The sequence below is a fragment of the Streptomyces olindensis genome (assembly GCF_040645895.1).
Taxonomy (GTDB): Bacteria; Actinomycetota; Actinomycetes; order Streptomycetales; family Streptomycetaceae; genus Streptomyces; species Streptomyces olindensis.
This window is the reverse complement of the sequence record NZ_JBEYZD010000015.1, coordinates 57,672-152,671: the sequence shown is the minus strand read 5'-3', so window position 1 is coordinate 152,671 and position 95,000 is coordinate 57,672. Positions and strand designations below refer to the sequence as shown.

General features: G+C 71.3%; 76 protein-coding genes, 1 tRNA gene and 6 pseudogenes (1 of these 83 only partly in view). 54 read left to right on the top strand and 29 right to left on the bottom strand.

Annotation, left to right across the window (positions count from 1 at the left end; translation table 11 throughout):
• Nucleotides 1-94, top strand: a pseudogene (locus tag ABZ948_RS12600) (M23 family metallopeptidase); the annotation flags it as partial.
• Between the two features lie 154 nt (nt 95-248).
• Here the strand turns inward: ABZ948_RS12600 and ABZ948_RS12595 are convergent.
• Together ABZ948_RS12595 and ABZ948_RS12590 are read right to left on the bottom strand one after the other, a co-directional pair.
• Nucleotides 249-1,850, bottom strand: a pseudogene (locus tag ABZ948_RS12595) (FG-GAP-like repeat-containing protein); the annotation flags it as partial.
• A 1,630-nt stretch (nt 1,851-3,480) separates the two neighbouring features.
• A pseudogene (locus tag ABZ948_RS12590) lies at nt 3,481-4,013 on the bottom strand (lipase family protein); the annotation flags it as partial.
• 182 nt (nt 4,014-4,195) lie between these two features.
• On the opposite strand from ABZ948_RS12590, the gene ABZ948_RS12585 reads away from it, so the two are divergent.
• The gene (locus tag ABZ948_RS12585) at nt 4,196-4,633 is read left to right on the top strand and encodes an NfeD family protein (protein WP_359758899.1); all 438 of its coding nucleotides are present in this window, start codon (nt 4,196-4,198) and stop codon (nt 4,631-4,633) included.
• Between the two features lie 29 nt (nt 4,634-4,662).
• A complete protein-coding gene (locus ABZ948_RS12580) occupies nt 4,663-5,754 on the top strand; it encodes an SPFH domain-containing protein (RefSeq protein ID WP_359758898.1) in 1,092 nt (363 codons plus the stop codon).
• Between the two features lie 102 nt (nt 5,755-5,856).
• Here the strand turns inward: ABZ948_RS12580 and ABZ948_RS12575 are convergent, their stop codons facing one another.
• Entirely contained in the window at nt 5,857-6,915 is a 1,059-nt protein-coding gene (locus ABZ948_RS12575) for a PucR family transcriptional regulator (RefSeq protein ID WP_359758897.1), read from the bottom strand.
• 250 nt (nt 6,916-7,165) lie between these two features.
• Between ABZ948_RS12575 and ABZ948_RS12570 the strand changes: the two genes are divergently transcribed.
• The 4 genes from ABZ948_RS12570 (at nt 7,166) to ABZ948_RS12555 (ending at nt 17,112) form a co-directional block, all read left to right on the top strand.
• Complete coding sequence (locus ABZ948_RS12570) at nt 7,166-7,627, top strand: hypothetical protein (RefSeq protein ID WP_359758896.1); 462 nt, start codon at nt 7,166-7,168, stop codon at nt 7,625-7,627.
• 72 nt (nt 7,628-7,699) lie between these two features.
• On the top strand, nt 7,700-9,736 hold the full coding sequence (locus tag ABZ948_RS12565) for a flotillin family protein (protein ID WP_359758895.1): 2,037 nt from the start codon (nt 7,700-7,702) through the stop codon (nt 9,734-9,736).
• Nucleotides 9,737-9,818: 82 nt separating this feature from the next.
• On the top strand, nt 9,819-14,732 hold the full coding sequence (locus tag ABZ948_RS12560) for a DNA repair ATPase (RefSeq protein WP_359758894.1): 4,914 nt from the start codon (nt 9,819-9,821) through the stop codon (nt 14,730-14,732).
• A gap of 262 nt (nt 14,733-14,994) precedes the next feature.
• Nucleotides 14,995-17,112 (top strand): SpoIIE family protein phosphatase, encoded by a 2,118-nt coding sequence (locus tag ABZ948_RS12555; protein WP_359758893.1) that lies wholly within the window; start codon nt 14,995-14,997, stop codon nt 17,110-17,112.
• A 73-nt stretch (nt 17,113-17,185) separates the two neighbouring features.
• On the opposite strand, the gene ABZ948_RS12550 is transcribed toward ABZ948_RS12555, so the two are convergent.
• The gene (locus ABZ948_RS12550) at nt 17,186-18,937 is read right to left on the bottom strand and encodes a SpoIIE family protein phosphatase (protein WP_359758892.1); all 1,752 of its coding nucleotides are present in this window, start codon (nt 18,935-18,937) and stop codon (nt 17,186-17,188) included.
• Between the two features lie 182 nt (nt 18,938-19,119).
• Between ABZ948_RS12550 and ABZ948_RS12545 the strand changes: the two genes are divergently transcribed.
• Entirely contained in the window at nt 19,120-19,701 is a 582-nt protein-coding gene (locus tag ABZ948_RS12545; RefSeq protein ID WP_359758891.1) for an ATP-binding protein, read from the top strand.
• A 16-nt stretch (nt 19,702-19,717) separates the two neighbouring features.
• Here the strand turns inward: ABZ948_RS12545 and ABZ948_RS12540 are convergent, their stop codons facing one another.
• Entirely contained in the window at nt 19,718-20,563 is an 846-nt protein-coding gene (locus tag ABZ948_RS12540; RefSeq protein WP_359758890.1) for a DUF4394 domain-containing protein, read from the bottom strand.
• A gap of 376 nt (nt 20,564-20,939) precedes the next feature.
• On the opposite strand from ABZ948_RS12540, the gene ABZ948_RS12535 reads away from it, so the two are divergent.
• Nucleotides 20,940-22,289, top strand: a complete 1,350-nt coding sequence (locus ABZ948_RS12535; protein WP_359758889.1) for a PucR family transcriptional regulator — start codon at nt 20,940-20,942, stop codon at nt 22,287-22,289.
• 167 nt (nt 22,290-22,456) lie between these two features.
• Here the strand turns inward: ABZ948_RS12535 and ABZ948_RS12530 are convergent, their stop codons facing one another.
• Complete coding sequence (locus ABZ948_RS12530; RefSeq protein ID WP_359758888.1) at nt 22,457-23,089, bottom strand: TetR/AcrR family transcriptional regulator; 633 nt, start codon at nt 23,087-23,089, stop codon at nt 22,457-22,459.
• Between the two features lie 99 nt (nt 23,090-23,188).
• Here ABZ948_RS12530 and ABZ948_RS12525 point away from each other — a divergent pair, with 99 nt between their 5' ends.
• On the top strand, nt 23,189-24,586 hold the full coding sequence (locus ABZ948_RS12525) for an MFS transporter (RefSeq protein WP_359758887.1): 1,398 nt from the start codon (nt 23,189-23,191) through the stop codon (nt 24,584-24,586).
• Nucleotides 24,583-25,803: an FAD-dependent monooxygenase gene (locus tag ABZ948_RS12520; RefSeq protein ID WP_359758886.1), complete on the top strand. Its 1,221-nt coding sequence runs from the start codon at nt 24,583-24,585 to the stop codon at nt 25,801-25,803. The genes ABZ948_RS12525 and ABZ948_RS12520 overlap by 4 nt, the downstream gene beginning before the upstream one ends.
• Nucleotides 25,804-25,950: 147 nt before the next feature.
• Here ABZ948_RS12520 and ABZ948_RS12515 read toward each other — a convergent pair whose 3' ends face one another.
• Nucleotides 25,951-26,241 carry an ArsR/SmtB family transcription factor gene (locus ABZ948_RS12515; protein WP_359758885.1) on the bottom strand — a complete coding sequence of 97 codons (291 nt, stop codon included), beginning with the start codon at nt 26,239-26,241 and terminating at the stop codon, nt 25,951-25,953.
• Between the two features lie 72 nt (nt 26,242-26,313).
• Here ABZ948_RS12515 and ABZ948_RS12510 point away from each other — a divergent pair, with 72 nt between their 5' ends.
• From ABZ948_RS12510 to ABZ948_RS12490, 5 genes are all read left to right on the top strand, one after another.
• Nucleotides 26,314-26,649 carry a putative quinol monooxygenase gene (locus ABZ948_RS12510; RefSeq protein WP_359758884.1) on the top strand — a complete coding sequence of 112 codons (336 nt, stop codon included), beginning with the start codon at nt 26,314-26,316 and terminating at the stop codon, nt 26,647-26,649.
• A 483-nt stretch (nt 26,650-27,132) separates the two neighbouring features.
• Nucleotides 27,133-28,350, top strand: coding sequence for a Shedu anti-phage system protein SduA domain-containing protein (locus ABZ948_RS12505; protein WP_359758883.1), 1,218 nt, complete (start codon nt 27,133-27,135; stop codon nt 28,348-28,350).
• Nucleotides 28,347-28,670 (top strand): hypothetical protein, encoded by a 324-nt coding sequence (locus tag ABZ948_RS12500; RefSeq protein ID WP_260827881.1) that lies wholly within the window; start codon nt 28,347-28,349, stop codon nt 28,668-28,670. Before ABZ948_RS12505 ends, ABZ948_RS12500 begins: the two co-directional genes overlap by 4 nt.
• 1,197 nt (nt 28,671-29,867) lie before the next feature.
• Entirely contained in the window at nt 29,868-30,254 is a 387-nt protein-coding gene (locus tag ABZ948_RS12495) for a type II toxin-antitoxin system RelE/ParE family toxin (RefSeq protein ID WP_359758901.1), read from the top strand.
• A 9-nt stretch (nt 30,255-30,263) separates the two neighbouring features.
• Nucleotides 30,264-30,614 (top strand): helix-turn-helix domain-containing protein, encoded by a 351-nt coding sequence (locus tag ABZ948_RS12490; RefSeq protein ID WP_359758882.1) that lies wholly within the window; start codon nt 30,264-30,266, stop codon nt 30,612-30,614.
• 634 nt (nt 30,615-31,248) lie between these two features.
• Here the strand turns inward: ABZ948_RS12490 and ABZ948_RS12485 are convergent.
• Nucleotides 31,249-32,235, bottom strand: coding sequence for a DUF4238 domain-containing protein (locus ABZ948_RS12485; RefSeq protein ID WP_359758881.1), 987 nt, complete (start codon nt 32,233-32,235; stop codon nt 31,249-31,251).
• 296 nt (nt 32,236-32,531) lie between these two features.
• Here ABZ948_RS12485 and ABZ948_RS12480 point away from each other — a divergent pair, with 296 nt between their 5' ends.
• Both ABZ948_RS12480 and ABZ948_RS12475 read left to right on the top strand, forming a co-directional pair.
• The gene (locus tag ABZ948_RS12480; RefSeq protein WP_359758880.1) at nt 32,532-33,308 is read left to right on the top strand and encodes a hypothetical protein; all 777 of its coding nucleotides are present in this window, start codon (nt 32,532-32,534) and stop codon (nt 33,306-33,308) included.
• A gap of 7 nt (nt 33,309-33,315) precedes the next feature.
• Nucleotides 33,316-34,098, top strand: a complete 783-nt coding sequence (locus ABZ948_RS12475; RefSeq protein ID WP_359758879.1) for a hypothetical protein — start codon at nt 33,316-33,318, stop codon at nt 34,096-34,098.
• A 99-nt stretch (nt 34,099-34,197) separates the two neighbouring features.
• Here ABZ948_RS12475 and ABZ948_RS12470 read toward each other — a convergent pair whose 3' ends face one another.
• The 3 genes and pseudogenes from ABZ948_RS12470 to ABZ948_RS12460 all read right to left on the bottom strand — a co-directional run.
• Nucleotides 34,198-34,710 (bottom strand): DUF6879 family protein, encoded by a 513-nt coding sequence (locus tag ABZ948_RS12470; protein WP_359758878.1) that lies wholly within the window; start codon nt 34,708-34,710, stop codon nt 34,198-34,200.
• The gene (locus ABZ948_RS12465; protein WP_359758877.1) at nt 34,688-34,918 is read right to left on the bottom strand and encodes a hypothetical protein; all 231 of its coding nucleotides are present in this window, start codon (nt 34,916-34,918) and stop codon (nt 34,688-34,690) included. Before ABZ948_RS12465 ends, ABZ948_RS12470 begins: the two co-directional genes overlap by 23 nt.
• A 250-nt stretch (nt 34,919-35,168) precedes the next feature.
• A pseudogene (locus ABZ948_RS12460) lies at nt 35,169-36,642 on the bottom strand (relaxase/mobilization nuclease domain-containing protein); the annotation flags it as partial.
• Here ABZ948_RS12460 and ABZ948_RS12455 point away from each other — a divergent pair.
• The 3 genes and pseudogenes from ABZ948_RS12455 to ABZ948_RS12445 form a co-directional block, all read left to right on the top strand.
• Nucleotides 36,643-37,572: pseudogene (locus ABZ948_RS12455) on the top strand (tyrosine-type recombinase/integrase); the annotation flags it as partial.
• A gap of 213 nt (nt 37,573-37,785) precedes the next feature.
• Entirely contained in the window at nt 37,786-38,436 is a 651-nt protein-coding gene (locus ABZ948_RS12450; protein ID WP_359758876.1) for a hypothetical protein, read from the top strand.
• A 31-nt stretch (nt 38,437-38,467) separates the two neighbouring features.
• Nucleotides 38,468-39,619, top strand: coding sequence for a helix-turn-helix domain-containing protein (locus ABZ948_RS12445; RefSeq protein WP_359758875.1), 1,152 nt, complete (start codon nt 38,468-38,470; stop codon nt 39,617-39,619).
• A 402-nt stretch (nt 39,620-40,021) separates the two neighbouring features.
• Here ABZ948_RS12445 and ABZ948_RS12440 read toward each other — a convergent pair.
• Nucleotides 40,022-40,095: transfer RNA gene (locus ABZ948_RS12440), tRNA-Gly, on the bottom strand.
• Nucleotides 40,096-40,612: 517 nt separating this feature from the next.
• Here ABZ948_RS12440 and dcd point away from each other — a divergent pair.
• Nucleotides 40,613-41,188, top strand: a complete 576-nt coding sequence (dcd, locus tag ABZ948_RS12435) for a dCTP deaminase (RefSeq protein ID WP_359758874.1) — start codon at nt 40,613-40,615, stop codon at nt 41,186-41,188.
• Between the two features lie 11 nt (nt 41,189-41,199).
• Nucleotides 41,200-41,697, top strand: coding sequence for a phosphoribosyltransferase (locus tag ABZ948_RS12430; protein ID WP_359758873.1), 498 nt, complete (start codon nt 41,200-41,202; stop codon nt 41,695-41,697).
• 96 nt (nt 41,698-41,793) lie between these two features.
• Here the strand turns inward: ABZ948_RS12430 and ABZ948_RS12425 are convergent, their stop codons facing one another.
• The 9 genes from ABZ948_RS12425 to ABZ948_RS12385 all read right to left on the bottom strand — a co-directional run bounded on the left by ABZ948_RS12425 (nt 41,794) and on the right by ABZ948_RS12385 (nt 51,856).
• Entirely contained in the window at nt 41,794-42,852 is a 1,059-nt protein-coding gene (locus ABZ948_RS12425; RefSeq protein ID WP_359758872.1) for a Yip1 family protein, read from the bottom strand.
• Nucleotides 42,853-43,012: 160 nt separating this feature from the next.
• A complete protein-coding gene (locus ABZ948_RS12420) occupies nt 43,013-44,365 on the bottom strand; it encodes an FG-GAP and VCBS repeat-containing protein (RefSeq protein ID WP_359758871.1) in 1,353 nt (450 codons plus the stop codon).
• Between the two features lie 17 nt (nt 44,366-44,382).
• Nucleotides 44,383-45,831, bottom strand: coding sequence for an FG-GAP repeat domain-containing protein (locus tag ABZ948_RS12415; protein ID WP_359758870.1), 1,449 nt, complete (start codon nt 45,829-45,831; stop codon nt 44,383-44,385).
• Between the two features lie 190 nt (nt 45,832-46,021).
• Nucleotides 46,022-47,425, bottom strand: a complete 1,404-nt coding sequence (locus ABZ948_RS12410) for an FG-GAP-like repeat-containing protein (RefSeq protein WP_359758869.1) — start codon at nt 47,423-47,425, stop codon at nt 46,022-46,024.
• Nucleotides 47,426-47,711: 286 nt separating this feature from the next.
• Nucleotides 47,712-48,299 (bottom strand): dihydrofolate reductase family protein, encoded by a 588-nt coding sequence (locus tag ABZ948_RS12405; protein WP_359758868.1) that lies wholly within the window; start codon nt 48,297-48,299, stop codon nt 47,712-47,714.
• 26 nt (nt 48,300-48,325) lie between these two features.
• Complete coding sequence (locus tag ABZ948_RS12400) at nt 48,326-48,907, bottom strand: dihydrofolate reductase family protein (RefSeq protein WP_359758867.1); 582 nt, start codon at nt 48,905-48,907, stop codon at nt 48,326-48,328.
• A gap of 101 nt (nt 48,908-49,008) precedes the next feature.
• On the bottom strand, nt 49,009-50,298 hold the full coding sequence (locus tag ABZ948_RS12395) for a glycosyltransferase family 2 protein (protein WP_359758866.1): 1,290 nt from the start codon (nt 50,296-50,298) through the stop codon (nt 49,009-49,011).
• Between the two features lie 41 nt (nt 50,299-50,339).
• A complete protein-coding gene (locus ABZ948_RS12390; RefSeq protein WP_359758865.1) occupies nt 50,340-50,513 on the bottom strand; it encodes a hypothetical protein in 174 nt (57 codons plus the stop codon).
• Nucleotides 50,514-50,539: 26 nt separating this feature from the next.
• Nucleotides 50,540-51,856 (bottom strand): nucleotide sugar dehydrogenase, encoded by a 1,317-nt coding sequence (locus ABZ948_RS12385; RefSeq protein WP_359758864.1) that lies wholly within the window; start codon nt 51,854-51,856, stop codon nt 50,540-50,542.
• Nucleotides 51,857-52,384: 528 nt separating this feature from the next.
• Between ABZ948_RS12385 and ABZ948_RS12380 the strand changes: the two genes are divergently transcribed.
• Nucleotides 52,385-53,725, top strand: a complete 1,341-nt coding sequence (locus ABZ948_RS12380; protein ID WP_359758863.1) for a hypothetical protein — start codon at nt 52,385-52,387, stop codon at nt 53,723-53,725.
• Between the two features lie 243 nt (nt 53,726-53,968).
• Here ABZ948_RS12380 and ABZ948_RS12375 read toward each other — a convergent pair.
• Both ABZ948_RS12375 and ABZ948_RS12370 read right to left on the bottom strand, forming a co-directional pair.
• Nucleotides 53,969-54,334: pseudogene (locus ABZ948_RS12375) on the bottom strand (UTRA domain-containing protein); the annotation flags it as partial.
• A gap of 175 nt (nt 54,335-54,509) precedes the next feature.
• Nucleotides 54,510-56,834: a (Fe-S)-binding protein gene (locus ABZ948_RS12370; RefSeq protein WP_359758862.1), complete on the bottom strand. Its 2,325-nt coding sequence runs from the start codon at nt 56,832-56,834 to the stop codon at nt 54,510-54,512.
• 242 nt (nt 56,835-57,076) lie between these two features.
• Here ABZ948_RS12370 and ABZ948_RS12365 point away from each other — a divergent pair, with 242 nt between their 5' ends.
• From ABZ948_RS12365 to ABZ948_RS12340, 6 genes are all read left to right on the top strand, one after another.
• Entirely contained in the window at nt 57,077-58,087 is a 1,011-nt protein-coding gene (locus tag ABZ948_RS12365) for an MraY family glycosyltransferase (protein ID WP_359758861.1), read from the top strand.
• Nucleotides 58,088-58,181: 94 nt separating this feature from the next.
• Nucleotides 58,182-60,041 carry a molecular chaperone DnaK gene (gene dnaK, locus ABZ948_RS12360; RefSeq protein WP_359758860.1) on the top strand — a complete coding sequence of 620 codons (1,860 nt, stop codon included), beginning with the start codon at nt 58,182-58,184 and terminating at the stop codon, nt 60,039-60,041.
• Nucleotides 60,038-60,694, top strand: coding sequence for a nucleotide exchange factor GrpE (gene grpE, locus ABZ948_RS12355; RefSeq protein WP_359758859.1), 657 nt, complete (start codon nt 60,038-60,040; stop codon nt 60,692-60,694). Before dnaK ends, grpE begins: the two co-directional genes overlap by 4 nt.
• Nucleotides 60,695-60,727: 33 nt before the next feature.
• Nucleotides 60,728-61,915, top strand: a complete 1,188-nt coding sequence (gene dnaJ / locus ABZ948_RS12350) for a molecular chaperone DnaJ (protein WP_359758858.1) — start codon at nt 60,728-60,730, stop codon at nt 61,913-61,915.
• Nucleotides 61,916-61,920: 5 nt separating this feature from the next.
• A complete protein-coding gene (locus tag ABZ948_RS12345; protein WP_031116078.1) occupies nt 61,921-62,373 on the top strand; it encodes a heat shock protein transcriptional repressor HspR in 453 nt (150 codons plus the stop codon).
• A 282-nt stretch (nt 62,374-62,655) separates the two neighbouring features.
• Nucleotides 62,656-63,765, top strand: a complete 1,110-nt coding sequence (locus ABZ948_RS12340) for a sugar ABC transporter substrate-binding protein (protein WP_389623654.1) — start codon at nt 62,656-62,658, stop codon at nt 63,763-63,765.
• Here ABZ948_RS12340 and ABZ948_RS12335 read toward each other — a convergent pair.
• Nucleotides 63,758-64,963: a DUF418 domain-containing protein gene (locus ABZ948_RS12335; RefSeq protein WP_359758856.1), complete on the bottom strand. Its 1,206-nt coding sequence runs from the start codon at nt 64,961-64,963 to the stop codon at nt 63,758-63,760. The genes ABZ948_RS12340 and ABZ948_RS12335 overlap by 8 nt on opposite strands.
• 235 nt (nt 64,964-65,198) lie before the next feature.
• Here ABZ948_RS12335 and ABZ948_RS12330 point away from each other — a divergent pair, with 235 nt between their 5' ends.
• Nucleotides 65,199-66,236, top strand: coding sequence for a helix-turn-helix transcriptional regulator (locus tag ABZ948_RS12330; RefSeq protein ID WP_359758855.1), 1,038 nt, complete (start codon nt 65,199-65,201; stop codon nt 66,234-66,236).
• On the opposite strand, the gene ABZ948_RS12325 is transcribed toward ABZ948_RS12330, so the two are convergent.
• Nucleotides 66,199-67,188 carry a helix-turn-helix transcriptional regulator gene (locus ABZ948_RS12325; RefSeq protein ID WP_359758854.1) on the bottom strand — a complete coding sequence of 330 codons (990 nt, stop codon included), beginning with the start codon at nt 67,186-67,188 and terminating at the stop codon, nt 66,199-66,201. The genes ABZ948_RS12330 and ABZ948_RS12325 overlap by 38 nt on opposite strands.
• Nucleotides 67,185-68,147, bottom strand: coding sequence for a helix-turn-helix transcriptional regulator (locus tag ABZ948_RS12320; protein ID WP_359758853.1), 963 nt, complete (start codon nt 68,145-68,147; stop codon nt 67,185-67,187). Before ABZ948_RS12320 ends, ABZ948_RS12325 begins: the two co-directional genes overlap by 4 nt.
• A 367-nt stretch (nt 68,148-68,514) precedes the next feature.
• On the opposite strand from ABZ948_RS12320, the gene ABZ948_RS12315 reads away from it, so the two are divergent.
• Nucleotides 68,515-68,850 carry a Rieske (2Fe-2S) protein gene (locus ABZ948_RS12315; protein ID WP_037765134.1) on the top strand — a complete coding sequence of 112 codons (336 nt, stop codon included), beginning with the start codon at nt 68,515-68,517 and terminating at the stop codon, nt 68,848-68,850.
• Between the two features lie 167 nt (nt 68,851-69,017).
• On the opposite strand, the gene ABZ948_RS12310 is transcribed toward ABZ948_RS12315, so the two are convergent.
• Nucleotides 69,018-69,434, bottom strand: a complete 417-nt coding sequence (locus tag ABZ948_RS12310; protein ID WP_359758852.1) for a pyridoxamine 5'-phosphate oxidase family protein — start codon at nt 69,432-69,434, stop codon at nt 69,018-69,020.
• Between the two features lie 103 nt (nt 69,435-69,537).
• Here ABZ948_RS12310 and clpB point away from each other — a divergent pair, with 103 nt between their 5' ends.
• Complete coding sequence (gene clpB, locus ABZ948_RS12305; protein WP_359758851.1) at nt 69,538-72,135, top strand: ATP-dependent chaperone ClpB; 2,598 nt, start codon at nt 69,538-69,540, stop codon at nt 72,133-72,135.
• A 19-nt stretch (nt 72,136-72,154) separates the two neighbouring features.
• On the opposite strand, the gene ABZ948_RS12300 is transcribed toward clpB, so the two are convergent.
• Nucleotides 72,155-72,406: a hypothetical protein gene (locus ABZ948_RS12300; RefSeq protein ID WP_359758850.1), complete on the bottom strand. Its 252-nt coding sequence runs from the start codon at nt 72,404-72,406 to the stop codon at nt 72,155-72,157.
• A gap of 243 nt (nt 72,407-72,649) precedes the next feature.
• Here ABZ948_RS12300 and ABZ948_RS12295 point away from each other — a divergent pair, with 243 nt between their 5' ends.
• Nucleotides 72,650-73,177, top strand: coding sequence for a YbjN domain-containing protein (locus ABZ948_RS12295; protein ID WP_037765125.1), 528 nt, complete (start codon nt 72,650-72,652; stop codon nt 73,175-73,177).
• A 73-nt stretch (nt 73,178-73,250) separates the two neighbouring features.
• Here the strand turns inward: ABZ948_RS12295 and ABZ948_RS12290 are convergent, their stop codons facing one another.
• On the bottom strand, nt 73,251-74,450 hold the full coding sequence (locus tag ABZ948_RS12290) for a pyridoxal phosphate-dependent aminotransferase (protein WP_359758849.1): 1,200 nt from the start codon (nt 74,448-74,450) through the stop codon (nt 73,251-73,253).
• A gap of 128 nt (nt 74,451-74,578) precedes the next feature.
• Here ABZ948_RS12290 and ABZ948_RS12285 point away from each other — a divergent pair, with 128 nt between their 5' ends.
• From ABZ948_RS12285 to ABZ948_RS12190, 20 genes are all read left to right on the top strand, one after another.
• Complete coding sequence (locus tag ABZ948_RS12285; protein ID WP_359758848.1) at nt 74,579-74,833, top strand: hypothetical protein; 255 nt, start codon at nt 74,579-74,581, stop codon at nt 74,831-74,833.
• 595 nt (nt 74,834-75,428) lie between these two features.
• Nucleotides 75,429-75,956, top strand: coding sequence for a DUF2617 family protein (locus ABZ948_RS12280; protein ID WP_359758847.1), 528 nt, complete (start codon nt 75,429-75,431; stop codon nt 75,954-75,956).
• 146 nt (nt 75,957-76,102) lie between these two features.
• The gene (locus ABZ948_RS12275; protein WP_359758846.1) at nt 76,103-77,758 is read left to right on the top strand and encodes a polyamine aminopropyltransferase; all 1,656 of its coding nucleotides are present in this window, start codon (nt 76,103-76,105) and stop codon (nt 77,756-77,758) included.
• Between the two features lie 114 nt (nt 77,759-77,872).
• Nucleotides 77,873-78,829 (top strand): SRPBCC domain-containing protein, encoded by a 957-nt coding sequence (locus tag ABZ948_RS12270; RefSeq protein ID WP_359758845.1) that lies wholly within the window; start codon nt 77,873-77,875, stop codon nt 78,827-78,829.
• Between the two features lie 40 nt (nt 78,830-78,869).
• Nucleotides 78,870-79,658 (top strand): aldose epimerase family protein, encoded by a 789-nt coding sequence (locus ABZ948_RS12265; protein WP_359758844.1) that lies wholly within the window; start codon nt 78,870-78,872, stop codon nt 79,656-79,658.
• A gap of 10 nt (nt 79,659-79,668) precedes the next feature.
• Nucleotides 79,669-80,217, top strand: coding sequence for an orotate phosphoribosyltransferase (gene pyrE / locus ABZ948_RS12260; RefSeq protein WP_359758843.1), 549 nt, complete (start codon nt 79,669-79,671; stop codon nt 80,215-80,217).
• Nucleotides 80,218-80,363: 146 nt separating this feature from the next.
• On the top strand, nt 80,364-81,386 hold the full coding sequence (gene fbaA, locus ABZ948_RS12255; protein WP_359758842.1) for a class II fructose-bisphosphate aldolase: 1,023 nt from the start codon (nt 80,364-80,366) through the stop codon (nt 81,384-81,386).
• A 75-nt stretch (nt 81,387-81,461) separates the two neighbouring features.
• A complete protein-coding gene (locus ABZ948_RS12250; RefSeq protein ID WP_359758841.1) occupies nt 81,462-82,928 on the top strand; it encodes an MFS transporter in 1,467 nt (488 codons plus the stop codon).
• A gap of 220 nt (nt 82,929-83,148) precedes the next feature.
• The gene (locus ABZ948_RS12245) at nt 83,149-83,562 is read left to right on the top strand and encodes a DUF3151 domain-containing protein (protein ID WP_359758840.1); all 414 of its coding nucleotides are present in this window, start codon (nt 83,149-83,151) and stop codon (nt 83,560-83,562) included.
• Nucleotides 83,563-83,717: 155 nt separating this feature from the next.
• Nucleotides 83,718-84,548, top strand: a complete 831-nt coding sequence (locus ABZ948_RS12240; RefSeq protein ID WP_359758839.1) for a tryptophan 2,3-dioxygenase family protein — start codon at nt 83,718-83,720, stop codon at nt 84,546-84,548.
• Entirely contained in the window at nt 84,541-85,734 is a 1,194-nt protein-coding gene (kynU, locus tag ABZ948_RS12235) for a kynureninase (RefSeq protein ID WP_359758838.1), read from the top strand. The genes ABZ948_RS12240 and kynU overlap by 8 nt, the downstream gene beginning before the upstream one ends.
• 185 nt (nt 85,735-85,919) lie before the next feature.
• Complete coding sequence (locus ABZ948_RS12230; protein WP_359758837.1) at nt 85,920-86,786, top strand: alpha/beta hydrolase; 867 nt, start codon at nt 85,920-85,922, stop codon at nt 86,784-86,786.
• 187 nt (nt 86,787-86,973) lie between these two features.
• Entirely contained in the window at nt 86,974-87,954 is a 981-nt protein-coding gene (locus ABZ948_RS12225; protein WP_359758836.1) for an alpha/beta hydrolase, read from the top strand.
• A complete protein-coding gene (locus tag ABZ948_RS12220; protein WP_359758835.1) occupies nt 87,947-89,155 on the top strand; it encodes an acyltransferase family protein in 1,209 nt (402 codons plus the stop codon). The genes ABZ948_RS12225 and ABZ948_RS12220 overlap by 8 nt, the downstream gene beginning before the upstream one ends.
• A complete protein-coding gene (locus ABZ948_RS12215) occupies nt 89,148-90,536 on the top strand; it encodes a sensor histidine kinase (protein WP_359758834.1) in 1,389 nt (462 codons plus the stop codon). Before ABZ948_RS12220 ends, ABZ948_RS12215 begins: the two co-directional genes overlap by 8 nt.
• Nucleotides 90,533-91,216: a response regulator gene (locus tag ABZ948_RS12210; protein WP_359758833.1), complete on the top strand. Its 684-nt coding sequence runs from the start codon at nt 90,533-90,535 to the stop codon at nt 91,214-91,216. Before ABZ948_RS12215 ends, ABZ948_RS12210 begins: the two co-directional genes overlap by 4 nt.
• Before the next feature lie 93 nt (nt 91,217-91,309).
• Nucleotides 91,310-92,650, top strand: a complete 1,341-nt coding sequence (locus ABZ948_RS12205; RefSeq protein WP_359758832.1) for a sensor histidine kinase — start codon at nt 91,310-91,312, stop codon at nt 92,648-92,650.
• Nucleotides 92,647-93,312 carry a response regulator gene (locus ABZ948_RS12200; protein WP_359758831.1) on the top strand — a complete coding sequence of 222 codons (666 nt, stop codon included), beginning with the start codon at nt 92,647-92,649 and terminating at the stop codon, nt 93,310-93,312. The genes ABZ948_RS12205 and ABZ948_RS12200 overlap by 4 nt, the downstream gene beginning before the upstream one ends.
• 53 nt (nt 93,313-93,365) lie before the next feature.
• A complete protein-coding gene (locus ABZ948_RS12195; protein WP_359758830.1) occupies nt 93,366-94,586 on the top strand; it encodes a cytochrome P450 in 1,221 nt (406 codons plus the stop codon).
• A gap of 85 nt (nt 94,587-94,671) precedes the next feature.
• Nucleotides 94,672-95,000 carry the 5' portion of a Uma2 family endonuclease gene (locus ABZ948_RS12190; protein WP_359758829.1) on the top strand. It continues 265 nt past the right edge of the window, so only the first 329 of its 594 coding nucleotides appear in the window; the start codon lies at nt 94,672-94,674; the stop codon falls past the right edge of the window.

The window sequence follows — 95,000 nt, the reverse complement described above, 5'->3', positions numbered from 1 at the left end:
CGGCTACAAGGCCGGCGGCGCCGTCTGGTCCTCCGGCAGCCACACCGGCATCGACTTTCACGCCGCCAGCGGCACCTCCGTCCACTCGGTCGGCACCCCTGCCAGCCGGTCGCGATCTTCGTACGGCCGCCGAACGACCCCTTGCCGTCACCGTTGTTGCGGTACAGGTTGCCGCTGGTGTCGCGCGAGACGAGGTCCGTCCTGCCGTCGCCCGTGATGTCACCGGCCGCGACGACCGCGCTGTAGGAGGCGCCCCAGTTCGAGAACACCTTCACGCGGGCCTTGAACGTGCCGGTGCCGGTGCCGTTGTACCGGTACAGGTTGTTCGACTTGTCCTGGACGAGCAGATCGCCGATGCCGTCGCCGTTCAGGTCACCGGCCCCGACGATCTTCCTGTGCGTCTTCCAGCCGTCGTACAGCTTCACCCGCGCCGACAGCTTGCCCGTGCCGGTCCCCTTGTACAGGTAGACCGTGCCGGTCGAGGCGTTGCGGGCGACCAGGTCCGGGCGGCCGTCGCCGCTCACGTCACCCGGCGAGGTCAGCACGTCGTACTGGTTCCAGCCGGAGGCGGCGAGGGTGGTGTACGGCGTCGAGGGCGTCGGCGCCGTACCGCAGGCCGGGCGATGGGCCCGCAGGGCGCCGCTGCTCAGCCGGACCAGGACGTCGTTGCAGCGGTCGCCGCCGAGGTCGCCGAACGGCACGACCTTCGCGGTCGTCGGCCAGCCGGTGCCCGAGACCTTGGCGCCCAGCGTGCCCGTGCCACTGCCGCGATGGACGGTGAGGGTGCCGGAGGAGTTGAGGGTGAGGACGTCGCCGACGCCGTCCTTGCCCGCGTAGTCGCGCGGGGCCGCCGCTCCGGCCGTCACGTTCACGGTGCCGGAGAGGGTGAGGGCGGCGCCCTGGCCGTCGGCGGGCCGGGCGGTGAGCGTCCAGGTGTAGGTGCCGTTGGCGACGAGGCGGCCCGCGCCGTCCTTGCCGTCCCAGGCGGCCGTGAGGAGGCCCCGGGCGGAGGGGCCGGACAGGGTGCGCACGGTGGCGCCGGACGCCTTGTTCCTGACGGTCACCTGCCAGGCTGCGGCCGGCTTGGACAGCCACCAGGTGCCGGACCAGCTCGCGGGCCCGGGCGTGACCTCGGCGTCGATCGCCGTCAGCGCGGACGCCGGGACGCCGGGCGGCACGACGTGGACGCGCTGCTCGCGGTCGGCGTAGGCGACACCGCCGCCGAAGCGGTCCACGGTCCAGTTGAGGCCCGCCCTGAAGGTGTCCTGGCCGATGTCGGTCCAGTCGGCGAGCTTGCGGCTCGGCAGCTCCGTGTGGTCGCCGCCGGCCGGCAGTCCGCCGTGCAGGTCGATGAGGTTCAGCCCGCTGCTCGACTGGGTGCCGCCGACGCGCACGACGAGGTAGCCGTCGCCGAGGAGGACCCGGCCCGCCGGCGCGGTGGCGGTGCGCTTGGCCGTGCGGTCGTAGACGCCCGAGCCCTGCACGGTGCCCGAGGAGTCCGCACAGGTCCAGTACACCCAGCGGCCCGTGGCCTGGAGGCTGGACGGGGTGCAGCCGTTGCGGGTGGTGAAGGACTCCACGGCGGTGCCGGAGGGCAGCCGGGTGGCCGTGACCTTGCCTCCCGTCGCCTCGGCGCTCCACAGGGTGTTGCCCCAGACGGCCGCGGCGACCCGGTCGCGCCTCTGCAGGACCTTGCCCGCCGCGCCCTCGGTGAACTCGCCGATGTACTGGGTGCCGGACGAGGCGCCGTCGACGACCGCGTACCGCCCGGAGAGGTCCTTGAGCTGAGGGCTGTCGTCGCCCGTGTCGAGGGTCGGGCCCCAGCCGGTGGCGCCGCCTGCGCGCAGCATGGTCAGACCCGACTCGGTGGCCTCCTGGCGGCCGTGGCGGCCCGTGCCGTCGGCGAACATGCGGATGCAGTGCGTGGAGCCGGCGATGCAGTCGCCGTCACGCCCGCTGACCAGCCCGTCCACGGTGGTCCTGGCGGCGCCCGGGGTGCCGCTCGTGGTGAGCCAGGTGCTGCGATAGGCACCGAGGATCGTGTTCGGCTCGTACAGCGTGCTGTTGCCGGCCGTGGTGAGGACGCCGTTGCCCAGCGACAGGCCGTAGACCTGCGCGGGCATCGGCCGCACATCGGTCACGCGGCTCCGGGTGACCGAACCGTCGGCGGCCCGGGCGACCCGGTACACGCCCCAGTCGAGATCGCCCTGCTCGACGTAGGCCGCGGCACCCGCCACGAGGACGGAACCGTCCGGCGCCTGCACGATCCCGTGGGCGGCCGGGTCCATGACCTTGGCCATGTCGGTGTCCGTGCCGTCGGACGTGAACGCGAACAGCGGCTGGCCCCGGTACTTGTTGTCGCCGGGCGCCACCGGCTCGACGCCGAGCAGCCCGTCGCCGACGATCCCATACGCGGCTTGGTAGCTCAGGGAGCCCGTCTCGAAGGTCCGGGGCGCGGCGGACAGGTCGTCGCGGTCGTACAGGTCCGCCTTGCCGCGCCCGGTCCGCAGCCGCAGCACGGAGTCGGCGCCGAGCCGGAAACCGGTCGTGTCGTAGCCGTCCGGCGTGCCGTCGCGGTCGGGCAGCGGGCTGAAGGCGCCGGTGGCGAGGTCGACGACGCCCCAGCGGCCCCATCCCTCGTCGCTCGCGCCGGTGCGGTACTTGAGGATGACGGACCGCGCGTCGCCGTCCTCGACCTCGATGTCGCCCGCGCCCTCCGGCAGCCCGGTCACGGACGTCTCCGTGACCTCGCCGCCGTCCCTAACGCGCCACAGCTGGTACGCGCCTGTCCCGTTGTGGCTGGTGAGGACCGTGTCGCCGAAGGTGCCCTGGTAGGTGTGGTACTCCGGCACGGGCACGACCGCCGTGCCGCCGCCCCTGAGGAGGGTGACCCGCGCGTCCTCCTCGGAGTACAGGGCCACGGTGTCGGAACCACGGCCGTAGTAGCCGGTCTTGAAGGACGCGGCCGACCGGAAGTAGCCGCTGTCGATGTCGTACTCGACCGGAACCTCCAGCCGCTGCTCCAGCGCGGTGGTGGCGCCGGACGCGTAGTCCGTCCACAGCAGCCGGTCGTCGCCCTCCTGGGCCCAGAGGAAGCCGCTGGTCCCCGCGTTGAGGATCTGCGTGGCCCTGGGGACGGCGCGCGGGGCGGCGGGCGAGACGAACTCCCCTTCCACGGCGGCCGACTGCGCAGCGGCCGCCGCCGGGGCCGGTACGGCGGCGGTGAGGCCGAGAGCCAGCGCCGCGGCCAGGACGGCCGCGGTACGGGCCGCCGGCGTGCCGCGCCGTGTCGGGTGTGAAGCAAGGGCAGGTCTGGGTCTGTGCCGGCCGAGTCGGGCCACCGATCCTCCTGAAAGGCAAGAAGAAGGCATGGCGGGACACACGGCAACGCCCTGGCATTTCCCCCGGCCCCCCGGCCGCTCCCCCCACGCGCGTGGGGGGAGCGTAACAGCATGCCCATGACCAACCGCGGCGAGCCCGGGCCACACGGACGGGACCGGCCTGAGCGTCCCGATGCGCTGCTCGTTCGGCGGCGATGATCTCGGCGACGGACTTGCCGCTGGTCGTCCACGCGCTGCTCCGCGCGAAGCCGTACCGCATGATGGCGTCGCCGACGCACATGGTCGACACGTCGGCGAGCGCCTCGCGCCCGGCGTCGTTGAGGTTCGCCTCCGCGACGTCCCGCATGCCGGGGTAGGCCTGGACGAAGCCGTTGATCGCCCAGCCCAGCCCAGCCCAGCCCAGGGCAGCGGCCGCCGCGCTCGCGCCGCCGCCCTCGCTCTACCCGTACAGGCCGACGCGGGAGCCGGAGGCGAGGGACGTGCCGGGCAGCGCGCGCGCCGCCCGGACGGCGTCCAGCACCGCGTGCCCCTCCCCGAGGCCACCGCCACCAGCGGGCGGGGCCCGTCGCCCTCCCACTTCGCCGACGGCTCGATGCAGGCGCCGGTCACCGCGACGGACCGGCCGCCGGAGTCGGTGGACTTGTACATCAGCCGGGTGGCGCTGCCCGGCAGGCGTAGTTACCGCTGGTAACACCATCGGGAATCACGCCCTGGTAACCGTTCGCCCGAGCAAGCGCAGTACCCGCCCGCCCGGCAGCCGCCCGACGATCAAGAACCGTGGATGCCGTGTCTGTTCTGTCCGGCGTGTCCGGGCGGTAGCTTGGTGGAGAAGGCCCCAGAGGGAGGGCGATTCCATGCCGTGGTTCGTATGGCTGCTCGCCGCCGCGGCACTGGGTGCCGCGGAGTTCTTCACCCTGACACTGGTCTTCGGCCTGCTGGCGGGCGCCGCGCTGGTCGCCGCCGTGGTCGCCGGTGTGGGCATCGGCCTCCTCGGCCAGCTCCTCGCCCTGGTCGCGGCAGCGGCGGCGGGGCTCGTCCTCATCCGTCCCGTGGCGCTGCGGCACATGACCCAGCAGCCCCTCGTACGCGAGGGCAGTGACGCGCTGATCGGCAAGCGGGCCGAGGTCATGCAGGAGGTCACCGCGACCCGTGGCCTGATCAAACTGTCCGGGGAGGAGTGGTCCGCCCGCGCCCTGGACGAGAGCCATGTGATCCCGGCGGGAGCGTTGGTGGACGTCATGGAGATCGAGGGGGCCACGGCCATCGTCTATCCCCGCGAACTCCTCCCGTGAACGGCTGAACACAGAGCAATGGAGGCACTGTGGATCCAGTTGTCATCCCCCTTCTTGTGGCGGCCCTTGTCGTCGTCTTCCTCGTGGCCTCCAGCGTGCGGATCGTCCCGCAGGCCCGCCGCTACAACGTCGAGCGGTTCGGCCGCTACCGCCGGACGCTGCAACCCGGCCTGAACCTGGTCGTGCCGGTGGCCGACCGCATCAACACCAAACTCGACGTGCGCGAGCAGGTCTATTCATCCGATCCCAGGCCGGTGATCACCGAGGACAACCTCGTGGTGAACATCGACACCGTGCTCTACTACCAGATCACCGACCCACGGGCGGCGGCCTACGAGGTCGCCGACTACCTCCAGGCGATCGACCAGCTCACCGTGACCACGCTCCGGAACGTCATCGGCAGCATGGACCTGGAGGAGACGCTCACCTCGCGCGAGGAGATCAACTCCCGGCTGCGCGCCGTCCTCGACGACGCCACCGGCAAGTGGGGCATCCGGGTCAACCGCGTCGAGATCAAGGCCATCGATCCACCGGCCACCATCAAGGAGGCCATGGAGAAGCAGATGCGGGCCGAACGTGACAAGCGCGCGGCCATCCTGCACGCCGAGGGGGAGCGGCAAGCCAAGATCCTCACCGCGGAAGGCACGAAGCAGAAGGACATCCTGGAGGCACAGGGAACGCAACAGGCCATGATCCTTCGAGCCGACGGCGAGGCCAAGGCGGTGGAGCTCGTCTTCCAGGCCGTCCATCGCAACAACGCCGACCCGAAGATCCTGGCCTACAAGTACCTCGAGACGCTGCCGCACCTGGCGAGCAGTGACAACAACACCTTCTGGGTGATCCCGGGGGAGCTGACCGAGGCGGTCCGGACCGTCACCCGTGCGTTCGGTGACCAGCCGGCGGCGCGACCCGAGGAAGCGGCCGGCGCCGGTGCCGGCCGGTCGTCGGACGACGGCCGCACTCCGGAGCTCGACGCGGGCTGGACGGCCTCGCTCGACGCCGCCGCGGCTGCCGACGAGGCCGGGAAACAGGCCGCCGCCGCGGTGAGCGACGCCAAGGCGGAGGCGGAGGCCGCCAAGTCACCCCAGACGCCGCGCCGGGGGCAGACGTCCGGCGGATGAGTGAACGGTGCGACGCGGATACGGTTCCCGCTCACCTCCGCGACCTCGCCACCCAACTTGCCCATCACCACGGGCCGTCACCGACGTCCTGACCCGCACCGTCTAGAGCTCCTGGGCGGGCCAGTCCAGCAGCCGTGCGCCGATCACCGCGGTCTGCAGCATGTAGCGGTGGTCCGGGGCGGCCGGGTTGGCGCCGGTCAGCTTGTGGATGCGTTCCAGCCGGTAGGTCAGGGCCCGCACGCTGAGGGTGAGACGGCGGGCCGCCTCGGCGGCCACGCAGCCGGAGTCGAAGTAGGCGGTGAGGGTGTCCAGGAGCGGCCGGGCGCCGCCGCGGGCCGTGGTGAGCGGGCCGAGGGTGGCGAGGACGAGTTCGGCCATGGCCTGCCGGTCGCGGGTCAGGACCGGGTAGACGAGCAGGTCCGCGGCGCGCAGGACCGGGTCCTCCAGTTCCAGGCGCTCGGCGAGTTCCAGGGCGTTGAGCGCCTCCTCGTAGGAGTGGACGACGCCGCCGGGGCCGGGCTGGGGGCGGCCGATGGCGACCCGGCCGCCGTCGGTGGCGGCGTGGGCCTGCTTCGCGAAGTGGGCGAGGACCTCGTCCTGGTGGCCGGGGGCGATGCACAGCAGCCGGCCGTCCTTGGTGGTGAGCAGGATGCTGCGGTCGCCGAAGCGGGAGATGAGGGCGTGCTCCACCTGCCGGGGCACGGGATCGCCCTCCTCGTAGGCGGTCGGGCCCTCGGCGACGGCCACGGCATGGGCGTGCGAGAGACGCAGACCGAAACGCTCGGCCCGTTCGGCGAGGCGCCCGAGATCGCTGCGGCCGTAGAGGAGGTCGTCGATGAACTCCCGGCGAGCGGCCTCCTCCTGCCGTACGGCCTGGCGCTGGGCCCGCTCGAAGCCCTCGGCGAAGGCGTCCGTCACCTGCTGTACGGCCGACAGGACGCTCTCCGCCGACGTGGGACCGGCCGGCCAGGCCGCGCGTGCGGCGGTCAGATGGGCGCTGACCAGGGTCCGCAGTCCGTGGCCCGCGTCGGCCGCCTGTTCCCCGAGGGCCCGGCGCGAGGCGAGTTCCTCCCGGGTGAGGCGCCGGCCGGTGGCCGCGACCTCGGCCAGTATCTCGGCGTAGCCCGCCAGATACTCCTCCGGAATCTCCAACTCCGCCATGCCACCCCCGAGTTCTTGACGCGCCGCTGACGGGTTCCTAGCGGCCGACCGGCATGCAGACCCTAGACAACACTGCCGGAAACCGGCAATGCGCGGGCGTGCGCCCGCGATGCAGTATGGGTCGCGGGGAGCACTACGGGGGGTTCCGGTGCCGGACACCGGCAGGTGTCCGGCACCGGAAACCCTGCGTGAGCGATGCACCGCCGACCACGGTCGACGGGCAGTGCGGACGGGACGGGAGGGGGAGGGCATGCGGACGTTTCTCTCGGCGGCCACCGGCCCGCCCACGATCCTCCTGACCACCGCCCTCGTCGTGGTGCTGTGCTTCTGGCTCCTCGTCGCCGCGGGCTTCACCTCGCCCGGCAGTTTCGACGCGGACGCGAACCTCCGTGCCTGGGGCATGGGCGGCGTCCCCGTGGCGGTGGCCGTCTCCACGCTGACGGCCGTGGCCTGGTTCCTCGGTGTCGGAGGCGTCCTCCTGCTGGCCGCGTGCGCGCCGCCGGGTCCCGCCACCGGGCTGCTGCGCATGGTCTGGCCCGTCGCGGCCCTGCCCGTCGCCTGGCGGCTGACCCGCCTGTTCGTACGCCCGCTGCACCGGCTCTTCCCCGACGAACCCGACCGGCCCGGCCGCGACCGGGCACCGGACCCCGCCGATCACGCGGATCACGCGGATCACGCCGATCACGCGGATCACGCCGGTCACGCCACCTGAGAGCGGTGCCCCGTCGGCCCTCGCCGCCGGCCCCTCACGCTTCGCTTCCTTCACGCCTCAAGGACGTTTGCCATGAATGTCATCCTCCTGGGCGTCGGCGTGCTCGTCGCCGTCACCCTGCTCGCCGTACTGGTCGTCTCCCGGCTGTTCCGCAAGGTGGAGCAGGGCAAGGCGCTGATCGTCTCCAAGCTGCGGAAGGTCGACGTGACCTTCACCGGGCAGGTCGTGCTGCCCGTGCTGCACAAGGCCGAGGTGATGGACATCTCGGTGAAGGCCATCGAGATCACCCGGACCGGCAAGGACGGTCTGATCTGCCGGGACAACATCCGCGCCGACATCCGGATCACGTTCTTCGTGAAGGTCAACAAGACCGTCGACGACGTCATCAAGGTCGCGCAGGCCGTCGGCACCGCGCGGGCGAGCGACCGGGACACGCTGCAGGAGCTGTTCCACGCGAAGTTCTCCGAGGCGCTGAAGACCGTCGGAAAGCAACTGGACTTCACCGACCTCTACACCAAGCGCGAGGAGCTGCGGTACCGGATCATCGAGGTCATCGGCGTCGACCTGAACGGCTACCACCTGGAGGACGCCGCGATCGACTACCTGGAGCAGACCCCGGTCGCCCAGCTCGATCCGGCCAACGTCCTCGACGCCCAGGGCATCCGCAAGATCACCGAGTTGACGGCCGTGGAGCACGTGCGCACCAACGAGGCGCAGCGCACCGAGGAGAAGGAGATCACCCGGCAGAACGTCGACGCCCGCGAGGCCATCCTGGAGCTGGAGCGCCGGCAGGCGGACGCCGAGATCAAGCAGCAGCGCGAGATCGCGACCGTAAGGGCCCGGGAGGAGGCCGAGACGGCGCGGGTGGTGGAGGAGGAGCGGCTGCGGGCCCAGGGCGCCTTCCTGGCCACCGAGGAGAAGCTCGGCGTGCAGCGCGAGAACCAGGCCCGTGAGGTCGCCGTCGCCGCGAAGAACCGCGAGCGGGTCATCGCCGTCGAGAGCGAGCGCATCGAGAAGGACCGGCTCCTCGAAGTCATCGGCCGGGAAAGGGAGACCCAGCTGACCCGGATCGCCGCCGAGAAGGAGATCGAGGCGGAGCGGCGGGACATCGCCGAGGTCATCCGCGAGCGCGTCGCCGTGGACCGTACGGTCGCCGAGCAGGAGGAGTCCATCAAGAAGCTGCGGGCCGTGGAGGAGGCGGAGCGGCAGCGGCAGGCCGTGATCATCGCCGCCGAAGCCGAGGCGCAGGAGAAGCTGGTCAAGGACATCAAGGCCGCCGAGGCCGCCGAACAGGCCGCCGCGCACCGCGCCTCCGAGGAACTGACGCTGGCCGAGGCCCGGTTGAAGACGGCCGATCTCGACGCGCGGGCCAAGGTCCGCCTCGCCGAGGGCATCCAGGCCGAGGCGGCGGCCGGAGGACTCGCGGCCGTCCAGGTCCGGGACAGGGAAGCCGACGTCGTCGAGAAGGCCGGCCGCGCGGAGGCCGTCGCCACCGAGGCCCGGCTCCGCGCCGAGGCGGAAGGCGCCCAGGCCCTGGCCCTGGCGGAGGCCGCGGCCATCGGCGAGAAGCTCAAGGCCGAGGCCGAGGGCCTGACTCGGAAGGCCGCCGCCCTGGCCGCCCTCGACGACGCCTCCCGGGGGCACGAGGAGTACCGGCTGCGCGTCCAGGCCGACAAGGAGATCCGCCTCGCCGGGCTCGACGTGCAGCGGCAGGTCGCCGAGGCGCAGGCGACGGTGCTCGCCACCGGCCTGGAGGGCGCCGACATCAGCATCGTCGGCGGCGAGTCGGTCTTCTTCGACCGGCTGATGTCCTCGATCGCCCTCGGCAAGGGCGTCGACGGCTTCGTCCGGCATTCCGAGACCGCACAGGCCCTGGCCCGGCCCTGGCTGGACGGCACCTCCAGCTTCACCGACGACCTGGGCCGCGTCCTCGGCTCGGTCTCCACGGCGGACGTGCAGAACCTGACCGTCTCGGCGCTGCTGCTGAAGCTGATGAAGACCGGCGGGCCCGACGCGGGGCAGCTCCAGCAACTGCTCGACCGCGCCGGCGAGCTGGGCCTGGCGGACAAGCCGCTCACCGCCCTCAACGGCAGCGCCGCCCACGCCTGACCCGCCCTTCCGGTTCCGGAGCCGCCGCACAGGGGACGGCGGCTCCGGACCGGCCCGTGACCGACTTCCTGAGAGGCACGCCATGACGATCGGCCCGGACGCCGGCACGTACGAGGTGCTGCGCGACCGCCTCACCGCGCAGGCCGCCGAACTCGCCCGCCGCGCCGAGGCGCTCAACGCCCGCCGGGGCGAGGAATTCGGCTCGACGCGGCTCGAACGCGCCGGCACCGGGCGACTGCGCACCGAGCACGCCGCGGTGCCCCGGGACGTCGTGGCCGTGGGCGACGTGCTGCTCTCCGGCTGCACCGCCGTCCCGGGCCGTGCGGCCGACACGCGCGTCGGCGACGTCCTGGCCCTGTACGACCGCGACCTGAACCGGCTGCCCGACGACGCCGTGCCGGGCCTGCTCGACGACCCCGCCTTCGTCCGCGAGTTCGGCGCCCTGCACCGCTATTACCGCCAGGCCCGCCTGCTCCGGCTCCGACGCACCGAAGGCAGGCTGCTCGCCGAGTTCCAGACCGGCGAGAAGGCGGACGACACCCGGGTGGCGCGCTGGGCCCTGTCCGACGACGGACGTACCGCCGCGTTCCTCGACGCCCTGGGCGAGCGCGACCACGTCCTGCCGCCGTCCCACGACATCGACTGGCTCGACAGCACCCGTGAGGACCACGTCCTCGGACGGCACCCGCACGTCTCCATCGGCGGCGAGGTCTTCGTCTCCACGGTCGGCGGCATCCTCACCGTCAAGACGGAGGACGACACCGAGGCGGCCGAGGGTATCCACACCGAACCCGTCGACGAGCCGCTGCAGTCCCTCGCGGACGCGGACATCGCCCACGCGCGCGTGGGCGCCCTGATCCTGCTGCGCGTCCGCCCCTACAAGGAGGACACCGACCGGCACCTGGTGTTCAACACCCTCACCAGGACCGTCGTCCGCCTCGACGGCATCGGCCGGGCGTGCCGCCGCCTGCCCGAGGACCAGGGGATCGTCTTCCCCGGCGGCTACTGCCTGGCCACCGGCACGCACAAGACGTACGAACTCGACACGAAGGGGCTGGAGTTCGAGCGGGAGATCCGCTCCCCGAACGGCGAGGACGTGCTCTACGCCTGCCACGCGCGCGCGGAGGGCCGCGGCCTCCTCCTGCCGTACAACACGATCCGCCAGGAGATGGCGAGCCCCCTGCCCTGCAACGGCTGGGCGCTCTTCGACGACGGCGCACTCGTGATCCTCCGGGCCGACACCGACGAGCCGCAGCGCGTCCACCCCGTGCAGCTGTGGAACTCCCCGTACGTCTCGGACACCCACGCCGCCGCCCAGCCGGTCGGCACGGGCCCCCTGGCACGCGTCGGCAACGCCGACCTCGTGCGCGGCATCTCCGACTGCCTCTCCCTCGCCGCGGCCGTCGCCGAGACGACCCCCACGAGCGAGGTGTACGAGGCGCTGTCGGCCGCCTGCGCCCGGGCGATGGACACCCACCACTGGCTGGGCGACCCCGGACTCGGCGACCTCCGCACCCCGCTGGCGCACCTGCGCGAGACGGCGCAGCGGGTGCTGGCCGAGTTCGAGACCGTCCAGGCCCTCACCCGGCAGGCCGACGACGCGCTCACCGAAGCCGCCGCCCGCGTCACCGAGGTCGTACGACGGCTGCGGGGCGAGACCGCGCGCGGCGCGGCCGAGTGGGTGACCGGCCTGACCGAACTGCGCCGGGCGCGAGGTCATCTGCTCACCCTGAAGGACCTGCGGTACGCGGACGCCGCCCGCATCGACGAACTCGCCGCCGCCACCGAGTCCGATGTCGCCGCCTTCGGCCGCCGCGCCGTGGCTCACCTCGCACGCGAGGACGCCTTCGCCGGCCACCACGCGGACGTCGAGCGGCTCGTCGCCGACGCCGAGGGGATCGCCACGGCGGCCGAGGCGGCGCCCGTCGCCGCCCGCGCGGACGAACTGGCCGACGGTCTGCGGACGGTGACGGAGGTCGTCGCCGGCCTCGACATCGCCGACGCCACGGTCCGCACCACGATCCTGGAGCGCGTCGCCGCCGTCCTCGGCGGCGTCAACCGCGCCCGGGCCGTCCTCGACGGCCGCCGCCGCGAACTCCTCGGCCGGGAGGAACGGGCCGGGTTCGCCGCCGAGTTCGCCCTGCTCGGCCAGTCCGTCACCGGCGCGCTCGCCGCCGCGGACAGCCCGGAGGCGTGCGACGAGCAGCTCGCCCGGCTGCTCGTACAGGTGGAGAACCTGGAGGCGCGGTTCACGGCGTTCGCCGAGTCCGACGACTTCCTCACCGCCCTCGCCGACAAGCGCGACGAGGTCCACGAGGCGTTCTCCGCCCGCAGGCAGACCCTCGCCGACGCCCGTGCCCGGCGCGCCGAACGCCTGGCCGAGTCGGCGACCCGCGTCCTGCGGACCGTCGCCCGCCGGGCCGCCGCCCAGCCGGACGCGGACGCCGTCGCCACGTTCTTCACCTCCGACCCGCTGCCCGCCGAGGTCCGCCGCATCGCCGGTGAACTGCGCGACCTCGGCGACCAGGTGAGGGCCGAAGAACTGGACGGCCGCCTCAAGGCCGCCCGCCAGGAAGCGCTCCGCGCCCTGCGCGACCGCACCGACCTCTACACCGACGACGGCCGCACGATCCGCCTCGGCGCCCACCGCTTCGCCGTCAACACCCAGCCCCTCGACCTGACCCTCGTCCCGCACGGCGACACCCTCGCCTTCGCCCTGACCGGCACCGACTACCGCTCCCCGGTCACCGACCCGGACTTCGCCACCACCCGCCCGTACTGGGACCGCCCCCTGCCCTCGGAGTCGCCCGAGGTCTACCGCGCCGAGCACCTCGCCGCCCGCCTGCTCGACGAACACGGCCCCGAGGCCCTGGCGGAGGCCGACCTGCCCGCCCTCGTGCGGCAGGCCGCCGAGTCGGCGTACGACGAGGGCTACGAGCGCGGCGTGCACGACCACGACGCGACGGCGATCCTGACCGCGCTCCTGCGCCTGCACGAGGGCGCCGGCACGCTGCGCCACGAACCGGCCGCACGGGCGGCCGCCCAGCTGTTCTGGGCCCACGGCACGACGGCCGAGGAGCGGCAGACCTGGAGCCGCCGCGCGGTCTCCCTCGCCCGGGCCCGGGACACCTTCGGCCTGGCACCCGCCCTCGCCGACCTGCGCCGGGAGCTCGCGGACGTCGCGGGCGGAGAGGCGGCGGCCGCCTACCTCCTCGAAGAACTGACCGGCGGCCCGCCCGGATTCGTCATCAGCGCCGGCACCCGCACCCTCCTCGACGCGTTCCGCCGCACCGTGGGCTCATCGGCCTACGACGACGACCTCACCGCCCTCACCGACCCGGCCGCCCGCAGGCAACTGGTCGAGGCCTGGCTGACGGCGTACACCACCGCCACCGGCACCGGCCTCACCCCCGGCGACCTGGCCGAGGCGGTGGCCGCCGAGCTCTGCCCCGGCCTGACCCGCTACGCGTCCGACGCACCGCTCACCGAAACCGTCACGGGCCTGCTCGGCACCCACCCCCGCGTCACCGGCCGCGCCCTCACGGTCCGCGTCGACGAACTCCTCGCCCGCACCCGGCACTTCCGCACCCACGACGCACCCGCCCACCGCGCCCACCAGCACCGCCGCACAGCCCTGGTGAACGCCGAGCGCACCCGCCTCCACCTGGACGACCACCGGCCCCGCGTACGGTCCGCGTTCGTACGGAGCAAGCTCATCGACGAGGTCTACCTGCCGCTCATCGGCGACAGCCTCGCCAAGCAGATCGGCACCACGGGCGAGTCCAAGCGCGCCGACACCGGCGGCCTGCTCCTGCTCATCTCCCCGCCCGGCTACGGCAAGACGACCCTCATGGAGTACGTCGCGGACCGGCTCGGCATGATCCTGGTCAGGGTCGACGGCCCGGCACTCGGCCCCGCCGTCACCTCCCTCGACCCGGCCGAGGCCCCGAACGCCACCGCCCGCCAGGAAGTCGAGAAGATCAACTTCGCCCTGGCGGCGGGCAACAACACCCTCCTCCACCTCGACGACATCCAGCACACCTCGCCCGAACTGCTCCAGAAGTTCATCCCCCTCTGCGACGCCACCCGCCGCATCGACGGCGTACGGGACGGCGAACCGCGCACCTACGACCTGCGCGGCAAACGCTTCGCCGTCTGCATGGCCGGCAACCCCTACACCGAGTCCGGCAGCCGCTTCCGGGTGCCCGACATGCTCGCCAACCGCGCCGACGTGTGGAACCTCGGCGACGTCCTGACCGGCAAGGACGACGTCTTCGCCCTCAGCTTCATCGAGAACGCCCTCACCGCCAACCAGGTCCTCGCCCCGCTCGCCGGCCGCGACCGCGCCGACCTCGACCTGCTGATCCGCCTCGCGCAGGACGACCCGACGGCGCGCCCGGACCGCCTGGCGCATCCCTACGCCCCCGCGGAGCTGGAACGGATCCTGGCCGTGCTCCGTCACCTGCTCACCGTGCGGGAGACGGTCCTGGCCGTGAACGCGGCCTACATCGCCTCGGCGGCCCAGTCGGACACGAACCGCACGGAACCGCCGTTCCGGCTCCAGGGCTCCTACCGCACCATGAACAAGATCGCCCAACGCGTCCGGCCCGTCATGAACGACGTCGATCTGGCCGCGCTGATCGAGGACCACTACCGGGCCGAGGCCCAGACCCTCACCACCGGAGCCGAGGCCAACCTGCTCAAGCTGGCCGAGCTGCGCGGCACCCTCACCGCCGGGCAGGCGGCCCGCTGGGCCGAGGTGAGGGCGGCCCACGTCCGGACCCGGTCCCCGGGCGGCCCCGAGGACGACCAACTCGCCCGGGCCGTCCGTGCCCTCGGTCTCCTGGCCGACCGGATCGCAGCCGTCGAGTCGGCGATCAACAGGGTCGGCGACCCGCGGCACCGGATCATCAACCCCGCGGCCCGGCACGCCGCGCGGCCGGCACCGGGCGATGACGGCGACCGGGATCTCCGGAAGACACGGGGCCGGTCGTGAAGGAGGAACGGCCGGTGCGCTCAGTCTGTACGCCACCTCACCCGGCGTGTTCGACGAGGGCGATCCCGTCGCCCTGCGCTCACTCCTCCGGGCGGGGACAGCGGCCACGTCGGCCACGGGCGGCGTGCCGACCTCTGCCGAGGGGCGTAGCGTCCATAAGGGGCGAGTCCGGCTGCGTCCGGGGCGCGGATGCCGCATCCCCAGGGGCGGAGTCCCGGCCCGGCCGTCCTTGATTCTCTCCCGCGAACGCCGGAGGTGCCTCGTGACCAGCGCGGGTGATCCAGCCGCCTATGACGGCGAGCTGGATGCCGTGTTCGCGGAGACGGCGCGCCGCACCGGTGCGTCCATCGGCGCCCTGTACCTGCTCGCGCCGGATGAGCGGTCCCTGTGGCTGAACGTGCTGTGCGGGGCCCCGGCCGACTTCGCCGCGCCCTGGGCGAGAGTGCCGGTGACCGCTCCGGCCCCGGTCGCCGTCGCGGTCCGTGAGGAACGTCTGGTGTGGGTGGGCAGCCAGGAGGAGATGGCCCGCTCCTATCCGCGCACGGCGGTCGTGCTCCCCTACCCGTTGGCCCTGGCCGCCGCGCCGGTCACCGGCACCCGCAGGTGGGGCGCGTTGCTGCTGATGTGGCCGGCCACCCGCCCGCCGTACATGACCGGACGGGAGCGTGGTCACATCACCTCCAGCTGCCGGCGTCTGGCCCGGCTGCTGGAGGAAGCCGCCGAGCACGGCAGGCCCCAGTCCGGCGTCGAGCGGACCCGCGTCGTCCCCCTCGCCCTGGGAGGCGGGTCCGGCAGCCCGGCGATGGCCGCCGCCGACTTCGCGGAACGCCTGCCCGGCGGGAGCTGCGCGCTGGACCTGGAGGGCCGGGTCACCTACGTCAGCTCCGGCGCCTGTGACCTGCTCGACTGCGAGGCCGGCCGGCTGCTGGGCACGGTGCCGTGGCAGTCGCTGCGCTGGCTCGACGATCCCACCTACGAGGACCGCTACCGTGCCGCGGTGCTCAGCCGCGAACCCGTTTCGTTCACGGCGTGCCGCCCACCGGATCACTGGCTGGAGTTCCACCTCTACCCGGACGCCAGCGGCATCAGCATCCGCATCGTCCCCAGCGGCGCCGAGCCCCCGCCGTCGCCGGCGCCGAGCCACACCACGCGCACGGTCACCCCGGCCCGCGCCGGCCGGCTCTACCAGCTCACCCACCTGGCCGCCGGACTGACCGAGGTCGTCGGAGTACAGGACGTCGTCGCCCTGGTCGCCGAGCAGATCATGCCCGCCTTCGACGCCCGGGGCCTGGTCGTGTCCACCGCCGAGGCCGGCCGACTGCGGATCACCGGGTACCGCGGCTACGACCCCCGGACCATCGAGCGCCTCGACGGCCTGCCCCTCGACACCGACTTCACCCCGGCCGGGCGCGCCCTCAGCAGCGGCATCCCCGCGTTCTTCTCCGACCCGGAGGAGATGCGCCGTATGTACCCCGAGGCCCCGCAGGTCAGCGGAAAACAGGCCTGGGCCTTCCTGCCCCTGATCGTCTCCGGCCGTCCCGTCGGCTGCTGCATCCTGTCCTACGACCGCCCCCGCGCGTTCCCGGCCGAGGAGCGCGCCGTCATGACGTCGCTCGCCGGGCTCATCGCCCAGGCCCTCGACCGCGCCCGCCTCTACGACACCAAGCACGAGCTCGCCCACGGCCTCCAGCAGGCACTGCTGCCGCGCGCCCTGCCCGAGATCGCCGGCCTGCGCGTCGCCGCCCGCTACCTTCCCGCGACCCGGGGCATGGACATCGGCGGTGACTTCTACGACCTGATCCGGCTCGGCGACACCGCCGCGGCGGCCGTCATCGGCGACGTCCAAGGGCACAACGTCGCCGCCGCCGCGCTGATGGGCCAGGTCCGCACCGGCATCTACGCCCACGCGAGCCTCGGCACGCCCCCCGACCGGATCCTCGCCCGGACCAACCGGCTCCTCACCGAACTCGCCCCCGACCTCTTCACCAGCTGCCTCTACGCCCACCTCGACTTCGCCCGCCGCCGCGTGACACTGGCCGGCGCCGGCCATCCGCCTCCCCTCCTGCGCCTGGCCGACCGCGACACCCGGCCCGCCCCGGTCACGCCCGGCCCCCTCCTCGGGATCGACCCCGAGGCCGTCTTCCCCCTGACCGAGATCCCGCTCACCCCGGGCCTGATGCTCGCCTTCTACACCGACGGCCTCATCGAGACACCCGGGGTCGATCTCGACGACGCCATCACCGACCTCGCACGGCACCTCGCCCGGGCCGACGAACAGGACCTCGACCTGCTCATCGACTACCTGCTCACGAAGGCCGGCCCGCATGGGCAGCGCGCCGACGACATCGCCCTCCTGGTACTGCACCACGACGCGGACTGACCCGCCGTGCCGCCCTGCCGTCCTGCACGGCGGCACCGGGCCCGGTCGCCGTCCGCCCGGGGCCGCACCGCACTCACCGACCGTGCCCGCGGACGCCGTCCTCTGCCTTTCGGCCCGGGGCGCGCAGGGCCAGGAGGGCGACGTCGTCGTCGTTGCCGACGGGGCGGACGCGGCGCAGGAGCTGGTCGGTGAAGGAGGCGAGGGGGCGATGGGCGAGGGCGGCGGCGTGCTGGCGCAGTCGGCCCAGCCCCTCGTCGAGGGTGTGGCGGGGCGATTCGATGAGGCCGTCGGTGTACAGCACCAGGGTGGCCCCGGGCGGCAGCAGCGCCGTGGCGTCGGGGCGTGGCACGCCTGCCTGGGTGCCCAGGAGGATGCCGTGGCCGTCGGTGAGGTAGTCCGTCAGGCCGTCCCGGCTGACCAGCAGCGGCGGAGGGTGGCCCGCGTTGGTCCAGGACAACCGCCAGTGACCGTCCGCCGCCGGTTCGATCCGGGCGAAGACCATGGTGGCCATCGCGACGTCGGTGATGTCCTGCATCGCCTCGTCGAGCCGCTGGACGATCCGGCTGGGGGGCTCCTCCTGCGACCAGGCGTAGGCGCGGAGCATGTTGCGGATCTGCGCCATGCCGGCCGCGGCCTCCAGATCGTGGCCGACGACGTCCCCCACGGCCAGGGCGGTGGATCCGTCGGACAGGGGGAAGGCGTCGTACCAGTCGCCGCCGACCTGCGAGGCGTCGGGTGCGGGCAGGTAGCGGACGGTCATCTCCAGGCCCGGAACGCCCGGCATCTGCGGCAGCAGATGGTTCTGCATGGTCTCGGCGACCTTGCGCTGGCGCTGGTAGAGGCGGGCGTTGTCCAGGGCGAGGCCGGCGCGGCGGGCGATGTCCTCGATCAGGGGAAGGTCGGCCGGCGTGAAGGCCACCGCGTTCTCGGCGCGGCCCAGGGTCAGCGCACCCAGGACTTCGCGGGTACTGCGGAGGGGGGCGATGGCCGCGGAGTGCATCCCCGTGGTGTCGAACAGGCGGCGCTGCTCGACCGCGATGCCGGAATCCGGCGTCCGTCGGTAGGTCCCCGGTCCGGCCAGGGTGGAGGCGACGCCGCGCAGGGCTCTGGACAGGGGCATCGGCGATTCCTCCGGGACCGGCGGCATCGGCCCCTCCAGGTCCTCGTGGTGCACGAGACGGTCGCCGTCGGCGTGCACCACTGCGCTGCGCCACACTTCGTCGCGTTCCGTGATCAGGTCGATGACCGCCCAGTCCGCCAGCCGGGGCACGACCAGGGCCACCAGCCGTTGCAGCGCCTGGTCGACGTCGAGGGTGGAGGTCAGCTGTGTGGTGGTTTCGGCCAGCAGGGCCAGCCGTTCGAGCTCCGACAGCGGCCTGCCCGCCGACTCCGGTCGCGGGCGGGTTGTCCGCGGTCGCTCGGGCGTGTGGAAGACGACGAGTGTGCCGGCCGCGCGCTCACCGAGGTCGTAGGGGGTGATCAGCCAGGAGATGGGCAGCAGGGAGCCGTCGGCGCGCGCGAAATGGTCCTCGTCGGCCTGGGCCGTGCGTCCCTCGTGGAACGCCTGCCGCATCGCGCATCGGGCTCTCGGCAGCGGCTGACCGTGCCGATCGCGGTGCAGCAGGTCGTGCGCGTCATGCCCGAGGAGTTCTTCGGCGGGCCGGCCCAGCAGGTGTTCGGCGCGCGCGTTGACGGCGATGATGCAGCCCTGCTCGTCGACGACGTAGGCGCCGGCGCCGATGGCCTGAAGCGCGCCGCGCAGCGCGGCGGCAGACGCCGGCGCGAACGGCCCGCGGACGGTCTCCGAATGCCCTAGCCCCGTCATTCCCGGCCTCCTCGCTGATGGGCCGGCGCCCCGCCCGCCGCCGTGTGCGCCCGCGGTTCCGTTCCCCCCTCCCCGTGTGCCCCCGCGGAAGGGGAGCAGACCCGTGGCGTGTATCGCCGGCGCCCGGGTAAACGCAGGGCCGGTGATCGCCCCAGAGCAGCAAACGCATTGAAAGACTTCACATGGTCATCCCGCTTATGAAGCAGGCGGCAGATGAGCAGGGCAGGCACGACCACGGGACACTGCGCTACGGCGCGGCCTGGGCAGAAGGCGCAGCCAGTGCCGCGGACGCGCGCCGGGCTCTGCGCGCCCTGCTCGCACACGTCCCCCACCGGGGCCGCGCCCCGGTGCCGACGTCCCTGGCCGTGGACGCCGAGCTCGTCGTCAGCGAACTGGTGACGAACGCCCTGCGGCATGCTCCCGGCATCGGTGGGCTGACGCTGCGACTGTCCGACCGTGAGCTGGCGATCACCGTGTGGGACGGTTCCCCCGACGCCCCGCTGCTCAGGAAGCCCGACCGGCACCGCGTCGGCGGTCACGGGCTGCACCTGGTGCACTCGGTCTGCGACAGGGTCGTCGTGACCTCCCGCGGCAGGGGAAAGGAGGTCACCGCCTGCCTGCGCCTTCCGCTGCCGACGACATCGGCGCTCGTGGTGCGCCGTCCGGGGCGGCCCGATCAGGAAGGGCGGCGACAGGGTGCGCCCGAGGGACCGCGTTCGGACTCGCCGCGGCCCGGGAGCAGCCTGGCCGCGGCGAGTGAGTGACCTGCGGGAGGGGCGCTCAGCTGCCGGTGAGGGAGATGGCCAGGTCCGTGATGTTCAGGGGGAACTTGGACTTGACGGCGTCGGACACGAGCGTGGCCTCGCCGGTGAGGAGGTTGACGCTGTAGAGGGAGGGCCGGTTGGCACCGGAGGCGGTGAGCGTGGCGAAGGCGGCGTTGCCGACCGTCTTGCCGCCCGACAGGGTGCTGAAGATGTCCATGCCCGCGTTGGTCTGCGCGTCGATGCCGAGGCTGCCGGTCGGCGCCAGCGTGCCGTTGTTGGCCGGGGACTGGATGACGACCTGGTCGGCCGCCGTGTTGATGTCGAACAGCGTGGTGCCGGTGGTCCCGTCGAGGTCGTTGTTCGTGTAGGCGGCGACGGAGACGCCCTTGGTCGTGCCCTCGATCGGCGGGGTGGTGAGGTTCAGGTCCTGGATGGTCGTGTGGTCGTTGAGGTTGTGCCGCAGGTTCTGGCCGTTGTCGCTGATCACGCGCAGCCGGTCGGCGGCCGGGTTGAAGTCGACGCCGAAGTTCGTGCCGTTCAGCGCGTACTGGAGCTGGGACACCTTGGTGATCACGACGTCCGTGGTGGCCGGCGGGGTCTTGATCGTGTAGATGCCGCCCTTGTTGCCGACGCCGTACATCAGGCCGTTCTGCACCCGGAAGTCGATGCCGATCAGAGCCGTGTCGCCACTGAGCCCGACGACGTCCCTGACCCAGTCGAGCACGTTCGGCCGGTCGGTGGTGAACGTGGCCATCTGGGTGCCGTCGCCTGTGATCCCGAACGCGCGCAGGCTGGGAGTGGCGGCGGGAGCGGCAGAGCCACTGCCCGGCGCGCTCAGCATGAGCGCTGTCGACGTGGCCATGACCGCCACCGCCGCCGCGATTCTCTTTCTCGTTCCTGCTTTCACCGGTGTTTCCCTCCCGTTTGAGCAAGCACCATCGAGTGGCGTGCGGATGAGAGATTCCCGTACCGATTCCCGCGTTGATCCGGAGCGATGGCCGGAATGAATGCTGTGGTGATGCAGTGGTGTTCCCCCACGGGCTGGTACGCGGTTCCCATTAAGGCCACTTCACAGTGTCTCCACAAGTGGACCAGGCGATGAGAATGCCCCGATCCAGGGATTTTGCGCACGGTGACAAAGCGTCCCAGACGCGGTCGTCTCCGATGTGCGCAGAGTGACAAATGCCGTCCGGATCTCCCCTGTCGGCCTCTTCGACCGGAATGGCATCCTCGCGCCCATGGGGAGCTTCTTCGCCGAGTTGGCCCGACAGGCGTCGGCCAACGCGCGCCGGGAGGTCGAGGCGTACGCGCGCGAGATCCCGGAGTTCGGGTTCCTGGACACGAACCCCCGGGCGCGGGCCGAGACGCTGGAGTACGCGTTATGGCTGCGCCGCCGTACGGTCGAACTCTCCCCGGACAACAGCGAGTTGACCGACGACGACCTCGGCTGCATCGCGGCGATCGGCGAGTCGCGGGCCGCCGGAGGCATGTCGCTGGACGCACGGCAGCGGGTCCTGCGACTGCACACCTCGCTCATGCTGCGCGAGATCAACGAGGCGACCGAAGCGCAGCGCGGCGCCGGCGTCGACGAACTCATGCGGATGATGAACTGGTTCGCCCCGCAGGGAGAACGCGGTATCCGTGCCTACAGCCAGGGATTCGTGACGGCGCTGCGACACCGTCTGCCGTACGTCGAGCAGGCCGCCCTGCTGGCCAGGTCATTGCTGAGCGGAGACCCCATATCGGCGGAACTCGCCTCGGCCCTGGGCATGGAACTTCCCGAGCGCTGCGCGGTGACGGTGATCCGGGTGCCGGACCGTCCCGCCGGCGATCGCGACCTGGAAAGCGAGATCGAGGCACTGGTGAAAACCCACCACGCGCCGATCACATGGTGCCCGGGCAAGGGAAGCAGGAGCGGTGAACTGATCGCCCTGATCCCCTTGCGTCCCGCCCCACCCCCGGCGTCTCCGGGCCCCGGTGCCGCCGAGCCCGTACAGCCACACTCGGTACCCGCCCCGACACGAGACCTCTCGCCGGCCCCGACACGAGATCCCTCGCCCGCCCTGGCACCAGACCTCTCGCCCGCCCTCGTATCCGCCCGCATCTCCGACGTCGTATCCGACCCCGCGGCCGATCTCGTACGGGACTTCGCCCAGGCTCTCGGTCGCCCCTGCGCCGCCGGCACCGCCACGTCATCGCTGTCCGAGGTCGCCGACGCCCTCGACCTGGCCCGGCGGATCAGCAGGGCGGCGCCGCTGCGACGGGCGTCCGCTCGGCTGCGGCCGCACACCCTGTCGGACGTGTTCGTCGAACTCGCCGTCGCCGACGCGCCGTTCGTCGACGCATGGCTCCACGCCGTGGGCCGGAGCCTGCAGTCCGGTCCGGACCTCCTTGTCACGCTGGACGCGTACTACCACCACGACATGCACCGCGGCGCCACGGCGGCAGCCCTCAACGTCCACCCGCGCACCCTGGACTACCGCCTCCGCCGGGTGCGAGAACTCACCGGCATCGACCCCGGCTCGACGCGCGGCGTACGCGTTTTCAGCTCGGTCGTCACGCGGTGCCTGTCGGAGGCGTGGCACTGAGCTTCCGGGAACCGGATCGCCGTCGTCGGCCGGCCCCGCGCCGCCGTACGGTCGGCTCCGTGACCACCGGACGCCGAGCCCGCGCACCGCCCTCAGGGAGGTGGCGTGGCTCTGCCGAGGAGGAAACATGGGCTGACGGCGCACTGTTCTTTCGTACGGCCCCAGCCCTACATGGTTCGGTATGCCCGGAGAAAGGTCCGCACTCCCTCGACGATGAGTGGCCGGACGCGGGTGTCCTCCGCGGCATTCGCGGAACCGAGCCTGTCCAGCGCGACGCCGAAGGTCAGCGCGATGAACTGGTCGGCCGCTAGCCGGGCGTCGGGGACGTCGAGCAGCCCGGCCGCGGCGAAGGCGGCGAACCGCTCGGCAAGTGCCTCGTCGGGGGTGTCGGCCATGGAGTTGTAGCCCCGGTGCGGCAGGTGGCCGGATTCCGCCCGGACCAGTCGTTGCAGCGTTGCGTACTCCGCCGAGCCGAGCATGTCGGTCGCGATGCACATCGAGAACGTGACCAGGGCGTCCTCGAGGTCGGTGGCCTCGGTGAGGTCGGTGAGGGTGTCGTCGAGGGTGCGCCGGATCGTGGTGATCAGTGACTGGCCGACGGCGTCGACGACTGCCTTGAGCAGCGTCTGCTTGTCGCCGAAGTAGTCGTAGACCGTCCGCTTGGACACCTCGGCCCGGGCGGCTACCGCATCGACGCTGGTCCGGTCGAAGCCGTCGGTGAGGAACAGCTCCCGGGCCGCCGAGAGGATGGCGGCCCGCTTCCGCGTGGACCCCTCGCGCAGTGTCTTCGTGGTCGGCATGGGCATATCCTAACTGTCTACACTGCACGGTGTAGTGTAGTTCAGTGTTACGCGTACGCCCGACCCCTCACTCGCCCGGCAATGACGGAAAGGACGTCCATGACCGCAACTCTGGCTCCCCCGGTCCGCATCGGGAAGGCCGCTGTCGGTGCCCTCGGCATGCTGGCAGTCGCCACCGGTGCCTTGGAGTCGGTGGTGACGCCGACGCTCCCGCTCCTGCAACGCGAACTGGACATGAGTCCGGCCGAAGGGGCGTTACTCAGCATCGTGCTCCTCATCACCGGCGCGCTCGTCACACCGGTCGCCGGCAAGTTAGGCGACCGCCACGGCGGAAAACGAGTTCTGATCCGGCTGATGGCGGTCGTCTCGGCCGGTGGCCTGGTGTCCGCCCTGGCGCCGAACCTGCCTGTGCTGCTGCTCGGCCAGGTACTGCAGGGGGCGATGGTGGGCGCGCTGCCCCTGTCGTTCATCGTGGTGCGCAAACACCTCCCCGAGGGAGAGTCGAAGGTGGCCATCGGGGTGGTCAGCGGGCTGTTCGTGGGGGGAGGGATGGCGGGAATGCTGTCGGCCGGGCCCGTGGCGGAGACGCTGTCCCGACACTGGATGTTCGCGCTGCCGACGATCGCTGTCATCGGATCCACCCTCCTGGTGAACAGGCTGATGCCGCATGATCCGCCGGGCCGGAAGGACGACACCGGGACCGACTGGCCCGGCCTGCTTCTGCTGAGCGGGATGCTGGTCACGCTCATGCTCGTCCTCGCGATGGCGCCCGAACTCGGCTCGCAGCCGCTCGTGTTCGCCGTCCTCATCGTGGTGCTGGCCGCCTTCGTGACCGGATGGACAGCCGTCGAGCGTCGCGCGGCCTCGCCGATGATCGATCTGCGCATGCTGGCACGGCCCGCGATGCGGAAGTCGTGCGTGCTGACGTTCGTGATCTGCGTCGGCACCTCGTTGGCGGTCTACCTCGTCCCGCAACTGTTCGCGGTGCCCGCCGGCGAGTACGGTTTCGGGGCCAGTGCCACCGAGACCGGCTTCTTCCTTCTGCCCGGCGCCGTGGCCGCGTCGCTGGCCGGACCGATCGGCGGGATCGGGGAGCGGCGGTTCGGCTCGCGTGCCGTGGTCACCGCCGGGATCGTCCTCCTGGCTGCCGCTCTGATCGCCCTGGCAGCCGCGCACAGCGAGGTCTGGCACCTCGTCATCGGCAAGATGATGATCTCGCTCGCCAACGGCCTGTGCGTCACGGCGCTGGTGACCAGCACCGCCACCTCCGTCGATCAGAGCGACACCGGCATCGCCACCAGCTTGGTCCTGGTGACTCGCGTGATCGGTTACGCCGTGGGTGCGCAGGTCGGTGGCGCGCTCCTCACCGCGGGGACCCCTTCCGGCTCGGATGTCCCGGCCGAATCGGCCTTCATCACCGGCTTCGTCATAGCCGGCGCCGTCACGGCGCTGTCCCTGCTTGTCGCCCGGACCATGAGCAAAGGAGTCAAGGAATGACCCGCACCGGTCTGTTGGGGAATACTCGTTCCACACCGAGGCGCAAGGTCCTGATATCCGGGGCCGGCATTGCGGGGTCCGCCCTCGCTTTCTGGCTGAACCGCTACGGATTCGCCGTCACATTGGTCGAGAAGGCGGGCACGCTGCGTGACGGCGGTTACCCCATCGACGTGCGCGGCACCGCCCTGGAGGTCGTCCGGAGGATGGGAATCCTGCCGCACCTGCGGGACGCGCACATCGACCTGCGCCGGCTGACCTTCCTCGACGGAGACGGCAGCGAGATCGCCTCGGTCGACCCGCACACCATCACCGGCGGTGTCGCGGGCCGGGACCTGGAGGTGCGGCGCGGGGATCTGACCGGCGCTCTCTACGCGGCGGTCCGTGACGACGTGGAGTTCTTGTTCGACGACTCCATCGACACCCTGGACCAGTCCGGCCACAGGGTCGACGTCACCTTCCGCGGGGGCAGCAGGCGTACGTTCGACATGGTGTTCGGCGCGGACGGTCTGCACTCACGCACCCGCGCGTTGCTGTTCGGCCCCGAAGAGCAATTCCACCGGTACCTCGGTCACTGCTTCGCCGTGTTCACCATGCGCAACACCTTGGGGCTCTCCCACGAGACGATGATGTGGAACACCCCGGGCAGAGCCGCGGCACTCTACGCCGTGGGGGACGACGACGCAGTGCACGCCTTCCTGAACTTCGCCCACCCGGAACCGCCGTTCGACGCGTTCCGCAACCCGGAAGCCCAACGCGACCTGATCGCCGCGGTGTTCGCCGACGCGGGATGGGAGGTCCCGGGCATGCTCACCGCCCTGCGCGACGCGGACGACCTGTTCTTCGACGGCGTCAGCCAGATCCGCATGCCCCGCTGGTCCAGCGGCAGGGTCGCGCTGGTGGGCGACGCCGCCTACGCTCCCTCGTTCCTCACCGGACAGGGCACCAGCCTCGCGCTCGTCGGTGCGTACATGCTCGCCGGTTCCCTGGCCGACCGGGAACACGCCGCGGGCTTCGCCGCCTACGAACACCACACCCGTGAGTTCGTGACCGTGAACCAGGAGCAGGTCGGCGAGGGAGACGCCACACTCTTCCCCACCACCGCCCGGGCCCTGAAGCAGCGCAACGACATGCTGCTCAAACTCAGCACCATGCCCTCCACGGAGGCCCGACCGGCCCATTCCGCCCTCACCCTGCCCGAGTTCATGCCCATGACGTGAGCCCGGGGCGCGCGCCGATGACGGGCGTCACCAGCGCCGGGGCCGGAGGCCCGGACCCGGCGCTGGTGACGGTGGGTGCGGTGATCTGCCCCGCTGCCGGTCACTCGTCCCGCCCGCGGTCTCAGTGCCTGGGATCGGCCGCCCAGGTCATGACGTGCTTCTGCCTTCGCTCGATCGGCCGAGTTCGGCCACGAGGAGCTGCAGCAGACCCGGACAGCGCTCCTCGATGTCCGCCCTGAGCAGCCTCACGGTGCTTCCGTTGCCGTGAGCGCGCTGCACCACGAGGCCCGCCTCCCGCAGAACTCGGAAGTGGTGAGTGCGTGTGGCCTTCTTCACCGGCAGGTCGAACGACCCGCAGGCGCGCTCCTGATCCTCGGGGTCGGCCGCGAGTTCGGCGATCACCCTCCGCCGGGAGTCGTCCGCGAGCGCGGCGAACACTGTGCCAAGGTCCACGATCCTCCTCTAGGTACGATTTGCATCGTACCTCAATGCATGTCTAACCTCCGAGGTATGAAGATCGCCATACCTGAGGGAAGCGGCCCCATCGGCCTCTACGGATTCGCCCGCCCACGCGCGGAGTGCGCCGAGGAACTGGAACGTCTGTTGCTTTCGTTCGTCGAGCCGACCCGTGCCGAGCCGGGCGCCTGGCAGTACCAGGTGCACCGCGATGCCTCCGACCCCACCACGCTGGTCTTCTACGAGCTGTGGCGCTCCAGGGACGATCTGCGCAAACACCTTGCCCGGCCCGACCTTGCCCGCTTTCAGGAGACTCGCATGGACTATCTGCGCGAGGACCTGGAGATCAACTGGTTGACGCCTCTCACCGCGACGAAACCGGTGAACTGAACCACTCCGGGATCGGTGGAGGCTCCATGCGTTGACTCCGGCCGCCGGTCGGGGCTGGTGTTGAGCGCAGTGGTCGATCTCGTATTCGTAGGCGGCTGGAGCATGTCCGACTCGCCGTACAGGTCAACAAACAACCCCCAAGCCAATGACCTGGGGGTTCGAAATGGAGCGGGTGACGAGAATCGAACTCGCGCTCTCAGCTTGGGAAGCGACGGCGCTCGACTGGTCCCTATGTCTATGACCTGCGCAGATGGCATTTGCTCGGGCGGTCGTGCGGGTCGGACCGCGCCGCTGTTGACCGTGGTTGTCCGCTCTTACGGGCACGCTATGGGCACGGGGCGCGCAGACTGGTGGGCACGGTGCGTTCTCGGACGGGCACGGTGTCGAGCCGGACTCGGTCGGATGTCCGGTCGGGGAACGCTTTCGCGCGTGCACAGAGACCGCTGGCGGGTGATTGTCAGTGGCCGGCCCTAGTGTGCCCGCGTGACGACATTTCGATCCGGCTTCACGCTCTGGCAACTGGTCCAGACGGCACGGGAACTGACTGAGGATGCGCGGGTCCGGGAGCGCGTCGATGCGGTGCTGCACATCATGGGCGGCCTCGGTGGGACGTACGGCAAGGGCAGGCCCTTGGTGGACGCCTTGGAGGATGTGGCCCAAGAGGCCGTCCTCCAAGGAGACTTCGCATTCGCCCAGCGCTTTCAGCGCTTCGCAGCCTATGCCGGAGGCGAACTGTTCCTTGAAATCCTGGAGCAGTACTACGACGAGGCAGCTCGACAGCGCAGCGAGGAACACATGCGGAGGATGGTCGCCATGGGTGCTGACAGGGCGGTCGCTGCCTTGGACGTCCTGTGCCGCGACAAGCCCGACGCGACCGCCGCCGACGCCCGCGACCTTTTTCGCGGCATAGCCCAGTCCGCCGACTACCTGGGCCTCGGGGGTGGCGAGGGCGGGATCCAGCTCTCCACCAAGGAGGCGAGGCGGCTTCAGCAGTTCGGGCACATGGAGATAGTCCTCCGCGACCTGCCCCGGCCCGCTTCCGCCGAGGCCGCACGAATGATGAGCGATATCCTGGCCGAAGTCGACGCGGGCATGCTGGCCCAGTTGCTCGAACTGAGGGCCAGGCAAGTCGGTCTGGCGGCCCTGCGTACCGTGGTGGAGGACCCGGACAGCTCCGAGAGCGCCCTCCATGCCTGTCTGAAGAACCAGGAGTGGATCTTCGGCGGGGCCTACGTGGCCGAGCTGGCACGCCGGCAGTACACCCCGGACGCCATCCTCGACATCCCGCTCCTGCGCGGCGACGGCTCCCTGCACGTGGTGGAGCTCAAGCGCGCCAACATCAAGGACCTGGTCATACGACGCTCCGGCCACCTCATGTTGGGTGCCCCGGCGCACCGCGCGGTCTCCCAGGCGCAGAACTACCTCCGGGCCATGGACGAGAACCGCCCGAGCATCCTGGCCGAGCACGGAGTCGACACCCGCCGGGCGTCGGCGACGGTCGTGATCGGACACCCGCGGTACGTGACCGGGGACGTCACCTCCCAGGAGATCGCGGAGACGCTGCGAACCTACAACACACACCAGGCGCGCATAGAAGTGATCACATACGAGACCCTGCTGGATTCAGCCTCCCGCATGCTGGCTCTGTCATCGGCACGGCAGGACGCAGACCCCGACCCGGACGAGGAGTCCGCCGCATGACCGACACAGCACCCGCGATCGAACCGCTCCTGGCCCGCTTGTGCGGCGGTGAGATCACCGACAAGGACTACGTCGGATACTTCATGAACGAGTACGGAGAGGAACTCGTGTTCGCCCAGCGTCGGGGCGAGAAATCCGCTCGGCTCTGGCACAGCGACGCGGACTGGGAGATGTTCCTCGTCGGTGACCACTCGATTCGGCTCGACGGCCCGATGGACGGGATGATCACTGTTGCGGACCTGATCATCAACCGCGAGGAGGCGACATGGCTGTCCTCCTGCCTCGCCGCTTCCCGCCATCTACGGCAGGGACGGACCTGACCACGCACCGTGCTGAGGCCTCAACGGGCGGGTCTGGCTCAGGGGAGGCGGCCAGGCCCCTGCACATGAGCCCTGCTCTGCCCAGGATGTCCTCCGCCCCGTCGTCCGTGACTTGGTCGCCCGTGGCCAGGGTGGTCGTCGTCTGCAGGTACGGCATCGCCGGTAACGTCGGTAAGCTTGGTCACGCTGCGTTAAAACGGCTGGGGACGTCAGCGTCGTAGCTGCAGTCGCCATGAGGCCGACGATCGAAGCGGGTAGGAGGCCGCTCGGGTACTCCCTGGCGACCTTCCGCTCTGATGCAGGCTCCTTCCCGGTCAAGTGCCAGCCCCCGTAAGAGATTTGCATCCACCCACGACGAGGTGCGGTGTGGGGCGGGTGCCCGGTGTTGTCCGGGAACGGTGGGCTGAGGGCTCGGACCGTGCGAACCTCTCGCTCAGCTACGTCAAAGAGCAGGTCAGCGCCCTGCTGCGATGCGGGCGGCTTGCCGCCTCAGGGAACTCGTGTCCTTCACGTGCCCAATCGTCGACGGCGGGCGGCCCGCGAAACACAGCGACGGCTCGTCAATAAGCAAGCCCCAGGCCACTGACCTGGGGGTTCGAGAACTGTTGACCGTAGTTGCCCGCTCTGAAGAGCACGCTGTGGGCACGAGGTCGCGAGGTGGAGGAGTGTCGTGCCTGCGTCGCCCTCTCTGTGCTCGGGGTTCGTCGACACGTAGGCCGGCTGAGGGAAGTCGTCGCGACTGCACAGGGATGCCGAGACCCTGCCCTGGCTCGGAAGATCACAAAAAGCTGGTTTCACGCTGCAGACTTCGATCTCCACGACGGGCAGCCTGGTACCCAAGGTGGCGAGCGCGGCGAGATGCCGCGACTCAAGATCGAGAGATTTACCTCTCCAGGTAAAGACCTCAGTCCTCAATGTGAGGACCCTGCTGCCCGAGGTGAGGAGGCAGCCCGATGGAGTGGATCACTGCGGGAAGCGGCGCCGTCGTGGGACTGTTGGTGATCCGCGTGCTGCTCCACCAGGTGCGAGCACTCCTGATGGATGTGGGTGCCGTTGTTCGCGCGTGGCGTGAGCTTCTGAGCGTGGTGAGGAACTCAGGAGCTCCCACCAGGAGTGGTGGTCCATGAGAGCCCTGTTGGTGTGGTCGGCGCCGGAACAGTCGGCTTGCCGCTGTTTAAGGAAAACCTTAAACTCATGATGCTGGTGTCGAGGGGAGCCGTCTTGAGCTGGGCGATCAAGGTCACCGATGAATACGCGGAGTGGTTCCGGCAGCTGATCAAGGAGGATCTCGGTTCTGCCTCCCAGGTCGCCCAGGCCGTTGCCGCACTGCGTGACGCAGGCCCCACCCTCGGGCGTCCCCTCGTGGACCGGCTGAAGGGATCGGAACTGCATCACCTCAAGGAGCTGAGGCCGGGGTCAGGTGGCCGGTCCGAGATCCGGATCATCTTCGCCTTTGATCCGACTCGTTCAGCCCTGCTACTCCTCGGGGGCGACAAAGCAGGAAACTGGGAGCGCTGGTACCGCGACAACATTCCTCTGGCTGAACAGCTCTACCGCGACTACACCGGTGACACGGAGGACTGAGGAGTAAGCATGCCCAAGAAGACCCCGCAGGACTGGGAGACCCTGGAGCAGGAGCTGTACTCGGCCGGTGCGGATCCCGCTGAGGTAGAAGCCGGTTCACGTCGACTGCAGGCGGAAGCCCGTGGTCATCAACTCGCTGAAGCGCGCAAGCAGTACGGGCTGGCCCAGAGGGACGTGGCTGCCCGTATGGGTGTGAGCATCGCTCGCGTGTCCCAGATCGAGCACGGCGAGGTCGCCACTCTCGATGTCATCGCACGTTACGTCGAAGCGCTCGGCGGCAGGTTGGACTTGGTTGCCGACTTCGGTGATCACACGCTGCGGATGCCGGCAAGTGGTGATCAGGGCAGCGCGGCGGCGTAGCCGGCCCGAAGGCTTTGCGTGCGGTGATGCGACGCACCGTCCGGCAGTGCTTCTCGGGGAACAGCAGGCTGAGGGCTCTTCCTGTTCGATCCTGCATAACTTGACGAGAAATCGCAGGTCAGCGGCATGCGCTGGCGTGAGAAGCGGTGACTGGCTGGTCTCAACTAAGCGCCCGTGCCCTCCGCGTGCCCAATCTTCGAGTGCATGAGGGTACGGAAAGCACGGAAGAGTCAGCGCGACAAAGAACCCCCGGGTCCCTGACCTGGGGGTTTCACATGGAGCGGGTGACGAGAATCGAACTCGCGCTCTCAGCTTGGGAAGCGATGGCGCTTGGGCGGCACCTGTAGCTCTGACCTGCAGAGATTCCGCCTCTCCGCGTGGATTCGCGGTTCGGATCGCACCGCTGTTGACCGTGGTTGTCCGGTCTTAAGGGCACGGATAGGGCACGGGCGCGTGCTGCGGTGCGGAACGAAGGCCGGCGCGGTGATTGGGCACTGAGATTGGCTCCTCCGGCGCCACGTGCAGGAAGGGCCATTGCGGCTGCACACAACGGCTAGTCAGTGCGCCGAAGATCACCGAATGTACGCTCCTCCGGTGTCCTGGAAGGAGACTATGGCTGGCTGTGAGTGGCCAGTCAGGTGGCCGTCGCCGCCGGATCAGTATCCCGAGGCGCAGGATGCTGGGTGAGCCACCGGCGTTCGACGGTGAGATCCGGGTGCAGCACGTCGTATTCAAGGGCGTGCATCGGGGCCGGGTGGGTCTCTCCCTCCCAAGGTGCCGGTTGCCGTGTGCCGGTCGGCTGCCAGTGACGCCAAGGGTCGTGGGCGGGGTGATGGACCACGAGCTTGTCCGCCACGTCGTAGGCGACTTGTACGAGCCCGATGCCCACGCCACCCGGGAGCTTCATGCGATGGTCCACCTGCTTGCGCGGGTCGGCGGCCTGCATGCCGGCGCCGGGGAGGAAGAGCAGCCGATGCGGGTCCAGAGGCAGGAGTACGTCGCAGACCGCTGCGGCGGCGAGTTGGTTCCTCGCGTCGGGTGCGTTGAAGAGGACGACGGGGACATCGCTGGTGAGGAGGCACATGTCGCTGAAGCCGAGCGCCCACGGGCGGGTGAAGAGCGTGAAGGCGATGGCCGCTACGTGTTCCACGATGTAGCGCAGATGCGGATTGTTCGCTGCGATGGCGGCGATCTCCGCCGGAACTTCAAGGAGTTCGCTGCCCTCGTCGAGATGTTCGATGCGTTTTCGCTGCCGTGTGGTGCGCAACAGTTGAGCAGCCATCCACCATGCCAGGTGCAGGCGCTCTTCGGCAGGCAGAGGCCACCGTCCCGTGAGAGCACCGTCCGGGTCGTCGAGTACGGCCCTCAGCATTGTGGTTGCGTCCGATTCGAGCTGAGTGAAGAAGGCTTCCACCATGTGGTGCGGCACGCCGTCCGGATTGGTGCCCCAGTAAAAGCCGCGCTCGACGAACGCGTTGGTCGGAGCGGCAGGGAACGGCTGGTCGACGCGGTCCAGGCGGCGTACGGCCAGGGTGTACTTCCGTGGGCCCTCGTGTGCGGCGAATCGCTTCAGATACATCTGCGGCACTGTGTGATCACGCGTCTGCCCGGTCTCGCGCATCCTGCGCTTCCCTGCCGATGCTCTGCCCATCCACCGCTCCTGCCTTCGGGTGGTCCACAGTAAGGGCGGGGGCTCGCCGGGCAAACCGAAATACCCCGTGGTCAGGGTGACCAAGTGCAGAAGGTCGGGGCCGTCGACTGGCTGGCGGAGCCATATTTGGCCGCGGGTTCGCGTTCCTGCCAGAGCCTCATGTACAGGCTGGCCGGTGCCATGCCCAGTTCGGCGCTCGCAGGAGGGTGTGACACATCGCGTGTCTTGGAGGTGTTCGGCGCGTTTCAGACAGTATGAGTGCGCCTTTGATCCTCGAAGACCTTGACCAGGCAGTATCCCGGCGGAACGCCTTGTCTGCGGAGCTGATGACGTGTGACGGCGAGATCGCCGAGTTGATCGCCCAGGCGGTCGTGTCCGGACTTACCGTCGAATCCGCGCTGTGCAAAATGAAGCCGTTGATCCCACGGCAGCGAACCCGTAGGAGTGGCGGGCGGGAGCGCCCTGGACTGGTGCCGGCCGAATTCATTGCGCTCTCTCGTAACCGGGCCTGGGAAGTACTGTCCAGCGCCGACAGGGAAGAGGGATGTACCAGTGACGAGCTGCTGAGCAGCCTCCGTCACGAAGGGCACGTCCATCTCTCGCGGTCGCACGTTGACGGGTGGATCACCTACTGGGAGCGGCTGGGGCGTGTCCGGAGACTGGCTGATTGCGAAGCGCCCGCGTATGCAGTGGTTGACGATCGGCTTATGCGTCCGCTGGCCGAGGCATTCGCGGGCCATTCCACCTTCGGTGATCCGGTTCCGTATCTGCTGCGCGCTGTGCTCACCGAGGTCGAGGCGTCCGGCAAGGGGTGTCTGTACACAGGAACCATTGCCGCCGCGCTCGGAGTCAGCGCGTACGAACTCGGCGCCACTCTGTGCCCGTTGCTCCGCAGCGTGGGGGTCCACCGCCCCGGTGACGGGCGGGTACGCGAGATGCCCGGGGGGCTCCTCGCCCCTGGCTTCACCGAAGAGTGTCTGAGAACGGCTGTCGCGGCCTTCGAGGTGAGGGCAGAGGGAACGACCAGGTCGGACGGGGAGTGACCCTGTCGTGCTCAGGAGCCTTATCGAACAGTACGTCGAAAACCAGCGGAATAAGCGGGAGCTGGCAAAGCGCCGCTGGGAGCAAGAAGAGCGGTGGCGCGAGGAGGACCGAGCCGTTGCCCTCGCCGCGCGTGCCGCGAACGAGGTTTCCGCAGCCCGGCACGGCGAGGTGATGCGGGGACTGGCGGGCATCTCCTACGTCACGTTGCGCTGTCACGAGGACACGTGGACGTTCATGGCGCGGGCGGCCTTCGGGGTGTGGGAACCTTCTTGGTCGCAGAGCACGTACGACGGGTGGAGCCGGGTCGGTCCGAACGGCAGGCAGCTGAACCTCTTCACCGTCGATCCGAACCTGCCTCAGGGTCGCATTACCAAGAGCGCCGACGGAATGCAGGATGTGCTCGTCTCGGGCCACAATCTGGTCCGGATTCTCGATGTGCTCCGCGCCGTCGCACGATCCGAGGATCCGGCCCGCCGTGCTCGGGGCAAGACGCTGTACGAGAGGATCTCGGTGGTGGCCGACATGGCGGATCCGGCTGACTCGGCGGGGAAGACCACTGGGTTCATCGTGCGTATCGACGACAGTATGAGTGAGCGACACCCACAAAAGCCCTCACGGGCCCTGACCACGCCAGCTGCACTGACAACGACTCCGGCGCCCGCCACCGCCGTGCTACTCCGAGACACGCCCACGCTTCCAGCATCCACGCGCCGGCGCGAAGTGGTGTCCCCTCCCGCGGACCGGATCGAGGCCCTGATCGCCGAGATCGACGCCAAGCAGGAAGCGTGACCTCAGTGACGGTCGGCCAGGCGTTGTCCGAGCGCCTTACGGGCTTCCTGAACGCTCGAAGATGGCGAGGTCATGTCTGTGACGGTACTGCTCGGGCCGTCAGGCCAACTCGAACTCTGCGTGGGGCGTTGCCCGCTGCCACACGGCCTCGAAGGCCGACTCGCAGAGCTTCGCCACCTCGGGGTCTTCCGTGAACTCGACCTCCATGTTCTCGCCCTCGCCGTCGAAGTGATTGACGAGAACGAGGCTGGAGTCGAACAGCCAGAAGTCGTTGCCCGGAAGCATGAGGTCCGTGGTGCTGCGGCGCGAGAGCCAGCGCACGTCTTCGCCGGCAGCGATGTTGAGCCCGTCGGTCACGTCGTACTCGAAGCGGATGTACTCGCTGACGGGCATCGAAACGATCCTGGCTCGGCGCACTTCGACGCCTCGTGCGGTGGCGGCCGTAACGATGCTGTGCCAGTCGGCCCAGCGCCCGGCGGGGTCGAGGGTCTGACCGGCCTTCCAGTCGATGAAGGCGGGGTCCGACTTCATGTAGGCGTCGCGCATCTCCAGATGGACAGCCGTCCTCTGGCAGTCGCGGAACAGTTCCTCAAACGTCGGGGTCCTCGTCACTCTTCTTCACCTCCAGGAAGAACTGCACCATGCGCCGGGGGATCTCCACCGCCGACTCGTGGCCCGGGATGTCCATCTGACTGAGGCGGGCGACGTCGTCCACCGTCCACCCCTGTACGACGTAGGTGTCCTTCTCCTCGTCGAGGTAGATGGTGGGGGAGCCGCCACTGGGATTCTCCGGGTCCTTGCCGAGCTTACGCAGGGCCATGGTGTCCTCCTCGGAAGCCGGTAACGATCTCTGTGCCAGAGCTTGCCTGCAACTTCGCCGCAGAGCGAGGAACTTGCCGGAATTTGCCAGGGACTTCGAGCGGCGACCTTGAGCGGGGAAGCCTGGTTGACGGCGCACGGACGTGTGGATGCAGTCCATTCGGCGGTTCACCTGGCCGCCCTCTGGCCACCCTGCCCCATCGGCGCCATCTGCTTGGGCCTTGGCAGAGGGCACCGGCGTACGCCCTGAATCACCGTGCCTTGCGGGGGCGGTGGTCTCGGCTCGGTGAGGGCCGGGTGGCACGACCGCTGCCCGTGGCCGCATTGGTGGTGCGCTTGGGCATCGTCGTTGCGTCGGCAGGCAGGTCGGCCATGCGGCGCAGCCGCCATGCCAGCACGTCGCTGACCGAGTCCGCGGACTGAAGCTCTTGCTGCTCAGCCGCCTCGGCCAGGAGCGCGGCCGGATCGTGTCCAGCGGTTTCAGCGTCGGCAAGGGTGGCGGCCAGCGCATGCCAGCCCGGTTCGGCAAGGACCTTTCCCGCCAGCTCCGGCACCGCCAGACGCAGGTGGGCGGTCTGCCTCTGGCGCAGGGGCTGCGACAGGCGCCGCCCCCGCTGGTACAGCGCCCCAAGCGGGACGTCGGGAGCGGCCCGATAGGCAGTGCGCAGGTGCTCGGCGGCCTGCCGGGCGGCGACTGCCTGTTGACCGTGCCCCTTCTTCGCCTGCCAGTGGGCGGCGGCGGTGACGAGAAAGAACGCCATGTCGATCATCATCGCCGTGGTCGCCCCGTCCTCCCCGCGACTGAGCGCCGGGCCGCTGTAGACGAGGTCTCGGGCGGCCTGGCATAGGGCGCGGTCGTGTCCGCGCTCGGCCTTCACATGGGAGCGGGTGGCTCGTTCGAAGGCGAAGGCCGCCTCGCGCAGCTCCGTGCGGGTGTGAGCGGCAGAGGTTTTGGCGAGCGCGTCGAGGACTTCCCCGGCCGCCGCGATCTGCGCGGCCACCACAGCGGCCTCGCCATGATCGATGACCAGCACCGCCTGCCACGCGGCCGTGGCTGCCCGGCGTCGCGCCGTTGCGGGGCCACTCGGCGCGGTGCCTGTGGTCTTGGTGCGAGGGCGTATCTGTGCTCCGGGCGGGCGTTTCGCCGGACCAGCGTTGGCGGATTCGGGGCAGGGACAGGTCGGGAGCGAGCGTGGAGCCCGCATAGAAGACCGGTTCCTGGGCGTCGTTGCGGTCGTCGGGAAGTGCGACCTTGTATCCGAGCAGGTCGCCGGAGGGTGCGACGCGCTGCCGGATCAGCACACCGGCGGCGGCCAGGCGGTCGAAGAACTCCTCCTCGCTGGTGGCGCCGGCCACGGCGCGCCGTACGGTCTCGCGCAGCTCCTCCCGCGCGGGGCGCTCCCTGCCCTGCCGTGCGGCCTTGTGCCGCTCGGCGCTGGTGGTGCGCTTGGCGGCGGTGCCGTCCCCGGGGGCGCCTTGGTGCAGGCCGAGTTCCTTTTCGATGAGGCGGCACTCGGCTTGAGCGCGCTTGCCGGAGCGGTGGTGGTCGGGGCGGCGGCCGTCCTCCCGTACGAGCGTGGCGATGATATGGATGTGGTCGTCGGCGTGCCGGACAGCGGCCCAGCGGCAGCCGGCGCCGTCGCCAGGATCGATGCCGGTGGCGGCGACCATGCGACGGGCTATGTCGCCCCACCGCTCGTCGGACAGGACCGGGGCGTCCGGCGCTCCGGCGCCGTGAACTTCGAGAAGTACGCACTCCGCTGGATGGAGGAGCGGGGTCTGGCGCCCACCACGCTCGACCGCTACGACGGTCTGCTGCGCCTGCACATCCTGCCGACCTTCGGCGGCAAGGACCTGGACGAGATCACGCCGCCCTCCGTCCGCACATGGCGAGCCGAGCGCCTGAAAGCGACCGGCGCCACCACGGTGGCCAAGTCGTACCGCCTGCTGAAGGCCATCCTTCAGACCGCGGTCGACGACGACCTCCTGCGCAGCAACCCGTGCCGCATCAAGGGTGCCGGCAAGGAGGAGGCCGACGAGCGGCCCACCGCCACCATCGAGCAGGTCTTCGACCTCGCCGACGCGATGGGCCCCCGCTGGCGCCTCATGGTCCTCCTCGGCGCCTTCGCCTCACTCCGACCCGAGGAACTGGCCGAACTGCGCCGACGCAGTGTCGATCTCGACGAATGCTCCCTACGCGTCACACACGCCTCCCCGGAACTGACGAACGGAAGACGGGTCACAGGCGACCCCAAGTCCCGCGCGGGCAAACGCACCGTCTACCTTCCCGACTTCCTGCTCCCGGAGCTGCGCCGACACCTGCAGTGGTTCGCCGAGAAAGAGGCGAACGGCCTCATCTTCGTCGGCGAGAAGGGCGCCCCGTTCCGCCGCTCGACCTTCGGTCGCAAGTGGCGCAAGGCCAGGACCAAGGTCGGCATGCCGGAGAACTTCCGCTTCTACGACCTTCGGCACACCGGCAACACCCTCGCCACCGACACCGGCGCCAAGCTGAAGGACCTCATGGTCCGCGCCGGCCAGTCCTCGGAGCGGGCCCAGCTGATCTATCAGCACTCGACGGCGAAGCACCAGCGCAAGCTGGCGCAGGGCATCGACGCCGAGGTGCGCGCACAGCTCCGCGAAGCAGGCACAGCCTAGAGTGCCCGCGAGGCATGAGTCCGTGCTGTCCACTCCGGGTCTGGTCACTCGGCCAGACCCCGCGTGGGCTGAGCTGCCGGTTTCCGGGAGAAGTAGCCCGTCCCTTGCTGGGCTTCCAAGCTGTGCCCTCGCTGACCAGCCTGATTTCTTGATTTCCCACCTCATTTGAGGGAGGATTTCCGGAAGTTAGGTGGGGGCGTCGAGAGGCTGGGCATGACTGTCGTGCACGCGGAGGACCTCAAGGTCCGTGATCGGCTCGCCGAGCTGGGGCTGTCCGTCAAGGGAATCGAAGACGCCCTGCGGCGAGCTGAGTCGGAGCGCAACTTCTGCACGCCTCTGGATCCGGTCTCGCTGCCCGGCAACATCTTCTGGGGCCGCACGATCCGTTTCTTGCGGGAGACGTACATCCCGGACGGGTGGACGAGCGCCAGCCCCAGCAACGTTCCGCTGCTCGTCGCACCCTCCGGCGATTACGCGATCACGGCTTCCAGTGGCAGCCCGGAGACCGGATACGCCGCCCTCACGCCCTCCACCCGCTACCCGAAGGGCAACGCGGTGATGAAGCGAGTGGAGGCCAACCGTCAGCTGTTGCTGTTCGGCGGCGCCGAAACAGAGCCCGAGCAACAGGATGCCGGGGACGGTATCCCGACCTGGTTCCTGCTCTACCACCACTCGAAGACCGATCAGGGCACTCGTCTCCACGCGGAGCTGTCGTTTCCGAACGACACCGGCAGCCGTGGCAAGATCAGCAGCTGGTACGAGCGGATCATCCTCCCCTGGATCGACTTCGAGGGCTTCACTCCGTTCGTCGACGATGGCGACGACCAGGGCGGCATCGACATCCCGATCGAGCGCCTGTCCTGACCGCCCTGCCCCGACCTATTTGGCTCCTCTCATGACCACCGCATCCCGGCTAGTCCTGGCGCGCAAGCGCCGAGGGCTGACCGTCACCCGACTCGCCCAGATGGCTGGCCTGACGCCACGAAGGCTGTCCGACTTCGAGAACGGACGGGCCACTCCCAGCCCTCCGTCGCTGGAAGCACTGGCGGCAGCGCTGGAGTTCCCGCCTTCCTTCTTCAGCGCCGAGGAGGTCGCCGAGCTGACGGTCGACTCGGTCAGCTTCCGTGCCCTGAGCAAGATGACCGCCTCCCAGCGGGACATCGCCCTCAGCTCCGGACGGCTGGCGCGCACACTGCACGACTGGATCGGCGCGCACTTTCGCCTGCCCGCCCCCGACATCCCGTCGCTGACCTCGTTCAGTCGTCTGGGCTCGGACGAGGATCAGATTCCTCATCCCGGGGAGGCGGTCGGCACGGACGTCCCGGCGGAGGAAGCCGCCTCCCTGGTGCGGGCCCGCTGGGGACTTGGGAACGCCCCGATCTCGAACGTGGTGCACCTGTTGGAGGCGCACGGCGTCCGCGTCTTCTCCCTTTCCCGGGACTGCCCTGAGGTCGATGCGTTCTCCTTCTGGGACCGGGGAATCCCGTTCATGCTGCTGAGCACCGAGAAGACCGCGGAACGCGGGCGTTTCGACGCCGCCCACGAACTCGGACACCTCGTCCTGCACGGCGAGGAACAGATGCCGCACGGGCCGCAGGCTGAGGCGGAAGCGCACCGGTTCGCAGCCGCGTTCCTCATGCCCCGAGCGGACGTCCTCGCCCACGCGCCGCATGGCGCGAGCACGAGTTGGATCCTCGAGGCCAAGCGCCGTTGGAAGGTTGCTGCCATGGCGCTCGCACACCGGCTGCACGAACTGGGCCTGACCACCGAATGGCAGTACCGCACCCACTGTGTGGAGCTCGGCCGCCTCGGCTACCGCAAGTCAGAGCCGCGAAGCGGAGTCGTCCGCGAGACCTCCCAGGTGCTGGGCAAGGTGTTCAGTGCTCTGCGCAGCGAGGGGACGCGGCCTGCCGACGTGGCCCGCGAGCTGCATCTCCGGCCGGCCGACCTCAACGACCTGATCTTTGGGCTCGTTGTCACCGCGCAGGAGGGAGAGGGGCGGCACGGCGGTGTCCACGACCGGCCGCAGCTGTCTGTGGTCCGCTGATATGTCGTCCGGCGAGTAGGGCCGGACCCCCCGGGGCCTGCTACGCCTGCTTCGGCGTGAGCCCAGCACGGGACAAGCTGCTACGGCTGTGCGCGTCCCTAAGCCGCAGCCTGGCGACCCGGTGGTGTTCGGGGAGCTGTCGGCGAAGGGCTGCGCACGCCTCCTCCGTTGAACTGCCGCTTTGCGTAAGCGACTCCACAGGCACGGCCCACAGTGGTGGTGCAGGTCACATGAAACGCGTCTCGCTATTTGAGACCCGTGGAGGTTGAGCCACCCAAAACGGCCCGTGAACACCCCGGAAGTGGCGGCTTCGCCTCGACTTAGGGCACGCAGAGGGCATGCCGCCTCAAAATTGGTCTAGACAACAAACAAACCCCAGGTCGCTGACCTGGGGTTTCATCATGGAGCGGGTGACGAGAATCGAACTCGCGCTCTCAGCTTGGGAAGCTGATGTTCTACCATTAAACTACACCCGCGTAAGACGCCGACCGGAGTCGGTGTCCGAATGCTCGCCCACTCTACCTCATGCCAGGCCCCCGGTGTTCACACCGCGGGGTCTGAGGGCGTTTCAGGACTGGGATGCGGCTGCGGGGGAACGGAGTTGGGGCGTACGGTGTGGGCGTCGACGAGGGTCCGGGCGGGACCGGAGTGCCGCCTGGAGGGCCGTCCCTTTGATCCCGTACTGTGGCTTTTGTCGTCAGGCAAGCAGCAGCCAGACGCGGCTCTTGGGGAAGGGACTCTTGGACTTGATGGAGCGCACCGTCGTCCGCTGTGCGGATGGGCACGTGTTCACCACCGCTTCGTTCCCGATGCAGCAGGCCGAGCGGCTCGGCCCCGGCCGGCTTCTTCGGTGTCCGCGCTGTGCGCGGCTGAGGAGCGTGGTGCCCGTGAGCTACCAGAAGCGGTAGCGGACAGAGCGACAGCAGCAAGCAGCGCAGGCGCGCGGAGTCGTCCGGTTGTGGGCGCTCCGCGCGCCTTGCGTATCCTCGGGGCGTGCTTCTCTCAGACAAGGACATCCGGGCCGAGATCGACGCCGGGCGGGTGCGGATCGATCCCTATGACGACGCGATGGTGCAGCCGTCGAGCATCGATGTGCGGCTGGACCGCTACTTCCGGGTGTTCGAGAATCACCGGTACCCCCACATCGACCCCTCCATCGAGCAGGCGGACCTGACCCGGCTCGTGGAGCCGGAGGGGGACGAGCCGTTCATCCTGCACCCCGGGGAGTTCGTCCTCGCCAGTACCTACGAGGTCATCACGCTGCCCGACGATCTCGCCTCCCGGCTGGAGGGCAAGAGCTCGCTGGGGCGGCTGGGGCTGGTGACGCATTCCACGGCCGGGTTCATCGACCCCGGGTTCAGCGGGCACGTCACCCTGGAGCTGTCGAACCTCGCCACTCTGCCCATCAAGCTCTGGCCGGGCATGAAGATCGGGCAGCTGTGCATGTTCAAGCTGAGCTCGCCCGCCGACTTCCCCTACGGCAGCGAGCGGTACGGGTCCCGGTACCAGGGCCAGCGCGGACCGACCGCCTCCCGGTCCTTCCTCAACTTCCATCGGACCCAGGTGTGAGCGACAACAGCATGAGCCCTGTGCGGGAGAACCTTTCCTACGAGCGGTTCGGGGCCGCCGTGCGCGAGCTCGCGCAGGTCATCGCCGACGACGGGTACGAGCCCGACATAGTGCTGAGCATCGCCCGCGGCGGTGTCTTCGTGGCCGGCGGGCTCGCCTACGCCCTCGACTGCAAGAACATCCACCTGGTGAACGTCGAGTTCTACACGGGCGTGGGGACCACCCTCGAGATGCCCGTCATGCTCGCGCCCGTTCCCAACGTGATCGACTTCTCCGACAAGAAGGTGCTGATCACCGACGACGTCGCCGACACCGGCAAGACCCTCAAGCTGGTGCGCGACTTCTGCCTCGACACCGTCGCCGAGGTGCGCAGCGCGGTGATCTACGAGAAGTCCCAGTCGCTGGTGAAGTGCGAGTACGTGTGGAAGCGGACCGACGACTGGATCAACTTCCCGTGGAGTGTCGAACCGCCCGTGGTGCGGCGGACCGGGCAGGTTCTCGACGCCTGAGAGCGGCGTGACGTGCCGAAAAGGGGCTCCCCGGCCGGGGAGCCCCTTTCTCGTACGTACGTATGTGCGTATATGTGTGCGTGCGTGCGGCAGACCTCAGACCGTGCCCAGCTTCACGATCGACAGCAGCGCGATCAGCTGGATCGCCGACGCGCCCAGCGCCTTCGGCCAGGGCAGGTCGTGGGAGCGGCCGACCATGAGGGTGAGCAGCACACCGCCCGCGACCCAGGTGGCCCAGCCGAGCAGCTGGACGAACGTCGCGTCGCCGCCCGCGAACATCGCGAAGACCAGGCGGGGCGCGTCCGTGAGGGACATGATCAGCATGGAGAGGCCGACCGTGGGCTGCCAGGCGCCGTCGCCGCCGAGCTGGCGGGCCAGGGTGTGGGTGACCACGCCCAGGACGAACGCGCTCAGCACCATCGCGACGGCCGTCGTCAGGACGATCGGGATCGCGTTCGACAGTGTGGCGTTTATCGCATCCTTGCGGGCGCCGTCGAAGCCGAACACGGCGAGCAGGCCGTAGAGGAACGTGACGATCAGGGCCGGGCCCCACATCGTGTAGTCCCGCATCTGGAGGAACGTCTGGTTCGGGGCCAGGACGATCCCGCGGAGCAGGGCCTTCCAGTGCAGGCGCGGGCCGACCGGGCCGGGCGGCGGGGCGGCCGAGCCGGGCGGCGGGGCGGCCGAGCCGGCGCGGTAGGTGTCGCCCTGGGTGTAGGGGTCCTCGCCCACCGAGAAGGCCTGGGTGTGGCCCGGGTTGTTCGCCGCGTACGGGTCGTGCGGGCCCTGCGGGCCGGGCGGGTACGCGCCGTCGCCGAAGTACTCCGGCTCGCCGTGACCACCGTGACCGCCCTGACCACCGTGACCGCCGTAGCCGCCGCCGGGTCCGGCGTTCGGCTGCGGCCACGTGGGGCCGCCGCCGTTGCCGTACGGCGGCTGCTGCGGGTACGGCTGCGGCGCCGGCGGGTAGCCGTACGACGGCCCCTGCGGCGTCTGCTGCCCGTTCGGAGGGTTGTGCGGTCGCGTCTGAGGAGCGCCGTTGTTCCGGCCGCGTCCGATCCTGAATCCAGCCACGTCTTCGAACGTACCTGGTCCCCGGCGGTGGTGTGCCGGGCCCGGGCATCCGGGCCCGGCTTTGCGGCCGAGCTGTGACATCCCTTAAGGGGTACGGGCCTTGGGGCCCGGGTGGGGCGTCAGGGTTCGGCCGTACGGGCCTCGCCCCGAGCCGTCGTGGTGGCGTCGGTCGGGCCTCGCCCCGGCCCTCGCGGCGGTGTCAGTCGGACATCGCCCCCTGCCAGTCGGGCATCGCCCCCTGTCAGTCGGGCAGCGTGCCGCCCAGTTCCGGCAGGGTGATCGCGCCGGTCTTCGTCGGCACCGTGGCGGTGCCCCGCATCAGCAGCGCGCCGCTCGCCGCGCCGACGGCCAGGTCCGCCTTGCCGTCGGCGGTCAGGTCGCGCAGGCGCAGGGTGTAGCCGAAGGCGGTGTGGGAGTCGGCCGGGCCGAGCACCGTCTGCGCGATCCACGAGGAGCGGGCGCCGGTGAGGCCGCCGGAGCCGCCGCGGAAGAGGTGGACGCCGCCCTGGTCCTCCCGGCCGTCGACGTCCTCGTGGGGCACGCCGACCGCGAGGTCCGCGTAGCCGTCGCCGTTCGCGTCCGCGGCCGAGATCGCGTAGCCGAAGTCGTCCCCGGCCTCGGGGCTGCCGGAGACGCCCGAGGTGGCCTGGGTGAGGGTGGTCGAGGTGCCCGGCCCGGAGGAGGTGCCGCGCCAGATCGTGACCGCGCCCTTGCCGCCGTCCTTGTCGGGTATGCCGAGGGCGATGTCGCCGTAGCCGTTCTTGTCGAAGTCGCCGATGACCGGGCTCGGGTAGAGGCCCTGCTGCCGGTCGCTGAGGGTCCTGGACGCGCCCGAGGCGAGGCCGGTGGACGTGCCCTTCAGGTACCAGGCGCGCTCGCGGATGTCGCTGCCGGCGATCTCCGTGCCGATCACCACGAGGTCCGTCCTGCCGTCCCCGTCGACCTTGCCGGCCGCGAGGGCGGAGGAGTACCAGCCCACGGACCCCTTGTCGATCTTGCTGACCCTGCCGGTCGTGCCGGACTTGGTGAAGGGGCCGCGGTAGAGCCACGCCTCCTCGCCGCCGATCACGGCCAGGTCGGGGGAGCCGTCGCCGGTGAAGTCGCCGGTGGCCAGGTCGCGGCCGAAGTGGCCGCCCGCGCCGCCGACGGGCGCGAGGTTGGTGCCGCCGGACAGACCGGACTTGGAGCCCCAGACGACGGTGACCGTGCCGCGGTAGTCGTCGCCGCCCACGTGCTCGGTGGGGTTGCCGACGACGAGGTCCGCGTAGCCGTCCTTGTTGAGGTCGGCGCTCGCGAGGGACTCGCCGAACTGGTCGTCCTCCTCGCCGGACCCGGGGATGCCGGCGCTGTCCTGGTGGACGCGCTGGACGCGGGAGGTGTCGGGGCCGCCGGCGGTGGAGTAGAGGACGGTGACGGTGCCGCCCTCGCGGCCGTCGCCGTTGTAGCCGCCGTAGGCCAGGTCGCGGCGGCCGTCGCCGTTGAAGTCGTCGTAGTGCTTCGCCACCGCCGCGGAGGCGGGGGCGGTGAGGAACACGGGGGTGACGCCGGTGGCCAGCAGGGCGGCGGCCAGGGCGGTCGTGGTGGTTCTGCGCATGGTGTCTCCCTGGTGCGTCAGCCGATGAGGCCGGCGCCGAAGGCGCCGTACGAGCGGGTCTGGCCGAGGCTGCCCGGGCCGAAGGAGCGGGCGCCGTCGGTGACGGGGCCGGTGGTCGAGCCGCGCAGGGTCGTGATCGCGCCGACGCCCTCGTCCTCGAACCCGGCGGTGATGGTGAACTCGGCGCGGCCGTCCTTGGTGACGTCGGCCAGCAGGACGTCGGAGCCGAAGTAGTCCATGGCCTCGGCCGAGCCGGGGACGCCGGCGGTGGCCTGGGTGAAGGTGCGGGCGCCGGTGCGCGAGACGCCGGTGGCCGAGCCGTTCATCAGGACGGTGGCGCCGGTGTCCTCGGTGGTGGAGACGTCTTCGAAGACGACGCCGATGGCGAGGTCGCCGTAGCCGTCGCCGTTGCTGTCGCCGATGGAGACCGCGCCGCCGAAGCCGTCGCCCGCCTCGTCGCCGCCGGGCACGCCCTCGGAGTCCTGGGTGAGCTCCGCCATGGGCGCGTCGCCGTTGACCGGGCCGCCCTCCGAGCCGCGGATGACGACGACCTGGCCGCCGAGGCTGCCGCTGTGGTCGTCCTCCTTCGAGAAGACGTTGCCGAGGGCGATCTCGTCGTAGCCGTCGCCGTCGATGTCGCCGAGGGCGAGGGAGGTGCCGCCGTTCAGGGGGCGGGGGACCGAGGTGTCGGGGCCGGTGGGGGTGCCGAGGTAGGCGACGCCCTTGGACCAGCTGCCCGTCCCGTCCTCGTTCAGCCGGACCCGGTAGGTGAGGACCAGGTCCGACCTGCCGTCGGCGTTGGTGTCGCCCGCGTCCATGGCGTCGACGCTGTACGCCGTCTCCGGCGTGCCGATCTTCCGCGCGGCGCCGCTGGTGCCGGTCGTGGTGAAGGGGCCGCGGACGACGTAGACGTGGGAGGAGCCGGTGCCGACGGCCAGGTCGGCCTTGCCGTCGCCGTCGAAGTCGCCCGCGGTCAGCAGCCGGCCCCAGTTGTCGTGCCCGGAGACCGCCGGATCCTTGATCGTGGTGCCGTTCTTCAGGCCGCTCGCCGAGCCCCACAGCACGGTGACCGAGCCGCCGTCGCCGTCCGTGCCGACGTCCTCGCCGGAGGAGCCCGCCGCGAGGTCGGTGTAGCCGTCGCCGTTGAGGTCGGCCACGGCGAGGGCGTCGCCGAAGGTGTCCTCGGCCTCGGCGGCGCCGGGCACGCCGGCGGTGTTCTGGCTGACCACCGTGCGCTTGGCCGGGTCGAGGCCGGTGGCGCCGCCGTAGACGACGGCGACGTAGCCGGCCATGCCCTGGCCGTCGACCTTGGCGTAGGGGGCGGCGAAGGCGACGTCGCCGTAGCCGTCGCCGTTGAAGTCGGCGGTCGGGCCGCCGGCGGGGGCGGCGGTGGCCGCCTGCGCGGGCAGGGCGGTGAGCAGGCCGGTGGCGAGGGCCGTGGCCAGGAGGAGGGTGCGCTTGCGCATCGGGGTCCCTGTCGGGTCGGAGGTGCTGGTCGAGAGGTGGGTGCGGTCGTGCTCGCGGCCGCCGGGCCCACCCGCCGTGGTCCGGGCGGACGCCGTCGCGCCCCCGGTGGTCGGGGCGGCGGCTGGGCCGCGCGGCGGTCGGCGGGCTGTCACTGGGCGATCAAGGAGCCGCGCGGCGGTCGGCGGGCTGTCACTGGGCGAGGACGGAGCCGAGGCCGGAACCGGACTTGAGGGCGACGGCGGTGGTGGTGATGCCCTGCGCGCCGCTCGTGGTCAGGCCGGAGGCGGAGCCGCGCAGGGTCCACAGGCCGCCCGTGGAGTTCTCGCCGGCGACGCCGACGACCAGGTCCGCCCGGCCGTCCCTGGTCACGTCCGTCAGGGCGACCGCGGAACCGAAACCGTCCCCGGACTCGGCGGAGCCGGGCACCCCGGCGGTGTCCTGGGTGTACGACTTCGCGCCGGTGGCGGTCAGGCCGGCGGCGGAGCCGAACAGCACGGTCACCGAGCCCGCGTCACGTGCCGCGCCGAGGTCCTCGCCCGGCGCGGAGACCACGACGTCGGCGTACCCGTCGCCGTTGATGTCGCCGGTGCTCACGGCCCGGCCGAAACCGTCGTCGGTCTCGCCCGCGCCGGGCACGCCCGCGGTGTCCTGGTGGATCACGGTCGGCTGCTGCGCCGGGTCGGGGCCGGTGGGGCCGCCGTACCAGACGGTGACCTGGCCGCCCTTGTGGCCGCCGGGCTTCAGGTCATAGGGGTCGGTGTGGTCGCCGAGGACGAGGTCGCCGTAGCCGTCGCGGTTGATGTCGCCGATGGAACCGGGGTAGCCGTCGGCGCTCGGCAGCTCGGCCATCTTGTACGTCGTCCCGGTCCAGCGGAAGTAGTTGATCTGGCCGCCGGTGTCGCCGTCCACGTTGAACGGGTAGACGCGCTCGGCCGCGCCGTCGCCGGTCATGTCCCCGGCGATCACCTCGAAGGTCGTGCCGAGTTCGCCGACGACGGAGTGGCTCGACGGGCCGCCGGCCCGGGTGAAGGGGCCCCGGTAGATGCGGGTGTGGCTCTGGCCGGTGAGCGTGACGTCGAGGTCGCCGTCGCCGTCGAAGTCGCCGGCCGCGATGCCCCGGGAGAAGTTGCCGTACTCGGCGAGCGTCGACGGCTGCGGCAGGCCCTTGCCGCTGGTCAGGCCCGAGGCGCTGCCCCACAGGACGGTGCCGGACCCGATGCCGTCCCGGTCGCCGATGCTCTCGTTGGAGGCTCCGACGACGAGGTCCGAGTAGCCGTCCCGGTCGAGGTCGCCGCCGGCCAGGGCGGCGCCGAACAGGTCGCCGGACTCGGCGGTGCCGGGGACGCCCGCGGAGTTCTGCGTGATGACGGCCCTGCGGGCGGCCGAGACCCCGGACGCCGAGCCGTACAGCACGACGACCGCGCCGGCGCAGGAGGCCGAGCCGACGTCGGTGCAGGGGGCGCCGGCCGCGACGTCCCGGTATCCGTCGCCGTTGAAGTCCCCGGCGAGGCCGGAGGGGGCGGCGGAGGCCGGGGCGGCGGTGAGAAGGCCGGTGGTGAGGGCCGCGGCCAGGATGAGGGTGCGCTTGCGCAAGCGGGGCTCCGGGAGAGAGGGGGCAGGGCTCAGGCGCCGAGGGGGCCGGCCCAGGGCGTGGGTGCGGAGTCCCGAGGTGGTGCGGGGCGCGGGTGCGGGCGCCCGGGGGCGCGTCGCTCGTGCTGGGGCATGCGGGGTCTCCTGCGGCATGCGGGATGCCTGGCGGGCATCCACCGTCGATGAGGTGCCGGGACCTGCCGTGTTCGCCGGGAGTTGTCCGGGCGTTCACGGCTGGTCGGCGATCAGGAGACCCACGTGGGGACGTAAGGGTTGTACGTGAGTTCGGTTAATTTCCGGGGCGGCCGGGAGGCGGGGTTCCGTCACTCGCGGGCACCGGCCGGTACCGCACGTCGACCGCCGCGCTGGGGTCGCCGCCGACGAGCAGCTCCAGCCGTACGGGCGCGCCCCCGGCGTTGTCGAACAGCCGGATCCCGTCGCCGAGCAGGACGGGCACGATATGCAGGTCGATCTCGTCGATCAGCCCGCGCTCCAGGAGCTGCCGGCCGATGGTCGGCGAGAAGACCTCGACGTTCTTCCCGCCGGCGGCCTCCAGCGCGATGCGGAGCGCCTCGGCGACGTCGCAGTTCAGGAAGGTCACCCCGGGGACGGGGCGGGCGTCCTCCGGGTGGTGCGTGAGCACGAAGACGGGCCCCTGCCAGGCGCCGCCGTAGATCCCGCCGGGGTCGGGGTAGGCGTCCCAGCCGGTCCGGCCGCCGAGCACCGCGCCGGTCGTCCCGGCGTACTCCTCGACGAGGCCGGGGCGGAACGTCACCCCCGTCATCCAGTCCATCGTGTGGCCTGGGCCCGCCACGAAGCCGTCCAGCGACATCGAGAAGTGCCAGAGCACCTTGCCGGTGGCGGTTTGTGGTTCCATGCCCGCCGCGTTCTCCTCGTGGGCGGTCACGGCTGCCGCCGCACGCGGTAGCGCAGGTGCAGGACCCGGTCGCCCTGGATCACGACGTGCGGGTCCTCCAGCAGGTGCGGGGCGTCGACCGCCCCGAAGTACCGCTTGCCCGAGCCGAACACCACCGGTACGACGTCCATCGCCACCTCGTCGACCAGCCCGAGCGCGAACGCCTGCCCGCCGACGTCGCCCGCCGCCACCCCCACGTTCCGGTCCTCACCGGCGAGTTCCCTGGCCCTGGCGACCGCCTCCGCCACGCCGTCGACGAAGTGGAACGGCGCCTCGGGGCGCCACCCCTCGGGCCGGGGCCGGTGCGACACGACCACCAGGTGCTCGCCGGCCGGCGGGACGCCGCCCCACCCGTCGGTCATGTCGAAGACGTGCCGCCCGACGACCAGCGCGCCGATGCCCGCCATGGCCGGTCCCACGTAGTCGGCGGAGGCCCGGGACACCTTGGCGTACTCGTTGAGCGGGACGTCGCCGTTGCCGTACCACTCGAAGAGCGGCCCGACCTGGTCGTCGGCGTCCGCGATGAAGCCGTCCACGGAGACGACGTTGTGCATCACGACGGTGGTCATGCGATCTCCCGTGCGTCCGGGGGCCGGAGCGGCCCTGGTGCATCCGTAGACCGCCCCCGCGCCCGAAACTCATCGCGGACCCCGCCCGGTCTCCAGTCTCCTCAGACCTTCTGCAGGTTCTTCGGACCGGCGCGGTGACGACCGCCCTGCGGCAGCGCCGTCCTCGCTGTCAGCCCCCGCGACTGCCAGGCGTTGTCGCGAAGCTTGAACAGGGCCCAGTAGCGGGTGGGGCACAGCAGCACGATGTTCATGAACACGGCCGCCGGGGTGCCGACCAGCCAGGAGCGCCAGCGCTGACGCGCGGTCATGTCCGGCCGCATCAGCACGTACAGCCCCGACTGCCCGTACCGGACCACCAGGTACACGCCGAGGTACACCAGCGCCACGCCCGGGTTGTGGTACCGCCCGCCCAGGGTCAGCAGCGTCATGACGACGGTCCAGGCCAGCATCACCGGCGTGATGACGAGCTGCAGCAGGCCGAAGGTCGGCGAGATGAGCTGCTTCAGCGACAGCCGCTCGTACACGAACGGCAGCATCCACCACCACGACCGGGCCCAGCGCAGCCGCTGCCGGTAGGTCTTCTTCAGCGTCGTCGGCATGTCGGTGACGACTCCGGCCTCGTTGACGGCGACGACCTCGCCGCGCATCAGCGCCCGCAGCGCCAGCCAGCGGTCGTCGCCGGTGCCGCACTCGACCTCGTAGGCGTCCAGGTGGTCGTAGAGCAGCTCGGCCCGGTAGAGCGCGAGCGCACCCGACGTCGTCTCCAGGGCTCCGAGCATGGAGCGCGAGGACCGCATCATCACGCACGAGGTGCCGATGTCGATGTCCGCGGCCCGGGAGACCCAGGTCTCCTCGAAGTTGCGGACGTAGATCATGCCGGTGGTGGCCTGGATCCGCGGGTTGCTCATGGCCCGCAGCTGCTGTTCGAGCGCGTCCGGGAAGGGCTCGCCGTCCGAGTCGATGGTGAGGACGAACTCGAAGTGCCTGCCCTGCTCCTGCAGGTGCCGCAGCACGGTGACCTGGGCCCCGCGCTTGCCCTTGTTCTCCTGGCGGTGCCAGAAGACGCGGGGGTGGTCGAAGGGCTCCACGGGGTGCTGCCGCGAGCCGTCGTCGATGACGTGGATCTCGTCGACGGGGTGCGTCTGGGCCAGCAGCGAGCGCACCGTGCGGTGCAGGTTCTCCGAGGGTTCCTCGAACGCCGGGATGATCGCGACGGTCCGGCCGGGGGCCACCGGCAGGTGGGTGAAGGACCGGCCCTTCAGGAACGAGACCAGGCAGAGCACGATCACCGTCATGCCCAGCCACCAGTAGAAGGTGAGGACCGGGCTCTTGGACTGCACGTGCACCACCGCGGTGGCGGCGGCCAGGGCCGCCACCACCACGAGGGTCACGACGGTGAACCTCACCCGTGAAGCGCGGCCCGGGGAGGCGCTCAAGCGGTCGCTCGCTTGCCGCGGGTCGCCGTGCGGAAGACCGCGACGCCGCCGATGACCAGGAGCATGGCCGCGAGCACGATCCAGCCGAGCGCCGTGCCGCCGGTGGCGGCCAGGGCGGCTCCGCCGGTGGCGGTCCCGATGGCGGCGCCCACACCGTTCTGTCCGTACATGGTGTTCCTCTTTCCTTCCGTGGCTCTCAGAGCCGTTCGATGTGCGGTGCGGCGGGCATGACGCCGCGGGTGTCGAGCACGTAGGCGGCCTCGGCGGCGAGCCGGTCGAGGTCGAACTCGGCGTGCGGGGTGAGCAGGACGACGGCGTCGAAGCCGGCGACGGTGTCGGAGCCGGTGACGGTGTCGAGGCCGGTGACGGTGCCGGTGACGGTGTCGGTCCCCGTGCCCGCTCCGGCGAAGGGGATGTCGCGGAGGCCTCCGCCGGTCTCCGGCAGATGGGGGTCCACGACGGTGACGTCCGCCCCCATCGCCCGCAGCCGGTCGGTGACTTCGACGGCCGGCGACTGGCGCGCGTCCGAGGTGCCCGGCTTGTAGGCGGCGCCGAGGGCGAGGACGCGCGCCCCGTGCACGCTCCGCCGGAAGCGGCGGCTCAGGGCGTCCTGCAGCCGGCGCACCACGTAGTCGGGCTGGCTCTCGTTGATGTCCTGGGCCAGCTCGATCAGCCGGAACGTCTGCCCGTGCCGGGCCTTGACGTGGTGGCTGAGGTAGACCGGGTCGATGGGCAGGCAGTGCCCGCCGACCCCGGGCCCGGGCAGGAACCTGGTGAACCCGAAGGGCTTGGTCGCGGCCAGCTCCAGCGTGTGCCAGACGTCGACGCCCAGGGTGTGGGCCATCCGAGAGAGTTCGTTGACCAAGGCGATGTTGACGTGCCGGTAGGTGTTCTCGAACACCTTGGCCAGCTCGGCCTCTTCGAGCCCCGAGGCGGGCACGGTGACGTCGGTGACGGTGTCGTAGAAGTCCCGCACGCGCCGCAGACAGCCCTCGGTCAGCCCGGCGACGATCTTCGGCGTGTTCTCCAGCCGCCAGTCGGCGTTGCCCGGGTCGATGCGCTCGGGGCTGAAACCGACGTGGAAGTCCCGCCCGGCGACGAGGCCGGAGCCCTCCTCCAGCAGCGGTACGAGCACGTCACGGGTGGTGCCGGGGTGGGTGGTCGACTCCAGGACGACGGTGGCGCCCGGCTCGATCCACTCCGCGAGCACGCGACCGGCGTCCCGGACGCAACTCAGGTCGGGCGCACGGTCGGTGAGCGGCGTGGGCACGGTGATGACGGCGACGTCGAAGCCCTTGAGGTCCTGCGGGTCGGAGCTCGCGTAGTACGCGTCCGAGCCGAGCACCGCCTGGAGCCGGTCGTCGCCGATGTCCTCGACGTACGACGACCCGGCGGCCAGCGCCGCGCAGCGCGTCCGGTCGGGCTCGTAGCCGGTGACGGTGTGCCCGACCTCGGCGGCCCTCACGGCCAGGGGCAGGCCGACATAGCCCTGCCCCAGCACACATATGTGCATGGTGGTTTCCTCACCCCTGAAGTACGGCCGCCTGTTCCTGAGGCAGGCGGCCGTGGCGTGGTACTGCGTGAGAAACGGTGTGGGAACGGCACCGGCACCGCGTCACCGGTTCGCCCGGGCCCCCTGCCCGACCGTGCGCGAAGCGCAACTGGCGATCTTCACAAATCCCCCTCATCTGTGGACCTTCATGGTTAAACAATGATTCGCTGAACGGAACCCCCTTTACTGATTCGCAATCCCCGAAGGGGAAGGCAGGTAGGGGCGGTTGGCAAGTGAAGGCACGTCAAGTGCCATATGCGGACTGGATCTTCACAACTCCACAGTGACGCGACTCATATGCAAGCGACGTGGCCGAGTGCAGTCGCGAATCGAACGCGCCCCCAAGTGCGCCCCACGTACCACCCTCCGGTACGCCGCCCGGCGGGGGCGGAAACTCAGGGGACCGCTGTCAGATGTGTGCGGTAGAAACACTGTTCGGCCGTACCCGCTGCTGTGGTGCGGCTTTCGACGCATCCCTGTGGGGGGACCTTGTTCAGAACACGGGCGGCCTGGGCTGCCATCGGTACGACCGCCGCGCTCCTGCTGACCGGTGTGCCGGCGGCGCACGCGGCGGGGACCGCGGAGGGGCAGGCGCCGGACGTCCGTTGGGCGAGCAGCGTGTCGAGCGACCTCGGCACCCTCCAGGTCGCTGTCAGCTCCGACAGCGCGCTCACGGACATCAGGGCCCACATCGTCTCGGCGGCCACCCAGCAGGAGGTCGCCGTCGTGGAGTACGACGCGTTCACCCTGGCCTCCGGCACGGCGGCCGACGGCGTGTGGCACACGAAGCAGCCGCTCGACCTGCCCGCGCTCGGCAGCTACGACGTCCGCGTCGAGGCCACGGACGCGGACGGCGACCGCACGGTCGACAACTCCGCGGGCTCGCTCGCCTACTACGTCGCGGCCGTGTTCGAGGACGTGCGCCCCGACCGCACGGAGATCGACACCGACCACCGCGAGGTGCGGGTCGACGGCACGCTCAAGGGACGCTGGCCGGGGACCCGCGAGCTGAAGCCGCTCGCGGACCACCGGGTGGACCTCGACGTGGACTACTGGACGGAGAACACCGTCCGCACCGACGCGGAGGGCCACTTCTCCGGCACGGTCACCGTGAACGACGCGGTCCCGGTGCAGGCGGTCTACCGGCACGACAGCGCGAACCCCTACGTCCTCTACGGCGAGTCCGCGTCGACGCCGATCGGCATCCGGCAGGTGGCCACGCGCTGGACGTTCCAGTCCCCGGCGCAAGCCCGGACGATCGACTACGGACAGCAGGTCACCGTCACGGCGACCCTGGAGCGCGAGACCCCGCAGGGCTGGGTCCCCTTCGAGGGCCAGAGCGGCGGCGTCCTCTACGAGGCCTCCGAGGGCACGCACTGGGCCAGCGTCGGCTACTTCACCACCGGCGCCGACGGCAAGGCCACCTTCACGCACACCCCGTCGGAGACCGGCACGTTCCGCGTCGCGTCCCACAGCGACGACCCGTTCATCGCCCCGGCGTCCGAGAACAGCCCTCAGATCACGGTCCTGCGGGCCTCGGCCTTCACGTCGTTCTCCGCCACGCGGGCACAGGAGGGCGGCGTCCACGTCGAGGGCACGCTGGACTTCCCGGACGGCTGGACGCCGGGCGACATCCCGGTCCACATCCAGCACTCCCGCGACGGCAAGCACTGGACGACCCTCACCACGACACAGGCGAACTGGTCGGGCGAGGGCCACGCGTTCTCGGCGGACCTGACCGAGGTCCGACGCGGTTACTTCCGGGCCCGGTTCGAGGCGACGGGGCCGTTCCGGGAGGCGGTGTCGGAAGTGGTGAGGGTGGGGCGCTGACACCCCACGGCCGAGGCCGGGAGGCGGCACTCTCGTCGATGCGCGGTCGGCGCTGGCAGGTCACTGCTTGGCCATCGACGAAGCCCGACCGTCGGTTGGGCCCCGGACGAGTCTCCGGGGCCGCCCCCGGACAGGCCGGGGATGCAACCATTCCCTACGGAGCTGGAACCCCCGGAAGCCGACCGCGCGCTGAAGACGTTAGCGGCATGCACTGACAACGGCCTTCGGGGCGGCTTCCCGAGGTCACTCCGGGATCCTGATCTCGTAGCGCAGCCGCTGGCGTTGGGCGGGCATCACCATGCGGCCGACCTGGTTCGGGCGGTCGTCGCGGTCCAGGGCGAGCCGGGTGAGCCGCAGAACGGGCTCTGTCGGGGCGAGCCGCAGGGTCTCTTGCTCCTCTGCCTCGGGCAGGTCGGCCGTGACGTCCTCTCTGACCAGCGCGCCGACATGCCCCAGCCCGGCGAGCAGGGTGACGGCTCCGCCGCGGATTTTCGCCGTCCCTGCGAGCGGCGTGCCGCGGGCGATGGCGGCGGGGTAGTACGTGTCGGTCAGTTCGTTCGGCTCGTTGTCGAGGAGGATCAGGCGGCGTCGTACGACGACCGGCTCTCCTCTGACAGCCGCGCCGACCTTGCCGCTTTACAGGGACGTCCTGCGCGTCGCGGAGAGCCGGGGGGCGAACAGCGGTCTGCCTGCCCAGCCGTATGACGACAACAGCCGTACAACGCCAACGCCCCCTGCCCGACCACGCGGACAGGGGGCGCCGGACGCAACCCTCGAAAGCTGCCTACTTCACCGGTTCCGGCTCCGGCGCGTTCTCCGAGTCCGCCGTGCCCGCCGGCGGCTCCCCGTCGTCGTCACCGCCGTCGTCGTCGGTCTCCGCCGGGACCGGCGTCTTCACCGAGTCCAGGAGGAGCTGGGCGACGTCCACGACCGTGATGGACTCCTTCGCCTTGCCGTCGTTCTTCTTGCCGTTCACGGAGTCCGTGAGCATGACGAGGCAGAACGGGCAGGCCGTCGAGACGATGTCGGGGTTGACCGACAGGGCCTCGTCCACGCGCTCGTTGTTGATGCGCTTGCCGATGCGCTCTTCCATCCACATCCGCGCGCCACCCGCGCCACAGCAGAAGCCCCGCTCCTTGTGGCGGTGCATCTCCTCGTTGCGGATGCCGGGGACGGACGCGATGATCTCGCGCGGCGGCGTGTAGATCTTGTTGTGGCGGCCCAGGTAGCAGGGGTCGTGGTACGTGATGATGCCCTCGACCGGCGTGACCGGGATGAGCTTGCCCTCGTCCACCAGGTGCTGCAGCAGCTGCGTGTGGTGGATGACCTCGTAGTCGCCGCCCAGCTGCGGGTACTCGTTGCCGAGCGTGTTGAGGCAGTGCGGGCAGGTCGCGACGATCTTCTTCGCGGACTTGGGCTTCGCCGACTCCGGCGTGACCTTGCCGTCGTCGTCCATCTCCTCGCCGAACGCCATGTTCAGCGCCATGACGTTCTCCATGCCGAGCTCCTGGAACAACGGCTCGTTGCCCAGGCGGCGGGCGGAGTCGCCCGTGCACTTCTCGTCGCCGCCCATGATCGCGAACTTGACGCCCGCGATGTGGAGGAGTTCCGCGAAAGCCTTCGTGGTCTTCTTCGCGCGGTCCTCCAGCGCGCCGGCGCAGCCGACCCAGTACAGGTACTCGACCTCGGACAGGTCCTCGATGTCCTTGCCGACGACCGGGACCTCGAAGTCGACCTCCTTGAGCCACTCCAGGCGCTGCTTCTTCGCCAGGCCCCAGGGGTTGCCCTTCTTCTCCAGGTTCTTGAGCATCGTGCCCGCCTCGGACGGGAACGCGGACTCGATCATCACCTGGTAGCGGCGCATGTCGACGATGTGGTCGACGTGCTCGATGTCCACCGGGCACTGCTCGACGCAGGCACCGCACGTGGTGCAGGACCACAGGACGTCCGGGTCGATGACGCCGTTGTCCTCCAGCGTGCCGACCAGGGGGCGCTCGGCCTCCGCCAGGGCGGCGGCGGGCACGTCCTTCAGCTGCTCCTCGGACGCCTTCTCCTCGCCCTCCATCGTCTTGCCGCCGCCGGCCAGCAGGTACGGCGCCTTCGCGTGCGCGTGGTCCCGCAGCGACATGATCAGCAGCTTGGGGGAGAGCGGCTTGCCCGTGTTCCAGGCGGGGCACTGCGACTGGCAGCGGCCGCACTCGGTGCACGTGGAGAAGTCCAGCAGGCCCTTCCAGGAGAACTGCTCGACCTGGCTGACGCCGAAGACGTCGTCGTCGCCGGGGTCCGTGAAGTCGATCGGCTTGCCGGCCGACGTCATGGGCTGCAGCGCGCCCAGCGCCGTCCCACCCGTCGCCTCGCGCTTGAACCAGATGTTCGGGAACGCCAGGAAGCGGTGCCAGGCCACACCCATGTTGGTGTTCAGGCTGACCGTGATCATCCAGATCATGGTCGTGCCCAGCTTGATCATCGCGAAGAAGTAGACGAGGTTCTGCAGCGCGGCGACGCTCAGGCCCTTGAAGGCCAGGACCAGCGGGTACGAGGCGAAGTACGCGGCCTCGTAGCCCTCCACGTGGTGCAGCGCGCCCTCCAGGCCCCGCAGGACGTAGATGGCGAGACCGATGGTGAGGATGACGTACTCGACGAAGTACGCCTGGCCCATCTTCGAGCCGGCGAAGCGGGACTTGCGGCCCGGGCGCGACGGCAGGTTCAGCAGGCGGATCACCATCAACGTGGCGATGCCGAGGGTCGTCATGGCCGCGATGAACTCGATGTAGAGCTCGTACGGGAGGAAGCCGCCGAGCACCGGCAGCGTCCAGTCGGCCTGGAACAGCTGGCCGTACGCGGTGATGATCGTCGGCGGCAGCGTCAGGAAGCCGATCGCCACGAACCAGTGGGCGACGCCGACGATGCCCCACCGGTTCATGCGCGTGTGGCCGAGGAACTCCTTCACCAGGGTCACGCTGCGCTGGTAGGGGTTGTCGGTCCGGGTACCGGCGGGCACGGGCTGGCCCAGCTTGAAGTACCGGACGAACTGGCCGATCGCGCGTGCGAGCAGCGCGACGCCGACCACGGTCAGTACCAGCGACACGATGATCGCGGCGAGTTGCATGGGGGCTCCTCGGGCCTGCGAGGGGTTTCGTCGGGGTGACCTGTCGTTTCTCAGGGTTCCCCGAAATTACTAAGCGGTAACTTATGCAGTCCGTCTGAGACTACCCCTATCTTCCGCCGCACTGTAGCCGGGTGGGCAGTGATCTGAATCGCTCAGGGTTGCCTCAGGAACCCTCCGGATTCGACCCGGATCTCGTCGTGTTATTCATACCGAATTGTCATAGTGCCGCCTAACTTATATCCGTGCTCTACGGGATCACCGCCGCCGCCCTCGCCCTCCTGCTCACCGCCCTGCTCGCGGCGGTCCTCCGGATGCCCGCCCTGCGGCTGCGTCTGGTCGAGCGGCGGCAGCGGCGCGAGGTGCCGCTGTCCGGGGGTGTCGCCGTGGTGGCCGTCACCGGGTCGGTGGTGGCCGTCAAGGAGTGGGGCGCGGCCGGGAGCGGGATCGACGGACTGCTCGTCGCCGGCGGCGTGGTCGCCCTGCTCGGGCTCCTCGACGACGTGTGGCGGCTGCGGCGGCGGGCCCTGGTCGCCGGTACGGGTGTGGCGGCCGCGTGTGTCGTGCCGTACGGGGAGACGGGGGTGGGCACCGGGCTGCTCGGCGTCGTCTGGGTCGTCGGGGTGACCTTCGCCTTCCGGGGGCTCGACCACGCCGACGGGCTCGCGGGGACGGTCGGGGTCGTCACCGCCTTCGGGGCGGCGGCCTGCGCGGCGATCGACGTGCTGGACGGGATCGCCGTGCTGATGAGCGTGCTGGCCGCGGCGCTGACCGGCTTCCTGCTGCACAACTGGCACCCCGCGCGCGTGGCGCTGGGCAGTTGTGGGTCCATGGCGGCGGGATTCGTGATCGCCGCCGGCCTCGTGCACGTCCGGGCCGGGTTCGGGGTCGGGGAGAGCGCGGGGGTGCTCTTCGCGCTGACGGCCCTGGCGTGCGCCGACGCCGTCCTCGTCCTGCTGGCGCGGCGGCTGAGCGGGCGGCCCGTCGTCCGCAGCGGGCCGGACCATCTCGCGCACCGGCTGCGGCGGCTCGGGCCGACCGTGCCGGGCGTCACTCTGCTGCTGGGTGCCGGGGCGTTCTCCGGCGTGCTCGTCGGGGTACTCGCGCACGCCGGCTGGATCGGGGCCGACGCCCTGTGGTGGGTCCCGGGCGTGGCTCTCGTGGTGGTGTTCGCCCTCTTCCGGGTGCCCGTGTACGCCACTCGACGCACAGTATCGTCGCAGCTCAGAGCCCCGTTGCGTGTAAGGAACGGATAAGACTTGAGTCCGCTCGACTCAGCTCTGTTGACCGGTCGGGAGCCGTCGTGCACACTTGAGTCCGTTCCACTCAAGTCAGCTGGAGGAATCAACCATGGCACGTGCGGTCGGCATCGACCTGGGCACGACTAACTCCGTCGTCAGCGTTCTGGAGGGCGGCGAGCCCACCGTCATCACCAACGCCGAGGGCGCCAGGACCACGCCGTCCGTCGTCGCCTTCGCCAAGAACGGTGAGGTGCTCGTCGGAGAGGTGGCCAAGCGTCAGGCGGTCACCAACGTGGACCGGACCATTCGGTCGGTCAAGCGGCACATGGGCACCGACTGGAAGATCGAGCTCGACGGGAAGCCCTTCAACCCGCAGCAGATCAGCGCCTTCGTGCTGCAGAAGCTGAAGCGGGACGCGGAGGCCTACCTGGGCGAGAAGGTGACCGACGCGGTCATCACCGTCCCGGCGTACTTCAACGACTCCGAGCGCCAGGCCACGAAGGAGGCCGGCGAGATCGCCGGTCTGAACGTGCTGCGCATCGTCAACGAGCCGACCGCCGCCGCGCTGGCGTACGGCCTCGACAAGGACGACCAGACCATCCTGGTCTTCGACCTCGGTGGCGGTACGTTCGACGTCTCGCTGCTGGAGATCGGCGACGGCGTCGTCGAGGTGAAGGCCACCAACGGTGACAACCACCTCGGTGGTGACGACTGGGACCAGCGCATCGTCGACTACCTGGTCCAGCAGTTCCAGTCCGGCCACGGCGTGGACCTGGGCAAGGACAAGATGGCCCTGCAGCGTCTGCGCGAGGCCGCCGAGAAGGCGAAGATCGAGCTGTCCTCGTCCACCGAGACCTCGATCAACCTGCCCTACATCACCGCCTCCGCCGAGGGCCCCCTGCACCTCGACGAGAAGCTCACCCGCGCCCAGTTCCAGCAGCTGACCGCGGACCTCCTGGAGCGCTGCAAGACGCCGTTCCACAACGTCATCAAGGACGCCGGCATCTCCATCAGCGAGATCGACCACGTCGTCCTCGTCGGCGGCTCGACCCGCATGCCCGCCGTCGCCGAGCTCGTCAAGGAGCTGACCGGCGGCAAGGACGCCAACAAGGGCGTCAACCCGGACGAGGTCGTCGCCATCGGCGCCGCCCTGCAGGCCGGTGTCCTCAAGGGCGAGGTCAAGGACGTCCTGCTCCTCGACGTCACCCCGCTGTCCCTCGGCATCGAGACCAAGGGCGGCATCATGACCAAGCTCATCGAGCGGAACACGACGATCCCGACCAAGCGGTCCGAGATCTTCACCACCGCCGAGGACAACCAGCCGTCCGTGCAGATCCAGGTCTACCAGGGCGAGCGCGAGATCGCGGCGTACAACAAGAAGCTCGGGATGTTCGAGCTGACCGGTCTGCCCCCGGCGCCCCGCGGCGTCCCGCAGATCGAGGTGTCCTTCGACATCGACGCCAACGGCATCATGCACGTGACCGCGAAGGACCTGGGCACGGGCAAGGAGCAGAAGATGACCGTCACCGGCGGCTCCTCGCTGCCGAAGGACGAGGTCGACCGCATGCGCGAGGAGGCCGAGCGCTACGCGGAGGAGGACCACAAGCGCCGCGAGGCCGCCGAGTCCCGCAACCAGGGCGAGCAGCTCGTCTACCAGACCGAGAAGTTCCTCAAGGACAACGAGGACAAGGTCCCGGGCGAGATCAAGACCGAGGTCGAGGAGGCCGTCGCCGAGCTGAAGGAGAAGCTCAAGGGCGAGGACACGGCCGAGATCCGCACGGCCACGGAGAAGGTCGCGGCCGTCTCCCAGAAGCTGGGCCAGGCCATGTACGCGGACGCCAATGCGGCCCAGGCCGCCGGTGGCCCCGCCGGTGACGCGGGCGCCGCCGCCGGTGGTGCCAAGGCCGCTGACGACGACGTCGTCGACGCCGAGATCGTCGACGAGGACCGGAAGGACGGTGCCGCGTGACGGAGGAGACCCCGGGCTTCGACGAGCAGCAGCCCGACGTCCCTTCCGGCGCCACCTCCGACGACGCCGAGCCGAAGGCCGCCTCCCCCTCCTCCGAGGAGGCGGCGGCCCCGGCCGGGGACACGGGCCAGGACGCCGGTCTGGTGGCCCAGCTGGACCAGGTGCGCACCGCCCTCGGTGAGCGCACCGCCGACCTCCAGCGCCTCCAGGCCGAGTACCAGAACTACCGCCGCCGGGTCGAGCGCGACCGGATCGCGGTCAAGGAGATCGCCATCGCGAACCTCCTGACCGAGCTCCTGCCCGTGCTCGACGACATCGGCCGCGCGCGGGAACACGGCGAACTGGTGGGCGGCTTCAAGTCCGTCGCCGAGTCGCTGGAGAGCACCGCGGCGAAGATGGGCCTGCAGCAGTTCGGCAAGGAGGGCGAGCCCTTCGACCCGACGATCCACGAAGCCCTGATGCACAGCTACGCGCCGGACGTCACCGAGACGACGTGCGTGGCGATTCTGCAGCCCGGGTACCGGATCGGCGAGCGCACCATCCGCCCCGCGCGGGTGGCGGTGGCCGAACCCCAGCCGGGGGCGCAGACGGTCAAGGCGGACGAGTCCGCCGACGCCGACGACAAGGAGAGCGGTGGCCCGGACGAGGGCTGACGTCACGGACGAAGGGAAGGAGGGGCGTCGAGGATGAGCACCAAGGACTTCATCGAGAAGGACTACTACAAGGTCCTCGGCGTCCCCAAGGACGCCACCGAGGCCGAGATCAAGAAGGCGTACCGGAAGCTCGCCCGCGAGTACCACCCGGACGCCAACAAGGGCAACGTCAAGGCGGAGGAGCGCTTCAAGGAGATCTCCGAGGCCAACGACATCCTCGGCGACCCCAAGAAGCGCAAGGAGTACGACGAGGCTCGCGCCCTCTTCGGCAACGGCGGCTTCCGCCCGGGGCCCGGTGGCGCGGGCGGCTCCTTCAACTTCGACCTGGGCGACCTCTTCGGAGGCGGCGCCCAGGGCGGCGGTCAGGGAGCCGGCGGCTTCGGCGGCGGCCTCGGTGACGTCTTCGGGGGCCTGTTCAACCGCGGCGGCGCGGGCGGCCCGGGGACGCGTACGCAGCCCCGGCGCGGCCAGGACATCGAGTCCGAGGTCACGCTCAGCTTCACGGAGGCCATCGAGGGCGCCACGGTCCCGCTGCGGATGTCCTCGCAGTCGCCCTGCAAGGCCTGTTCGGGCACCGGCGACAAGAACGGCACGCCCCGCGTGTGCCCGACCTGCGTCGGCACCGGGCAGGTCGCCCGGGGCAGCGGCGGCGGCTTCTCCCTCACCGACCCCTGCCCGGACTGCAAGGGCCGCGGCCTGATCGCGGAGAACCCCTGCGAGATCTGCAAGGGCAGCGGCCGGGCCAAGTCCTCGCGGACGATGCAGGTGCGCATCCCCGCGGGGGTCAGCGACGGCCAGCGGATCCGGCTGCGCGGCAAGGGAGCGCCGGGCGAGCGCGGCGGCCCGGCGGGCGACCTGTACGTGATGGTGCACGTCGACTCCCACCCGGTGTTCGGCCGCAAGGACGACAACCTCACCGTCACCGTCCCGGTGACGTTCGCCGAGGCGGCCCTCGGCGGCGAGGTCCGGGTGCCCACGCTGGGCGGTCCGCCCGTCACGCTGAAACTGCCCCCGGGCACGCCGAACGGCCGTACGATGCGCGCCCGGGGCAAGGGCGCGGTCCGCAAGGACGGCACCCGCGGCGACCTCCTGGTCACGGTCGAGGTGAGTGTCCCGAAGGACCTGACGGGGAAGGCTCGTGACGCACTGGAGGCGTATCGCGAGGCGACCGCGGGCGAGGATCCGCGGGCGGATCTGTTCCAGGCCGCGAAGGGAGCATGAGTCAGATGGACGGTCGTCGACGCAACCCGTATGAACTGACCGAGGAGACCCCGGTCTACGTCATCTCGGTGGCGGCCCAGCTGTCCGGCCTGCACCCGCAGACCCTGCGCCAGTACGACCGCCTGGGCCTGGTCTCCCCCGACCGCACCGCCGGCCGGGGCCGCCGCTACTCGGCCCGCGACATCGAACTGCTCCGCCAGGTGCAGCAGTTGTCGCAGGACGAGGGCATCAACCTGGCGGGCATCAAACGCATCATCGAACTGGAGAACCAGGTCGCCGCGCTCCAGGCCCGCGTGGCGGAGCTGGAGGACGCGCTCGACGGCGCGGCGGCGGCCATGCGGCAGCGCGAGGCGGCGGTGCACGCGTCGTACCGCCGGGACCTGGTGCCGTACCAGGAGGTCCAGCAGACCAGCGCGCTGGTGGTGTGGCGGCCGAAGCGCCAGCAGCAGGCGGACTGACCGACGCGCCTGTGTGAAGGCATGCGAAAGGGGCCGGGAGGCAACTCCCGGCCCCTTTCGCATGCCTTGACCCGGTTTCGCATGGTCTCCTGTCGATGACTGACCGGTGCAGAGCACTTGGAGGCGATTCCGCACCGTCTTCACAACCACTGCGGAGCGTGGTGTTGTCATCTCGTTAAGTGGTTCCGCTTGACGCTGGGGGGCGCGTCCGCGTTGGCTTTTCAGTCACATGGGCCACAAAGCTGTGCCCACGTCCGAATCACACGCGAAGTGAGCTCCCGCATGCGTCGTCGTATCTCCATATCCGTGGCCGCGGCCACGATGTCCGTCACGCTCGCCGGCTGCGGCGTGCTCAACGCGACCGGGAGCAGCGACGACGCGAGCCCGACCAAGGGCAACGACATCACGGTCGGCCTGCTGCTGCCGGAGAAGGCGAACACGCGGTACGAGAACTTCGACTACCCCATCATCAAGCAGAAGGTCGAGTCGCTCACGAACGACCAGGGCCGCGTCGAGTACGCCAACGCCGAGGCCAGCGCCGACAAGCAGGCGAGCCAGCTGCAGCAGATGATCGACGACCGGGTCGACGTGATCCTGCTGGACGCCGTCGACTCGCAGGCCATCGCGAGCGGCGTGAAGAAGGCCAAGGACGCCGGCATCCCGGTCATCGCCTACGACCGGCTGGCCGAGGGCCCGATCGACGCGTACATCTCCTTCGACAACGAGCTGGTCGGCGAGGTCCAGGGCCGCTCCCTGCTGGAGGCCATCGGTGAGAAGGCGAGCCTCTCCGACAAGATCGTCATGATGAACGGCTCGTCGACGGACCCCAACGCCAAGCAGTTCAAGGCCGGGGCGATGTCCGAGCTGAACGGCAAGGTGACGATCGCCGAGTCCTTCGACACCAAGGACTGGAAGCCGGAGAACGCGCAGGCCAACATGGCCCAGGCGATCGAGAAGATCGGCAAGGACGACATCGCGGCGGTGTACTCCGCCAACGACGGCATGGCGGGCGGCATCGTCAAGGCGCTGCGGGCGGCCGGCGTGACCGAGCTGCCGCCGATCACCGGGCAGGACGCGGAACTCGCCGCGGTGCAGCGCATCCTCAGCGGTGAGCAGTACATGAGCGTGTACAAGTCGTACCCGCAGGAGGCGGAGAGCGCCGCGGAGATGGCGGTCGCGAAGGTCCAGGGCCGGGACATCCAGTTCGCCGCCCTCACCCGCGACAAGGTCGACAGCCCCACCCACAAGGGCATCCCCGCCCAGCTCGTGCCCGTGGTCGCGCTGACCCGGGAGAACATCAAGGACACGGTCGTCGCCGACGACATCTACCAGGTGTCGGACATCTGCACGGCGAAGTACAAGGCGGCCTGCCAGTCCCTCGGCCTCAAGTAGCCGGTTCGGGGGCGCTCCTCGTGCCGGCCCTCCCGGGGCGTCCGGCCAGGGTGAGCGCCCGCAGCAGCCACTCGGCGGGCCCGTGCCTGAAGCGCCGGGCCCACGCCGTGCTGAGGGCGAGCTGGAGCGCGTACACGGCGAGAGCGAGCAGCAGCACGCCGGCCGCTCCCACGTCCCCGTAGAGGGACAGGCCGTACGCCGTGGCGAGGAACATCATGATCAGGGACTGCCCGAGGTAGTTCGTGAGCGCGAGGCGGCCCGCCGGGGCGAACAGCCGCCGGACCCGGTCCCCCCGGGGCGAGTCCATCAGGAGCAGCAGCAGGCAGGCGTACGCGGCCGACAGGGCGGGCGCCGTCAGCATGCCCACGCCGATGCCCAGGAGCTGCCAGCGCTCGCCCAGCGGCCCCTGGGCGGAGGAGGCGAAGAAGACGGCACCCGGGGCCCCGACGGCCAGCCCGACGACCGTCACGCGCACCAGCCGGGAGCGGTCGGTCCCGCCCGGCGCGAGCAGTCGCCGCCGCCCCGCGGCCAGCCCGAGGAAGAACGCGGCGAGCACGCCCGGGGCCATGAGGAGAACGCCGAGGAGGGCGAGGGGCAGCCGGTCCAGGTTCTCCCGCACGACCGTGCCGGCACTGCCCCGGTAGGCGGCCACGGCCTGCGCGATCGCCCCGTGGGGGACGGGTTCCTCGTCGTCCACCGCGGTGGCCAGCGCCCCCAGCCCCGTGAGGACGACACCGAACACGCCGTAGATCCAGGCGGCGGCCTTCACGGCGGTGGCCGGCCTGATCCGCCGCGCCCACAGCAGGACCAGCCCCAGGACGCCGTAGGTCAGCAGGATGTCGCCGGTGTACAGCAGGACGGCGTGCACCAGGCCGAGCAGCACCAGGCCCAGGGACCGGCGCAGGAAACGCGCGGTGACGCCGGCCCCGTCGCGTTCGGCGGCGGCCGCCTGGAGGGTGAAGCTGTAGCCGAACAGGAACGAGAACAGCAGGTAGAACTTGCTGGACGCGAGCGCCGCCACCAGCCAGGCGGCGACGTGGTCCACCGGCGCCGCCCCGGGGTCCCGGACCCCTTCCGTCTCGTAAGGGCTCATGATCTGGGCGCTGTTGACCACCAGGATGCCCAACAGGGCGAAGCCTCGCAGCGCGTCCACGGCGGGCAGTCGCCGCGGGTCCGCCGGTCCCTGCGGGTCGTTCACTCTTCCCCCTCGCGAGCAGGCGGGCCCGGTCCCGGCCCGTGATCACAGAAGGTCGCACACCGACCGCGCACACGCCACCGCGTCCCGTGGCAACAGGCCAGGGGAGAGCGAGCGGATTCAGGGAGCGAACGGCTCAAAAAGGAACCCGGGTGCGGGGGAGCCGTGTTGCGGAGCAGGTCCCGGCCGCGCATAGTTGCGCTGCGAAGGACGGCGGAACCGGGGGGTGGGATGGGCGATGGCCGGGCACGGGACGGAGGAGCATCCACACGGTGCCGACCGACTGTGCGAAGCCGGGGACCGCGTGTACTCCCGGGCCGTACGGCGGGGCCGCGTGCCGCGCCGGGACGCCGAGCAGGTGCCCTGCCTGCTGGAACTCGCCCTGCTGCACCCGGACCCGGACGACATGGACTGGCTGGTGCCGACCTCCCCGCAGGAGGTCATGACCCGGCTGCTGCGCGGGATGTACGACGAGGTCAGCGCGAGCCAGCGGCGGGTGGGTTCGGCGGTGGCGGCCTTCGAGTGGTACGCCGGGCTGGGCCTGAAGGTGCAGCCGGCCGCGTCGGCCGCCGAGGGCCCGGCGATCCGGGTCCTGGACGGACTCGCCCGGATCCAGGCCGCGATGGACGAGGCGACCCAGGCGTGCACGACCGAGGTGCTCACGGTGCAGCCGGGCGGCATCCGACGTGAGGCCGAGCTCTCCGAGGGGCTGCACCGGGCGCTGGCGCTGCGCGGCCGGGGTGTGCGGATGCGGGACCTGTACACGCATGTCGCCCGGCACGGGCAGGGGTTGCTGACCTACCTGGAGCTGATGGGCGACGCGGTGGAGGCGCGCACGCTCGACGAGGTCATCGACCGGCTCATCCTGTTCGACCGGACGGTGGCCTTCATCCCCGCCAACACCGACCGCACGATGGCGCTGGAGCTGCGCCACCCCGCGATCGTCGAGTACCTGGTCACGGTCTTCGAGCGGCTGTGGCGCCTCGCGATCCCCCTGACGGCCCCGCTCCCGGACACGGGCATCGAGGGCATCTCCCACCGGGAGCAGTCCATCGCGGCCCTGCTCGCGGAGGGGCACCAGGACGCCGTGATCGCGGAACGGCTGGGGATCAGCGTACGGACCTGCCGGGCACACATCGCGCGGCTGTCGGAGACGCTGGGGGCCGCCAGCCGTACGCAACTGGGCGTGCGCATCGCCCAGGTGGGGCTCGACGGGCCGCCCCGGGCGGCGGCGCCGGTCAGCGTTCCCCGTCGAGAATCCCGGACTGCCCGATGAGGTAGCCGAGCTGGGCCCTGCTCTGGCTGCCCAGCGTCGCCGCGAGTTTGGCGATGTGGACGCGGGCCGTGCGGACGTTCATGCCCAGCCGGTCGGCGATGACGGCGTCGGTGTGGCCCTCGATGAGGAGGGCGGCAATGGCGCGCTGGCGGGGGGTGATGCCGTTGTGCGAGGGCTGCGGGGCGGCTTCGGGGAACAGCGGGGTGGCGAGGCGCCAGAAGCGGTCGAACGTGGTGGCCAGGTACCCGATGATCGCGGGGTGCCGGATCTCCAGGGCCAGGCTGCCGTTGCCGTCGGCGGGGATGAACGCCACGTCCCGGTCGACGATGATGAGCCGGTCGGTGATCTCGTCCAGCGCGCGCGCCTCGATGTCGCCCCGCAGCCGTTCGTGATGGGCCACGGTCGTGGGGTGGTGGCGCAGGGTGTGCTGGTAGAGGGTGCGGATGCGGCCGCCGCGGTCCAGCAGCGCCTGGTCGCGGCGGATCGCGAGGGCGTAGGCCGCCTCGACGCGTGTCCCGGGAAGCCCGCTGCGCGGCTGGACGGTGAGCATCTCCCGACGGGCCTCCGCCATGGCCTCGGTGATGGCCGTGTTGATCCGCTCCTTCCCGCTGAGGAGCCTGAGCGTCGGGGTGGCGTCCGCGGCGGGGTGCTGCCCGTCGACGGCCATCAGCGGCTCGAACGTCTCGGCCAGCTGTTCCTCCCGCCGCCGTTCCCGCGCGATCCGCTCCTCGGAGCCGCGCAGCAGCCGGTGGAGGGCGACGGCCGGCGCCACGGGTTCGAGCCGGTGGACGTCGTCGACGGCGGGGTGCAGCAGGCCGAAGTCGATCAGGCAGGGCGCGGCGCGGGCGGCGTCCACGCTCATGTGCCCTTCGCGCACGGCGCGTTCGTACAGCGCCATCCCGTCGGGGCACAGTTCGTCCGGGTCGTGCTCCGGGTGTGGCGCCGACGTCACTCCGGACTACCTCCTGCTCCGTCGTCCTGCTTCAGGATCTCCGACCGGGCTATGAGATACCCGAGTTGCGCCCGGCTGCCACTGCCCAGGGCCGAGGCCAGTTTGGCGATGTGGGCGCGGCAGGTCCGTACGTTCATGCCCAGGCGGCGCGCGATGGCTTCGTCGACGTGGCCCTCGACCAGGAGCTTGGCGATGGAGTGCTGGATCTCCGTGATGCCGCCGGACGCCGCTTCGTACGGGGTGCCGGTGCTCAGCGGGACGGCGCGGTCCCACAGGTACTCGAAGAGTTTGATCAGGTAGCGGACGAGTCCGGGGTGGCGCAGTTCCAGGGCGACCTGCTGGTCGTCGCGCGCGGGGATGAAGGCGACGGTCTCGTCGCAGATGATCAGACGCTCCACCAGCTCGTCTATGGTGCGGTACTCCGCCTTGCCGTCGGACAGCCGCGCAGCGTAGGCCAGTTGCTCCGGGTTGTAGCGGGCGGTGTGCTGGTACACCGTGCGGATCCGCACACCTCGTTCGATGAGCGGCTTGTCGCGTTCCAGTCCTCTCAGGAGACTGCGTTCTGACATACGGTCGCTCGGCTGGAGCGTGAGGACCTCGGTCCTGCACTGGGCCGTCGCCATGTTCAGTGCGGCGTTGATCCGCTCGCCGCCTTCCAGCACGGTGATGGAGTCACTCGTGGCCGTGTGGGTACCCATGGCCATGAAGGGCTGGAAGGTCTCCGCGAGACTGATGGCCAGGCGCCTGCGCTCGGCGATCTCGTTCTCCAGCGGGCTGAGCTGCCGGGACAGGGCGACGACCGGGGGCACGGGGCGCAGCCAGTTGGGATCGTCCGGATCGGGGTGGAGGAGGGCGAACTCCACCAGGCAAGGGGCCGGCTCCACTTCCGCGCGGGCGATGCGTCCGGTACGCAGAGCAGAGGCATAAAGGCGGCTGCCCTCCTCGCACCACTCGGTCATCGCATGGGGATGTGTCCCTCTTGCCGGATTCGTTGCCAAATCTCCACCCCCCAGGGTCCTGAACATGCAGGAACATGATGCATCGATTGTGTGGCCATGACGTGCCCGAATGAGCCATCGTCGTACTCGACGGGGGAAAAGGGGACCTTCAAGTGAGGACGAAGCCGACTATGCGGAACAGAATGCTTCGCTCGGTGCTTGTCGCCGCCTTCTCCGCCGTTGCAGCCCTCGGCGTACTGAGTGGCTTCTCCGAAGCGAAGAGTGATGTTCGGGCGAACACCAGCTGGCCGTCGGTGGCGCAGACCACCAGCGGCATCAACAACACCAGCTGGCCGAGCTCCGGGGCAGCCGGATCCGGGAGCTGACCGTGACCACTCCACCCGACGACCGCTCCTTCCGTCGTGAGATGGCGACCGCCTACCGCTCCGGCTGGCACTTCATCGACCTGGTCACCGCCATCCCCCACAGCGGTGACTCGTTGATGGTGACCGTGTTCGGAGAGCCGGTCGTCGTCACGCGGGACGAGGACGGAGACGTACGGGCGTACCGGTGTCTGCGGCGGCCTCGGGGGGCGCCGCAGCCAGTGCGATGTGCCGTACGGTACGGAATGATCTTTGTGAACCTGGACCAAAGGGACCATCAGCAGGTGGAGGCCGACTCCCCTGCCCCGAGGACCATCTCTGCCACCCCCCGCAGTGCCTGACGCGATTCCCCCGTCGTAACAGATCGCTCAGGTGCTTCCCCCCGCAGCGGCGTCACCGTGACCTGAACACGGTGACGCCGCTGCAGTTTGTGGGGACATTTCCGGGTATCACCCCAGTCGCGCGATGGCCGGATCCAATCGATCACCGGTGTGGATATTCACTTGGGTCAACCTCGTCCCATCGCGCGCGTCAGCTCTATCTCGATGACCACGCGCGCCGGGTTCGGTGACGGCGTCCGTCCGTAGCGCTCCGCGTAGCGGCGCTCCGCCTCCGCGACCCGGTCCGGCTCGGTGCGGACGAACGCCCGGCCCTCCAGCGTCGCCCAGCGCCGGCCCTCCAGCTGGCAGACGGCGACCGCCGCCCCCGCTTCCCCGGCGGCCAGCACGTGCCGCACCTTCGCGCTCGTCCTGTTCGTGATCACCCGAGCGAGCCGGGCCGCGGGATCGTATGTGACCCCGACGGGTACCACGTGCGGAGTGCCGTCCGGGCGGGGAGTCGTCAGGGTGCACAGGTGCCGTTCCTGCCAGAAGCCGAGGAATGTCGGGTCCGGCGCGCCCGGATCGACGGAGTACTTGGTCGCCATGGCCCGGAACTTAACCCCCGCGCCCTCCCCGGTGTGGCCTTGAGTGCAGTAGACTCAACTTTATGTACGTCGTTCGGGTCAGTGCAAGGAGGAGAACGCGAACGTGGACGCCGAGCTGACCAACCGGAGCCGGGACGCGATCAACGCGGCCAGCAACCGGGCCGTGACCGAGGGGCACCCCGACCTCACCCCCGCCCACCTGCTCCTCGCGCTGCTCCAGGGGCAGGACAACGAGAACATCACCGACCTGCTCGCCGCCGTCGACGCCGACCAGGCGGCCGTGCGCTCCGGCGCCGAGCGCGTGCTCGCCGGGCTGCCCAGCGTGACCGGCTCGACCGTCGCGCCGCCCCAGCCCAACCGCGAGATGCTCGCCGTCGTCGCCGACGCGCAGGCCCGCGCCAAGGACCTCGGCGACGAGTACCTCTCCACGGAGCACCTGCTCATCGGCATCGCCGCGAAGGGCGGCGCGGCCGGTGAGGTGCTGTCCCAGCAGGGGGCCGACGCCAAGAAGCTCCAGGCCGCCTTCCAGAAGACCCGGGGCCAGCGCCGGGTGACGACGGCCGACCCCGAGGGCCAGTACAAGGCCCTGGAGAAGTTCGGGACGGACTTCACGGCCGCCGCGCGGGAGGGCAGGCTCGACCCCGTCATCGGCCGGGACCAGGAGATCCGCCGCGTCGTGCAGGTCCTGTCCCGCCGGACGAAGAACAACCCCGTCCTCATCGGCGAGCCCGGCGTCGGCAAGACCGCCGTCGTCGAGGGGCTCGCCCAGCGGATCGTCAAGGGGGACGTGCCCGAGTCGCTCAAGGACAAGCGGCTCGTCGCGCTCGACCTCGGCGCCATGGTCGCCGGGGCGAAGTACCGGGGCGAGTTCGAGGAGCGCCTGAAGACCGTCCTGGCGGAGATCAAGGATTCCGACGGCCAGATCATCACCTTCATCGACGAGCTGCACACGGTCGTCGGCGCGGGCGCGGGCGGCGACTCCGCCATGGACGCCGGCAACATGCTGAAGCCGATGCTGGCCCGCGGTGAGCTGCGCATGGTCGGTGCGACGACCCTCGACGAGTACCGCGAGCGGATCGAGAAGGACCCGGCGCTGGAGCGGCGCTTCCAGCAGGTGCTGGTCGCCGAGCCGACCGTCGAGGACTCCATCGCGATCCTGCGCGGACTCAAGGGCCGCTACGAGGCCCACCACAAGGTGCAGATCGCCGACAGCGCGCTCGTCGCCGCCGCGTCGCTCTCCGACCGGTACATCACCTCCCGCTTCCTGCCCGACAAGGCCATCGACCTCGTCGACGAGGCCGCCTCGCGCCTCCGTATGGAGATCGACTCCTCGCCCGTCGAGATCGACGAACTCCAGCGTGCCGTCGACCGGTTGAAGATGGAGGAGCTGGCGATCGGCAAGGAGACCGACGCGGCCTCCCGCGAGCGCCTGGAGAAGCTGCGCCGCGACCTCGCCGACAAGGAGGAGGAGCTGCGCGGCCTCACCGCCCGCTGGGAGAAGGAGAAGCAGTCCCTCAACCGCGTCGGCGAGCTGAAGGAACGCCTCGACGAACTGCGCGGCCAGGCCGAACGCGCCCAGCGCGACGGCGACTTCGACACCGCCTCCAAGCTGCTCTACGGCGAGATCCCCGCCCTGGAGAAGGAACTGGAGGCCGCCTCCGAGGCGGAGGAAGAGGTCGCCAAGGACACCATGGTCAAGGAGGAGGTCGGCGCGGACGACATCGCCGACGTCGTCGCCTCCTGGACCGGCATCCCCGCCGGGCGGCTCATGGAGGGCGAGACGCAGAAGCTGCTGCGCATGGAGGACGAGCTGGGCAAGCGGCTCATCGGCCAGACCGAGGCCGTGCGGGCCGTCTCCGACGCCGTACGCCGGTCCCGTGCCGGGATCGCCGACCCGGACCGCCCCACCGGCTCCTTCCTCTTCCTCGGCCCGACCGGTGTCGGCAAGACCGAACTCGCCAAGGCCCTCGCCGACTTCCTCTTCGACGACGAGCGGGCGATGGTCCGCATCGACATGTCGGAGTACAGCGAGAAGCACAGCGTGGCCCGGCTGGTCGGCGCCCCGCCCGGCTACGTCGGCTACGAGGAGGGCGGCCAGCTCACCGAGGCCGTGCGCAGGCGGCCGTACTCCGTCGTCCTGCTGGACGAGGTGGAGAAGGCACACCCCGAGGTCTTCGACATCCTGCTCCAGGTGCTGGACGACGGCCGGCTGACGGACGGCCAGGGCCGCACGGTCGACTTCCGCAACACCATTCTCGTCCTGACGTCGAACCTGGGCAGCCAGTTCCTGGTCGACCCGCTCACCAGCGAGGAGGAGAAGAAGGAGCAGGTCCTGGAGGTGGTGCGGACCTCCTTCAAGCCGGAGTTCCTCAACCGCCTGGACGACCTGGTCGTCTTCGCCGCGCTGACCAAGCCCGAGCTGGAGCGCATCGCGGGGCTCCAGATCGACCGCCTGGCCAAGCGCCTCGCCGAGCGGCGCCTCACCCTCGACATCACGCCTCAGGCGCTGGCCTGGCTCGCCGAGGAGGGCATGGACCCGGCCTACGGGGCGCGGCCGCTGCGGCGCCTCGTCCAGACGGCCATCGGCGACCGCCTCGCCAAGGAGATCCTCTCCGGGGAGATCAAGGACGGCGACACGGTCCGGGTGGACCGCTTCGAGGACGGACTCCTGGTGGGCCCGGCCACGGGCAAGACGCTGTAGGCGGCCCGGGCCCCTGGGGTCACATGGTGAACGCCGAGAAGCGCACGCGCGCCGTCTCGGCGTTCACGTACTCCACCCTCACCTGCACCACGTGCGCCTCCGCCGCGCCGGGCAGGCCGTCCTCGTGGGTCACATCCAGACAGAGCGCCGCGCAGGTCCCACCCGTACGGACCTCGGGGGCGTCCGGATACGTCGTGCGGAGCCAGTCGCGCACGTCCGCCCGCGGCATCCGCAGCACCGCCGTGTACGCGGTGTCGATGCCCCGCTGCACGGTGCAGTGGCCGGCCTCGGCGGCCCCGGGGCGCTCGGCCCCACATGAACATGAAAAGGCCGATGACGAGGAACCCGAGGAGGAGCACACCTTCGTCCACCCTCGGGGGAGACGGGTTCCGGCACCCGGAGGTTGCGGTTGACCGGATCGTGTCAGCCGTGGGCTGACAGGGCCTGTCGGGGCTTGCCACCCCCCTCCCCGCATGGGGGAGGATGGCGGAATCCGTACGAAGGGAAATTCACGGTGACCATCGACCCGTCCTCGATTCCGAACTTCGGGGGCCAGCCCGAGCCGCAGCCGCAAGGACCGGCGGGCCCCGTCGTCCCGGATCAGGACCTCGTGAAGCAGCTCCTCGACCAGATGGAGCTCAAGTACGTCGTCGACGACGAGGGAGACCTCGCGGCGCCGTGGGAGCAGTTCCGCACCTACTTCATGTTCCGTGGAGAGGGAGACCAGCAGGTCTTCTCCGTGCGGACGTTCTACGACCGGCCCCACGAGATCGAGGCCAAGCCGCAGATCCTGGAGTCCATCGACGACTGGAACCGCCGCACCCTGTGGCCCAAGGTCTACAGCCACACCCACGACGACGGCACGGTCCGCCTGATCGGCGAGGCCCAGATGCTGATCGGCATGGGCGTGAGCCTGGAGCACTTCGTCTCCTCGACGGTCAGCTGGGTGCGCGCCGCGATCGAGTTCGACAAGTGGCTCGTCGAGCAGCTCGGCCTGGAGCAGGAGATCAACGAGGCGGAGAAGCCCGAGGACGACGAGTAGAGCCCCCGACCGGGCCTCTCACGGCGCGTCGGCGCGCACGAACGGGTGCGTGCTGTACGCGCCGTTTGCCTTTTCAGGGCGTGCCGGCCCCCTTGAGCCGCCGCACCGCCTCCTCCAGCACCCCCGTCCGCTTGCAGAACGCGAACCGTACGAACGGTGCGCCCTCCTCGCGGTGGTCGTAGAAGACCGCGTTCGGGATGGCGACGACGCCGGCGCGTTCCGGCAGGGCGCGGCAGAAGGCGAAGCCGTCCGTTTCGCCGAGGGGGCGGATGTCGGTGGTGACGAAGTACGTGCCCGAGGGGCGGAAGACCCGGAAGCCGGCCTCCTCCAGGCCCGCCGACAGCAGGTCCCGCTTGGCCCGCATGTCGTCGCGGAACGCGGTGAAGTACGACTCGGGCAGGGCCAGCGCCTCCGCGACGGCGTACTGGAACGGGCCCGCCGAGACGTACGTCAGGTACTGCTTCGCCGAGCGGACCGCCGTGACCAGCTCCGGGGCCGCCGTCACCCAGCCGACCTTCCAGCCGGTGAACGAGTACGTCTTGCCGGCCGAGCCGATCGTCACCGTGCGCTCGCGCATCCCCGGGAACGTCGCCAGCGGGATGTGCTCGGCGTCGTCGAAGACCAGGTGCTCGTACACCTCGTCCGTCACCACGAGCAGGTCCCGCTCCACGGCCAGCTCGGCGATCGCGGCCAGCTCCGCCCGGGTGAGGACCGTGCCGGTCGGGTTGTGCGGGGTGTTGATCAGCAGCAGGCGGGTGCGGTCGGTGACGGCGTCGCGCAGCTCGTCGAGGTCGAGGCGGAAGCGGCCCGCGCCCTCGTCCGCGCGCAGGGTCACCGGCACCCGGCGTCCGCCCGCCATCGCGATGCACGCCGCGTACGAGTCGTAGTACGGCTCGAAGGCGATCACCTCGTCGCCGGGCTCCAGCAGGGCCAGCAGCGCGGCGGCGATCGCCTCCGTCGCCCCGGCCGTGACCAGGACCTCCCGGTCGGGGTCGAAGGACAGGCCGTAGCGCCGCTGCTGGTGGGCGGCGACCGCGGTGCGCAGCTCGGGGATGCCGGGGCCCGGCGGGTACTGGTTGCCGCGGCCGTCCCGCAGCGCCCGCACGGCCGCCTCCCTGACCTCCTCGGGGCCGTCGGTGTCGGGGAAGCCCTGCCCGAGGTTGATGGCGCCGGTGCTCAGCGCCAGGGCCGACATCTCGGCGAAGATCGTCGTCCCGAACTCGGCGAGGCGGCGGTTGAGGAGGGGGCGCGCGCTGGAGGTCATGCCGGCCATCCTGCGCCGAAGCTCTGGAGTTCCTCAACTCTGCTTTGGCGCGTCCGAGGGCCGGGCATCACCGGTTCACGCAAGTGCGAGGCGCCCACGGGGGGCCGCTTCGGGGGAAACGGAAGGAGGGTGGCGCCATGGTTGTCGGCATCATCCTGGCGGTGATCGGAGTCATCCTGATCGGGGCGCTCGTGTCCAAGGCCCGCAGGGGCGGATCCGGGCGGACGACGCGTCGCGGGGCGTGGGCGTCCACCGGTTCCGGCCGTCACGACAGCGGCGGCAGCTGGTGGGCCGGCGGGGGAGACTCCGGCTCGTCCGGTGGGCACTCCTGCGGCGGCGGCTCGTCCTGCGGTGGAGGCGGCGGTGGCGGATGCGGCGGCGGAGGCAGCTGACCGGCACACCGGCCGGCCCTCATGACGGGGGAAGCCGCATCCACCGAGCGCGAGTGTGAGCGCGAGCGCGGGGTCCGCACCTGGGGCGGGTCCCGCGTTCCCGTGCCGGGGCGGAGTTCTCGACCGGTGGATGTGTCGAACTTCCGTCCGATGGCTTTACGTGGATTCGGGCAACTTCTCATGCCTGTAGGACAACTGCGCCCAGTGGGTGGTGCGTCCGGGGGTGACTGCGGCAACTGCGGCCGTCACAGGGCCACTTCGGTGGTCAGGGGGAATGCCGGGCGCCCGTCCGTCCGGGCTTCGGGAGCGCGCCACGGCGCACCGGCGCACGCCTCCCCGGTACCGGCGCACGCCGTGGTTGAACAGTTGAGCAGTGGAGCCCTCTGAGGGATGGAAACCCTACGAACTTGGGTAAAAACGCTGTGGCGGCGCCACTGTTCATGATTCCCTCTCCTCACCAACGCAGCCTCTCGGACGTCCCGCGGACACCTTCCTGAAACCGGCCGACCGGTCTGACCCGGGCCGACAATCCCCCGGTGCGACCGGGGCGCAGCGGACCCATCTCCCTCTCCTTGTGTGCTTGCGGAGCCGATCCATGCTCACAACCCTGAACACCTCCTACAGCGACACGCGCGCGGCCGATCTCGCCTGGGCCCTGGGGCGCGAGCCGCTCCCCGCCCTGGCCACCCTCGACCTCGAACTGACGGGCAGCAAACTGCAGTTGCGACTCCTCGGCGCGTCCCACCAGGTGCTGCTGGAGGAGGAGCGGGGCGTCTGCTCGGAGACGGTGGCGTGCATCCCGGGCAGCAGCACTCCGCTTCCGCTCGGCGTCGCCAAGCGGGTGGGCGACTGGGAGTACGAGTTCGCGGCCCGGGTCGAGGTCCTCTCGCCCGGTTCCTTCGCGGGCCGCGCCCAGGAGTTGCTCGCCCTTGTCTCCGACCACCCGCACGGCCTCGCCGGTGTCTTCCCCGGCAGCCCGCACGCCTTCACCGCGCTGCTGGCCCAGCACCACGAGGGGCAGGTGCACTGGCGGACCTGGCACGCGTACCCGCAGGACGGCCAGTTGGTGGCGACCCGGACCAGAGTGGGAGTCCGGATGCCGGCGGCGGTCACCGCGCCCTGAGCGGGACGTCCGGGCGGAGTCCGGCCGGACGGCCCGGGCGGAGCCCTGGTGTTGAACCCCTTCTCGTACCGATGTCCGTCCTCTGTAAACCAGCACCACACGTGTGGGTGACGGACCGCAGCGGAGGCGTGACGTAACGTCGCAGAGTGATCGAGCCGCACGTGCCCGCCCCGCCCGGTTCCCCGCCGCCCTGGAGCGCCCCGGACGGCCCCGGCGGCCCGGCGCGGCTGCCCGTCCGGCCGGGCACGGGACGGTTCCTGGTCCTCGCCGGCGTGTTCGTCTGCGCGGCCTGCGGACTCGTGTACGAACTGGAACTCGTCGCGCTCGCCTCGTACTTGATGGGCGACTCGGTCACCCAGGCGTCCGTCGTGCTCTCCGTCATGGTCTTCGCCATGGGCATCGGCTCCCTCGCCGCGAAGCGGCTGCGCGGGCTCGCCGCGGCCGGCTTCGGCGCCGTCGAGGCCACCCTCGCCCTCGTCGGCGGATGCAGCGCGATGGCCCTGTACGCCGTCTTCGCCTGGACCGGCGACTGGGGCGGGATGTGGGCCAGCGGACCGCGCTGCCTGCTCGTCGCGTTCTCCCTCGCGACCGGGCTGCTCATCGGCGCCGAGATCCCGCTGCTGATGGAGCTGATCCAGCGCATCCGCCGCGAGGACGCGGGCGGCGCGGTGGCCGACCTGTTCGCCGCGGACTACGTCGGCGCCCTCGTCGGCGGCCTCGCCTTCCCCTTTTTGCTGCTGCCGTTCTTCGGCCAGCTGACCGGTGCGCTGCTCACCGGCGCCGTCAACGCGGTCGTCGGCGGCGCGCTGGTGCTCGGCCTGTTCCGCCGCGACCTCACCCGGCGCGCCCGCTGGCTGCTGCTGCTCGCCAACGCCCTCGTGCTCGCGGTCCTCGCCTCGGCCGCCGTCCTCGTCGACGACTTCGAGCGGGCCGCCCGGCACGCGGTGTACGGGGAGGACGTACGGGTGGCGCTCCAGTCCGGCGTGCAGGAACTGGTCCTCACCGGCGGCACACCCGGCCGGCCCCTCGACCTGTTCCTCGACGGCCGGCTGCGGGTCAGCGGGCGCGACGAACTGCGCTACCACGAGGCCCTCGTCCACCCCGCGATGAACGGGCCGCACACCCGTGTGCTCATCCTCGGCGGCGGTGACGGCCTCGCGGCCCGCGAGGTGCTGCGCCACCCCGGAGTGGACCGGGTCGACGTCGTCGAACTCGACGCGGAGGTGGTCCGGCTGGCCCGCACCGACCCGTCCCTGTCCGCGCTGAACGAGCACGCGTTCGGCGACCCCCGCGCGCACGTGACGACCGGGGACGCCTTCGGCTGGCTGCGCTCAGCGCCCCCGGCGGCGTACGACGTGGTCGTCTCGGATCTGCCGGACCCGGGCATCACGGCGAGCACGAAGCTGTACTCGCAGGAGTTCTACGGCCTCGCGCGGCGCGTGCTGGCCCCCGGCGGCCGGCTCGTGGTGCACGCCGGGCCGGTCGCGTCCAGCCCCCGCGTGTACTGGACGGTGGAGGCGACGGTCCGCGCGGCCGGCTTCCGCACCGCCCCGTACGCCACCGGCGGGCGGCACGCCGGCTTCGCCGTCGGGCCCGACCGCACGCCCGCCGACCGCTCCCACGCGCCCCGGGACTGGGGTTTCGTCCTCGCCGCCCGCACCGAGCCGCGGCCGCGCCTCGACCCGGACGGCCCGCGCCCCCGCCTCCTCACGGACGCGTCCCTCGCGGCGGGCGCGCGGGCGGCACGGGAGACGCGGATCGCGGGGCTCCCGGCGTCGACGCTCGTCCACCCCCGGTACTGAGCCGGCGGCAGCGAGCGGGAGCGGGCCGGGAGGATACGCCTGGTGGGGGCGGATCGGGGGTGAATCCCTCAGGCGGGGGTGCGTTTCCGGCTGTGCTGGGTAGAGTCCGTCGACATGGAGCACGAGGTGTTCGTTCCGGTTCCGGCCGAGCGGCTCAGGGAGGTGCTGGACGACCCCGCGCGGGTCGCCCGGGCGGTTCCCGGGCTCCAGCAGGACGCCGGTGCCGAGCCCGTGGCCGGGCGGCTGAAGGTCCGGGTCGGCAGCCACTCCGTCACCTACCGGGGAGCGGTACGGCTGTCCCGGCGGGCCGACGGGGCGTACGCCGCCGAGGGCGAGGCCGAGGAGTCGCGCGGCAGCGGCTCGGTCACGCTCGCGCTGCGGATCTCCCTGCGGGAGGAGGACGACGGCTGCACCGTGGTGTTCGACGGCACGGCCGCGGCGAAGGGACGGATCACCGACCTCCCGGCGGACGCGGTGGAGGGAGCCGTCACCCGGCTGCTGAACCGTTTCGCGGAGCACCTGGCCGCGGCCGCCCCGGACCCGACCGCGCCCCTCGCCACCCAGGACTTCGAACCCCGGGCCACGACGGACTACGAGACCACCCCGGACGCCGACGACGCGCCCCCGTCCCCGCCCCCGCCTCCCGCACGGCCGGAGAGCGGCCCTGCAACAGAGGGCGGCTCCGCGGAGGCGTCAGGACCCGCGCCCCACGACGAGCCCGCTGCCCGCGGCGACGACGGCCCGGACCCGGGGCTCACCGAGGAACCCCCGGGTTCCGCCGGCGAACCCGCCTCCGTCTTCGGCGCCGAGGTCCCGCCCCCCTCCCTCGAACACCCGGAGGAGGACGACGAGGACGACGAGGGCGTCGCCGAGGCGGCACACGCGCGGCGGACGATGATCGGGCGCAGCGCCGAGGAGGTGGACCATGCCCCGCCGCGCGGTCGCTACGCCCCCGTCCCCGCACCCCAGACCGTGTCCGCCCCCGCCCCGCTGCGCTGGGCCGCCCCCGCCGCGGCCCTGGCCCTGGCGTCGGCCATCGTGGCGGTGCGGGCCCTGCGCAGACGCCGCTGAAGGGGCCGCGCCCTCTTGATCACCCCAGTAGGGTCGTCCCGTGAGTGACGAAGACATCACGCTGACCGCGGGCGACGCGGAGGCGACCGTGCAACCGGGCAACGGCGGCCGGGTCGGAGGACTGCGGATCGGCGGCGTCGAACTGCTGCGGCAGGGCGAGCGGTTCGGCTGCTTCCCGATGGTGCCGTGGTGCGGGCGGATCCGGGACGGGCGGTTCCTGGACGGCGGCGTCGTCCGGCAGATGCCCCTCAACGCCCCGCCGCACGCCATCCACGGCACCGTCCGCGACCACGCCTGGCGCACCGCCCGCACGAACCCGGACGAGGCCGTCCTCACCTACGAGCTGGTCGACCCCTGGCCCCACCCGGGCCTCGTCACCCAGGTCGTCGCCCTCACCGAGGACAGCCTGACGCTGACCATGTCCGTGGAGACGTACGAGTCGTCCTTCCCGGCGCAGATCGGCTGGCACCCCTGGTTCAACCGCAACCTCGGCGGCGAGGACGTGACCCTCGGCTTCGACCCCGCCTGGCAGGAGGAGCGCGGCGACGACCACCTGCCCACCGGCAACCGCCTCGACCCGAAGCCCGGCCCCTGGGACGACTGCTTCGGCATGCCCGGCGGCGTCGACGTGACCCTCACCTGGCCCGGGCAGCTGGAGCTGAAGGTGACCAGCCGCGAGGAGTGGGTGGTCGTCTACGACGAGCAGCGGGAGGCCGTGTGCGTGGAGCCGCAGACCGGCCCGCCCAACGGGCTCAACACCCTGCCGCGCCTGGTCACGCCCCTGGAGCCGCTGGAGGCCACCACCACCTGGAGCTGGCGCCGCCTCTAAGCTGGGCGGCATGACGGACACACGCGGCGCGCTGCTGCAGCAGATCAAGGACAAGGCCGTGGTGCACGGCAAGGTGACCCTGTCGTCGGGTCTGGAGGCCGACTACTACGTCGACCTCCGCCGCGTCACCCTCGACGGGGAGGCCGCCCCGCTCGTCGGGCAGGTGCTGCTGGATCTGACCGCCGACCTGGACTTCGACGCCGTCGGCGGCCTCACCATGGGCGCCGACCCGGTCGCCGCGGCCATGCTGCACGCGGCCGCCGCCCGCGGGAAGCGCCTGGACGCGTTCGTCGTACGCAAGGCCGCGAAGGCGCACGGGCTGCAGCGGCGCGTCGAGGGCCCGGACATCGCCGGCCGCCGCGTGCTCGTCGTCGAGGACACCTCCACCACCGGCGGCTCCCCGCTCACCGCCGTCGAGGCCGTGCGCGAGGCCGGGGCCGAGGTCGTCGCCGTCGCGACCATCGTCGACCGGGCGACCGGCGCCGCCGAGAAGATCCAGGAGGGGGCCGGGGTGCCGTACCTCTTCGCCTTCTCCAAGGACGAGCTGGACCTCGACTGACCGGGGGCCGACCAGGGCGTGGACGTGGCCTGGACCTTCCGGCCAAGTCTGGAAAGATGGGGCCGACGATGACGTCGCACCCCAAGGTCTAGGTCAGGGCCGTAGACAAAGCAGTACGTCAACCCGCAGATACAAGGAGCGGACGCATGCCCATCGCAACTCCCGAGGTCTACAACGAGATGCTGGACCGGGCGAAGGCAGGAAAGTTCGCCTACCCGGCCATCAACGTGACCTCCACCCAGACCCTGCACGCGGCCCTGCGCGGTTTCGCTGAGGCGGAGAGCGACGGCATCGTCCAGATCTCCACGGGTGGCGCCGAGTTCCTGGGCGGTCAGTACAGCAAGGACATGGTCACCGGCGCCGTCGCCCTGGCCGAGTTCGCGCACATCGTCGCCGAGAAGTACCCGGTGAACATCGCGCTGCACACCGACCACTGCCCGAAGGACAAGCTCGACGGGTACGTACGTCCGCTGCTGGCCCTGTCCAAGAAGCGCGTCGACGCCGGTCTGGCCCCCCTCTTCCAGTCGCACATGTGGGACGGCTCGGCCGAGACCCTCGCCGACAACCTCTCCATCGCCCAGGAGCTGCTGGAGCAGGCCCGCGCCGCGAAGATCATCCTCGAGGTGGAGATCACCCCGACCGGTGGCGAGGAGGACGGCGTCTCCCACGAGATCAACGACTCCCTGTACACCACGGTCGACGACGCGATCCGCACCGCCGAGGCCCTCGGCCTGGGCGAGAAGGGCCGCTACCTGCTCGCCGCGTCGTTCGGCAACGTGCACGGCGTGTACAAGCCGGGCAACGTCGTGCTCCGCCCCGAGCTGCTGAAGGAGCTGAACGAGGGCGTCGCCGCCAAGTTCGGCAAGGCCTCCCCGTTCGACTTCGTCTTCCACGGCGGCTCCGGCTCCACGGAGGAGGAGATCCGCACGGCGCTGGAGAACGGCGTCGTGAAGATGAACATCGACACGGACACCCAGTACGCCTTCACGCGCCCGGTCGCGGACCACATGTTCCGCAACTACGACGGCGTCCTGAAGGTCGACGGCGAGGTCGGCAACAAGAAGACCTACGACCCGCGCACCTGGGGCAAGCTGGCCGAGGCCTCCATGGCCGCCCGCGTCGTCGAGGCCTGCGGCAACCTGCGCTCGACCGGCACGAAGATCAAGTAGTACCCGGTTCCGCTCGCGTCGAGCCCGGCACCTCCTGGGGTGCCGGGTTCTTCCGTATGCTCCTATGCTCCCTGCATGCCCGATGTCCGGCTGGCCTCACCGCAGGGCAAGTGGATCCTGCTCACCACCGTCCTCGGCTCCAGCATGGCGCTGCTGGACTCGACCGTCGTCAACGTCGCCCTGCCGCGCATCGGCCGTGACCTGGACGCGGACCTGGCCGCCCTGCAGTGGACCGTCAACGCGTACATGGTCACGCTGGCCGGGCTGATCCTGCTGGGCGGGGCGCTCGGGGACCGGTTCGGGCGGCGGAAGGTCTTCGTCGTCGGGGTGGTGTGGTTCGCGGTGGCGTCCCTGCTGTGCGGGGTCGCGCCGACCGCGGAGGTGCTCATCGCCGCCCGCGCCCTGCAAGGGGTGGGCGGTGCGCTTCTGACGCCCGGGTCGCTGGCGCTGATCCAGGCCTCCTTCCATCCCGACGACCGGGGGCGGGCCGTGGGCCTGTGGTCCGGCTTCGGCGGGATCGGGGCGGCGGTCGGGCCGTTCGTCGGGGGCTGGCTGGTGGACGGGCCGGGCTGGCGGTGGGTGTTCCTGCTGAACGTGCCGCTGGCGCTGCTCTGCGTGCCGGTCGCGCTGCGGCACGTCCCTGAGTCGGGCGACCAGCGGGCCCACGGGCGGTTCGACGTGCTCGGGGCGGTGCTGGGCGCGGTGGCGCTCGCGCTGGTGACGTACGCGCTGATCGAGGCCGGTCAGGGCGGTGCCGTGGCGGCGGTCTCGGCTCTGGCCGGGGTGGCCGCGGCCGTCGCGTTCGTGGTCGTCGAGCGGCGGCGGGCCGAGCCGATGATGCCGCCGGACATCTTCGCGTCCCGGCAGTTCACGGCCGTCAACCTCGTCACGCTGTGCGTGTACGCCGCCCTCGGCGGGTTCTTCTTCCTCGCCGCGCTGCAGTTGCAGGTGGTCGTGGGCTACTCGGCCCTCGCGGCCGGTACGGCGCTGCTGCCCACGACCGTGCTGATGCTGCTGCTGTCCGCGCGGTCGGGGGAACTGGCCGACCGGATCGGGCCGCGGGTGCCGCTGACGGTGGGGCCGCTGCTGTGCGCGGCGGGGATGCTGCTGATGCTGCGGGTCGGGCCGGGGGCGTCGTACGTGGCCGATGTCCTGCCGGCGCTGGTGGTGCTCGGGCTGGGGATGGTGACGCTGGTGGCGCCGCTGACGGCGACCGTGCTGGGGTCCGTGGACGTGGCGCGGGCCGGGCTGGCCAGTGGGATCAACAACGCGGCGGCACGGGCGGCGGGGTTGGTGGCGGTGGCGGCGTTGCCGTTGCTGGCGGGGATGGGGGAGGAGGCGTACCGGGAGCCGGTTGCTTTCGATACGGCGTTCGGGAAGGCGATGGGGTGGTGTGCGGGGGCGTTGGTGGTGGGGGCGGTGGTTGCGGCTGCGGTGGTGCGGAGGCCTCCGGCGGGGTGCAGGCGGCCGGAGTGTCTGCGGCATGGGGGTGTTTCGGCGCCGCCGTTGGAGGGGGAGCCGGTGCGGAAGCGGTTGGGGTAGGTGCCGGCTCGGCGTTGCTGGGTGCTCGGCGTGGGTGCTGAGGCCGGGTGGGTGCGCAACCCGGCGGAGCGGGGTGCCGCTGCGCCCACCCGTGCCGCCCCAGCGGCACGATTGCCCGCAGCTGGGGCCGCACGACTGCCCGCAGCTGGGGCCGCACGACTGCCCGCAGCTGGGGCGGCACGATTGCCCGCAGCTAAGCGGCATGGCGCAGACTTGGGGCATGTCCATTCACGAGAACCTTCTCGGGGGTCCGCCCCCGACCCATCTGCCCGACGACCCCGGGCCCCGGGAAATGCTCGCGTCGGGTGCGTCGCCCGTCGACGTCGCCGGCGCTCACCCCACCTCCTCCCTCGCCTGGGCGCAGCTCGCCGACGAGGCGTTCGAGCGGGGTGCGGCCGTGGAGTCGTACGCGTACGCCCGGACGGGCTACCACCGCGGCCTGGACGCGCTGCGCCGCAACGGCTGGAAGGGCCACGGCCCGGTGCCGTGGGAGCACGAGCCGAACCGCGGCTTCCTGCGTGCCCTGCACGCCCTCGCCCGCGCCGCGCAGGCGATCGGCGAGCAGGAGGAGTACGAGCGCTGCTCCCAGTTCCTGAAGGACTCCTCGCCGACGGCGGCGCAGGTCCTGGGCTGACAGACGGCCCGTGCGGTGTGAGGCTCGCCCGTCCCGAGCGGGCGGGCCTTGCGGTTTCGGGGGACGATTGCGGAGTATGCCGGTGGGGACCGGGGCCCCCGTGCCGGCATCGGCAGGGGCGGACCGCTACCCGGAGTTATCTGCAGGAGACAGCGATGTCCCACGAGGCTCACGAGCCCGAGACCCCGCATCTCGACTTCCAGGGCACGACGCCGTACGAGGACTACGTCAAGGCGGACGTGCTCACCCACCTCCAGCACACCCTCTCCGACGATCCCGGAGAGATGGTCTTCCTGGTGACGACCCAGGTGATGGAGCTGTGGTTCACCGTCATCGTCCACGAGTGGGAGACGGCGGCCCGCGCGCTCAGGGGCGACGACGTACCCACCGCCACCGCCGCGCTGAAGAGGTCCGTGCGCGAGCTGGAGGCGCTGAACGCCTCCTGGAGGCCGCTGGCCCAGCTCACCCCGGCCCAGTTCAACTCGTACCGCAGCGCCCTCGGCGAGGGCTCCGGCTTCCAGTCGGCGATGTACCGGCGCCTGGAGTTCCTGCTCGGTGAGAAGTCCGCGTCCATGCTCGTCCCGCACCGGGGCGCGCCGCGCGTGCACGCCGAGCTGGAGAAGGCGCTGCACGAGCCGAGCCTGTACGACGAGGTCGTGCGGCTGCTCGCGCGGCGCGGGTACGACATCCCGGAGGCCGTGCTGCGGCGCGACGTCTCCAAGCGCTACGAGCCGTCGCCGGAGGTGGAGGCGGCCTGGACGGCCGTCTACTCGGGTGACGAGAGCGACGAGGTCGCCCGGCTGGGCGAGGCGCTGAGCGATGTCGCCGAGCTGGTGTGGCGCTGGCGCAACGACCACCTCGTCGCCACGCGCCGCGCGATGGGCTCCAAGACGGGCACCGGCGGTTCCGCGGGGGTGGCCTGGCTGGAGAAGCGCGCGCAGAAGAACGTGTTCCCCGAGCTGTGGACGGCGCGGTCCTATGTCTGAGCCGGCGGAACGCGCACAGAAGCTGGACGCCGTCGACGAACTGGCCGGCAAGCGTGCCGAGTTCGTCCTCGACGACGTGGTCTACCTCGACGGCAACTCGCTCGGTGCCCTGCCGGCCGTCGTGCCCGGGCGCGTCGAGGACGTCGTACGCCGCCAGTGGGGCGAGCTGCGCATCCGGTCCTGGGAGGAGAGCGGCTGGTGGACGGCGCCTGAGCGGATCGGCGACCGGATCGCCCCGCTCATCGGGGCGGCGCCCGGGCAGGTCGTGGTGGGCGACTCGACCAGCGTCAACGTGTTCAAGGCCCTGGTGGGCGCGGTGCGGCTGGCGCGGCCGGCCGGCCCCGTGCGGGACGAGATCGTCGTGGACGCGACGACCTTTCCGACCGACGGGTACATCGCCCAGTCCGCGGCGCGGCTGACCGGCTGCACGCTGCGGCCCGTGGCCCCGGCGGACGTCCCGGCCGTGCTGGGCGACCGCACCGCGGCCGTCCTCCTCAACCACGTCGACTACCGCACCGGCCGGCTGCACGGCCTGCCGGCGCTGACGACCGCCGTGCACGAGGCCGGGGCGTACGTCGTGTGGGACCTGTGCCACAGCGCGGGCGCGCTGCCGGTCGGGCTGGACGAGCACGGGGTGGACCTGGCGGTCGGCTGCACCTACAAGTTCCTCAACGGCGGGCCCGGTTCACCGGCGTACCTGTACGTGCGGCGGGAGCTGCAGGACCGGTTCGACTCGCCGCTTCCCGGCTGGAACTCCCACGCCGAGCCGTTCGGGATGCGGGCCGACTACGAGCCGGCCTCCGGCGCCCCGCGCGGCCGGGTCGGTACGCCCGACATCCTCTCCATGCTCGCCCTGGAGGCGGCCCTGGAGGTGTGGGACGGGGTGTCGGTGGCGGCCGTGCGGGCCAAGTCCCTCGCGCTGACGGACTTCTTCCTGGAGTGCGTCGCCGCGTACGTGCCCGAGGGGCGGGTCGAGTGCCTGACGCCGATGGCGCACGAGGAGCGGGGCAGTCAGATCGCGCTGCGCTGCGGCGATGCCGGTGACGTGATGAAACGGCTGATCGAGCAGGGTGTGGTCGGCGACTTCCGGGCGCCGGACGTGCTGCGCTTCGGGTTCACCCCGCTGTACGTCGGGTTCGCCGACGTGGAGCGGGCGGCCCGGGTGCTGGCCCGGACGCTGGCCTGACGCTCCCGGCCGGACGGCCCCTGCCGCCACGGGGGCCGTCCGGGGCCGTCCTGGCCTCGCCGCCCGGTCTTCACCCAGCGTGACATCCCCGTGTCCCCGCATGTCACGCGCCTGATACCGTCCCGGCCATCGGCTGAACTCTCAACTGGTACGCCCCGTACGGTTCATCGCTGGAAGGTTGGAGCATGACGGACGACGTCGCAGCAGCACGGGCCGCTGCCGAGGAGGAGTCGGCCTTCTCCCACGCGCCCGTCGACCCCGACGCCACCGCGGCCTACGGCGACCACCCCGACCAGGTGATCGACTTCTACGCCCCGCGCGGGCAGGGCGGCCCGGGCGGCCCCGCCCCGGTCGTCCTCGTGCTGCACGGCGGTGCCTGGCGGGCGCCGTACGACCGGCGCCACGTCAGCCCGTTCGCGGACTTCCTCGCCCGCCGCGGGTTCGCCGTGGCCAGCGCCGAGTACCGGCGCGGGGGCGGCGAGGACCCCGTGGCGGGCCGCTGGCCCGACACCTTCGACGACGTCGCCGCCGCACTCGACGCCCTCCCGGCGCTCGTCCGGGAGCTGCTGCCGCAGGCCGACCCGCGCCGGACGGTCCTCACCGGCCACTCGGCGGGCGGGCACCTCGCGCTGTGGGGCGCGGCCCGGCACGTCCTGCCGGCGGACTCGCCCTGGCGCGCCGGCGGCCCGGCGGCCCTGCGCGGTGTCGTCGCCCTCGCCCCGATCGCGGACTTCGCCGTCGCCGACAAGCTGGACGTGTGCGGCGGTGCCGTACGCCAACTCCTCGGCGGCGACGAGCACTTCGCCGAGCGGCAGCCGTACGCCGACCCGGCGCTGCTGCTGCCCACCGGCATCGCCACCACCCTCGTCCAGGGGCGGGCGGACCTCGTCGTACCGCAGGCGGTCGCCGAGTCGTACGCGGACGCGGCGGCGAAGGCCGGGGAGATGGTGGGGGTGACGCTGCTGGAGGACGTGGGGCACTTCCCGCTCATCGACCCGGCGGCGGACGCGTGCGCGGTGGTGGCGGAGGAGATCGCCCAACTGGCGTGGTGAGCCGCCGTCCCGCCGGCACCGCGGGGCGGTCGCGACGGCCCCCGGGGGGGGCGCCCCCGGTCGTACCCGTAGTACCTGAGAGCCAGTCCCGAGGTGAGCTCCGCGGCGGGACGCGGACGACGGGGCCCGCTCCGTAACTTCCCTTCCACGCAGACCCGATGGCCGGGTGCGGTGGAGGGGGACGACCATGGGGTTCGCATCGGGACACCGGCGCGCGGGGCGGTGGCGCCGGGCCGTGCTCGCCGCCCTCGTCACGGGTGCGGTGGTGCTCCCGCTCTCCGCCGCGGTCCGGCCGGAGATCCCCGCGCCGGCGCCCGCGTCCCTCGCCCCCCTCAGCGCGTCGACGCTCGCCGGGGCGTACGCGGCCAACCGTGACAACGCCGCCGAGGCGGCCCGCATGGCCGCGGCCCACCACGACCGGGACCGGGCCGCGACGGACCGTTCCCTGGCCGCCCCGGCCCGGCACCTCCTCCGGTTCGACGGCCGCGGCTCCGGCCGGGTGACGGAGGTCCTGGGCGACCTCGCCCGGGCCGACCGCATCGCCGTCCTGGTCCCCGGCTCCGACACGAGCCTCGACACCTACGGCCGGTTCCACGCCGCCGCCTCCGCCCTGCACGGGCGGCTCGTCCGGCAGGCCCCGGCGGGCACCCGCACCGCGGTCGTGGCCTGGCTGGGCTACGAGACGCCGGGCACGGTCAGCGCGACGGTCACGACGACCGGCAGAGCGGAGCGGGCCGCCCCGCGGCTGCGCGCGCTCGTCGCCGACCTGCGGGCCGTGGCGGGCACCGGACCGCGCATCTCGCTGCTGTGCCACTCCTACGGGTCGGTCGTCTGCGGGCGCGCCGCCGCCGGACTCGCCGTCGACGACATCGCGCTCGTCGGCAGCCCCGGCACCGGCGCCGACTCCGCCGCCGCCCTGCACACCCGCGCCCGCGTCTGGGCGGCCCGGGGCGCCGACGACTGGGTGGCGCACGTCCCGCACGTCAGCGCCGGCCTGTTCGGCACCACGGTCGGTTTCGGCACCGACCCCGTCTCCCGGGCCTTCGGCGCCCGGGTCTTCGCGGCCGGCGACGGCGGCCACAGCGACTACTTCAGGCCCGGTTCGACGTCCCTGGTCAACCTGACGCGGATCGTCCTGGGCGAGACCGAGGCGGTGACCCATGACTGACATCGGGGTGCGCGGCGTCCCCCGCGCCCTGCGGCGGGAGGCCGCCCGGATCGGCGCGGCCACCCCGGCCGACCGCGACCGGGCCGTGGACGCCCTGCGCGCCTTCGCGGTCCTCGGCGTCGTCCTCGGGCACTGGCTGGTGACGGCCCTGGTCGCCGACGGCCCCGCCCTGCGCACGGCGAGTCCGCTGCAGCACATGCCCTGGCTGGCGCCGATCTCCTGGCTGTTCCAGACGCTCGCCGTGTTCTTCCTGGTCGGCGGCCACGTCGCCACCCGGGGGTACGCCTCGGCGCGCGCCCGGGGCGTGCCCTACCACCGCTGGCTGACGGGCCGTCTGACCCGGCTGTTCAAGCCGGTCCTGGCCGTCCTCGGCCTGTGGACGGTCGCCGCTTCGGCGCTGCTGCTGTCGGGCGCCGAGTTCGGGACGGTCCGGACCCTGGTGAAACTGGCCCTGTCCCCGCTGTGGTTCCTCGTGGTGTTCGCGGCCCTGACGGCGGCGACCCCGCTGCTGGCCCGGCTCAACCCGCTCTGGCCGCTGGCCGTCGTCCTCCACGTGGACCTGCTGCGCTTCGGCCTCGGCGGCCCCTCCTGGCTGGGCTGGGTGAACGTCGCGGCGGGCTGGATGGTGCCGTTCACGCTCGGCGCGGCCTGGACCCGGGGCGAGCTGGAGCGCCGCCGCGCGGGCTGGGTGCTGCTCGTCGGCGGGGCGGCGGCGACCGCGGGGCTCGTCCTGTGGGCGGGCTATCCGGCGTCGATGGTCGGGGTGCCGGGTGAGGGCTTGTCCAACCTGGACCCGCCGACGCTGGCCGTCGTCACCTTCGGGCTGGCCCAGTGCGGTCTCGCCCTGCTGCTGCGCGCACGGCTGCGGCAGGCGATGCGCGGGCCCGTCGCCTGGGCGGCGGTGGCGCTCGTGAACCTCTCCGCGATGACCGTGTTCCTCTGGCACCAGACGGCCCTGATGGCCACCACGGCCACCGGCCTCCTCGCGGGCCGGCTCCCCGGCCTGCACACCCGGCCCGACGGTCTGGACTGGGTCGGGGCCCGGCTGCTGTGGCTGCCCGTGTTCGCCCTGGCCCTCGCCGTCTGCTGGGCCGCGTTCCGCTCCTTCGAGCGGGGCGGCGGCCGGGGCCGTGGCTCGAAGGTGGTGCGGGAGCACCGTCCCGCCGGCAGTGGTACGGCGGCGAAGGCGCGGCATGTCTAGGCTGGGCCGCGTGACGGACAGGGGGGTGGGGCGCGCGCTGCGGGCGCGCGTAACGGGCTGGCTGCGGAAGCTGTGCGCGGACCTGTGGACCCTCCGGCCGGACCCGCTGCCGCCCTCCACCTGGCTGCGCTGGCTGCCGCACGGCCTGGTCTGCCTGGCCGCGTTCGGCGTCACGGTCGGCGGCACGGGCGACATGAGCGACAACGGCCACCTGCCCCCCACTCTGGCCTTCCTGATCGCCTGCGGACAGGGCGGCGCCATGGTCCTGGGGCTGTGGCGGCCGGTCCCCGCCTGGTGGCTGTCCCTGGGCGCGTTCGTCGTGGGTGCCATGGCCGTGCGCGGCCGGCTGGGCTTCGACCCGGACACCTACACCTGGCCCTGGACCGCGGCCGGCATCGTCGCCGAGCTGTTCGTGCTGCTGCTGCTCGCGCTGCGGGTGCCCACCCGGGCGGCGATCGCGGCACTGGCCGTGACCGCGCTCCTCACCAACGTGCTGGAGGGGCTGCCGGGTGCTTGGCGGTACGACACCACCGGCGTGCTCGCGATCTCCCTGTTCACCGTCGTCGTGATCGTCGGCACCGCCCTGCGCGGCCGCCGCGAGGCCCGCGCGGAACTCGTCGAGCAGACCACGCTCACCGCCGAGGAACGCACCCGGCGCACCCTGCTGGAGGAGCGCAGCCGCATCGCCCGGGAGCTGCACGACGTGGTCGCCCACCACATGTCGGTCATCTCCATCCAGGCGCAGGTCGCCCCGCACCTCGTCCAGGACCCGCCCGACGAGCTGAAGGAGAACCTGGCCGGCATCCGGCAGAACGCGCTGGAGGCGCTGACCGAGCTGCGCCGGGTGCTGGGCGTGCTGCGCTCGGAGCACCCCGAGCCGGGGGAGCCGTCCGCCGGGCCGGGCGGCGACACCGCCCCGCACGCCCCGCAGCCCACCCTCGACCGGCTCGACGCGCTGGTGGAGAACACCCGGGCCGCCGGCCGCGAGGTCGCGATCGAGATCGACGGCGAGCGGCGCCCGCTGCCGCCCGGTGTGGAGCTGTCGGCGTACCGGATCGTGCAGGAGGCGCTGAGCAACGTCCTGCGGCACGCGCCCGGGGCGAGCGCCAGGGTCCGTCTCACCTACCGGCGGGACGGGCTGGAGGTGGAGATAGTCAACTCCCGGCCGACCGGTCCCGCCCCGCCCTCCAAGGGCGCGGGGCACGGACTGCTGGGGATGCGGGAGCGCGTCGCGATGCTCGGTGGCACCATGACGGCGCACCCGTGGCACTGGGACGGCTTCAAGGTGACCGCGTTCCTCCCGGACACGCCACCCGCCGACGGCCCGGGCACCGGCCGTTCCGACGACCGCACCACCGACCCCCGGGGAGGAACCCCATGACGAGCAGCTCCGGCCGACCCATCCGGGTTCTCATCGTCGACGACCAGGCGATGGTCCGGCAGGGCTTCGGCGTGCTGCTCGGCACCCAGCCCGACATCGACGTCGTCGGCGATGCGAAGGACGGTGAGGGCGGTATCGCGAAGGCCGCCGAGCTCGACCCGGACGTCGTCCTGATGGACATCCGCATGCCCGGGATCGGCGGCATCGAGGCCACCGAGCACATCACGGCGGCGCACCCGGACATGAGGGTGCTGGTGCTCACCACCTTCGACCTCGACGAGTACGTGTACGACGCGCTGCGCGCCGGGGCCTCCGGGTTCCTGCTGAAGGACGCGTCCTCCGAGCAGCTCGCCGAGGCGGTACGGGTGATCGCGGCCGGGGACGCGCTGCTCGCCCCGGGCATCACGCGCAAGCTGATCGCCGAGTTCTCCCGGCTGGACAACCGGCCCCGCAGCCCGCTCAAGGAGCGGATCGGAGACCTGACCGAGCGGGAGACGGAGGTGCTCTCCCTGATCGCGCAGGGCCTGTCGAACGCGGAGATCGCCCGGCACCTGGTGGTGGCCGAGCAGACGGTGAAGACGCACGTGGGCCGGATCCTGGTGAAGCTGGGCCTCAGGGACCGGACGCAGGCGGCGGTGTTCGCCTACGAGTCGGGGCTGGTGCGGCCGTCGGGGTACTGAGGGCGCGGGCCCGCGTAGTACCTGAGGCGGACCCTCGGGGACCCCTCTCCAAGGGGACGACCGCGACCCCGGGGCGGGCCTACCGTTCTGTACGTGACCGAGACGACTCACATCCAGACCATGCCGCCGGGGGACGGGACGAAGCCGCGCAGCCCGGAGTACCGGGTGGCCGTGGATTCGCTGCGCGGGCTGCGGCAGGACCTCTTCCACGACGCGTTCGCCTACCGGCCGCTGCCGCGCAGGAGCGCGGACGGGCGGATCATCCGGCGGCTGCCCGCCCGCCTGCGGGAGCACGCGACCTGGACGCCGCACGCCCTGATAGGCCTGGCGGCCCTGATCACCCTGCTCATCTCCGCCGCCGACGCCGACGACGCGGTGCTCCTGATCGCTCCGCTGACGGTGATCCCGGTCCTGCTGACCATGATCCGGCCGGTCGCGGCGTTCTGGGCGTCCATGGTGTCCACACCGCTGGCCGCCATGCTCGGCAGCAACTGGGGCGAGTGGCCGTGGGCGGCCGGCAGTTTCGCCTGCCACCTGACCGTGCTGACGGTCGTGGCTATGCGCACCAGGCCCCGCACGGCCGGGTGGATGTGGGCGCTGACGGCGCTGTACGCGCTCATCGCGGACAGCGGTATCGGCCCGACCTACCTCTACGGCACCAACTCCGGCCCCATGCTGGTCCTCTCGGCCATGATCCTGCTCTGCGTCACCGTCTGGCACGTCCGCAGCGCGGCCGCCCAGGAGGTCACCGCCCAGCAGACGGTCACCGCGCACGAGCGGTCCCGGCGCACCCTGCTGGAGGAGCGCACCACGATCGCCCGCGAGCTGCACGACGTCGTCGCCCACCACATGTCGGTCGTCGCCATCCAGGCGGAGGCCGCGCCCTACCGGGTGGAGAACCCGCCGCCGGAGCTGGAGAAGGCGTTCGCCACGATCCGCGAGAACGCGGTGGCGGCGCTGACCGAGCTGCGCCGCGTGCTGGGCGTGGTCCGCGCCGAGGACTACGAGGCCCCGGACGCCCCGCAGCCCACCCTCGCCGACCTGGAGGGGCTGCTGGCCAATGTGCGGGATGCCGGGCTCGGCGTGGAGAAGGCGGTGACCGGGGCGGTGCGGGAGCTGCCGCAGGGCGTGGAGCTGTCGGCGTACCGGATCGTGCAGGAGGCGCTGAGCAACACCCTGCGGCACGCGCCGGGGGCGACCGCCCGGGTGGAGATCGGGTACGTCCTCGGCGGCCTGGGCCTGCGCGTGGTCAATGGCCCGCCGCCGAACCCGGGCCTGATCAAGCCCTCGCCCGGAGCCGGGCACGGCATCACCGGCATGCGGGAGCGCGTGTCGATGCTGGACGGCGAGATGACGGCGGGCCGCACGGACGACGGAGGCTACGAGGTGACGGTGTTCCTGCCGGTCGCCCTGCCGGACGCGGGTGACGCATGACGATCCGGGTGCTGATCGCGGACGATCAGATGATGGTGCGCGAGGGCTTCTCGGTCCTGCTGAACGCGATGCCGGACATCGAGGTCGTCGGCGAGGCGGTCAACGGCCGGGAGGCCGTCGCGAAGGTCCGCGAGCTCGGCCCGGACGTCGTCCTCATGGACATCCGCATGCCCGAGCTGAACGGCATCGAGGCGACCCGCGAGATCGTCGCCGCCGACGGCGCGGCGAAGGTGCTGGTGCTGACCACGTTCGACCTCGACGAGTACGTGTACCAGGCGCTGCGCGCGGGCGCCTCCGGCTTCCTCCTCAAGGACGCCTCGGCCCGCCAGCTCGCCGACGGGGTGCGGGTCGTGGCGTCTGGGGAGGCGCTGCTCGCGCCCTCGGTGACCAGGAGACTGATCACCGAGTTCTCGAAGCTGTCCGAGAGGCCGCGCCTGATGCCCTCCGCGCAGGCGGCCTACGGCGATCTCACCGAGCGGGAGACGGAGGTGCTGGTCCTCATCGCGCAGGGCCTGTCGAACGCGGAGATCGCCGAGCGGCTGGTGGTGGCCGAGTCGACGATCAAGACGCACGTCAGCCGGATCCTGGTGAAGCTGGGCCTCAGGGACCGCACGCAGGCGGCGGTGTTCGCGTACGAGGCACGCCTGGTGACACCGGGGTGACAGGTGGGCGCCGCCCCTGGTCAGAGTGGGGGCTGCCGGGCTAGCGTCCGTTCATGGCAGCTGTTTCCGACCTCGGGTTCGACCCCTGGGACCCGGCGTTCCTCGCCGACCCGTACCCCGCCTACGCCGAGCTGCGTGCCCGGGGCCGTGTGCACTGGTTCGAGCCCACGAACCAGTGGCTCGTCCCGCACCACGCGGACGTCTCGGCGCTGCTGCGCGACCGGCGCCTGGGCCGGACGTACCAGCACCGCTTCACGCACGAGGAGTTCGGCCGCACCGCGCCGCCGCCGGAGCACGAGCCGTTCCACACGCTCAACGACCACGGCATGCTCGACCTGGAGCCGCCGGACCACACCCGGATCCGCCGCCTGGTGTCGAAGGCGTTCACGCCGCGCACGGTGGAGCGGCTGAAGCCGTACGTGCGGGGCCTGGCGGACGAGCTGGCCGCGGCCCTGGTCGAGGCGGGCGGCGGCGACCTGCTGAAGGACGTGGCGGAGCCCCTGCCCGTCGCGGTGATCGCCGAGATGCTCGGCATCCCGGAGTCCGACCGGGCCCCGCTGCGCCCCTGGTCGGCGGACATCTGCGGGATGTACGAGCTGAACCCGTCCGAGGAGACGGCGGCGAAGGCGGTCCGGGCGTCGGTCGAGTTCTCCGACTACCTGCGCGAGCTGATCGCGGCCCGCCGCAAGGAGCCGGGCGAGGACCTCGTCTCGGGCCTGATCGCCGCCCACGACGAGGGCGACCGTCTCACCGAGCAGGAGATGATCTCCACCTGCGTCCTGCTGCTGAACGCCGGCCACGAGGCGACGGTGAACGCCACGGTCAACGGCTGGTACGCCCTGTTCCGCAACCCGTCCCAGCTGCGGCTGCTGCGCGCGGACCACTCCCTGATCCCCTCCGCGATCGAGGAGCTGATGCGCTACGACACCCCGCTCCAGCTCTTCGAGCGCTGGGTGCTGGACGAGATCGAGATCGCCGGCACGACGATCCCGCGCGGCGCGGAGATCGCCATGCTCTTCGGCTCCGCCAACCACGACCCGGCGGTCTTCGCGGACCCGTCCGCCCTGGACCTGACCCGCGCCGACAACCCCCACATCTCCTTCAGCGCCGGCATCCACTACTGCATCGGCGCACCCCTGGCCCGTATCGAACTCGCGGCGTCGATGGGGGCGTTGCTGGAGAAGGCCCCGACCCTGCGGCCGGCCGCCGAGCCGGAGAGGAAGCCGAACTTCGTGATCCGGGGTCTTGAGGGGCTCGGCGTGGAGGTGGGCTGATCATCCGTTCGGATGATCGTGGGGAACTCGGGGCGGTCGGACACCGGTGGCCCGGCAGGCTGGTGGGGCCTGAGAGGGGGCAGCCATGGTGGTCGAGGTGCGGCAGTCGCCGCCGCAGATGTCGGTCGACGAGTTCGAGACGCTTGCCGAGTTCACGGCACGTGAGATCGAGACGGTCGGACTCGAGTTCGTCTCGGGGCGGCTCGGGGTCCGGAAGGCGAGGAACGACAGCCACGGCGCCGTGGCCGCGTGGCTGGCCTGCCGATGCCTCCAGGCCCGTCCCGGCCTCGGCCTCCACCCGAACCTCGGCCTGCGGGTCGAGGAGCACGGCGAGGGGCGCGCCCTGCCCGACGGGGTGCTCGCCCCGACGGGAAGCTTCGCGGGTCAGGGCGCCTGGGCCGACCCCGGAGCCGC

What these genes read in the sequence shown, in the direction of transcription:
- ABZ948_RS12280 (WP_359758847.1), top strand. Translation starts at nt 75,429, where the DNA reads ATGCTCACAACCCTGAACACCTCCTACAGCGACACGCGCGCGGCCGAT.
- ABZ948_RS12310 (WP_359758852.1), bottom strand. Translation starts at nt 69,434, where the DNA reads ATGGCGACCAAGTACTCCGTCGATCCGGGCGCGCCGGACCCGACATTC.
- ABZ948_RS12225 (WP_359758836.1), top strand. Translation starts at nt 86,974, where the DNA reads ATGGGGTTCGCATCGGGACACCGGCGCGCGGGGCGGTGGCGCCGGGCC.
- fbaA (WP_359758842.1), top strand. Translation starts at nt 80,364, where the DNA reads ATGCCCATCGCAACTCCCGAGGTCTACAACGAGATGCTGGACCGGGCG.
- ABZ948_RS12400 (WP_359758867.1), bottom strand. Translation starts at nt 48,907, where the DNA reads ATGACCACCGTCGTGATGCACAACGTCGTCTCCGTGGACGGCTTCATC.
- pyrE (WP_359758843.1), top strand. Translation starts at nt 79,669, where the DNA reads ATGACGGACACACGCGGCGCGCTGCTGCAGCAGATCAAGGACAAGGCC.
- ABZ948_RS12500 (WP_260827881.1), top strand. Translation starts at nt 28,347, where the DNA reads ATGACCGACACAGCACCCGCGATCGAACCGCTCCTGGCCCGCTTGTGC.
- ABZ948_RS12485 (WP_359758881.1), bottom strand. Translation starts at nt 32,235, where the DNA reads ATGCGCGAGACCGGGCAGACGCGTGATCACACAGTGCCGCAGATGTAT.
- ABZ948_RS12405 (WP_359758868.1), bottom strand. Translation starts at nt 48,299, where the DNA reads ATGGAACCACAAACCGCCACCGGCAAGGTGCTCTGGCACTTCTCGATG.
- ABZ948_RS12570 (WP_359758896.1), top strand. Translation starts at nt 7,166, where the DNA reads ATGCGGACGTTTCTCTCGGCGGCCACCGGCCCGCCCACGATCCTCCTG.
- ABZ948_RS12245 (WP_359758840.1), top strand. Translation starts at nt 83,149, where the DNA reads ATGTCCATTCACGAGAACCTTCTCGGGGGTCCGCCCCCGACCCATCTG.
- ABZ948_RS12415 (WP_359758870.1), bottom strand. Translation starts at nt 45,831, where the DNA reads ATGCGCAAGCGCACCCTCCTCCTGGCCACGGCCCTCGCCACCGGCCTG.
- ABZ948_RS12210 (WP_359758833.1), top strand. Translation starts at nt 90,533, where the DNA reads ATGACGAGCAGCTCCGGCCGACCCATCCGGGTTCTCATCGTCGACGAC.
- ABZ948_RS12545 (WP_359758891.1), top strand. Translation starts at nt 19,120, where the DNA reads ATGGTCATCCCGCTTATGAAGCAGGCGGCAGATGAGCAGGGCAGGCAC.
- ABZ948_RS12575 (WP_359758897.1), bottom strand. Translation starts at nt 6,915, where the DNA reads ATGGCGGAGTTGGAGATTCCGGAGGAGTATCTGGCGGGCTACGCCGAG.
- ABZ948_RS12585 (WP_359758899.1), top strand. Translation starts at nt 4,196, where the DNA reads ATGCCGTGGTTCGTATGGCTGCTCGCCGCCGCGGCACTGGGTGCCGCG.
- ABZ948_RS12425 (WP_359758872.1), bottom strand. Translation starts at nt 42,852, where the DNA reads ATGTCACAGCTCGGCCGCAAAGCCGGGCCCGGATGCCCGGGCCCGGCA.
- ABZ948_RS12345 (WP_031116078.1), top strand. Translation starts at nt 61,921, where the DNA reads ATGGACGGTCGTCGACGCAACCCGTATGAACTGACCGAGGAGACCCCG.
- ABZ948_RS12445 (WP_359758875.1), top strand. Translation starts at nt 38,468, where the DNA reads ATGACCACCGCATCCCGGCTAGTCCTGGCGCGCAAGCGCCGAGGGCTG.
- ABZ948_RS12520 (WP_359758886.1), top strand. Translation starts at nt 24,583, where the DNA reads ATGACCCGCACCGGTCTGTTGGGGAATACTCGTTCCACACCGAGGCGC.
- ABZ948_RS12430 (WP_359758873.1), top strand. Translation starts at nt 41,200, where the DNA reads ATGAGCCCTGTGCGGGAGAACCTTTCCTACGAGCGGTTCGGGGCCGCC.
- ABZ948_RS12330 (WP_359758855.1), top strand. Translation starts at nt 65,199, where the DNA reads ATGGCCGGGCACGGGACGGAGGAGCATCCACACGGTGCCGACCGACTG.
- ABZ948_RS12450 (WP_359758876.1), top strand. Translation starts at nt 37,786, where the DNA reads ATGACTGTCGTGCACGCGGAGGACCTCAAGGTCCGTGATCGGCTCGCC.
- ABZ948_RS12250 (WP_359758841.1), top strand. Translation starts at nt 81,462, where the DNA reads ATGCCCGATGTCCGGCTGGCCTCACCGCAGGGCAAGTGGATCCTGCTC.
- ABZ948_RS12420 (WP_359758871.1), bottom strand. Translation starts at nt 44,365, where the DNA reads ATGCGCAGAACCACCACGACCGCCCTGGCCGCCGCCCTGCTGGCCACC.
- ABZ948_RS12285 (WP_359758848.1), top strand. Translation starts at nt 74,579, where the DNA reads ATGGTTGTCGGCATCATCCTGGCGGTGATCGGAGTCATCCTGATCGGG.
- dnaJ (WP_359758858.1), top strand. Translation starts at nt 60,728, where the DNA reads ATGAGCACCAAGGACTTCATCGAGAAGGACTACTACAAGGTCCTCGGC.
- ABZ948_RS12195 (WP_359758830.1), top strand. Translation starts at nt 93,366, where the DNA reads ATGGCAGCTGTTTCCGACCTCGGGTTCGACCCCTGGGACCCGGCGTTC.
- ABZ948_RS12215 (WP_359758834.1), top strand. Translation starts at nt 89,148, where the DNA reads ATGTCTAGGCTGGGCCGCGTGACGGACAGGGGGGTGGGGCGCGCGCTG.
- ABZ948_RS12220 (WP_359758835.1), top strand. Translation starts at nt 87,947, where the DNA reads ATGACTGACATCGGGGTGCGCGGCGTCCCCCGCGCCCTGCGGCGGGAG.
- kynU (WP_359758838.1), top strand. Translation starts at nt 84,541, where the DNA reads ATGTCTGAGCCGGCGGAACGCGCACAGAAGCTGGACGCCGTCGACGAA.
- ABZ948_RS12565 (WP_359758895.1), top strand. Translation starts at nt 7,700, where the DNA reads ATGAATGTCATCCTCCTGGGCGTCGGCGTGCTCGTCGCCGTCACCCTG.
- ABZ948_RS12550 (WP_359758892.1), bottom strand. Translation starts at nt 18,937, where the DNA reads ATGACGGGGCTAGGGCATTCGGAGACCGTCCGCGGGCCGTTCGCGCCG.
- ABZ948_RS12240 (WP_359758839.1), top strand. Translation starts at nt 83,718, where the DNA reads ATGTCCCACGAGGCTCACGAGCCCGAGACCCCGCATCTCGACTTCCAG.
- ABZ948_RS12560 (WP_359758894.1), top strand. Translation starts at nt 9,819, where the DNA reads ATGACGATCGGCCCGGACGCCGGCACGTACGAGGTGCTGCGCGACCGC.
- ABZ948_RS12340 (WP_389623654.1), top strand. Translation starts at nt 62,656, where the DNA reads ATGCGTCGTCGTATCTCCATATCCGTGGCCGCGGCCACGATGTCCGTC.
- ABZ948_RS12530 (WP_359758888.1), bottom strand. Translation starts at nt 23,089, where the DNA reads ATGCCGACCACGAAGACACTGCGCGAGGGGTCCACGCGGAAGCGGGCC.
- ABZ948_RS12200 (WP_359758831.1), top strand. Translation starts at nt 92,647, where the DNA reads ATGACGATCCGGGTGCTGATCGCGGACGATCAGATGATGGTGCGCGAG.
- ABZ948_RS12230 (WP_359758837.1), top strand. Translation starts at nt 85,920, where the DNA reads ATGACGGACGACGTCGCAGCAGCACGGGCCGCTGCCGAGGAGGAGTCG.
- ABZ948_RS12270 (WP_359758845.1), top strand. Translation starts at nt 77,873, where the DNA reads ATGGAGCACGAGGTGTTCGTTCCGGTTCCGGCCGAGCGGCTCAGGGAG.
- ABZ948_RS12370 (WP_359758862.1), bottom strand. Translation starts at nt 56,834, where the DNA reads ATGCAACTCGCCGCGATCATCGTGTCGCTGGTACTGACCGTGGTCGGC.
- ABZ948_RS12490 (WP_359758882.1), top strand. Translation starts at nt 30,264, where the DNA reads ATGCCCAAGAAGACCCCGCAGGACTGGGAGACCCTGGAGCAGGAGCTG.
- ABZ948_RS12390 (WP_359758865.1), bottom strand. Translation starts at nt 50,513, where the DNA reads ATGTACGGACAGAACGGTGTGGGCGCCGCCATCGGGACCGCCACCGGC.
- ABZ948_RS12540 (WP_359758890.1), bottom strand. Translation starts at nt 20,563, where the DNA reads ATGGCCACGTCGACAGCGCTCATGCTGAGCGCGCCGGGCAGTGGCTCT.
- ABZ948_RS12320 (WP_359758853.1), bottom strand. Translation starts at nt 68,147, where the DNA reads ATGACCGAGTGGTGCGAGGAGGGCAGCCGCCTTTATGCCTCTGCTCTG.
- ABZ948_RS12385 (WP_359758864.1), bottom strand. Translation starts at nt 51,856, where the DNA reads ATGCACATATGTGTGCTGGGGCAGGGCTATGTCGGCCTGCCCCTGGCC.
- ABZ948_RS12495 (WP_359758901.1), top strand. Translation starts at nt 29,868, where the DNA reads ATGCTGGTGTCGAGGGGAGCCGTCTTGAGCTGGGCGATCAAGGTCACC.
- ABZ948_RS12290 (WP_359758849.1), bottom strand. Translation starts at nt 74,450, where the DNA reads ATGGCCGGCATGACCTCCAGCGCGCGCCCCCTCCTCAACCGCCGCCTC.
- ABZ948_RS12535 (WP_359758889.1), top strand. Translation starts at nt 20,940, where the DNA reads ATGGGGAGCTTCTTCGCCGAGTTGGCCCGACAGGCGTCGGCCAACGCG.
- ABZ948_RS12525 (WP_359758887.1), top strand. Translation starts at nt 23,189, where the DNA reads ATGACCGCAACTCTGGCTCCCCCGGTCCGCATCGGGAAGGCCGCTGTC.
- ABZ948_RS12465 (WP_359758877.1), bottom strand. Translation starts at nt 34,918, where the DNA reads ATGGCCCTGCGTAAGCTCGGCAAGGACCCGGAGAATCCCAGTGGCGGC.
- dnaK (WP_359758860.1), top strand. Translation starts at nt 58,182, where the DNA reads ATGGCACGTGCGGTCGGCATCGACCTGGGCACGACTAACTCCGTCGTC.
- ABZ948_RS12510 (WP_359758884.1), top strand. Translation starts at nt 26,314, where the DNA reads ATGAAGATCGCCATACCTGAGGGAAGCGGCCCCATCGGCCTCTACGGA.